Annotated in this window: 100 protein-coding genes, 1 tRNA gene and 1 riboswitch (2 of these 102 cut by a window edge); of the genes, 52 read left to right on the top strand and 49 right to left on the bottom strand. The window is 54.6% G+C overall.

Annotated elements, in window-relative coordinates:
• Positions 1-253 carry the 5' end (the start) of a bifunctional 2-polyprenyl-6-hydroxyphenol methylase/3-demethylubiquinol 3-O-methyltransferase UbiG gene (ubiG, locus tag LZP96_RS14120; protein ID WP_064326802.1) on the bottom strand. 476 nt of this gene lie to the left of the window's left edge, so the window shows 253 of its 729 coding nt (coding positions 1-253); it begins with the start codon at positions 251-253; its stop codon lies off the left edge, out of view.
• Positions 254-399: 146 nt separating this feature from the next.
• Here ubiG and gyrA point away from each other — a divergent pair, with 146 nt between their 5' ends.
• Both gyrA and rcsC read left to right on the top strand, forming a co-directional pair.
• On the top strand, positions 400-3,036 hold the full coding sequence (gene gyrA / locus LZP96_RS14115; protein ID WP_258926118.1) for a DNA topoisomerase (ATP-hydrolyzing) subunit A: 2,637 nt from the start codon (positions 400-402) through the stop codon (positions 3,034-3,036).
• A gap of 131 nt (positions 3,037-3,167) precedes the next feature.
• Complete coding sequence (gene rcsC, locus LZP96_RS14110; protein ID WP_258926117.1) at positions 3,168-6,014, top strand: two-component system sensor histidine kinase RcsC; 2,847 nt, start codon at positions 3,168-3,170, stop codon at positions 6,012-6,014.
• A 49-nt stretch (positions 6,015-6,063) separates the two neighbouring features.
• Here rcsC and rcsB read toward each other — a convergent pair whose 3' ends face one another.
• Both rcsB and rcsD read right to left on the bottom strand, forming a co-directional pair.
• On the bottom strand, positions 6,064-6,714 hold the full coding sequence (gene rcsB / locus LZP96_RS14105) for a response regulator transcription factor RcsB (protein WP_064326799.1): 651 nt from the start codon (positions 6,712-6,714) through the stop codon (positions 6,064-6,066).
• A 16-nt stretch (positions 6,715-6,730) separates the two neighbouring features.
• Positions 6,731-9,400 (bottom strand): phosphotransferase RcsD, encoded by a 2,670-nt coding sequence (gene rcsD, locus LZP96_RS14100; protein ID WP_258926116.1) that lies wholly within the window; start codon positions 9,398-9,400, stop codon positions 6,731-6,733.
• A 738-nt stretch (positions 9,401-10,138) separates the two neighbouring features.
• Between rcsD and LZP96_RS14095 the strand changes: the two genes are divergently transcribed.
• From LZP96_RS14095 to mgtE, 6 genes are all read left to right on the top strand, one after another.
• Positions 10,139-11,248, top strand: a complete 1,110-nt coding sequence (locus tag LZP96_RS14095) for a porin OmpC (RefSeq protein WP_258926115.1) — start codon at positions 10,139-10,141, stop codon at positions 11,246-11,248.
• Between the two features lie 115 nt (positions 11,249-11,363).
• On the top strand, positions 11,364-12,419 hold the full coding sequence (apbE, locus tag LZP96_RS14090) for an FAD:protein FMN transferase ApbE (RefSeq protein WP_258926114.1): 1,056 nt from the start codon (positions 11,364-11,366) through the stop codon (positions 12,417-12,419).
• Positions 12,420-12,491: 72 nt separating this feature from the next.
• Positions 12,492-13,556 (top strand): bifunctional DNA-binding transcriptional regulator/O6-methylguanine-DNA methyltransferase Ada, encoded by a 1,065-nt coding sequence (gene ada, locus LZP96_RS14085; RefSeq protein WP_258926113.1) that lies wholly within the window; start codon positions 12,492-12,494, stop codon positions 13,554-13,556.
• On the top strand, positions 13,556-14,206 hold the full coding sequence (gene alkB, locus LZP96_RS14080) for a DNA oxidative demethylase AlkB (RefSeq protein ID WP_258926112.1): 651 nt from the start codon (positions 13,556-13,558) through the stop codon (positions 14,204-14,206). The genes ada and alkB overlap by 1 nt, the downstream gene beginning before the upstream one ends.
• 76 nt (positions 14,207-14,282) lie before the next feature.
• On the top strand, positions 14,283-15,926 hold the full coding sequence (locus tag LZP96_RS14075) for a multidrug ABC transporter permease/ATP-binding protein (RefSeq protein WP_064326793.1): 1,644 nt from the start codon (positions 14,283-14,285) through the stop codon (positions 15,924-15,926).
• 144 nt (positions 15,927-16,070) lie between these two features.
• Positions 16,071-17,507 (top strand): magnesium transporter, encoded by a 1,437-nt coding sequence (gene mgtE, locus LZP96_RS14070; RefSeq protein WP_258926111.1) that lies wholly within the window; start codon positions 16,071-16,073, stop codon positions 17,505-17,507.
• On the opposite strand, the gene LZP96_RS14065 is transcribed toward mgtE, so the two are convergent.
• The gene (locus LZP96_RS14065) at positions 17,470-18,771 is read right to left on the bottom strand and encodes a SulP family inorganic anion transporter (RefSeq protein WP_258926110.1); all 1,302 of its coding nucleotides are present in this window, start codon (positions 18,769-18,771) and stop codon (positions 17,470-17,472) included. The genes mgtE and LZP96_RS14065 overlap by 38 nt on opposite strands.
• Before the next feature lie 187 nt (positions 18,772-18,958).
• On the opposite strand from LZP96_RS14065, the gene mqo reads away from it, so the two are divergent.
• Entirely contained in the window at positions 18,959-20,614 is a 1,656-nt protein-coding gene (gene mqo / locus LZP96_RS14060; RefSeq protein WP_064326790.1) for a malate dehydrogenase (quinone), read from the top strand.
• Between the two features lie 34 nt (positions 20,615-20,648).
• Here the strand turns inward: mqo and eco are convergent, their stop codons facing one another.
• Positions 20,649-21,152 carry a serine protease inhibitor ecotin gene (gene eco / locus LZP96_RS14055; protein ID WP_064326789.1) on the bottom strand — a complete coding sequence of 168 codons (504 nt, stop codon included), beginning with the start codon at positions 21,150-21,152 and terminating at the stop codon, positions 20,649-20,651.
• A gap of 208 nt (positions 21,153-21,360) precedes the next feature.
• Between eco and LZP96_RS14050 the strand changes: the two genes are divergently transcribed.
• On the top strand, positions 21,361-21,621 hold the full coding sequence (locus LZP96_RS14050) for a DUF2534 family protein (RefSeq protein ID WP_064326788.1): 261 nt from the start codon (positions 21,361-21,363) through the stop codon (positions 21,619-21,621).
• A gap of 55 nt (positions 21,622-21,676) precedes the next feature.
• Here LZP96_RS14050 and LZP96_RS14045 read toward each other — a convergent pair.
• The 3 genes from LZP96_RS14045 to LZP96_RS14035 form a co-directional block, all read right to left on the bottom strand.
• A tRNA-Pro gene (locus tag LZP96_RS14045) sits at positions 21,677-21,753 on the bottom strand.
• Positions 21,754-21,826: 73 nt separating this feature from the next.
• A complete protein-coding gene (gene yejM, locus LZP96_RS14040; protein WP_064326787.1) occupies positions 21,827-23,587 on the bottom strand; it encodes an LPS biosynthesis-modulating metalloenzyme YejM in 1,761 nt (586 codons plus the stop codon).
• Positions 23,588-23,606: 19 nt separating this feature from the next.
• On the bottom strand, positions 23,607-23,834 hold the full coding sequence (locus LZP96_RS14035; RefSeq protein WP_001135586.1) for a YejL family protein: 228 nt from the start codon (positions 23,832-23,834) through the stop codon (positions 23,607-23,609).
• Between the two features lie 134 nt (positions 23,835-23,968).
• Between LZP96_RS14035 and yejK the strand changes: the two genes are divergently transcribed.
• The gene (gene yejK / locus LZP96_RS14030) at positions 23,969-24,976 is read left to right on the top strand and encodes a nucleoid-associated protein YejK (RefSeq protein ID WP_064326786.1); all 1,008 of its coding nucleotides are present in this window, start codon (positions 23,969-23,971) and stop codon (positions 24,974-24,976) included.
• 46 nt (positions 24,977-25,022) lie between these two features.
• Here yejK and rplY read toward each other — a convergent pair whose 3' ends face one another.
• Positions 25,023-25,307 carry a 50S ribosomal protein L25 gene (rplY, locus tag LZP96_RS14025; RefSeq protein ID WP_064326785.1) on the bottom strand — a complete coding sequence of 95 codons (285 nt, stop codon included), beginning with the start codon at positions 25,305-25,307 and terminating at the stop codon, positions 25,023-25,025.
• A gap of 124 nt (positions 25,308-25,431) precedes the next feature.
• A complete protein-coding gene (gene radD, locus LZP96_RS14020) occupies positions 25,432-27,192 on the bottom strand; it encodes a DNA repair helicase RadD (protein ID WP_258926109.1) in 1,761 nt (586 codons plus the stop codon).
• Between the two features lie 151 nt (positions 27,193-27,343).
• Between radD and rsuA the strand changes: the two genes are divergently transcribed.
• The 3 genes from rsuA to LZP96_RS14005 all read left to right on the top strand — a co-directional run bounded on the left by rsuA (position 27,344) and on the right by LZP96_RS14005 (position 29,943).
• On the top strand, positions 27,344-28,051 hold the full coding sequence (gene rsuA / locus LZP96_RS14015) for a 16S rRNA pseudouridine(516) synthase RsuA (RefSeq protein WP_064326783.1): 708 nt from the start codon (positions 27,344-27,346) through the stop codon (positions 28,049-28,051).
• Between the two features lie 15 nt (positions 28,052-28,066).
• The gene (locus tag LZP96_RS14010; protein WP_258926108.1) at positions 28,067-29,263 is read left to right on the top strand and encodes a Bcr/CflA family multidrug efflux MFS transporter; all 1,197 of its coding nucleotides are present in this window, start codon (positions 28,067-28,069) and stop codon (positions 29,261-29,263) included.
• Positions 29,264-29,598: 335 nt separating this feature from the next.
• Positions 29,599-29,943, top strand: a complete 345-nt coding sequence (locus LZP96_RS14005) for a YejG family protein (protein WP_064326781.1) — start codon at positions 29,599-29,601, stop codon at positions 29,941-29,943.
• 2 nt (positions 29,944-29,945) lie between these two features.
• On the opposite strand, the gene yejF is transcribed toward LZP96_RS14005, so the two are convergent.
• The 9 genes from yejF to LZP96_RS13960 form a co-directional block, all read right to left on the bottom strand.
• Positions 29,946-31,535, bottom strand: a complete 1,590-nt coding sequence (gene yejF / locus LZP96_RS14000; RefSeq protein WP_258926107.1) for a microcin C ABC transporter ATP-binding protein YejF — start codon at positions 31,533-31,535, stop codon at positions 29,946-29,948.
• A 1-nt stretch (position 31,536) separates the two neighbouring features.
• Entirely contained in the window at positions 31,537-32,562 is a 1,026-nt protein-coding gene (locus LZP96_RS13995; RefSeq protein ID WP_064326779.1) for an ABC transporter permease, read from the bottom strand.
• A complete protein-coding gene (locus LZP96_RS13990) occupies positions 32,562-33,656 on the bottom strand; it encodes a microcin C ABC transporter permease YejB (RefSeq protein ID WP_064326778.1) in 1,095 nt (364 codons plus the stop codon). The genes LZP96_RS13995 and LZP96_RS13990 overlap by 1 nt, the downstream gene beginning before the upstream one ends.
• Positions 33,657-33,665: 9 nt before the next feature.
• Positions 33,666-35,471, bottom strand: a complete 1,806-nt coding sequence (locus LZP96_RS13985; RefSeq protein ID WP_258926106.1) for an extracellular solute-binding protein — start codon at positions 35,469-35,471, stop codon at positions 33,666-33,668.
• Between the two features lie 86 nt (positions 35,472-35,557).
• Positions 35,558-37,114: a cyclic di-3',5'-guanosine monophosphate phosphodiesterase PdeN gene (gene pdeN / locus LZP96_RS13980; RefSeq protein WP_258926134.1), complete on the bottom strand. Its 1,557-nt coding sequence runs from the start codon at positions 37,112-37,114 to the stop codon at positions 35,558-35,560.
• Between the two features lie 189 nt (positions 37,115-37,303).
• Positions 37,304-37,873, bottom strand: a complete 570-nt coding sequence (gene mepS, locus LZP96_RS13975; protein ID WP_064326775.1) for a bifunctional murein DD-endopeptidase/murein LD-carboxypeptidase — start codon at positions 37,871-37,873, stop codon at positions 37,304-37,306.
• Between the two features lie 412 nt (positions 37,874-38,285).
• Positions 38,286-39,002, bottom strand: a complete 717-nt coding sequence (locus LZP96_RS13970; protein ID WP_258926105.1) for a phosphatase PAP2 family protein — start codon at positions 39,000-39,002, stop codon at positions 38,286-38,288.
• A gap of 31 nt (positions 39,003-39,033) precedes the next feature.
• Positions 39,034-40,020 (bottom strand): CobW family GTP-binding protein, encoded by a 987-nt coding sequence (locus LZP96_RS13965; protein WP_258926104.1) that lies wholly within the window; start codon positions 40,018-40,020, stop codon positions 39,034-39,036.
• Between the two features lie 122 nt (positions 40,021-40,142).
• Positions 40,143-41,609: a mannitol dehydrogenase family protein gene (locus tag LZP96_RS13960; RefSeq protein WP_258926103.1), complete on the bottom strand. Its 1,467-nt coding sequence runs from the start codon at positions 41,607-41,609 to the stop codon at positions 40,143-40,145.
• Positions 41,610-41,813: 204 nt separating this feature from the next.
• On the opposite strand from LZP96_RS13960, the gene uxuA reads away from it, so the two are divergent.
• Positions 41,814-43,004, top strand: a complete 1,191-nt coding sequence (gene uxuA, locus LZP96_RS13955) for a mannonate dehydratase (RefSeq protein WP_258926102.1) — start codon at positions 41,814-41,816, stop codon at positions 43,002-43,004.
• 102 nt (positions 43,005-43,106) lie between these two features.
• Here the strand turns inward: uxuA and yeiP are convergent, their stop codons facing one another.
• Positions 43,107-43,679: an elongation factor P-like protein YeiP gene (gene yeiP, locus LZP96_RS13950; protein ID WP_064326771.1), complete on the bottom strand. Its 573-nt coding sequence runs from the start codon at positions 43,677-43,679 to the stop codon at positions 43,107-43,109.
• Positions 43,680-43,843: 164 nt separating this feature from the next.
• On the opposite strand from yeiP, the gene LZP96_RS13945 reads away from it, so the two are divergent.
• Positions 43,844-44,098 (top strand): YkgJ family cysteine cluster protein, encoded by a 255-nt coding sequence (locus LZP96_RS13945; RefSeq protein ID WP_064328168.1) that lies wholly within the window; start codon positions 43,844-43,846, stop codon positions 44,096-44,098.
• Here LZP96_RS13945 and setB read toward each other — a convergent pair.
• On the bottom strand, positions 44,095-45,276 hold the full coding sequence (gene setB / locus LZP96_RS13940; RefSeq protein WP_064326770.1) for a sugar efflux transporter SetB: 1,182 nt from the start codon (positions 45,274-45,276) through the stop codon (positions 44,095-44,097). The two genes, LZP96_RS13945 and setB, sit on opposite strands and share 4 nt — an antisense overlap.
• Positions 45,277-45,640: 364 nt before the next feature.
• Here setB and fruB point away from each other — a divergent pair, with 364 nt between their 5' ends.
• The 3 genes from fruB to fruA are packed head-to-tail and all read left to right on the top strand — an operon-like array spanning position 45,641 to position 49,411.
• Entirely contained in the window at positions 45,641-46,771 is a 1,131-nt protein-coding gene (fruB, locus tag LZP96_RS13935; RefSeq protein WP_064326769.1) for a fused PTS fructose transporter subunit IIA/HPr protein, read from the top strand.
• Positions 46,771-47,709, top strand: coding sequence for a 1-phosphofructokinase (gene fruK / locus LZP96_RS13930; RefSeq protein ID WP_064326768.1), 939 nt, complete (start codon positions 46,771-46,773; stop codon positions 47,707-47,709). Before fruB ends, fruK begins: the two co-directional genes overlap by 1 nt.
• 16 nt (positions 47,710-47,725) lie before the next feature.
• Entirely contained in the window at positions 47,726-49,411 is a 1,686-nt protein-coding gene (fruA, locus tag LZP96_RS13925) for a PTS fructose transporter subunit IIBC (RefSeq protein ID WP_258926101.1), read from the top strand.
• Between the two features lie 72 nt (positions 49,412-49,483).
• Here the strand turns inward: fruA and nfo are convergent, their stop codons facing one another.
• Positions 49,484-50,341 (bottom strand): deoxyribonuclease IV, encoded by an 858-nt coding sequence (gene nfo, locus LZP96_RS13920; protein ID WP_064326766.1) that lies wholly within the window; start codon positions 50,339-50,341, stop codon positions 49,484-49,486.
• A 64-nt stretch (positions 50,342-50,405) separates the two neighbouring features.
• Positions 50,406-51,452, bottom strand: coding sequence for a YeiH family protein (locus LZP96_RS13915; protein WP_258926100.1), 1,047 nt, complete (start codon positions 51,450-51,452; stop codon positions 50,406-50,408).
• 98 nt (positions 51,453-51,550) lie between these two features.
• Between LZP96_RS13915 and yieE the strand changes: the two genes are divergently transcribed.
• The 3 genes from yieE (at position 51,551) to cirA (ending at position 56,278) form a co-directional block, all read left to right on the top strand.
• Positions 51,551-52,417, top strand: a complete 867-nt coding sequence (yieE, locus tag LZP96_RS13910) for a DNA-binding transcriptional regulator YeiE (RefSeq protein WP_064326764.1) — start codon at positions 51,551-51,553, stop codon at positions 52,415-52,417.
• Positions 52,418-52,547: 130 nt separating this feature from the next.
• Entirely contained in the window at positions 52,548-54,017 is a 1,470-nt protein-coding gene (lysP, locus tag LZP96_RS13905) for a lysine-specific permease (RefSeq protein ID WP_064326763.1), read from the top strand.
• 290 nt (positions 54,018-54,307) lie between these two features.
• Positions 54,308-56,278 carry a catecholate siderophore receptor CirA gene (gene cirA / locus LZP96_RS13900; protein ID WP_064326762.1) on the top strand — a complete coding sequence of 657 codons (1,971 nt, stop codon included), beginning with the start codon at positions 54,308-54,310 and terminating at the stop codon, positions 56,276-56,278.
• 101 nt (positions 56,279-56,379) lie between these two features.
• Here cirA and fghA read toward each other — a convergent pair whose 3' ends face one another.
• Positions 56,380-57,216, bottom strand: a complete 837-nt coding sequence (fghA, locus tag LZP96_RS13895) for an S-formylglutathione hydrolase (protein WP_064326761.1) — start codon at positions 57,214-57,216, stop codon at positions 56,380-56,382.
• Between the two features lie 134 nt (positions 57,217-57,350).
• Here fghA and LZP96_RS13890 point away from each other — a divergent pair, with 134 nt between their 5' ends.
• The 7 genes from LZP96_RS13890 (at position 57,351) to mglC (ending at position 65,546) form a co-directional block, all read left to right on the top strand.
• A complete protein-coding gene (locus tag LZP96_RS13890; protein ID WP_258926099.1) occupies positions 57,351-58,499 on the top strand; it encodes a YbfB/YjiJ family MFS transporter in 1,149 nt (382 codons plus the stop codon).
• Between the two features lie 103 nt (positions 58,500-58,602).
• Positions 58,603-59,271: a GTP cyclohydrolase I FolE gene (gene folE / locus LZP96_RS13885; RefSeq protein WP_064326759.1), complete on the top strand. Its 669-nt coding sequence runs from the start codon at positions 58,603-58,605 to the stop codon at positions 59,269-59,271.
• Positions 59,272-59,288: 17 nt separating this feature from the next.
• Complete coding sequence (yeiB, locus tag LZP96_RS13880) at positions 59,289-60,446, top strand: DUF418 domain-containing protein YeiB (RefSeq protein ID WP_258926098.1); 1,158 nt, start codon at positions 59,289-59,291, stop codon at positions 60,444-60,446.
• Between the two features lie 155 nt (positions 60,447-60,601).
• The gene (gene galS, locus LZP96_RS13875; protein WP_258926097.1) at positions 60,602-61,624 is read left to right on the top strand and encodes an HTH-type transcriptional regulator GalS; all 1,023 of its coding nucleotides are present in this window, start codon (positions 60,602-60,604) and stop codon (positions 61,622-61,624) included.
• A gap of 296 nt (positions 61,625-61,920) precedes the next feature.
• Positions 61,921-62,919 (top strand): galactose/glucose ABC transporter substrate-binding protein MglB, encoded by a 999-nt coding sequence (gene mglB / locus LZP96_RS13870; protein ID WP_064326756.1) that lies wholly within the window; start codon positions 61,921-61,923, stop codon positions 62,917-62,919.
• An 80-nt stretch (positions 62,920-62,999) separates the two neighbouring features.
• Positions 63,000-64,520: a galactose/methyl galactoside ABC transporter ATP-binding protein MglA gene (mglA, locus tag LZP96_RS13865; RefSeq protein WP_064326755.1), complete on the top strand. Its 1,521-nt coding sequence runs from the start codon at positions 63,000-63,002 to the stop codon at positions 64,518-64,520.
• Between the two features lie 15 nt (positions 64,521-64,535).
• Positions 64,536-65,546, top strand: a complete 1,011-nt coding sequence (gene mglC / locus LZP96_RS13860) for a galactose/methyl galactoside ABC transporter permease MglC (RefSeq protein ID WP_064326754.1) — start codon at positions 64,536-64,538, stop codon at positions 65,544-65,546.
• Between the two features lie 53 nt (positions 65,547-65,599).
• On the opposite strand, the gene sanA is transcribed toward mglC, so the two are convergent.
• The 4 genes from sanA to LZP96_RS13840 form a co-directional block, all read right to left on the bottom strand.
• Positions 65,600-66,313, bottom strand: a complete 714-nt coding sequence (sanA, locus tag LZP96_RS13855; RefSeq protein WP_064326753.1) for an outer membrane permeability protein SanA — start codon at positions 66,311-66,313, stop codon at positions 65,600-65,602.
• A gap of 128 nt (positions 66,314-66,441) precedes the next feature.
• Positions 66,442-67,326: a cytidine deaminase gene (gene cdd / locus LZP96_RS13850; RefSeq protein WP_258926096.1), complete on the bottom strand. Its 885-nt coding sequence runs from the start codon at positions 67,324-67,326 to the stop codon at positions 66,442-66,444.
• Between the two features lie 128 nt (positions 67,327-67,454).
• Positions 67,455-68,150 (bottom strand): CidB/LrgB family autolysis modulator, encoded by a 696-nt coding sequence (locus LZP96_RS13845; protein WP_064326751.1) that lies wholly within the window; start codon positions 68,148-68,150, stop codon positions 67,455-67,457.
• Positions 68,147-68,545 carry a CidA/LrgA family protein gene (locus LZP96_RS13840; protein ID WP_258926095.1) on the bottom strand — a complete coding sequence of 133 codons (399 nt, stop codon included), beginning with the start codon at positions 68,543-68,545 and terminating at the stop codon, positions 68,147-68,149. Before LZP96_RS13840 ends, LZP96_RS13845 begins: the two co-directional genes overlap by 4 nt.
• 303 nt (positions 68,546-68,848) lie before the next feature.
• Here LZP96_RS13840 and dusC point away from each other — a divergent pair, with 303 nt between their 5' ends.
• Positions 68,849-69,781 carry a tRNA dihydrouridine(16) synthase DusC gene (gene dusC / locus LZP96_RS13835; protein ID WP_258926133.1) on the top strand — a complete coding sequence of 311 codons (933 nt, stop codon included), beginning with the start codon at positions 68,849-68,851 and terminating at the stop codon, positions 69,779-69,781.
• A 52-nt stretch (positions 69,782-69,833) separates the two neighbouring features.
• Here the strand turns inward: dusC and yohP are convergent, their stop codons facing one another.
• Positions 69,834-69,917, bottom strand: a complete 84-nt coding sequence (gene yohP, locus LZP96_RS13830) for a small membrane protein YohP (protein WP_000698460.1) — start codon at positions 69,915-69,917, stop codon at positions 69,834-69,836.
• 213 nt (positions 69,918-70,130) lie between these two features.
• Here yohP and mdtQ point away from each other — a divergent pair, with 213 nt between their 5' ends.
• Together mdtQ and LZP96_RS13820 are read left to right on the top strand one after the other, a co-directional pair.
• Entirely contained in the window at positions 70,131-71,549 is a 1,419-nt protein-coding gene (mdtQ, locus tag LZP96_RS13825; protein ID WP_258926094.1) for a multidrug resistance outer membrane protein MdtQ, read from the top strand.
• 51 nt (positions 71,550-71,600) lie between these two features.
• Positions 71,601-72,371: an SDR family oxidoreductase gene (locus tag LZP96_RS13820; protein ID WP_258926093.1), complete on the top strand. Its 771-nt coding sequence runs from the start codon at positions 71,601-71,603 to the stop codon at positions 72,369-72,371.
• 6 nt (positions 72,372-72,377) lie between these two features.
• Here LZP96_RS13820 and LZP96_RS13815 read toward each other — a convergent pair whose 3' ends face one another.
• The gene (locus LZP96_RS13815) at positions 72,378-72,944 is read right to left on the bottom strand and encodes a DedA family protein (RefSeq protein ID WP_258926092.1); all 567 of its coding nucleotides are present in this window, start codon (positions 72,942-72,944) and stop codon (positions 72,378-72,380) included.
• A gap of 154 nt (positions 72,945-73,098) precedes the next feature.
• Here LZP96_RS13815 and LZP96_RS13810 point away from each other — a divergent pair, with 154 nt between their 5' ends.
• A complete protein-coding gene (locus LZP96_RS13810) occupies positions 73,099-73,686 on the top strand; it encodes a Yip1 family protein (protein ID WP_064326746.1) in 588 nt (195 codons plus the stop codon).
• 167 nt (positions 73,687-73,853) lie between these two features.
• Positions 73,854-74,798: a D-alanyl-D-alanine endopeptidase gene (gene pbpG / locus LZP96_RS13805; protein ID WP_258926091.1), complete on the top strand. Its 945-nt coding sequence runs from the start codon at positions 73,854-73,856 to the stop codon at positions 74,796-74,798.
• Here pbpG and LZP96_RS13800 read toward each other — a convergent pair whose 3' ends face one another.
• Together LZP96_RS13800 and dld are read right to left on the bottom strand one after the other, a co-directional pair.
• A complete protein-coding gene (locus LZP96_RS13800) occupies positions 74,799-75,353 on the bottom strand; it encodes a GNAT family N-acetyltransferase (protein WP_064326744.1) in 555 nt (184 codons plus the stop codon).
• A gap of 94 nt (positions 75,354-75,447) precedes the next feature.
• The gene (dld, locus tag LZP96_RS13795; protein ID WP_258926090.1) at positions 75,448-77,214 is read right to left on the bottom strand and encodes a D-lactate dehydrogenase; all 1,767 of its coding nucleotides are present in this window, start codon (positions 77,212-77,214) and stop codon (positions 75,448-75,450) included.
• A 190-nt stretch (positions 77,215-77,404) separates the two neighbouring features.
• On the opposite strand from dld, the gene bglX reads away from it, so the two are divergent.
• The 5 genes from bglX to LZP96_RS13770 all read left to right on the top strand — a co-directional run bounded on the left by bglX (position 77,405) and on the right by LZP96_RS13770 (position 83,598).
• On the top strand, positions 77,405-79,702 hold the full coding sequence (bglX, locus tag LZP96_RS13790) for a beta-glucosidase BglX (protein WP_258926089.1): 2,298 nt from the start codon (positions 77,405-77,407) through the stop codon (positions 79,700-79,702).
• A gap of 147 nt (positions 79,703-79,849) precedes the next feature.
• Complete coding sequence (osmF, locus tag LZP96_RS13785; RefSeq protein ID WP_064326741.1) at positions 79,850-80,767, top strand: glycine betaine ABC transporter substrate-binding protein OsmF; 918 nt, start codon at positions 79,850-79,852, stop codon at positions 80,765-80,767.
• A gap of 12 nt (positions 80,768-80,779) precedes the next feature.
• Complete coding sequence (locus LZP96_RS13780; protein ID WP_258926088.1) at positions 80,780-81,937, top strand: ABC transporter permease; 1,158 nt, start codon at positions 80,780-80,782, stop codon at positions 81,935-81,937.
• Positions 81,930-82,877: an ABC transporter ATP-binding protein gene (locus tag LZP96_RS13775; protein WP_258926087.1), complete on the top strand. Its 948-nt coding sequence runs from the start codon at positions 81,930-81,932 to the stop codon at positions 82,875-82,877. Before LZP96_RS13780 ends, LZP96_RS13775 begins: the two co-directional genes overlap by 8 nt.
• Positions 82,861-83,598 (top strand): ABC transporter permease, encoded by a 738-nt coding sequence (locus tag LZP96_RS13770; protein WP_258926085.1) that lies wholly within the window; start codon positions 82,861-82,863, stop codon positions 83,596-83,598. The genes LZP96_RS13775 and LZP96_RS13770 overlap by 17 nt, the downstream gene beginning before the upstream one ends.
• Here the strand turns inward: LZP96_RS13770 and LZP96_RS13765 are convergent.
• Entirely contained in the window at positions 83,573-83,686 is a 114-nt protein-coding gene (locus LZP96_RS13765; protein WP_082904941.1) for a protein YohO, read from the bottom strand. The two genes, LZP96_RS13770 and LZP96_RS13765, sit on opposite strands and share 26 nt — an antisense overlap.
• Before the next feature lie 78 nt (positions 83,687-83,764).
• Positions 83,765-84,496, bottom strand: a complete 732-nt coding sequence (gene mlrA, locus LZP96_RS13760) for an HTH-type transcriptional regulator MlrA (RefSeq protein ID WP_064326737.1) — start codon at positions 84,494-84,496, stop codon at positions 83,765-83,767.
• Positions 84,497-84,715: 219 nt separating this feature from the next.
• Here mlrA and LZP96_RS13755 point away from each other — a divergent pair, with 219 nt between their 5' ends.
• Genes LZP96_RS13755 through LZP96_RS13745 form a run of 3 tightly spaced genes read left to right on the top strand, consistent with a single transcriptional unit; the run spans position 84,716 to position 87,635 of the window.
• The gene (locus tag LZP96_RS13755) at positions 84,716-86,404 is read left to right on the top strand and encodes a sensor histidine kinase (RefSeq protein WP_258926084.1); all 1,689 of its coding nucleotides are present in this window, start codon (positions 84,716-84,718) and stop codon (positions 86,402-86,404) included.
• Positions 86,398-87,117: a two-component system response regulator BtsR gene (btsR, locus tag LZP96_RS13750; RefSeq protein WP_258926083.1), complete on the top strand. Its 720-nt coding sequence runs from the start codon at positions 86,398-86,400 to the stop codon at positions 87,115-87,117. The genes LZP96_RS13755 and btsR overlap by 7 nt, the downstream gene beginning before the upstream one ends.
• Before the next feature lie 47 nt (positions 87,118-87,164).
• Positions 87,165-87,635, top strand: coding sequence for a YehS family protein (locus LZP96_RS13745; RefSeq protein WP_064326735.1), 471 nt, complete (start codon positions 87,165-87,167; stop codon positions 87,633-87,635).
• Between the two features lie 100 nt (positions 87,636-87,735).
• Here LZP96_RS13745 and metG read toward each other — a convergent pair whose 3' ends face one another.
• A complete protein-coding gene (metG, locus tag LZP96_RS13740; protein ID WP_258926082.1) occupies positions 87,736-89,769 on the bottom strand; it encodes a methionine--tRNA ligase in 2,034 nt (677 codons plus the stop codon).
• Between the two features lie 136 nt (positions 89,770-89,905).
• Between metG and apbC the strand changes: the two genes are divergently transcribed.
• Positions 89,906-91,015, top strand: a complete 1,110-nt coding sequence (gene apbC / locus LZP96_RS13735; RefSeq protein ID WP_258926081.1) for an iron-sulfur cluster carrier protein ApbC — start codon at positions 89,906-89,908, stop codon at positions 91,013-91,015.
• A gap of 42 nt (positions 91,016-91,057) precedes the next feature.
• On the opposite strand, the gene LZP96_RS13730 is transcribed toward apbC, so the two are convergent.
• The 4 genes from LZP96_RS13730 to LZP96_RS13715 all read right to left on the bottom strand — a co-directional run bounded on the left by LZP96_RS13730 (position 91,058) and on the right by LZP96_RS13715 (position 95,105).
• Positions 91,058-91,537: a GNAT family N-acetyltransferase gene (locus LZP96_RS13730; protein ID WP_258926080.1), complete on the bottom strand. Its 480-nt coding sequence runs from the start codon at positions 91,535-91,537 to the stop codon at positions 91,058-91,060.
• Positions 91,488-91,820, bottom strand: coding sequence for an RcnB family protein (locus tag LZP96_RS13725; protein ID WP_258926079.1), 333 nt, complete (start codon positions 91,818-91,820; stop codon positions 91,488-91,490). The genes LZP96_RS13730 and LZP96_RS13725 overlap by 50 nt, the downstream gene beginning before the upstream one ends.
• 142 nt (positions 91,821-91,962) lie before the next feature.
• Complete coding sequence (locus LZP96_RS13720; RefSeq protein ID WP_258926078.1) at positions 91,963-93,306, bottom strand: NCS2 family permease; 1,344 nt, start codon at positions 93,304-93,306, stop codon at positions 91,963-91,965.
• Between the two features lie 20 nt (positions 93,307-93,326).
• A complete protein-coding gene (locus LZP96_RS13715) occupies positions 93,327-95,105 on the bottom strand; it encodes an adenine deaminase (RefSeq protein ID WP_258926077.1) in 1,779 nt (592 codons plus the stop codon).
• Positions 95,106-95,227: 122 nt separating this feature from the next.
• On the opposite strand from LZP96_RS13715, the gene LZP96_RS13710 reads away from it, so the two are divergent.
• Together LZP96_RS13710 and LZP96_RS13705 are read left to right on the top strand one after the other, a co-directional pair.
• Entirely contained in the window at positions 95,228-96,148 is a 921-nt protein-coding gene (locus tag LZP96_RS13710) for a LysR family transcriptional regulator (RefSeq protein ID WP_258926132.1), read from the top strand.
• A 70-nt stretch (positions 96,149-96,218) separates the two neighbouring features.
• Positions 96,219-96,734, top strand: coding sequence for a protein disulfide oxidoreductase (locus tag LZP96_RS13705; RefSeq protein WP_258926076.1), 516 nt, complete (start codon positions 96,219-96,221; stop codon positions 96,732-96,734).
• 35 nt (positions 96,735-96,769) lie between these two features.
• Here LZP96_RS13705 and LZP96_RS13700 read toward each other — a convergent pair whose 3' ends face one another.
• The 7 genes from LZP96_RS13700 to LZP96_RS13670 all read right to left on the bottom strand — a co-directional run bounded on the left by LZP96_RS13700 (position 96,770) and on the right by LZP96_RS13670 (position 103,479).
• Complete coding sequence (locus tag LZP96_RS13700; protein WP_258926075.1) at positions 96,770-98,236, bottom strand: pyridoxal phosphate-dependent decarboxylase family protein; 1,467 nt, start codon at positions 98,234-98,236, stop codon at positions 96,770-96,772.
• Positions 98,237-98,254: 18 nt separating this feature from the next.
• Complete coding sequence (locus LZP96_RS13695) at positions 98,255-99,631, bottom strand: diaminobutyrate--2-oxoglutarate transaminase (protein ID WP_064326725.1); 1,377 nt, start codon at positions 99,629-99,631, stop codon at positions 98,255-98,257.
• A 455-nt stretch (positions 99,632-100,086) separates the two neighbouring features.
• The gene (locus LZP96_RS13690) at positions 100,087-100,473 is read right to left on the bottom strand and encodes a hypothetical protein (protein ID WP_258926074.1); all 387 of its coding nucleotides are present in this window, start codon (positions 100,471-100,473) and stop codon (positions 100,087-100,089) included.
• A 295-nt stretch (positions 100,474-100,768) separates the two neighbouring features.
• Entirely contained in the window at positions 100,769-101,533 is a 765-nt protein-coding gene (locus LZP96_RS13685) for a hypothetical protein (RefSeq protein WP_258926073.1), read from the bottom strand.
• 641 nt (positions 101,534-102,174) lie between these two features.
• On the bottom strand, positions 102,175-102,615 hold the full coding sequence (locus LZP96_RS13680; RefSeq protein WP_258926072.1) for a Shiga toxin A subunit: 441 nt from the start codon (positions 102,613-102,615) through the stop codon (positions 102,175-102,177).
• Position 102,616: 1 nt separating this feature from the next.
• Complete coding sequence (locus LZP96_RS13675; RefSeq protein WP_071892410.1) at positions 102,617-102,985, bottom strand: tlde1 domain-containing protein; 369 nt, start codon at positions 102,983-102,985, stop codon at positions 102,617-102,619.
• A complete protein-coding gene (locus LZP96_RS13670) occupies positions 102,985-103,479 on the bottom strand; it encodes an Hcp family type VI secretion system effector (protein WP_258926071.1) in 495 nt (164 codons plus the stop codon). Before LZP96_RS13670 ends, LZP96_RS13675 begins: the two co-directional genes overlap by 1 nt.
• Positions 103,480-104,499: 1,020 nt before the next feature.
• Positions 104,500-104,596: riboswitch (TPP riboswitch) on the top strand.
• Between the two features lie 35 nt (positions 104,597-104,631).
• Between LZP96_RS13670 and thiM the strand changes: the two genes are divergently transcribed.
• The 3 genes from thiM to LZP96_RS13655 are packed head-to-tail and all read left to right on the top strand — an operon-like array spanning position 104,632 to position 106,996.
• On the top strand, positions 104,632-105,402 hold the full coding sequence (gene thiM, locus LZP96_RS13665) for a hydroxyethylthiazole kinase (protein WP_258926070.1): 771 nt from the start codon (positions 104,632-104,634) through the stop codon (positions 105,400-105,402).
• A complete protein-coding gene (thiD, locus tag LZP96_RS13660; protein ID WP_258926069.1) occupies positions 105,399-106,199 on the top strand; it encodes a bifunctional hydroxymethylpyrimidine kinase/phosphomethylpyrimidine kinase in 801 nt (266 codons plus the stop codon). Before thiM ends, thiD begins: the two co-directional genes overlap by 4 nt.
• A 50-nt stretch (positions 106,200-106,249) precedes the next feature.
• The gene (locus LZP96_RS13655; protein WP_258926068.1) at positions 106,250-106,996 is read left to right on the top strand and encodes a GntR family transcriptional regulator; all 747 of its coding nucleotides are present in this window, start codon (positions 106,250-106,252) and stop codon (positions 106,994-106,996) included.
• On the opposite strand, the gene LZP96_RS13650 is transcribed toward LZP96_RS13655, so the two are convergent.
• From LZP96_RS13650 to LZP96_RS13640, 3 genes are read right to left on the bottom strand one after another with little or no spacing between them, the layout of a single operon-like run.
• The gene (locus tag LZP96_RS13650; protein ID WP_258926067.1) at positions 106,970-107,926 is read right to left on the bottom strand and encodes a PfkB family carbohydrate kinase; all 957 of its coding nucleotides are present in this window, start codon (positions 107,924-107,926) and stop codon (positions 106,970-106,972) included. The two genes, LZP96_RS13655 and LZP96_RS13650, sit on opposite strands and share 27 nt — an antisense overlap.
• Positions 107,923-108,927 carry an ADP-ribosylglycohydrolase family protein gene (locus tag LZP96_RS13645; RefSeq protein WP_258926066.1) on the bottom strand — a complete coding sequence of 335 codons (1,005 nt, stop codon included), beginning with the start codon at positions 108,925-108,927 and terminating at the stop codon, positions 107,923-107,925. The genes LZP96_RS13650 and LZP96_RS13645 overlap by 4 nt, the downstream gene beginning before the upstream one ends.
• The gene (locus LZP96_RS13640; protein WP_064326715.1) at positions 108,924-110,201 is read right to left on the bottom strand and encodes a nucleoside permease; all 1,278 of its coding nucleotides are present in this window, start codon (positions 110,199-110,201) and stop codon (positions 108,924-108,926) included. Before LZP96_RS13640 ends, LZP96_RS13645 begins: the two co-directional genes overlap by 4 nt.
• Before the next feature lie 250 nt (positions 110,202-110,451).
• Here LZP96_RS13640 and fbaB point away from each other — a divergent pair, with 250 nt between their 5' ends.
• The 4 genes from fbaB to LZP96_RS13620 all read left to right on the top strand — a co-directional run.
• Positions 110,452-111,504, top strand: a complete 1,053-nt coding sequence (fbaB, locus tag LZP96_RS13635) for a class I fructose-bisphosphate aldolase (RefSeq protein WP_258926065.1) — start codon at positions 110,452-110,454, stop codon at positions 111,502-111,504.
• 311 nt (positions 111,505-111,815) lie between these two features.
• On the top strand, positions 111,816-112,970 hold the full coding sequence (locus LZP96_RS13630) for a mandelate racemase family protein (protein ID WP_064326713.1): 1,155 nt from the start codon (positions 111,816-111,818) through the stop codon (positions 112,968-112,970).
• A gap of 38 nt (positions 112,971-113,008) precedes the next feature.
• Complete coding sequence (locus LZP96_RS13625; protein WP_064326712.1) at positions 113,009-114,625, top strand: ABC transporter substrate-binding protein; 1,617 nt, start codon at positions 113,009-113,011, stop codon at positions 114,623-114,625.
• Positions 114,622-115,343, top strand: the 5' portion of a protein-coding gene (locus tag LZP96_RS13620) for an ABC transporter permease (protein WP_064326711.1). It continues 316 nt past the right edge of the window; the window shows 722 of its 1,038 coding nt (coding positions 1-722); it begins with the start codon at positions 114,622-114,624; its stop codon lies beyond the right edge, outside the window. Before LZP96_RS13625 ends, LZP96_RS13620 begins: the two co-directional genes overlap by 4 nt.

Here is a 115,343-nt window from a genome sequence, read left to right as displayed (position 1 = left end):
CAAGACCTGTCACCGTCGCGCCTTCGCGCGCCATGCTCTCTGCGAGGATCCCGCCGCCGCAGCCGACGTCGAGGATTTTCTTACCGAACAGGCCGCCGGAACGCTCCGCGATATAGCCCAGACGCAGCGGGTTAATACGGTGCAGAGGTTTGAATTCACCCTCAAGATCCCACCAGCGGGACGCCACCGCTTCAAATTTGGCGATCTCTGCATGGTCTACGTTGTGAGCCACCGGTGATTTTTCGGCATTCATGGGCGCTTTTACTCCTTATTTAGCAAGACAATCGAGTATATCAGGCTATCCCCGCGAATAAAGCATACAGGTTTACCTGTCTGGTAGCGGTTGTGTTATAATTTGCGACCTTTGAATCCGGGATACAGTAGAGGGATAGCGGTTAGATGAGCGACCTTGCGAGAGAAATTACACCGGTTAACATCGAGGAAGAGCTTAAGAGCTCCTATCTGGATTATGCGATGTCGGTCATTGTTGGCCGTGCGCTGCCGGACGTCCGAGATGGCCTGAAGCCGGTACACCGTCGCGTACTATACGCCATGAACGTATTGGGCAATGACTGGAATAAAGCCTACAAAAAATCTGCCCGTGTCGTGGGTGACGTCATCGGTAAATATCACCCGCATGGTGATATCGCCGTTTACGACACTATCGTCCGTATGGCGCAGCCATTCTCCTTGCGTTACATGCTGGTAGATGGTCAGGGTAACTTTGGTTCTGTCGACGGCGACTCCGCTGCGGCGATGCGTTATACGGAAATCCGTATGTCGAAAATCGCCCACGAGCTGATGGCTGACCTGGAAAAAGAGACGGTCGATTTCGTCGATAACTATGACGGCACCGAGCGTATCCCTGATGTTATGCCCACTAAGATCCCGAACCTGCTGGTTAACGGTTCTTCCGGTATCGCCGTGGGTATGGCAACCAACATTCCGCCGCACAACATCACCGAAGTCATCAATGGTTGTCTCGCCTACATCGACGATGAAGAGATTACCGTTGAAGGGCTGATGGAACACATTCCGGGTCCGGACTTCCCAACGGCTGCCATCATCAATGGCCGTCGTGGTATTGAAGAAGCATACCGTACCGGTCGTGGTAAGATTTATATTCGCGCCCGCGCAGAAGTGGAAGCAGATGCGAAAACCGGCCGTGAAACCATTATCGTTCACGAAATCCCGTATCAGGTCAACAAAGCGCGCCTGATCGAGAAGATCGCGGAACTGGTAAAAGAAAAACGTGTTGAAGGTATCAGCGCGCTGCGTGACGAGTCTGATAAAGACGGTATGCGCATCGTAATTGAAATCAAACGCGACGCGGTGGGCGAGGTTGTGCTGAACAACCTGTACTCCCAGACTCAGCTTCAGGTCTCCTTCGGTATCAACATGGTTGCACTGCACCATGGTCAGCCGAAGATCATGAACCTGAAAGATATTCTGAGCGCGTTCGTTCGTCACCGTCGTGAAGTGGTGACGCGCCGTACCATTTTCGAACTGCGTAAAGCCCGCGACCGTGCGCACATCCTTGAAGCACTGGCTGTTGCTCTGGCAAACATCGACCCTATCATTGAGTTGATTCGCCGTGCGCCAACGCCTGCTGAGGCAAAAGCCGGTCTGGTCGCCCGTCCTTGGGCGCTGGGTAATGTCTCTGCCATGCTCGAACGTGCAGGCGATGACGCTGCACGTCCTGAGTGGCTGGAACCTGAGTTCGGCGTGCGTGATGGTCAGTACTACCTGACCGAGCAGCAGGCGCAGGCTATTCTGGATCTGCGTTTGCAGAAACTGACCGGCCTTGAGCATGAAAAACTGCTCGATGAATATAAAGAGCTGCTGGAGCAGATTGCAGAGCTTCTGCATATTCTTGCCAGCGCCGATCGCCTGATGGAAGTGATCCGCGAAGAGCTGGAACTGGTCCGCGATCAGTTCGGCGATGAGCGTCGCACGGAAATTACCGCGAACTCTTCTGATATCAACATTGAAGACCTGATCAACCGTGAAGATGTGGTGGTCACCCTGTCTCACCAGGGCTATGTGAAGTATCAGCCGCTGACCGACTACGAAGCACAACGTCGTGGTGGTAAAGGCAAGTCTGCGGCACGTATTAAAGAAGAAGACTTTATTGACCGCCTGCTGGTGGCTAACACCCATGACACGATCCTCTGCTTCTCAAGCCGTGGTCGTCTGTACTGGATGAAGGTTTACCAGCTGCCAGAAGCGAGCCGTGGTGCGCGTGGTCGCCCAATCGTCAACCTGTTGCCGCTTGAGCCGAACGAACGTATTACGGCGATTCTGCCGGTGCGTGAATACGAAGAGGGCGTTAACGTCTTCATGGCGACCGCCAGCGGCACCGTGAAGAAAACGGCGCTGACCGAGTTTAGCCGCCCACGTTCTGCCGGGATCATCGCGGTGAACCTGAACGAAGGCGACGAGCTGATTGGCGTTGATCTGACCTCTGGTACTGACGAAGTCATGCTGTTCTCCGCGGCGGGTAAAGTCGTTCGCTTCAAAGAAAACGCCGTACGTGCGATGGGACGTACCGCGACCGGCGTGCGCGGTATTAAGCTTGCCGGTGAAGACGCGGTTGTCTCCCTGATTATTCCGCGTGGCGAAGGAGCAATCCTGACCGTGACGCAGAACGGTTACGGTAAACGTACCGCTGAAGCCGAGTACCCAACCAAATCACGCGGCACGCAGGGTGTTATCTCGATCAAAGTGACCGAGCGTAACGGTTCTGTTGTCGGCGCGGTGCAGGTTGATGATTGCGATCAGATCATGATGATCACCGATGCCGGTACGCTGGTGCGTACTCGCGTGTCAGAGATCAGCGTGGTAGGGCGTAACACCCAGGGCGTGATCCTCATCCGTACTGCGGAAGATGAAAACGTGGTGGGCCTGCAACGTGTTGCTGAGCCTGTCGACGATGAAGAACTGGATTCTATCGACGGCAGCGTAGCGGAAGGCGACGATGAAATCGCGCCAGAAGCCGAAAGCGACGATGATGTTGCGGACGACGCTGAAGAGTAATGTCTCCTGACGTAAAAAGGGCCGGATTCCGGCCCTTTCTTTTTTTGCGGACACGTGAGCATTGCGACAAACTACGTTTACCGCTACCTTAACCACATTCTTTTTGACCCCGACGGCGGAGCCTCGCCCCCTTGAAATATCTCGTCTCCTTTCGTACCACGCTAAAAGTTTCTCGCTATTTTTTCCGGGCGTTAGCGCTACTGCTTTGGCTACTGGTGGCCCTGGCCTCGGTGTTCTATATCGTCAACGCCTTGCACAAGAAGGAGTCCGAGATCCGTCAGGAGTTTAGCTATAACTCCGATCAGGCCCAGCGCTATATCCAGCGCACGTCGGATGTGATGAAAGAGTTGAAATACATCGCGGAAAACCGGCTGACGGCGGAAAACGGTATTCTGGCCAGCCGTGGACGAAACGATAAGGTTGAGATCCCCAATTTTGAGCCGCTGTTCCCCGATTCCGACTGCTCGGCGATGGGCGGAACCTGGCGCGGGTCGCTGGAGTCACTGTCATGGTTTATGCGCTACTGGCGGGATAATTTTTCTGCGGCTTACGATCTGAATCGCGTCTTTCTTATCGGTAGCGATAATTTGTGCATGGCGAATTTCGGCCTGCGCGATGTGCCGGTCGACCGTGATAATGCGCTGAAAAGCCTGCACGAACGGATTAAGAAATACCGTAACGCGCCGCAGGACGAGCGCAGTAACAACATTTACTGGATAAGCCAGGGCCCGCGCGCTGAAGTGGGCTACTTCTATGCGCTGACGCCGGTCTACCTGGCCAACCGCCTGCAGGCGCTGCTGGGAATTGAGCAAACTATCCGGATGGAGAATTTCTTCACGCCGGGCAGCCTGCCGATGGGCGTGACCATTCTGGACGAGAATGGCCATACCCTGATCTCCCTCACCGGTCCGGAGAAGCGCATCACAATCGATCAGCACTGGTTGCAGGAGCGTACCTGGTTTGGCTACACCTCCGGGTTCCGCGAGCTGGTGCTGAAAAAAAGTTTGCCGCCATCGTCCCTGAGCATTGTCTATTCCGTGCCGGTTGACCTGGTGCTGGAACGTATACGCCTGCTGATTTTGAACGCTATCCTGCTGAACGTGCTGGTCGGTATCGCCCTCTTTATGCTGACGCGGATGTATGAGCGCAGAATTTTTATTCCCGCCGAAATCGATGCGCAGCGCCTGGAAGAACACGAACAATTTAACCGTAAAATTGTTGCCTCAGCCCCGGTCGGCATTTGTATCCTGCGTACCCAGGACGGCACCAATATCCTGAGTAACGAACTGGCGCACAACTACCTGAATATGCTGACCCACGAGGACCGACAGCGCCTGACGCAGATTATCTGCGGTCAGCAGGTGAACTTCGTCGACGTGCTCACCAGTAACAATACCAATCTGCAAATCAGCTTTGTGCATTCACGTTATCGCAACGAAAACGTGGCGATTTGCGTGCTGGTGGATGTATCCGCCCGCGTTAAAATGGAAGAGTCTTTGCAGGAAATGGCGCAAGCGGCGGAACAGGCCAGCCAGTCGAAATCCATGTTCCTGGCGACGGTCAGCCATGAGCTTCGCACGCCGTTATACGGCATTATTGGTAACCTCGATCTCTTGCAAACGAAAGAGTTACCGAAAGGGGTGGGTCGTCTCGTCACGGCGATGAATAACTCTTCCAGCCTGTTGCTGAAAATCATCAGCGATATTCTCGATTTCTCAAAAATCGAATCGGAACAGCTCAAAATCGAGCCGCGCGAGTTCTCTCCACGTGAAGTGATGAACCATATTACCGCCAACTATATGCCGCTGGTCGTGCGTAAACAGCTGGGCCTTTACTGCTTTATTGAACCCGATGTGCCGCTGACGCTGGAAGGTGACCCGATGCGTCTGCAGCAGGTGATCTCAAACCTGTTGAGCAACGCCATTAAATTTACCGATATCGGCTGCATCATTTTGCACGTGTCCCGTGCAGGGGACTATCTCAGCATCCGCGTGCGCGATACGGGCGTTGGGATCCCGGCAAAAGAGGTGGTGCGTCTGTTCGATCCTTTCTTCCAGGTGGGCACCGGCGTACAGCGTAACTTCCAGGGTACCGGCCTGGGACTGGCGATTTGTGAAAAGCTGATCAGCATGATGGACGGTGATATCTCGGTGGATACCGAGCCGGGCATGGGCAGTCAGTTTACGATTCGTATCCCGCTTTACCATGCGCAGCATCCGGAAAAACCGTTTGTAGAAGGGCTCAGCGGCAAACGCTGCTGGCTGGCGGTGCATAACGCCTCCCTTTATACGTTCCTGGAGTCGCTGCTCACCCGTAGCGGCCTCAGCGTGGCGCGTTACGAGGGCCACACGGCAGAGGCTGATGATATCCTTATTACCGATGATGCGCCGGATGCCGCGTGGCAGGGTAGGGCAGCGGTGGTCTTTTGCCGTCGGCACATCGGTATTCCGCAGGAGCGCGTGCCTGGTGAATGGGTTCACAGCGTGGCGACGCCGCATGAGTTGCTTAACCTGCTGGCGCATATTTACAAAGTTGAAGTAGACACCCGGGATGGCGTCGCGGCGCTGCCGTCGGTGGAATCTAACGTCGCCAGAAACGATGACATGATGATTCTGGTGGTCGACGATCACCCGATTAACCGCCGACTGCTGGCCGACCAGCTCGGGTCACTGGGGTACCTTTGCCTGACCGCCAACGACGGGGTCGATGCGCTGAATGTTCTCAGCAAGAACCACATCGATATTGTGCTGAGCGACGTTAACATGCCAAACATGGATGGCTATCGCCTGACCCAGCGTATTCGTCAGCTTGGCCTGACGTTGCCGGTGGTGGGGGTGACGGCGAATGCGCTGGCGGAAGAGAAACAACGTTGTCTGGAATCAGGGATGGACAGCTGCCTGTCGAAGCCGGTGACGCTGGACGTTCTCAAACAGACGCTGTCGGTGTATGCCGAACGCGTCAGGAAAACCAGGGTATAAAAAAACCCGGTCCGCAAATGCGCGACCGGGTTTTTTTACGACCAAAGCATTACTCTTTATCGACCGCGCTCAGCGTAACAGAGGAGAGATAGTTCAACAGGGCGATATCGTTTTCCACGCCCAGTTTCATCATCGCTGATTTCTTCTGGCTGCTGATGGTCTTAATGCTGCGGTTAAGCTTCTTGGCAATTTCCGTAACCAGGAAACCTTCTGCGAACAGACGCAGTACTTCGCTCTCTTTCGGCGAGAGACGTTTGTCGCCGTAACCACCCGCGCTGATTTTCTCCAGCAGGCGAGCCACGCTTTCCGGCGTAAATTTCTTGCCTTTCTGCAGTGCCGCCAGGGCTTTTGGCAGATCCGTCGGTGCGCCTTGTTTAAGCACGATACCTTCGATATCCAGATCCAGAACGGCGCTCAGGATAGCCGGGTTGTTGTTCATGGTCAGAACAATGATCGAAATACTGGGGAAGTGACGCTTAATGTATTTGATCAGGGTAATGCCATCACCGTATTTATCCCCAGGCATGGAGAGATCGGTGATGAGCACGTGCGCATCCAGTTTAGGCAGGTTATTGATCAGTGCTGTGGAGTCTTCAAATTCACCGACAACATTCACCCATTCGATCTGTTCAAGTGATTTGCGAATACCGAACAGTACAATCGGATGGTCATCGGCAATAATTACGTTCATATTGTTCATGTATTAGGCTACCTTGCTACAGCAAGCTTTTGACGTAGGCGTCAATGTCGCTGATGTATTTTTCTATGCCAGAAGCATCTGTCTCACGAATAAGATGTTCCAGCGTTTCACATAACTGCTTGCCCGGAACCAGGTTAAGCATGGCAAACACCCCTTTAAGGCGATGTGCTGTCTGCGCCAGTGCCGCAAAATCTTTCTCGGCGGACTCAGTATACAACCGCTTAACATCATCTGGAACTGTATCCACAAAGAGTGAATAGTAGCCACTGGCATGGAGTTCGGCATTTTCATCGCCACCCAACGGGGACTCCAGGATCCCTTCCTGCGCCAGCTGCTCTTCTATTAGTTGTAGTACAGCTTCCTGCATAGCATTGCTCATATTGAAGTTGACGCGCAGCTGGCCGGGGCCGATTTTTCGCACGCCGGACTCATCATCGCTTAAAAGCAAGCCGGAGGCAGTAAGATTAGACGGATTATCAGTTAAAAAGAGATCAAATTCTTGACTCGCCAGTCTCTCATCCGGCGTGATGCACTCAGCACCCCAGTTTTCGAGCTGACGAACCACAATAGCGCGGATCTCGTTTGAGGTCACATCCACCATTGCCACGACGTCATCCAGCAGGCGTTCTTCGTCCTCTTCCTGTGGATTTGCGGTCATTTTAACGTGCAGAGAATAACGCGTCCCCAGCGATTCACGCGCCTTGATATTCAGGTGCCCGCCCAGCTTACGTGCCAGCTGATCGCACAACCAGAAGGTGAGGGCGTTCGCTTTGCCATAATTATCGCTCTGCGTGTCGTTCAGGAACGGGAAGTGGAGATTATCGATCTCATTCACCGTGACGCCTTCACCGGTATCGAGAATACGGAACGTCAGACGATCGTCGACCGATTCATCGGTGCTGACTTCCAGCGTAATTTTGCCAATCTGGGTGGTGGTGACGGCGTACTGAATCAGCATCAACAGAATGCGGCGCAACGCCTCCCGATCGCCATGGCGTTCATCATTGGCGGGGAGATTATTGTTAATCAGCAGTTGAAGCCCTTTACGCTTGATCACCGGCAAGACTTCAGGAACCACTTCGTCAATCAACGCCTGGATGGAGAAGAGGGACGGGCTGCTCTTCCAGCTGTCATTCTCCAGCATATTCGCCAGCTGAATTTCATCGACGAGACGGGCCAGAGAGTCGGCCTGGATCGCCAGCTGATGACTTTCAGGCTCTTTTAGGCTGGCGGCCTGAGCTGCCAGCGTTTTCAACGGTTGCTTGAAGGCATCGCTGATATTGTGCATAAACGCGGCACGGCCTTGCTGATTTTTCTCATACAACCGCTGGGCCTGCTTCAGCTTCTTATTCACCAGAACTTCACGGTCCTGGTCACGAATGATAAAGATCTGCGTGCGTGATGCCACCTGGCTGCGGAACTGGCGTATTTCATAGAGTTCATTATTAATGGTCGCCTGAATCACGCCCTGATGCTGATCGGCCATTGCGGTGATGTTCTGCAAATTAAGATGCGGCATTAAGTGGTCGGCAATTTTATTACTGATGATCGTGCGGTTTGCTTCCTGATCGTGCACCAGTAAACCCAGAGGCAGCACGGAGACAATCTCTTCGTTCAGGGCTCGCAATACGCGCAGTTCACTGCTGGAACCAGAGGAGGAAGGGCTTTCACTCGCCCGCCCCGGCTGGAAGCGAAACGTGGTGTACCCAAACACGGCCAGGGCGAGCAGGCCAATGTTAAGCAACAGCGGCAGCAGGATATTTTGCAGCGTGTCCAGCAGAAGGGTACCAAACGGAACCTGCCACACCAGGCGCATACCGGTCGAGTTCAGCGAGGAGGTGATCTCAATTTTTGAACCATTAAAGGAGATTGCTACGCTTTCCGCGGTCTCTTTATCAGGCGGCGTGCGCAAGTTTTGTGTGGAATTGTCCGGATCCAGACGGAAGCTATCCAGCGGCATATCCGGCGGGATCAAATCATTAATCGGTAAGTCGAAGGCGACCACCGTGGCCAGATGTCCTGGCTGATTAAACGTCGTGCGCAGCGTAAAGTAATGACCGTTTTGCCAGTCAAGGCGACGCAGCGAAGAGAAACTTTCGCGCTCATCCAGCGCATTCGCCTGCTGCAGCATCTCCGCGCGGCGAGTATCGACAATGGAACCCACCGCCGTCTCTTTAAAGCCCGAGGAGAGATCTTTAAGCGGCAGCGTGGAGATCAGGATCATGCTGTTATCCTGACCATTAAGATAGTACATCGACCACGGCACCGTTTCAGCGCCCCACAGCGTGTCGAGGTAGGTCGACATCCGCTGCGTCATTTCGAGCGTGGCGCTATCGTGGGAGCCAAAAATTAAGGCTTCGGTTTTGCGGCGCGGCTTTTCCAGGTAGTAGACGTCCTGCTTGAGGCGCGTCTCCTGCAATCCGTCACCGGAAGCGGTGCCCGGAGCAGCAGCAATATTGTCGTAAATCTGCCAGGTGGCGTAGCGCCAGGTGTCGATGCGTTTATGCAATGCATGGGTGATATCGACAATCTGATAACTTCTGTCTTTCAGCCAGGCGTTAACCGCGCTTTGCACCATAACTCCCATCGTCACCAGCAGCACTATGATCAATAGAAGAAAGAAACGAGTGATGCTCCCGGGAAGGAGGGAAAATTTGCCTGACGCGGTCGTCTCAGATTGACTCATTAATTGGTAACCCGTGGTGGTCGCACTTTTGGGAGATAGGCAGTATAAAGCGTAATAACTGAATTTCCAGCGTAGTTGTCAGTCTGTGACGGACTTTTTGCGCCCGATCCAGGCCAAAGTGCAATAGCGGTGAATGTGTACAGCGTTTTGCCATCTGTACAAATAATTATCGTAATCGTTAAGAAATAGCACTAATTAACAAGAAATTAAGATTTAGAGTAAATGCATGGGCGCAACGAATGTCACGGGAGGGTTTAATTAATAGTCGTTATAATTTCAGGCGGGTAGCACAAAAAAAACACTTTTCCGTAAAGAAAAGTAAAAAAAAACCGAATGCAGTGCATTCGGCTCAATTAGGGATAAACAGACATTCAAATTTGAATGACGGTAATAAATAAAGTTAATGATGATAGCGAGATATATTTTAGTGAACTCAAAGCGCTTTGTTTTGTCATTCAGTGCGGTAACTATTTTTTGTTTATCTATTTGATTTAAATGGCTTTATATAACACTTTGATTAAAAGTGCCTTATTTATTAGCTTTTTGTGCTGTCGAAAAGTTCCCTTTTGTTTACAAGTTGACACATCTTTGACGACAAATGAAACATCTTCAAAGTTTTAGTATCATATTCGTATTGGATTATTCTGTATTTTTGCGGAGAATGAATGTGCCGACTGGTTGAGAGGGTCAATCAGTAAGCAGTGGCAATTATAAGGCATATAACAGAGGGTTAATAAAATGAAAGTTAAAGTCCTGTCCCTCCTGGTACCAGCACTGCTGGTAGCGGGCGCAGCAAATGCGGCTGAAATTTATAATAAAGACGGCAACAAATTAGATCTGTACGGCAAAGTAGATGGCCTGCACTATTTTTCTGATGATGACGGTGCTGATGGCGATCAGACTTACATGCGTCTGGGCTTCAAAGGCGAAACGCAGGTAAACGACCAGCTGACCGGTTACGGCCAGTGGGAATACCAGATTCAGGGCAACACCACTGAAAGCGACAACCAGTCCTGGACGCGTATGGCATTCGCCGGTCTGAGATTTGGTGATGCAGGCTCATTCGACTACGGTCGTAACTACGGCGTCATCTATGACGTAACGTCCTGGACCGACGTACTGCCAGAATTTGGCGGCGACACTTACGGCAGCGACAACTTCCTGCAACAACGTGCAAATGGCGTTGCCACTTACCGTAACCAGGACTTCTTTGGTCTGGTGGATGGCCTGAACTTTGCTCTGCAGTATCAGGGTAAAAACGGCAGCGTAAGCGGTGAAAACGACACGGGTCGCAGCACCCTGAAACAGAACGGCGACGGCTATGGCGCGTCACTGACCTATAACCTGGGCGAAGGCTTCAGCGTAGGCGGTGCGATGTCTTCCTCTAAACGTACCGCAGATCAGAACGCAGTAGACGTTTACGGCAACGGCGACCGTGCTGAAGTTTACAGCGGCGGCCTGAAATACGACGCAAACAACATCTACCTGGCAGCGCACTACTCCCAGACCTATAACGCAACGCGTTTCGGCAACTCTCAGAACGACAGCTCCGTTTACGGTTTTGCTAACAAAGCACAGAATTTCGAAGTGGTTGCTCAGTACCAGTTCGATTTCGGCCTGCGTCCATCCGTGGCTTACCTGCAGTCTAAAGGCAAAGACATCGAAGGCGGTTACGGCGATCAGGACCTGCTGAAATATGTTGACGTTGGCGCGACCTACTTCTTCAACAAAAACATGTCTACCTATGTTGATTACAAAATCAACCTGCTGGATGACAATAACTTTACCCGTGCAGCTGGCGTAGGCACTGACGATATCGTCGCGCTGGGTCTGGTTTACCAGTTCTAATTTCTTGTCTTTTTTACATAAGGGACCTTAAGGTCCCTTTTTTTATGCTTTTTTCACCACTCAAAACGAACCGTTTTGGTGTACTCTTGCCGTTCAGGTTTGAGGATAATAACGAATGGAAATGACTTTTTTTCGCGCCAGCGTACTGGCGGCGCTTTTCTTTCTCACGGCATGCGATTCTTCCACGCCCGTGGCAAAGGTTGAAACACCCGCAGCAACGGTACTTGAAGGCAAGACGATGGGCACATTCTGGCGCGTGAGCATCATGAATGTTGATAAAGATCGGGCCAGTGAACTGCGCGAGAAGATCCAGAGCCAGCTCGACGCGGACGATCAGCTGCTCACGACGTATAAAAATGACTCCGCACTGATGCGATTCAATTTATCGAACAGCACCTCGCCCTGGCCTGTGAATGCAGCGATGGCGGACATCATCACCGAGTCGCTGCGCGTGGGTTATAAAACCAATGGCGCGATGGATATCACCGTGGGGCCGTTGGTCAATTTGTGGGGATTCGGTCCCAATAAGCAGCCGGTGAGCGAGCCCGGGCAGGCGCAAATCGACGATGCACGGGCCCGTACCGGGTTACAACATCTGTCGGTGATCAATCAGTACGGACAACAGTATTTACAAAAAGATATTCCCGATCTTTTCGTCGATCTCTCTACCGTCGGCGAGGGTTACGCCGCCGATCATCTTGCAAAGCTGATGAGCCAGGAGGGCATCGCCCGTTATCTGGTGTCGGTGGGCGGCGCGCTGGTTAGCCGTGGTATGAACGCCAGCGATAAACCCTGGCGCGTGGCTATTCAAAAACCGACCGATCAGCAACAGGCTGTCCAGGCGATTGTGGACATTAACGGTCATGGGATTAGTACCTCCGGCAGTTATCGCAACTATTACGAGCTGGATGGCAAACGAATTTCGCACGTCATCGATCCGCAAACGGGTCGTCCCATTGAACACAAGCTGGTCTCGGTAACGGTTGTCTCGCCCACCGCGCTGGAGGCTGATGCCTGGGATACGGGGCTGATGGTGTTGGGAACGGAGAAAGCCAAAGAGGTCGTGCGTCAGGAGGGGCTGGCGGTGTACATGATCTTTAAAGAGGGGGAGGGCTTCAAAACCTGGATGTCGCCTCAGTTCCAGAGCTTCCTCGTGAGCGAAAAAAATTAAAAAGCAAGGTTGCGGGTTTTTGTTTGATGGCGCTCTGGCAAGGTAGGATTATGCTTGTAAGAGGAGTCGAAGATGAAAAACCTGACGCGAAATACCGATGACGATCGCTGGCTGGCCGTGCTGGCCCGCGATCTGACTGCCGACGGACAATTTGTTTTTGCAGTCCGCACAACCGGCATCTTCTGCCGTCCGTCCTGCCGTGCGCGCCACGCGCTGCGTAAAAATGTCTGTTTCTTTCCCGATGCGATTCATGCTGTGCAGGCCGGATACCGGGCCTGCAAACGCTGTTTCCCGGATAAAGCCGATCCACAGGCGTATCGGGTGGCAAAAGTCGAAAAAGCCTGCCGCCTGCTCGAACAGGATCGCCCCTTAACGCTGGATGCGCTGGCGCAACAGGTGGGAATGAGTCCGTACCACTTTCATCGACTGTTCAAATCCCTGACGGGCATGACGCCAAAAGCCTGGCAACAGGCCGCGCGGGCTGAACGCCTGCGTCGGGCATTAATGGAAGGGGAGACCGTCACCGCGTCGGTGCTGGCGGCCGGGTTTCCCGACAGCAGTAGTTATTACCGGAAAGCCGATGAGGCGCTGGGCATGACCGCCAGACAGTACCGCAGCGGCGGAAATCATCTTGCGGTGCGCTTCGCAATCAGTCATTGCTCGCTGGGACGCTGTCTGGTGGCGGAAAGCGAGCGGGGAATTTGTGCCTTGCTACTGGGTGATGATGATACGGCGTTACTGGCCGAACTCACCTTGATGTTCCCCCATGCCCGGTACGAGTCGCAAAACGAGGATTTTACCCGGCGAGTAGGCCAGGTCATTGCCCGCGTGGATAATCCGGATGCATCGCTGGCGCTGCCGCTGGATATTCGCGGCACGGCTTTCCAGCAGCAGGTCTGGCAGGCGCTACGCGCCATTCCCTGTGGTGAAACGGCCAGCTATCGGCAGGTGGCTCAAGCCATCGGCAAACCCGATGCCGTGCGTGCCGTTGCAGGGGCCTGCGCCGCCAATAAACTGGCTATTCTTATTCCCTGTCATCGTGTTGTGCGGACTGACGGGGCGTTATCCGGCTATCGCTGGGGCACGGCGCGAAAAGCAGCCTTACTTCAGCGCGAAGCGAAACCACGGGAGGCCTGATGCTCGATCTCTTTGCCGATGCAGAACCCTGGCAGGAACCGCTGGCGCCTGGCGCGGTAATTTTACGACGTTTTGCCCTGTCGCGGGCGGCGGCGCTTTTTCAGGGCATTGATGACGTTGCCGCTGCGGCCCCTTTCCGGCATATGGTGACGCCGGGGGGGTACACCATGTCAGTGGCGATGACCAACTGTGGTGAACTGGGTTGGGCCACCAACGCGCGCGGCTATCTCTATTCCCCGGTCGACCCGCTTACGGGGCTGCGGTGGCCGCAGATGCCGACGGCGCTGAGTGAACTTTGCCATGATGCCGCCGTGGCGGCAGGATATCCCGACTTTCAGCCTGACGCCTGCCTGATAAATCGTTACGCTCCCGGGGCAAAACTTTCGCTGCATCAGGATAAAGACGAAGCCAATTTAGCGGCGCCTATTGTCTCCGTTTCGCTGGGCCTGCCGGCTATTTTCCAGTTTGGCGGGTTAAAACGTCAGGATCCGCTCAGGCGACTGATGCTGGAGCATGGCGATGTGGTGGTCTGGGGAGGCGAATCGCGGCTGTTCTACCATGGGATTCAGCCGCTTAAATCTGGCGAACATCCGCAGGCCGGCGCGTTTCGCTATAACCTGACCTTCCGCCAGGCAGGGAATAGCGAATAAAAATAAGAATTATTCTTGATGTAAACGCCGGGCAGTTTACACTGCTGGCTGTTTTTTATTGTCCGGATTGCTCTGCATGCAACTACTTCTTCTTGTCTGGCGGCAGTACCGCTGGCCCTTTATTGCGGTCATGGCGCTCAGCCTCGCCAGCGCCGCCCTGGGTATTGGTCTGATCGCCTTTATCAACGTGCGGTTGATCGAAATGGTCGACACAACGTTGTCCGTTTTACCGGAATTTCTCGGCTTATTGCTGCTTCTCATGGCCGTGACGCTGGGATCGCAACTGGCGCTTACCGTGCTGGGCCACCATTTTGTCTATCGCCTGCGCAGTGAGTTTATCAAGCGTATTATGGACACCCACGTGGAGCGCGTGGAACAGCTGGGAAGCGCATCGCTTCTCGCCGGGCTCACCAGCGACGTTCGCGCCATCACCATTGCGTTTGTGCGTCTGCCTGAACTGGTTCAGGGGATTATCCTCACCTTTGGCTCTGCGGCTTATCTGGCCTGGCTCTCCACCAAAATGCTGGCGGTTACCGCGCTGTGGATTGTGGTGACCATCTGGGGCGGTTATATGCTGGTAGCGCGGGTGTATAAGCACATGGCCGTACTGCGCGAAACGGAAGATAAACTCTATAACGACTACCAGACGGTGCTGGAAGGGCGTAAAGAGCTCACGCTCAATCGCGAGCGGGCGGAACATATCTTTAATCATCTTTATATTCCGGATGCGCGCGAATATCGCCACCATATTATTCGCGCAGACACCTTCCACCTGAGCGCGGTTAACTGGTCGAATATTATGATGCTGGGCGCCATCGGTCTGGTTTTCTGGATGGCAAACAGTCTGGGCTGGGCGGATACCAACGTAGCCGCTACCTATTCCCTGACGCTCCTCTTTTTACGCACGCCGCTGCTGTCGGCAGTGGGCGCTCTGCCGACGCTGTTGAGCGCGCAGGTGGCCTTCAGGAAGCTAAACAAGTTTGAACTGGCACCGTTCAAAGCCGACTTCCCGCGTCCGCAGGCCTTCCCTGACTGGAAGACGCTGGAGCTTCGCAATGTGACGTTCCATTATCAGGACAACGCCTTCGCGGTCGGACCGGTGAATTTGACCCTGCATCGGGGCGAATTGATATTCCTGATTGGGGGTAACGGCAGTGGGAAATCGACGCTGGCGATGCTGCTGACAGGATTGTACCAACCGCAGTCCGGCGAAATTTTGCTGGATGGCAAACCGGTGTCGGTCGATAAACCTGAAGATTATCGCAAACTGTTTTCCGCGGTCTTTACGGATGTCTGGCTGTTTGACCAGCTCTTAGGGCCGGAGGGCAAAGCCGCCGACGCGGCCCTGGTCGAGAAATGGATGAACCATCTCCAGATGTCGCATAAGCTTGAGCTGAAGGACGGCAAAATCCTCAATCTGAAGCTGTCAAAAGGGCAGAAAAAACGCGTGGCGTTGCTGCTGGCGCTGGCGGAAGAGCGTGACATTATTCTGCTGGACGAGTGGGCCGCCGATCAGGACCCGCACTTCCGTCGCGAGTTTTATCAGGTGCTGTTGCCGCTGATGCAGGCGATGGGCAAAACGATCTTTGCCATCAGCCATGACGACCATTACTTTATCCATGCTGACCGTCTGCTGGAAATGCGCAATGGCGTATTAAGCGAACTGGTCGGTGAAGAACGCGATGCCGCCTCGCGCGATGCCGTGGCGCGAACCGCCTGAGGCTATTTTGCCCGGCAGCTCTCATCTGCCGGGCACAAACTTACCGATTCGCCTGTTTTTCATTCATACCCGCCGGTTGTTTATTATCATTTACATTCCCTCGCGCTATGCTTAACCGCATCTCATTTCATGGATTTATAATTAATGGCCGTAAAAAAGAAAAACAGCGCACGGTTGCGCGACCAGGAGCGTGCCCGCCTTATCTGGCTGCTCACCACTGACAAAGCGGTCACTTCGACGCTATTAGGTAAATTAACCCTGGCTGAGCAATATGACGTCGGTACGTTGGCCGACGATATTGCTGAGGTAGGGGCACTGGTGGCGCATTTGCCGCCACCGGATCTCGCCGATACCCTCGAAGCCTTGCCCTCCGAAGAGCGTCACGCCCTTTGGCGCCTGGTTCAGGATCATGAGCGCGGGCAGGTCTTGCTCGAAGCCTCTGAGAATGTCTGGGACGATCTTATCGATGAGATGAGCGACCACGATATTCTGGAAGCGCTGAAAACCCTGGATATTGATGAGCAGATCTACCTCGTTCAGCACCTGCCGCGTAACCTGACCGGCCGTCTTCTGGCTTCATTGCCGGCTGATGAGCGCGCTCGCGTGCGGCAGGTGATGCATTTCGAGAAGAACAGCGTTGGTGCGATCATGGAATTCGAGGTGATCACCATTCGCCCGGATGTGACGCTGGCCACCGTACAACGCTATTTACGCCGTCTGGGGAAGATGCCGGAAAACACCGATAAACTCTTCGTGACCTCGCGGGATAAAACGCTGTTAGGCGAGCTGGCGCTGCAAACCATACTTCTTAACAGCACGCAGCGTCGGGTGATTGACGTTATGGAAGACGATCCGATGGTCTTCTCGCCCGAAGACGACGCGGAAAAAGCCGCCCGAACCTTTGAACGTGACAACTTAATCAGTGCGGCGGTGATCGATTCGGTCGGGAAACTGATGGGGCGTGTCACCATCGATGAAATTGTTGATGTGGTTTACGAAGAGACGGATAACGACCTGCGCGCCCTGGGCGGCCTGAGCGCGGAAGACGATGTTCATGCTTCTGTGGGTAAGGCGGTCAAAACCCGCTGGGCGTGGCTCGCCGTTAACTTATGTACGGCGTTTATCGCCTCCCGCGTTATCGACGGATTTGAACATACGATTTCGCAACTGGTTGCCCTGGCCTCCCTGATGCCGATCGTGGCGGGGATTGGCGGCAATACGGGAAACCAGACCATCACGATGATTGTCCGCGCGCTGGCGCTGCAACATATTCAGCCTGGTAACTTCACTTTCCTGATATTCAGGGAGATGGGCGTTGCGCTGATCAATGGCCTGGTGTGGGGCGGTATTATGGGCGGTATTACCTGGTGGCTGTATGATGATATGGCTCTGGGGGGCGTGATGATGCTGGCAATGGTACTGAATTTGCTGGTGGCGTCGATGATGGGAGTGATTATTCCGCTGGCGATGACCCGTCTGGGACGCGACCCCGCGGTGGGGTCGAGCGTCATGATCACCGCCATTACGGACACCGGTGGATTCTTTATTTTCCTTGGTCTGGCGACGATATTTCTTCTTTAACCGGCGGCTTGCGTTTAAGGCGGGCAGGGATAATCGCCATGACCACCAGACCGCCCAGAACGCCAATCGCCAGATTACCCGTTGAGACCGTTGCGGCAACGGTAATCAGCATGACAAGGGTTTCGGCGACCGGCGCAGAAGCGACCGTGCCTGGCTGAATGCTGTGCCAGTTGAACGTCTTGAACGCCACAATGGCCATAATCCCCGCCAGCACGGCCATCGGGATTTTGGCCATGACCTCGCTTAGTGCGGTGACCAGAACCAGCAGGACCAGCCCGGCGGCAACCGTTGAAATGCGGCTACGCCCTTTGCCCATCTCCACGTTGACGATGGTTTGGCCAATCATCGCGCATCCCGCAATCCCGCCATAAAAACCAGACATGATATTGGCAACGCCCAGCCCGATGCTTTCCCGGCGTTTGCTCGATGGCGTAGCCGTCAGCTCATCCACCAGTTTTGCCGTCAAAAGCGACTCCATCAGGCCAACGAAGGCGATGCTCAGGGCACAAGGCCAGATAATACTGAGTGTTTGCAGATTCAACGGCACCAGTAGTTCGGTCAAACCCGGTAAGCCCCCGCTCATGGAGCCTTCATCCCCGACGGTTGGCAGGATTTGCCCGCTGGTCACGGTGAACAGGGTCAAAAGAACAATGGCAATCAACGGCGACGGAACGCTTTTAATAAACCGCGGCACCCACAGCACTATTAATAAGGTCAGGACAAACAGGCCGACAATTAATGGGCTTTTTGTCCAGAAATGGGGCACCTGGGCAAAGAAGATCAACACGCCAAGCGCGTTAACAAAGCCGGTCATTACCGCATGCGGAATGAATCGCATCAGCCGCGCCATGCCCATCACGCCAAAGAGAATCTGAATCACACCCGCAAGCACCACCGCAGGCAGAATATACTGAACGCCGTGCTGAGCCACCATCGGGCCTATTACCAGCGCAACGGAACCGGCTGCCGCCGTCACCATAGCCGGACGTCCGCCAAACACGGAGAGCGCCAGGCAGAGCACCACCGAGGCAACCAGACTGACTTTTGGATCAACGCCTGCGACCACGGAAAAAGAGATCACTTCCGGAATCAGGGCCAGCGCGGTAATCACGCCAGCCAGGGTTTCACGCATAAACAGTTTTGGCGAGCGTAATACGGTTGCCACATGACCTTCATCGGTCGACAGGTGAGTAGAGTGGGGTAATGACATAAACATCCGCAGGTTGAGGCAGGCTTCCGTGCGCGCGATCACAAAGTGCAGCATAGTAGCCAGGATTAAGGCATTTGACCAGTCGCTAAACTTAATACCCTTATAAACAATCCATCATTAAATTTCACAATTACAATAATTTCGTAACCTTTAAACGCTTTTTAAAAGTTGTTACCGTTGCCCCGCAGCTTATCTCACCTGCAATTTTCACGTACTTATCATTATACGTAAGGCACAAATGATGAAAAAAATGACTGCCATGCTCTTTTCCATGGCTATCGGGCTTAACGTCGTCTCCATGACGGCGCAGGCTGCGGAGCCAAAAGAGCAGGAAACGGACGTTCTATTAATTGGTGGCGGCGTCATGAGCGCCACGCTTGGCACATACCTGCAAGAATTACAGCCAGACTGGTCGATGACCATGGTTGAGCGCCTGGATGGCGTGGCAAAGGAAAGCTCGAACGGCTGGAATAACGCCGGCACCGGGCACTCGGCGCTTATGGAGCTGAACTACACGCCGCAGAAAAAGGACGGCTCCATTAGCATCGAGAAAGCCGTAGAAATTAACGAAGCTTTCCAGGTTTCCCGTCAGTTCTGGTCTCACCAGGTGAACAACGGCGTGCTGCAAAACCCGCACTCCTTTATCAATACCGTTCCGCATATGAGCTTTGTCTGGGGCGATCGGAACGTTAACTTCCTGCGCGCACGTTACGCGGCGTTACAGCAGAGCAGCCTGTTCCGCGGCATGAAATATTCTGAAGATCATCAACAGATTAAAGAATGGGCGCCGCTGGTGATGGAAGGGCGCGACCCGAATCAGAAAGTGGCCGCTACCCGTACTGAAATTGGAACCGACGTCAATTACGGGGAAATCACCCGCCAGCTGGTTGGCTCTTTGCAAAAGAAAGAGAACTTTAACCTGGCGCTCAACACCGAGGTGCGCGGCTTTAAGCGCAACGCGGATAATAGCTGGAGCGTAACCGTTGCCGACCTGAAGAACAACGAGGCAGAGCACGTCATCAAGGCGAAGTTTGTCTTCATTGGCGCGGGTGGTGCTGCACTGAAGCTGCTTCAGGAAACCGGCATCCCGGAAGCGGATGACTATGCGGGCTTCCCGGTCGGTGGACAGTTCCTGGTGTCTGAAAACCCGGAAGTGGTTAATCGTCATCTGGCGAAAGTGTACGGCCAGGCATCCGTCGGTGCGCCGCCGATGTCTGTTCCGCACATCGATACCCGTATGCTGGACGGCAAACGCGTTGTGCTGTTCGGACCTTTCGCTACTTTCTCGACTAAGTTCCTGAAAAATGGTTCATTGTGGGATCTGTTGAGCTCGACCACGACGTCAAACTTTATGCCAATGGTCGACGTTGGTATGGATAATTTTGACCTGGTGAAATACCTGATTAGCCAGGTCATGCTGTCTGATGACGATCGCTTTGCTTCGTTGCAGGAATATTATCCTCAGGCGAAAAAAGCGGACTGGCGTCTCTGGCAGGCCGGGCAGCGCGTGCAAATTATCAAGCGCGATCCGAAAGAGGGCGGGGTACTGCGTCTGGGTACCGAAGTGGTGAGCGATAAAGAGGGGACCATTGCTGCACTGCTGGGTGCTTCGCCGGGCGCCTCCACCGCGGCCCCGATCATGCTGCACCTGATGGAAAAAGTGTTTAAAGATAAAGTCGCCAGCCCGGAATGGCAGGCGAAACTGAAAACCATTATTCCATCATACGGCACTAAGCTGAACGGTAACGTCGCCGCGACCGAACAGGAGCTGGAGTACACCAGCCGCGTACTGCAACTGCAGTATGTTAAACCGCAGCCGGCCGATGCCGCGCCGCAGGCTCAGCCGCAGGCCAAACCGCAAGCGGAATCTAAGCCCGTCGCGGATATTGCGCTGTAAATAAAAAAAGCCGGGTGAATCACCCGGCTCTTTTTTAACGCGTTACGGCGTTTTCAATCTTCTCTTCGGCTTTCCAGATGCGATATTTCACCTCAACCGTATCTGGCGTATAGACCACAATCGGAAGTTTGCTGTTATAGCGCAACAGGCTGTTTTCACCCAGGTACGCCGTCACAAATTTCTCTTCTTTCTTACCGTCCGGACACGCCATCATGGTTGAAACCGGCGATGTGACCTTATCAAAGACATAGTAATCATAACCCCAGCCTTCAAGGGTTTTGCTCTCCAGCTGACCGCCCAGACGGTGCTGATTGCAGTCCACTTCCAGCGTTTTACCAATCAGCAGCTCGACCTTATAACCCGATTCATCTTCCTGGGCAGGGAGCTGGATAACCTGACGTTTCATGCCTTTTTCGGCCTGCGGGTAAGGCGCGACTTTTTCCAGCGGCTGCGTTTTATCCGTTGTGCTGGCAAATGCGCTGCCACTGACACAGGCTGCGGCGAGCAGGGCAAGAGCGAATGTAGGTGCGTTTTTCACAGTTCTTCCTTTATGTTAAAACGATCGATATAAGGCTAACACAGTGCGCCGCAGTCGTCGGTTCGATTTACTTAAATTTTCACATTTAATAGCGTATTAAACTGCCTGTTTAGCTTTGGTTTGGATGAAAATGCTGATGTGGAATCGTCAGGTCGATCGTGTTAGGGTTAGCGGGAAATAATGTTATTCAACTGTGAAGGGAAGAATCATGGTCCGCGAAAAGCTTAACACTCCTGAAGGCAGGAAGTTTTTACTGGCGCTGTTTGTTGTGTTTTTGATTGCCGCAGCCGGCGTCGGACGCGCGACCATTGTGGGCGTCATTGAGCAGTACAACATTCCGCTCTCCCAGTGGACGACCAGTATGTTTGTGCTGCAGTCGGCGATGATATTTGTCTACAGCCTGGTCTTCACCGTTCTGCTGGCTATCCCGCTGGGAATTTATTTTCTGGGTGGAAAAGAGAAACAGTAGGCGAGTCAGAAACAAAAAAACCAACCCTGAGGGTTGGTTTTTTTATAGGGATTTTTGGTCGGCACGAGAGGATTTGAACCTCCGACCCCCGACACCCCATGACGGTGCGCTACCAGGCTGCGCTACGTGCCGACGCATTGCAAATTATCCTACCTGTTTTTTTGCTGAATGCAAGAAAACAGGTTACTAAACGATTAATAATTAATCAGTTAGCGATAAAGCGCTTTTCATCCGTGAGCACCTGCAGCAACAAACTCAACTGCGGTTTTTGATCTTTAATTTTTTCGCCGTTCAGATTGTAGGTCTGGTAGGTCCCGTTGCTGTTCAGCACCAGCGTAAACGCCGGTGTGGTCACGGCAAGCGTATGACTGTTGGCCGCGGTGACCCAGTTATGGCGGCGCGTGGCGCTAAACAGATCCTGCCCCTGCGAATACTCAATGGCTGGCGTGCTCACATGCAGCAGGCGTTGCATCAGCGTGGTCATCACATCTTTGTGATCGGTCAGCATAGTAATGTGTTGCGCAGGCGTGCCCGGCCAGTGGATCACCAGCGGAACGTGCAGGTTAGGGCGAGCCCAGTTAGTGTCTTTGACTTCATCGCCCAGAGGAACGCCATGGCCTGCCGTCACGATCACGACGGTATTTTCAAGCTTGCCTGCATCCTGTAAGGCCTTCAGGACGCGACCAATCTGGTTATCCACTTCTTCTGCTGCACGATGGTAACGGCGGGTGAAACCCTTCTGCTGTGTATCATCCAGCGTGGTGCCATTCAGGGCGACCCAGGAGAACCAGCGGTTATCTTCCTGCGCGTAGCGGTTTAACCAGTTTATCCACTGGCTGGCCGTCTGCTCATCAGACTGGCTACGTGCCGCAGGCAGTGAGAAATCAGAGAGCAATGCCTGACGATAGAGTGGGCTGGTGAAGCCGTCTGAAGAGAACAGACCCAACTGATAGCCTTGCTGGTTCAACGAGGTGATCAGCGCGGCGGGCGTGCGGGAAGACAACACGCCGTCCATATAGCTTGGCGAAATACCGTAGAACAGGCCGAAGATGCCCGCATCAGTATTATTCCCCGAGCTCATATGCTGGGTAAAACTGATATTCTTCTCGGCAAAGTCCGCCAGGACAGGCATTTGTTTCTCAAAGCGCGAGTAGTTCAGCCCGTCTACGGTTATCAGCAGCACGTTCTGACCACGGCCCATATCGCGGTAGCGTAAATCACTGAGCGGATACTGGACTGACACCGCTTCGGGGTTGCCTTGCTCGACCAGTCGACGCTGATACTCCTGCGCATCGAGCAGGCCGTGTTTCTCGAGGAAGCGACGGGCCGTCATCGGATAAGAGAGCGGCAGATTGGCGCGCTGCATCGTCACAGGACGATAGAAATTGGCATCCGCCCAGATATACATGACGTGTGAGCTGATAAAGGCGACGAAAAACAGCGCTGCCACAGGTTTGGCGTAGTGACGACGGCGGGTCAGGCTCCGAAGCTTTTGCCAGCTCCAGGTGGCAAACAGCATCTCAATCAGCAGGATAATGGGCACACTGATAAACATCAGCTGCCAGTCGCGCGCGGTTTCGTTCTGGTCAGGGTTAATGACCAGTTCCCAGACGATGGGGTTGAGATGCAGGTGGAAACGGGTAAAGACTTCGCTGTCGATCAGCAGTAACGTCATGCCGATCGTGGCGAGGATGGCCGATAAAAATCGCATCAGCCGCTGCGACATCACAACGAATGTCAGCGGGAAAAGAATCAGCAAATAGGTGGCGAAAACCAGGAAGCTAAAATGACCCACAACGCTAATCCAGGAGTATACACGCCCGGTTAATGTCGTCGGCCAGTCGGCCACGAACAGATAACGGCTGCCAATCACCATGGCCAACAGAATGTTGAACAGGGCAAACCAGTGCCCCCAGCTGACCATCTGGGAGACTTTTTCGCGGTAGCGCTGACGATTCGTCACCATAAACTGTTGTTCGTTTCCCTTAATGCGCCTGGTCGTCGCTCACTGAAGACTGCAAGGCCTGGGCGAAGGATTTGGCGATCGCCTGACGTTGAGCCGGAGCCACGCTGGTATTGATAAGGTTAGTGACCATATTTCCCAAAACCATCAGGGAGAGATCGGTCGGCGTTTTATGTTTTTCCAGTACGTTGACCAGCTCACTGAGCAGTTGTTCAACGTGTTCGTCACTGTAGCGGGAATGTTGTGGCATAAATCAAAATCATTTCGTTGATGAAAGGGCAACATAGTACCGTAGCGACAGCTTTTTTTCCCCTTTTTTATCTTCTATTGCACACATGCGTTGGTGGTGGTTGAATACCGCCCGGTCTAACAGGAGAGTTTATCATGAGTCTGGATATCAACCAGATTGCCCTTCACCAGCTTATCAAGCGTGATGAGCAAACCCTTGAGCTGGTGCTGCGCGATTCGTTACTTGAACCAACGCCTACCGTTGTAGAGATGATGGCAGAATTACACCGCGTCTACAGCGCCAAGAATAAAGCCTACGGCATGTTTAATGAGGACAGCGAGCTGGCGCAAGCTTTGCGCCTGCAGCGTCAGGGCGAAGAAGAATTTTTGCCGTTCAGCCGTGCGGCGACCGGACGCTTACGTGACGAGCTGGCAAAATATCCCTTTGCGGAGGGCGGTATCGTCCTGTTCTGTCAGTATCGCTATCTGGCCGTAGACTACCTGCTGGTGACCGTGCTGAACAACCTTAGCAGCATGCGCGTCAATGAGCAGCTGGATATCAGTTCGACCCATTACCTGGATATCAACCACGCGGATATCGTGGCGCGTATCGATTTGACGGAGTGGGAAACAAATCCGGAATCAACGCGCTATCTCACCTTCCTGAAAGGGCGCGTTGGCCGTAAAGTCGCTGACTTCTTTATGGACTTCCTCGGGGCCAGCGAAGGCCTGAACGCAAAAGCGCAGAATAAAGGCCTGCTGCAGGCGGTAGATGATTTCACCGCAGAAGCGCAGCTGGACAAATCTGAACGCCAGACCGTGCGTCAGCAGGTGTACAGCTATTGCAACGAACAGCTTCAGGCAGGGGAGGAGATTGAACTGGAATCGCTCTCAAAAGAGCTGGCGGGCGTTAGCGAGGTGAGCTTCCACGAGTTTACGGCGGATAAGGGGTACGAGCTGGAAGAGAGCTTCCCGGCGGATCGCAGCACGCTGCGCCAGTTAACCAAATTCGCCGGTAGCGGCGGTGGGTTAAGCATTAACTTTGATGCCATGCTGTTGGGGGAACGTATCTTCTGGGATCCGGCAACCGACACGCTGACGATCAAAGGCACGCCGCCCAATCTGCGCGATCAGCTTCAGCGCCGGACGTCAGGCGGGAAATAGCCGCCATAAAAAAACCCCGCAATGCGGGGTTTTTTTATGGCGGCTATTATGCGCGAACGAAGTCGATGTGAGTCAGTTTTGGCTTGAACGGGTGACGCTGAACAGCCTGAACTTTCACTTTTTCTTCTTTACCGTCAACAACGAGGGTCAGAACTTCGCCGTAAAAACCAGCTTTAGTCTGCATGTTCCACACTTTGTCGTGATCCAGTTCGATTGCAACTGGAGCAGCTTCGCCACCATAAATGATAGCCGGGAACTTGTTGGCGGTACGCAGGCGGCGGCTCGCACCCTTGCCCTGCACGTTACGAACTTCTGCATCGATAGTAAACATTGATTTCTCTCTGTATTTAAAACCCTGCTACAGGCGACCCAGCAACAGGTGAGTGTTCTGCCCCACGGATGTGAAGCGGGCGGCATTTTATACTTAAACGCGCCCTACATCAATGAAAAGTCCCTCAGCCACGCAATTCATTCGCCCGGCGAAAACGGCCTTCATAGTCAAAGACCTTTTCCCGAACCTGCCAGAACTGGCCCTTCTTTCGCGCAACAACAAAATCGGGATGGCGCAATAAGGGTGCCTGATGAAGGATGTCGGCAACGGTTATCCAGCGCAGCGGCACGCCGGGCGTACGGGTATGCGGACGGATAAACAGTTGCTCAAAGGCGGTACGCTGGGCAGGCGTTTGCAGCCGGAACCGCTCGCTGACGTCTGCGCCGTCTTCGTCATAATAGGTAATTTTAAGCCACTCACCTTTGTCATCGGCGCCGGCTTGCAACGTCATCCCCGAACAGCGCAGCACCAGGGCGTCTTTAAGTTTCAGCGCCGCTTTCAGCATATCATCCGGATCGACCAGCACGGTGTCGCACTCCCGGCAGCGGCGGGCGGCAATGTCGTTTTCGGCATTGCACTGCGGGCAGTTTTTAAACCGAAAGCGGTAATCACACTGTTCACGATGTCCTTCGTCATCGTCAAACCAGCCCTGGCAGCGGCGACCAAAATGTTCAATCAGCGTGCCGTCGGCGGTGGTTTTGCCCCAGAAGGTATTGGCGAATCCGCAGGTGGGACAAAATACCTGCACCGGCACGTTGTCACTTTTGCCTTTTGGCGTGCCCACTTCTGGCGCGTAAAGATCGTGCGGATTGCCCGCATAATCCAGAATCAGACAATCCTTTTTCCCCGGGGCCAGGCGCAGCCCTCGTCCGACGATCTGCTGATAAAGGCTGACGGATTCGGTGGGGCGCAGAATCGCAATCAGATCGACATGGGGGGCATCGAAGCCGGTGGTGAGGACCGAGACATTCACCAGATAGCGGAATTGCTGCGCTTTGAACGCGTCAATGAGCGCGTCCCGCTCGGGGCCGGGTGTATCGCCCGTAATCAGTGCAGCATCGTTAGCCGGAAGCAGGCCGACGACCTCCCTGGCGTGTTCCACGGTGGAGGCAAAAATCATCACGCCCCGGCGCGTTTGCGCGAACTCTTCTATCTGGCTGATGATATGCGGCGTGATGCGCTGCTGTTTTTTCAGCTCTCCGTTCAAATCGGCTTCGCTGAATAAACCATTACTCTGCGCCTGCAAACGGCTGAAGTCATACTGCACGACCGGCATATCCAGACGCTCCGGCGGGGTCAGATAACCGTGCTTAATCATATAGCGAAGCGGCAGTTCATAGATGCAGTCGCGGAACAGCGCATTCTCATTTCCGCGCACCATCCCGTGATAATGGAACTGGTAAATCCAGCCTTTCCCCAGGCGAAACGGGGTGGCCGTAAGCCCAAGCAGGCGAATAGCGGGATTGACCGACTTCAGATGCGCAAGAATTTGCTGATACTGGCTGTCGTCGTCATCGCTGATGCGGTGGCATTCGTCGATAATCAACAACGAAAATTCGCTGCGAAAAAGTTCCAGATTGCGGGCCACGGACTGTACGCTGCCAAACACCACTTTCCCGTGGCTCTCTTTACGCTTCAACCCGGCGGCGAAAATATCGGCCTCCAGGCCCAGCGCCTGGTATTTGGCGTGGTTTTGCGCGACCAGTTCTTTGACATGCGCCAGCACCAGCACGCGACCGCGGGCGAGGCGCGCCAGTTCAGCAATGACCAGGCTTTTGCCCGCGCCTGTAGGGAGCACGATTGCCGCAGGCTCTTGATGTTTGCGAAACCAGGCGAGCGTGGCGTCTACGGCTTCTTGCTGGTAAGGACGAAGTGTGAAAGTCATGGGTTCTCTGATTGGTTATCTCGCACATAGTATGCCACGAAACTTTTTCCCTTGAGTGGCGCTAATAGACCGTTATACTGGACCGTTCTTGACTGCTTATTTTTCGGACATGTTGTCCGACTCCCTGCACCATTAAGGCTAAAAAGATTTCATGCGACTTGATAAGTTTATCGCTCAGCAACTCAGCGTAAGCCGCGCTATTGCCGGGCGTGAGATACGCGCCAGCCGCGTTACCGTGGACGGCGACGTTGTCCGTGACAGTGCTTTCAAACTGCTGCCTGCGCACGAGGTAGAGTTCGATGGCAATACGCTGACCCAACAGCTCGGCCCGCGTTATTTTATGCTGAACAAGCCACAAGGCTATGTCTGCTCAACCGACGACCCGGATCACCCAACGGTGCTCTATTTCCTGGATGAACCCGTGGCGCACAAGCTTCACGCGGCGGGGCGTCTGGATATCGATACCACGGGTCTGGTGCTGATGACTGACGACGGTCAGTGGTCCCACCGTGTGACCTCCCCGCGTCATCATTGTGAAAAAACCTATCTGGTGACGCTGGAGTCGCCGGTAGCGGATGACACCGCGGCGCAGTTCACCCACGGCGTCCAGCTCCATAATGAAAAGGATCTGACCAAACCGGCGGTGCTGGAAGTGATTACCCCCACTGAAGTGCGTCTCACCATCAGCGAAGGTCGCTACCACCAGGTGAAGCGAATGTTTGCCGCAGTCGGCAACCGCGTGGTGGGGTTGCATCGTGAACGGATTGGCGACATTGCGCTCGATGCGGATCTCGAACCCGGTGAATATCGCCCGTTAACGGAAGCCGAGATTGCCAGCATTGGCATGCCCCCACGCTAATTTCAGGAGCACCCTGTGACCACCAGGCCACACACCTCGTTCAGCATTGTTTTTATCCTGGGCCTGCTGGCGATGCTGATGCCGCTGTCCATCGATATGTATCTGCCCGCGCTGCCGGTGATCTCCGCGCAGTTTGGCGTACCGGCGGGCAGTGCGCAAATGACGCTCAGCACCTACATCCTTGGGTTCGCCGTAGGACAGTTGCTGTATGGCCCAATGGCCGACAGCATCGGACGCAAGCCGGTGATCCTCGGCGGCACGCTGGTATTTGCGGCAGCGGCGGTGGCCTGCGCGTTAGCTCAGACTATCGATCAGCTGATTGTGATGCGCTTCTTCCATGGGCTTGCCGCCGCGGCGGCGAGTGTGGTGATTAACGCGCTGATGCGCGATATCTACCCGAAAGAAGAGTTCTCACGCATGATGTCGTTTGTCATGCTGGTCACCACCATTGCGCCGCTGGTTGCGCCCATGGTGGGGGGCGCGGTGCTGGTCTGGTTTAGCTGGCATGCTATTTTCTGGATCCTGGCGATTGCGGCGCTGCTGGCGTCGGCGATGATCTTCTTCTTTATCAATGAGACCTTGCCCGTTGAGCGTCGGCAAAAGTTTCATATACGGACGACGCTGGGTAACTTTGCTTCGCTGTTTCGCCATAAGCGGGTCCTGAGCTACATGCTGGCAAGCGGGTTTAGCTTTGCAGGCATGTTCTCCTTCCTCAGTGCCGGGCCTTTCGTCTATATCGAAATTAACCACGTCTCACCGCAGCATTTTGGTTACTACTTCGCGTTGAACATTGTGTTCCTGTTTATCATGACCATCATTAACAGCCGCTTTGTTCGCCGGATTGGCGCACTGAATATGTTCCGCGCGGGCCTGTGGATCCAGTTCGCCATGGCGCTCTGGATGGTCTTTAGCGCCTTCTTTGATATCGGCTTCTGGGCGCTGGTGGTGGGAGTGGCGGCCTTTGTCGGCTGTGTGTCCATGGTGTCGTCGAATGGGATGGCGGTGATCCTCGACGAATTTCCTCATATGGCGGGGACGGCGTCGTCGCTGGCGGGGACCTTCCGGTTTGGCATTGGCGCTATCATTGGCGCGCTGCTGTCTATGGCAACATTTAACACCGCCTGGCCGATGATCTGGTCAATCGCCTTTTGCGCGAGCTGTTCCATTTTCTTCTACCTCTATGCCAGTCGGCCGAGGAAAGCGGCGAAATAACGCACAAAAAAGGGACCCGGGTGGTCCCTTTTTTGATGCACATCAACCAAAGCGGCGTTCGTTCACCCGGTGTTTGTTTCTTTTATGTAAAATCTATTTGTGTAAAAAGTCACACCATTGTAGTTAAAAAGGTTGAGTTAGATCGCAGAAACGGGTACATATAGCCCGAAAGCAAGCCTGTCACTGACAAAAAAACGCTCTGATAAATGAGGCACTAACCTTCTGCAAGCCGCGTCGGTTAACGGTTTCTCAGCAAAAACAGGGCAGGCTGGCCATGATGTGTTACTATAAATGTAAATAAATTGTGAAGTAAATTTTGCTTCCGGGGAACGAACGTGAATACATTACAACTCTCCATCGTCCATCGCTTACCGCAGTGTTATCGCTGGTCTGCGGGCTTTGCAGGTTCGAAGGTTGAACCGATTCCGCAAAGTGGCACGAACGGCGAAAACTCACTGGTCGCGCTGAAGTTATTAAGCCCGGACGATGAGAACGCGTGGCCGGTGATGGAGCGTCTGAGCCAGGCGTTAACCGATATTGAAGTGGTCAGCTCCGTTCTGGAGTGTGAAGGCGAGCCGTGTTTATTCGTCAACAGCCAGGATGAATTTGCCGCAACCTGCCGTCTGAAAAATTTCGGCGTTGCTATCGCTGAGCCCTTCTCCGGGCAGTATCCTTTCTGAAGTCAGCGCAGTGCCAGTAGCTGGCGCGTGTAGTCCTCTGCGGGTGCGGTAAAGACGCGCTGACACTCTCCCTGCTCAACCACTTCCCCCTGACGCAGCACGATCACCTGATGACACAACGCACGAACCACCTCAAGATCGTGGCTGATAAAAATATAGGCCAGCCGGTGCTTTTCCTGCAATCCTTTCAGTAAGGCCAGGATCTGTGCCTGGACCGTTCTGTCGAGCGAAGAGGTGGGTTCATCCAGAATAATCAGTTCCGGTTTCAGGATCAGCGCGCGGGCGATCGCGATACGCTGACGCTGGCCGCCGGAAAACGACGCCGGATAACGGTGGCGCGTTTCGGGATCCAGTCCCACTTCCTGCATGGCGTTGATCACTTCTTCTTCACGCTGGGTGGCGCGAAGGTCGGGTCGATGGACGCGTAAGCCTTCCTCAATGATTTGCAGTACGCTCAGCCGGGGGTTGAGCGCGGAGTTGGGATCCTGGAAAACCACCTGCATACGCGGGCGCACGGGAAGCATCTGACGACGATTCCAGAGATGCAACGGCTGGCCGTCGAACAGTATTGAGCCCTGTGACGCGATCAGGCGTAACAGCGCAAGCCCCGTGGTGCTTTTTCCCGATCCCGATTCTCCCACCAGCCCCAGCGCTTCGCCGGGGCGCAGGGTAAAACCGATCGCTTTCAGGACCGTATTCTTTGCGACAACCCGGCGAAGAATGCCCTTGCGAACGGGAAACGCGACCGAGAGGTTTTCAACGCTCAGCAACGGGGCGCTGCCCGGGGTGAGCGGTACAGGATCGCCCGAAGGCTCACTGTTCAGCAGCCGCTGCGTGTAAGGGTGCTTAGGTGCGCTGAACAGGGCGCTTGTGCTGTTTTGCTCCACGCAATGCCCGTTCTGCATCACCGCCACGTTATCAGCCAGCTTTTTCACGATACTCAGGTTATGGGTAATGAACAGCAGGCTCATGTTCAGCTCATCGCGCAGCTCGCGGAGAAGCTGCAGGATCTGCGCCTGAACGGTGACATCCAGCGCGGTGGTTGGCTCATCGGCAATCAGCAGTTCGGGGCGCGTCAGGAGCGCCATCGCAATCATCACGCGCTGACGTTCTCCGCCGGACAGCTGATGCGGGAAGTCCGACAGGCGTTTTGCCGCATTACGGATCCCGGTGCGGTCCAGGCAATCCAGCATTACGCCGCGTGCGGCTTCTTTGCGCATGCCCCGGTGCAGAGAAAGCACTTCATACAGCTGTTTTTCCAGCGTATGCAGCGGATTCAACGACACCATCGGTTCCTGAAAAATCATGGCGATTTTGTTTCCGCGAACGCCGCGCAGCGTTTGCTCGTCCGCATGCAGCAACGACTGTCCGTGGAATAAAATATCGCCCTGCGGGTAGACGACGGGCGGGGCGGGCAGCAGTCGCAGGATGGAAAGCGCAGAGACGCTTTTACCTGACCCCGACTCGCCGACGAGCGCCAGCGTTTCACCTGCCTCAATCTTCAGCGACAATCCACTGACCACTTCACGGGATTCACCTTGCTGCGTGAAGCGGATGGACAAATTATCAATATGCAGAAGCGGCTGAGTCATCTTATATCGCCTTATTGGGGTCGAAGGCATCGCGTACCGCTTCGCCAATGAAAATCAGCAGGGAGAGCAGCACGGCTACGGAAAGGAAGGCCGTAATGCCTAACCAGGGGGCCTGAAGGTTGTTCTTTCCTTGCAACAGTAACTCCCCGAGGGAAGGGGAGCCCAGCGGCAGACCAAAGCCGAGAAAATCGAGCGAGGTGAGGGTCGTAATGGAGCTGCAGAGAATAAAGGGCAGAAACGTCAGCGTGGCGACCACGGCGTTGGGCAGCATATGGCGGAAGATAATGCTGCGATCGCTTACGCCCAGCACCTGCGCGGCGCGGATGTAGTCGAAATTACGCGTCCGTAAAAACTCGGCCCGTACGACGCCCACCAGCGCCATCCAGCCAAACAGCACCGTAATCCCCAGCAACCACCAAAAACCAGGCTGCACTACGCTTGAAAGCAGGATGATCAAAAAGAGCGTCGGCATCCCTGACCAGACCTCGATAACGCGCTGCCCCCAGAGATCGATACGCCCACCGTAATACCCCTGAACTGCACCTGCCACCACGCCCATCACGCTGGAAAAAAGGGTAAGGAGCAGGCCGAACAGAATGGAGATTCGCGTGCCGTAAAGAATGCGGGCCAGCACATCACCGCCATTGGCGTCGGTTCCCAGCCAGTTTTGCGTGGACGGCGGGGAAGGGAACGGGGTGGTCGTGGCAAAGTTAATGCTGTTTGCCCCAAAGCGAATCGGAGCCCACAGTGCCCAGCCATGGCGATCGATCTGCGCGCGCAGCCAGGGGTCCTGGTAATCCGCGGGGGTGGCGAATGGCCCGCCGAAATCGCTTTCGCTGTAATTCGTCAGGACCGGGGTGTACCAGCGATCGTTAAAATGCACCAGCAGCGGTTTGTCGTTGGCGATCAGTTCGGAAAACAGGCTGAGGACAAACAGCACGGTAAAAATCCACAACGACCAGTATCCACGACGGTTGTGACGAAAGCGGGCCCAGCGGGCCTGGTTAACGGGGCTAAAACGCGACATTAGCGGCCCTCAAAATCAATACGAGGGTCGACCAGCGTGTAGCTAATATCGCTAATGATATTCAGCAGCAGGCCAATCAACGTGAAAATATACAATGTGCCAAACATCACCGGATAATCGCGCGAGACGGTGGCTTCATACCCCAGCAGTCCCAGTCCGTTTAAGGAGAACATCACCTCAATCAGCAGTGAGCCGGTGAAAAACATGCTGATAAAGGTGGCCGGAAATCCGGCGATCACCAGCAGCATGGCGTTGCGAAAAACGTGTTTCCACATGATCTGTTTTTCGCTTACCCCTTTTGCCCGCGCCGTAACCACGTACTGCTTGCGGATCTCATCCAGGAAGGCGTTTTTCGTAAGCATGGTCAGGGCGGCAAACCCACCAATCACCGTAGCCAAAACGGGCAGGGTTATGTGCCAGAGGTAATCCGTTATTTTTTTATACCACGGCAGGGTGCTGAAGTCGGTCGACACCAGGCCCCGTAGCGGGAAAAGATCGAAATAGCTGCCTCCCGCAAAAAAGACAATCAGTAATACGGCGAATAAAAAGGCGGGGATCGCATAGCCCACGATGATAAACGTACTGCTCCAGATATCGAACCGGCTGCCGTTGTAGATCGCCTTGCGAATGCCGAGGGGAATGGATACCAGATAGATAATCAGCGTCCCCCACAAGCCTAACGTTATGGACACCGGCAGGCTGTCTTTGATCAGTTGCAGCACCGAGGCGCTGCGAAACAGGCTGTCGCCAAAATCGAAGCGGATATAATTCCACAGCATAGTGAAATAGCGCTCATGGAGCGGTTTATCAAAGCCATAACGCTGGGTGATTTCTGCGATCACTTCCGGGTCGAGCCCGCGCCCGCCACGGTAGTTACTGTCGCTGATATTGTCGGTGCCGGTCCTGGCATGGCTGGCGCGTAGCCCGTCGTTTCCGCTGCCGGGCAAGCCGCTGCTGTGCCCAAACTCAATGGCGGCGATAGCCTGATCGACCGGGCCACCGGGGGCAATCTGCACAATGAAAAAATTAATGGTGATGATGGCCCACAGCGTCGGGATAATCAGCAACAAGCGTCGTATTAAGTAAGCACCCATTGAGATTCCCTACCGCCGCTCAGCGGGCAGTTTTGCGGCTTTATTAACGTCATACCACCAGTTATCAAAACCTATCGAATAGACCGGGCGAACCGCCGGCTGGGAGAATTTATCCCAGTATGCGAGGCGATCTTCACCCATGAACCACATGGGGAGCATGTAATAGTTCCAGGTTAACACCCGATCGAGCACGCGACCCAGAGGCAGCAGCTTTTGTTTGTCCCCTTGTGCCGCGATGATTTTGGCAATCAGCGTGTCGAGGACGGGGCTTGAGACGCCCGGGGCATTATAGGAGGAGTTAATGTATTCCGAGGCCCAGGATATCTGCAAACTGCTGCTTGGCCACGGCTGAGCCTGCCACAGCGTGGGCATCATGTCGTAATCCCGCTTGCGCAGGCGGTTAGTAATCTGTGCCGTATCAATTTGTCGGATATCCATCTTCACGCCGAGCCGTTCAAGATTATGCTGGAACGGCAGCACCCACTGATTATTGCCGCCGGAGGCGAGAAGAAGCTCAAATCTGAGCGGCTTGCCGGTTTGCGCATTCACGCGCTGTTGATTTTTCAATACCCAGCCTGCCTCATCGAGCAGTTTACTGGCTTTCAGCAGATTCTCGCGGTCGTAACCATCTGCCCGTGAGGCTGGGGGCTCAAAAATGGTGGTGAAGGCTTCAGGTGGTACCTCTGCTTTTAAGGGGGCGAGCAGGATCAACTCTGCTGCGTCAGGGTAGTGACGTGCTGCATATTCGGTGTTCTGAAAATAGCTGCTGGTTCGGCTGTACGCCCCGTAAAAGAGCGCTTTGTTCATCCAGTCAAAATCAAAGGCGAGCGTAATGGCCTGACGAACTCGCCTGTCGGCAAAGAACGGGCGCTGAATGTTGAACGCCAGCCAGCGCGTGTCCTGCGCGGAGGTGTTCGGTTGCGCCTCTTTCACAATATAGTGACGGTCAAAGTTTTTACCGATATAGCGCGTGGCCCAGTTCTTTGCGCTGACCTCCTGGCGAAAATCAAACGCACCGGCTTTGAAGGCTTCGAAAGCAACGTTATCGTCGAGATAGTAATCGTAGCGCAGCGTATCAAAGTTCCAGCGCCCGCGGTTCACCGGTAAATCGGCTGCCCAGTAATCTTTCACGCGGGAATAGATGACATATTGCCCCATGCGCCAGCGTGTGATGCGGTAGGGGCCGCCCGCCAGCGGCGGGGTGGATAAAGGGTCGCTGAGCTTATGATCTTTCCAGAAGGATTCTGGCATCACCGGGAGCGAAAAGAGGCTCAGCATATCTTCTTTGCTGGGCTTAGCCAGTTCTATGCGGACGGTGAGCGGCGCGATGGCTTTAATCGTCGTTCCCTTAAACACCACGCGAAACTGCGGCACCCCTTCGGTCATAAATTTTTGAAAGGTAAACGCCACATCGCTGGCTTTAACAGGCGTGCCATCGTGAAAACGGGCTTTTGGATTCAGGGTGACCTCAGCCCAGGAAAAATCAGTCGCATAACGCGCCATCTCGGCGACCAGCGGGTAATAGCTTCCGGGTTCATCATCAGAGGTCACAAACAGGCTGTCGTAGAGGGCATCAGTGCGCTGTGCCGGCACACCGCGCAGCGCATATCGGTTGAAGTTATCGAAGGTGCCCAGCGAGGAGAGCGTGACGCTGCCGCCTTTCGGCGCGGCAGGATTAACATAATCAAAGTGGGTAAAGTGGGCCGCATACTTTGGCTCACCCAGTACCGCAAACGCGTAGCTTTCTTTGATGGCTTGCGCCTGGCAGGTCAGGCTGAACAGCGTCAGCAGCGATAAAACGAAGCGCATTAACATTCGCAGCGTATTCCTTTTATTCTGACTCACCCGGCGTGAGCGCTTTATCAAGCTGAATAATAAGTGACGAAGCCGTCAATGTGAAATTATTCACTGTCCTTAACGAAATCAGGCTGCCACTGTATAAAGTCCGGCAACGGCATGGGACGACTAATCCAGTATCCTTGCAGGTAATTCACCCCATGCTCGCGTAACCATGCAGCCTGTTCAGGTGTTTCTACGCCTTCCGCGACGGTGACCATATTCAACCGTCTGGCAAGCGTTAGCACAGCGTCCAGCACCGGCGAGGTCACGGTTTCGGTTCCGATAGCATTGACGAATCCCCGGTCGATTTTCAGGTAATCCATGGTAAACCGCTCAAGATAAATCAACGCACTGTGCCCGGTGCCAAAATCGTCAATTGCAATTTCAAACCCTTCATGGTGGAGCCACTCAAACAATGAGCGCGCTTCACGCTGATTAATCATGTCACGTTCGGTTATCTCCAGCACGACCTGGAAGCGATCGGGGGGTAAGGAGGCCTTGAAGCGGCGCATATCCTCTTTAAACGAGTCCGCATGTAAATGGCCTGGCGCGATATTAATGCCAAACTTAGCGCCAGGGGGTAACACGGTTTGCAGCAAGGGCGCATCACGGATAATCAAATCAAAAAGATGCAGCGTCAGCGGAACAATTAACTTTTGCGCTTCGGCAAAGCTGATGAAGGCATCCGGAGGGATTTCGCCCATGGTGGGATGTCGCCAGCGCATCAAGACTTCAGCCCCGCTCATTTTGAGCTGCCCGGCGTCCACGACGGGCTGATAAACCACGTAGAACTGCCCGCGTTTAATGGCGGCAAGGATCTCCTTACCAGGATTCAGGCGCACCGTCAGTAGGTAATAGATCAGCGTGCCGGCAGCAATCCCGCATACCAGACCAAACAAGAGCGCAAAAAAGAGCTCTCCGGGCGTCCATTGTTGCGCGTAAAGATTGATTTTAAGCGGAACACCGTTAAGCGTGGCGGTACGGGTCGGGATCTCACGCAGGTCGCGGGTATTGAATAAGCGGGATGACATCGTTGTCAGCGCTTTATCGCCTATTACAATGGCAATGCCGGTAAAGTCATTCTGACGTTCCGTATAAAGCAAATAGGGCGTCAGATTAATATTGATCGAGGTGAATACGCCGCCGTCACGAATAAGGGGGTTTCGGTACCAGATGGCAATTGCAGGGCGATTCGGCAGCATCGGGGTCCCGGAGAGCAGCTCAACGTCAATGTTTTTTTGGATATTCAGCTCAGGGATCAAGTCATTAATAGCGCTGTTCATCGCCCCCGTGGCCGAAGAACAAAACGCGATGTTGTCCCTGACCAATACAAATGCCCGCACGTTGATGCTGAAGGCGGCACTGGAGGTCAGTTTAGCGCTAACGTCATCACACTGGCCGAGCGTCAGCGGCTGGAGGGCATCAATGGACGTTTTAAGCTCGTCAAAGTAGCTTTCCATATAGACGTGCAGGTCGGACATCAGGGTATCTAGCTTGGCTTCCCGCTTATGGTAGCTCCAGAAAAATTGCAGTGAGCCGCAGAGCAGGGCGATTAAAACACCTGCCAGGATGCTGCCTGTCAGTAATTTGCGGTTGCTGGAAAAGTAGCGGGTGAACATATACGTCATTGTTCCTGAACTGCCGTGGGGACGCTTTTCACGGCTTAACTGACATCGTCATATGACTGTAGTCGGAATTATGACTGAGACACGATGACTTCTTAGACCAGAAGGCAAAAAAAAACACTGCCGAAGCAGTGCTTTGTTTTATTACATTGTCAGCCAAGGGATAACCGACAATATAATAGATTAACTGCGGCTCAGTACACGACGCGCTTCGTTATAGCGCTTCTTCCAGTAGGGCTCGTTCATGCTGGAGATGGTCACACCGCTGCTGGTGGAAGCATGGACAAACTGGTCGTTACCAATATAGATCCCCACATGGCGTCCGGTTGAACCTGCACGGAACAGAACTAAGTCACCGGTGCGCAGCTTCGTGCGGGAGATTGACTTGCCCATTTCCTGCTGTTCGTAAGTTGAACGCGGAAGATCTAATCCAAATTGCTCACGGAAGGTCCGCTGGACGAAACCGGAACAATCGATACCTTTTTTGGTGCTGCCGCCCAGACGATAGCGCACGCCTTTCCAGTCAGCATACTGGTCCATAATACGGGACTTCACGTCCAGATTACGTACCATACTTTCAAATTCATCCTGAGAAGCTTGCAGTGACGAGGCATCTTCCATGCCCACAACACGCGTCTCAGGATGCATATTCTTTGCGGTGTTCGTTGTACTACATGCTGAAAGCAGGACCGCCACTGCAATCGCCGGGATGCCCCGCAAGATATATCTCAAAATCGGTTGAGATTTGACCATGTTGATTATTTTCCCTTGAAGTCCTTAACGATAAATATCGTTATAAAAATGCCAAACGTGACGAGACTAATTACCTGCGCACTTTGAGACAATTCTTTATGGTCAAATCTGTGGTTTAACGCACAATTTTATTCAACACGCGGAAAATTATCTCTGTGAGGCAAAACGTGTTCGAGATTAACCGATTGCTTTGGGCAATGCGAGCAAAAAGAAACGTTTTTTTATAAGAAATTGTGATAGAGAAAGTGAATGCGTGGCAATGCGCAAAATCTCGCCAGTTTAGGTTAAAAACCGTGCAACGTATTCATTTTTATAATGAATAATGTGACAAAAGGATGACAAATAGTGCGTAGGTGGGCGAGGAAATAATCAGGGATCGAAAACGATCCCTGATGAATGGCGCGGATTAAGGTTATTTATTTGTTTTAATTTTGTTGCGTCCACCGGGTAAATAGCAACAAAAGAGATCAACCAGACGATCGCTTAACGGCGTCAACAACATCCACGGCAGGCCAATCAGCACAGCGGAAAGCGAGCCGATGACAATATCCGTCAACCAGTGCGCGCCGATCATGACACGCGGGAAGGCGAAGACCACAACGATAATAAGGGCGATGACGAAGGCTTTCTTACCGAAATAACGCAGCATAAAGCCCGAGAAAATGAGCAGCATCATCCCATGATCGCCCGGGAAACTGTCCTTCGACGCGTCTTTAGTGGGAATATGCAGCAATTCACTGACGCGATAAATATCCGGGAAGGAGAGCGACGGGCTGGCGCGTTTTACCGGCATCAATCCCTGCGCAAGCTGGTTAATCACGACGGCGGTCAGCAACATCACCAGGCCAATCATGATGATTCGCCGACGCCCTTCTGCATCGGCTTTGCGCCAGAAGGAGAGCATCAGGCAGCCCATAGCCAGCAAAGAAATGCCGTCAAAGGCGCGGTTATTCGTCAGCGCAACCAGCCACAGGAAGGCGCGACTTTTTACCAGCTCCTGGTTAAAGAAGTGGAAAAGCCCGGAATCCAGCGGGAACCAGAAACCATGGTTTAGCGGCAGATACCAGGAGAGAAAGAGAGCCACGCCAAGCGCGTTCAGCAGTAAAATCAGGGGAAGTCTTTTCATCATCATCATGTCGGTAATGTATTCGACGGAAACGTTAGTCGTCCGAACTTAAACGAAGCTTCAACAAACTAGCCTGAAGGGCATTCCAGTCCGGGTTAACCGCACTAATTAACTCAATTCGGCTATCCGGCGGCGCAACGTTTTGCGTTTCAATGAAAAAATCCGTTCCCTGTCGATTAATCCTCACCAGGCCATCTGCGGTGCGCATAATACCTTTAACGCGCTCGACGGGGGCCAGTCGCGCCCACTCAAGGATCCCTATGGTGTCAAACCGCGTATCGGCATCAAAGATCCAGCCGCATGCCTGGTGTCCCTGACCGTGGTTCAGGTTTCGACGCCAGCGCTGTTGCTCAGGCAGGCTCAGTGCCGCCAGCCCTTTTTTCGTCGCGTGGGCGTGGGAGTGCGCTTCACTGGCAGGCAGTTCGGCGGTGTTCAGTCTGGGGAGATCGAGCAGTGCGCTGTCAATCTTGCCCTGCGTGGCGTGAATAAGGGTGCGGTTGCCGCCGAAATGCTGCCACCAGGTATCCAGTGCCGCACGGCTTTCCGGCGTGGCCCGGTCCTCTTTATTGGCAACGATAATATCGGCGCAGGCCAACTGATCGCGGAAATTATCGTTTTGCACGGCTTTCTCATCCAGGAGCTGGCGAGGATCCAGAACACACAGCGTGGCCTGCAGGTCAATCCAGGGTTCATAAACCGGGGCGGTCAGCAGGTCGAGGATCTGTTTCGGATGGCCTAACCCGGTCGGTTCAATGATCAAGCGGTCCGGTTTACCCTGGCGCAGCAGCGTATTCAGCCCCACCTGCATGGGTAAACCATTCACGCAGCACATGCAGCCTCCCGGGATCTCTTTTACCAGCGCGCCGCTGTCGGCCAGTAAAGCCCCGTCAATGCCCACTTCACCGAATTCATTGACCAGCACGGCCCATTTTTCGGCGGGATCTTTATTGGCTAACAGGTGAAGAATTGAGGTGGTTTTTCCGCTGCCGAGAAAACCCGTTACCAGATTGGTTTTGGTCACATCTACTCCAGGACACGATGATCATACTGTTACAATGATGCGTAATCCTGGTCGAAAATGACAGCGATGAGAAGGGGAAAGCGAACGGAAAAGGCCTCCGTTCGCCTTTAAGGCAAAAAATGTTAATGCGCGAGCGTGTCGATAACGGCCTGACGCGCGCCATCCTCGGCGATACGACGATACGCGTCGCTCACCGCTGCCACAAAGGAGGGGTTATTTGGCAGGTCGATGCCAAAAATCTCGGACAGCGTCAGCAGGGCGCTCACACGTTCCGCATCGCTGCTGCTCTCAACCAGTGACCGAATTTTGTCGCTCAGCGGATCGCGCACGTCAATAGAATTGCCGCGCTCGTCCACGCCGCTCACGTAGCGCATCCATCCGGCGATACCCAGCGCCAGTAGCGGCCAGCGGCTCTCCCGCTGGATCAGGACGCGAATCCCTTCCAGCATCCGCTGCGGAAGCTTCTGGCTACCGTCCATCGCAATCTGCCAGGTGCGATGCTGCAAGGCCGGATTGGCAAATCGCGCAATCAGGCTGTCGGCGTAGTCGGTGAGATCCACCCCGGTGATGCGTAATGTCGGCGCCTGCTCGTCAAGCATCAGGCGGCGGGCTGCGTCCCGAAAGGCGTCATCTTCCATGCATTCATTGATGTGGGCGTACCCGGCAAGATAGCCCAGATAGGTCAGAAACGAGTGACTGCCGTTGAGCATGCGCAGTTTCATCTGCTCCCATGGGAGCACGTCCTGCACCATTTGCACCCCGGCGAGTTCCCACTCCGGGCGTCCGGCGACAAAATTATCTTCTACCACCCACTGAATAAAAGGCTCACAGCTGATGGCGCAGGGATCTTCAACGCCCAGCTCACGGGCGATCTCGGCCAGCGATTCTTCGGTTGCTGCCGGTACGATACGATCGACCATGGTCCCCGGGAAGCTCACCTGTTCAGCGATCCATTCGGCAAGCTCAGGTGAACGCTTCTGAGCCATGCCGAGAACCGCGTTTTTTACCACATGACCGTTATCAGGAATGTTATCGCAGGACAACACGGTGAAGGGCTGCAGACCGCGCTCGCGACGGCGATGCAGGGCCTCGACCAGGATACCGGGTGCTGAATGCGGTTCCTGCGGGTTTTCCAGGTCGTGAACGATGCGCGGGTTTTGCGTGTCCAGCTTGCCCGTCGCAGGATCAATGCAGTAGCCTTTTTCGGTGATGGTCAGCGACACAATGGCGACCTGTGGCTCGCAGAATTTCTCAATAATGGCTGCCAGGGAATCGAGCTTCGCATTCAGACATTCATGAACCGCGCCAATGACGATCGGCTGATTTCCCTCAGCTCCTTTCTCAAGCACGGTATAGAGATGATCCTGCGCGCGAAGCTGGCTCATTAACGTGTCGCCGCTAAACAGGCTAATCTCACAAATGCCCCAGTCTCCGCCTTTGGCATTCAACACGCGATCGGTTAAAAGCGCCTGATGGGCACGATGAAACGCCCCGAAGCCAAAATGAACGATGCGGGAGCGCAGCGCGTTACGATCGTACTGCGGTTGCTGAACGTGCAAGGGGAGCGAAACAGAGGCTACAGTCTTCATGAAATACACACCTGATTAACCATTAATTAACAATGCCAGTGTAAAGTTATATGACAACAAAGAGAATTGGTAAGCCGTAAATATCCAGATTCTGTGAGTTCGATCAATCAATGTGGCGGCGCGGATTGACCGGTATAACGAAACATGTATGGTAGTCGTCATTGCGTCAACCAATTTTGGTATAACAACTTGTGAGGTGTTGCAATGGAACAAACCTGGCGTTGGTACGGGCCGAACGATCCGGTTTCTCTTGATGATGTGCGTCAGGCTGGCGCGACGGGTGTTGTGACGGCACTGCACCATATTCCTAACGGTCAGGTCTGGCCGGTTGAAGAGATTAAAAAACGCCAGGCGTTGCTGGCGGAAAAAGGGCTGACCTGGTCTGTCGTGGAGAGCATTCCTGTCCACGAAGATATCAAGACGCATAGCGGTGAATACGACACCTGGATTGCCAACTATCAGCAAAGCATTCGTAATCTTGGCAGCTGTGGTATTGATACCGTCTGCTACAACTTTATGCCTATTCTCGACTGGACGCGTACCGATCTTGAGTACACGTTGCCGGACGGCTCAAAGGCGCTGCGATTTGACCAAATCGCCTTTGCGGCATTTGAACTGCATATTCTGAAGCGGCCGGGTGCCGGGGCGGATTATACGTCTGAAGAGCAGCAGCAGGCGAAGAAATGGTTTAACGACGCCAGCGAAGCCGATATCGAAAAACTGACGCGTAACATTATCGCCGGTTTGCCGGGAGCCGAAGAGGGCTATACCCTGGATCAGTTCCGTGCCCGTCTGGCGGAATACGGCGACATCGATAAAGATCAGCTTCGCGAAAATATGGCCTATTTCCTGCGCGCCATCGTGCCGGTTGCCGAGGCCTGCGGATTGCGCCTGGCCGTCCATCCTGACGATCCACCGCGCCCAATTCTGGGCCTGCCGCGTATCGTATCGACCATTGAAGATATGCAGTGGCTGAAAGAGACCGTGGATAGCATCAATAATGGCTTTACCATGTGCACAGGCTCTTACGGGGTGCGTGAAGATAACGACCTGGTCCGCATGATTGAAACGTTCGGCGATCGTATTCACTTCACCCATCTGCGTGCGACCTGCCGTGAAGGAAATCCAAAAACCTTCCATGAGGCGGCTCACCTTGGGGGGGACGTCAACATGGTGGCCGTGGTGGACGCGATTCTGAAAGAAGAACAGCGTCGCAAGCAGGCCGGGGACAGCCGCGCGATCCCGTTCCGTCCTGACCACGGGCATCAAATGCTGGATGATTTGCGTAAGAAAACCAACCCCGGTTATTCGGCAATTGGTCGTCTGAAAGGGATGGCAGAAGTGCGCGGCGTAGAGCTGGCGCTGAAAATGACCAAATATCCCGAGCTGCTGTAAGCTCGCCTGGCCGGTCGCGTAACGCTGACCGGGCCCATAAAAAAACCGGCCATTGAGCCGGTTTTTTACGTTTAAACCGGGTAAGCCCCGATTAAAAGAGAATCAGTCCGCGCGACCCATATAGCGTTTTTCTTCAATATGAATACGGATTTTTTCGCCAGCAGACAGATATTCCGGCACCAGTACAACCAGACCGGTCGTAAGCGTAGCAGGTTTGTTGCGGGCACTTGCGGACGCGCCTTTAATACCCGGTGACGTTTCGACAATCTCCAGATCAACGGTCTGCGGCAGTTCCAGGGCTAACAGCTGACCATCCCAGGTTAAGACCTGCATGTCCGGCATTCCGCCTTCTGGAATGAATTGCAATTCTTCTTCGATCTGGTCTTTGGTAAAGATGTAAGGGGTGTAGTCTTCTTTATCCATGAAAACGTATTCGTTGCCGTCAATATAAGAGAAATCAACGAAACGACGCGTCAGGGTCACGGTATCGACGATATCATCGCCCTTGAAACGTTCTTCCACCTTCAGGCCGGTACGTACATCCGCAAAGCGCATTTTGTACAGCGTCGCAGCGCCACGGGCGCTCGGGGACTGAACGTCGATATCTTTGACAATCAGCAGCTTGCCGTTGTAGTTCAGTACCATACCTTTCTTAATTTCGTTCGCTCTTGGCATTGCAATAATCCTGTTTACGAGGAGGTAAAAAATATCGCGCCAAATTACTCGCGCGCGGCCTTTCAGGCAAGCGGAATTAGTGGCTTTTGCTATCAATACACAAAAGGTGTTACTGTGCGCCAAATGCCCGACTGCACGGGCCTCAGTCAATGATAGAGAGCATTATGAATTGCCGTCCAGACTGTGGCGCGTGCTGTACTGCACCGTCCATTTCAAGCCCCATACCCGGGATGCCAGACGGCAAGCCCGCCAACACGCGTTGTGTTCAGCTTTCTGACGATAATCTTTGCCAGATCTTTGGCTCACCGTTGCGTCCGCCGGTTTGCGCGGGGCTACAGGCTTCCGTGGAGATGTGTGGCGTCACGCGAGGGCAGGCCATGATCTATCTGTTAGAGCTGGAGGCGCTCACCGCCCCCTAAACGTCTTTAATTCTGGTCAGACAGCCAATGGTCACCAGGCACATGCCCAGGGCAATCCAGAAAACGGTGTGATAATTCCATATTTCGGCCACCACGCCGGCCAGCGAGCCTGCAATAATCCAGCCCACGCGCGTGGTATTGGTGTATAGCGTGGTGGCGGCCCCCGCCTGACCCGGCATAAGATCCTGAAAATAGAGCATGCCGATCCCGGCAAGAATCCCGATATAGACGGCGTTCAGCAGCTGTAAAGCCAGCAGCAACGCTGGTGTGTCAACGGTCAGCATGCCGATGTAAAAAAGTAACCCCGATACGGCGGCAATTCGCATCAAAAAACGTTTACCGAAACGCTTCGCATAATAGCCTGCAATCAGCATGGTGGGGATTTCCAGCCCGGCCGCGGCGCCCATCATGATGCCAGCCAGCTTTTCCGGCAGATGAAGTTCATCAATAATAAACAGCGGCATATTGATGATATATAAACTGTTGGTGCCCCACATCAGCGTGCAGACGCTGAAAAGCAGCAGCGCGTCGCGGCGGTTGCGACGGGGGGCTTCCAGCGTGCCGGTTGCCAGTCTCGGCTCTTTGCGCATGGAAGGCAGGAAGAACCACACCATGGCGCCACAGACCACAAAGGCAACGGCAGCGCACAGATACATCACGGTGAAGCCCCATCCCATCGCCAGCGCATAGGCCAGCGGCGGGCCAATGACCCACGCCAGAGAGACCTGCGCACGAAGTATTGAGCTGAACATGACCGCTTCACGCCCCGTGCGATCGGCGTGTTCCCGGGCAAGGGCGAACATCTGCGGGTTCGCCGTGGAGCCGAAGCTGCTCAGGAAGACGCCCACAAACAGCAGAATAAAATAGTTCCGATTCCACGCAAACAGCAGGCAGGCAAACACGCCCAGCAGACAGCAGAAGACAATAAGGCTTTTACGGTCGCCTTTACGATCTGAACGTCCCGCCAGAAACTGGCTTACCAGAATGCCAATCACCGCGCTGCCGGTAAAGAAGAAGCCCACCATCGCCGGGCGCACATGCACTTCGTTGGTCAGAAAGAGGCTGAGCGTCGGCGTTTGCAGCGCGCCGGCTATCCCCGTAAGGAAGGCAACGATCAGGAATGCCGATGATGTCAGATCAAAAGGCTTTGGTGAGGCGGCTGCGGGGGAGTTGTGCATGTTTCTGTATCAGTGATTTAAAGAGTCGCGGGAGTTTACGCCGCTTGTCAGAAAATGAACAGATGGCGGAATCAAATTAGCCACGAAATATCAAAAAGGCATTTCAAAAAAATAGCGCGCTGACGGTTGCTGAACGCAGCGGGATAATTTGATTTAAGCTTCAGCAGGCAGCGGCGGGGCGCCAATAAAATGTGCTTTACGTCTAAATTCTGACACTCAAATCGTAACTTTTCTTGCAAGCTTCAGCATTAAGCGCAAGACTTCTTGAAACGTTTCAGCGCTTTCTTGTTTTACTGACGGAGCAGGTTAGCGCCTTTTTTCTCATAGTAGCTGAAACGATTCAATTCAGCAGGAGAGGAGAACTATGTTCCAGTTATCAGTGCAGGACATTCACCCGGGCGAGCAGGCCGGTAATAAAGAAGAAGCTATTCGCCAGATTGCCGCTGCACTTGTGCAGGCGGGAAATGTCGCGGACGGCTACGTAGATGGCATGCTTGCTCGCGAGCAGCAGACGTCGACCTTCCTCGGCAACGGCATCGCCATTCCGCACGGCACCACCGATACCCGCGACCAGGTCCTTAAAACGGGCGTGCAGGTTTATCAGTTCCCGCAGGGGATTCTGTGGGGCGAAGGCCAGGTCGCGTATGTGGCTATCGGTATCGCCGCCAGCAGCGACGAGCATCTGGGGCTGCTGCGTCAGCTGACGCATGTGCTGAGCGATGACTCTGTTGCTGAACAGCTGAAATCCGCCACCACCGCGGAAGAGTTGCGCGCATTGCTGATGGGTGAAAAACAGAGCGCCGCGCTGAAACTGGATAACGACACGCTGACCCTGGACGTTGCCGCATCCGATCTGGTGACCTTACAGGCGCTTAACGCGGGCCGCCTGAAGGAAGCCGGAGCAGTGGAAACGGCCTTCGTGGCGCACGCCATCAATGATAAGCCGTTAAATCTGGGTCAGGGTATCTGGCTGAACGACAGTGCTGAAGGCAATGTGCGTAGCGCGATTGCGGTCAGCCGGGCTGCAACGGCATTCGACGTTGAAGGCGAAAGCGCCGCGCTGTTGGTCACCGTTTCGATGGCCGACGATCAGCCGGTCGCCGTACTGAAGCGCCTGAGCGATCTCTTGCTGAACGATAAGGCAAAACATTTGCTGAACGCGGATGCCGCCACCTTGCTGGCACTGCTGACGCAGGACGACGCGCTGACGGACGATCTGCTGAGCGCAGAATTTGTGGTGCGCAACGAGCATGGTTTACATGCGCGCCCGGGCACCATGCTGGTGAACACCATTAAGCAGTTTGAGAGTGAGATTACCGTGACTAACCTCGATGGATCGGGAAAACCGGCTAACGGCCGCAGTCTGATGAAAGTGGTGGCACTGGGCGTGAAAAAAGGCCATCGCCTGCGCTTTACCGCACAGGGCGCAGATGCTGAACAAGCGCTGAAGGCGATTGGCGATGCCATCGCAGCGGGTTTAGGGGAGGGCGCATAATGAGCAGACGTGTTGCCACTATTACGCTTAACCCCGCCTATGATCTGGTCGGTTTCTGTCCGGAGATTGAACGTGGCGAAGTGAACCTGGTGCGGACAACCGGCCTTCACGCGGCGGGGAAAGGGATTAACGTTGCGAAGGTGCTTAAAGATTTAGGTATTGATGTCACCGTCGGTGGATTCCTGGGAAAAGACAACCAGGACGGTTTTCAGCAGTTGTTCAGCGAGCTGGGTATTGCCAACCGTTTTCAGGTGGTTCAGGGCCGCACGCGTATCAACGTCAAGCTGACGGAAAAAGACGGCGAAGTCACCGACCTGAATTTCTCCGGTTTTGAAGTCACGCCTGCCGACTGGGAGCGTTTTGTTAATGACTCCCTGACCTGGCTGGGTCAGTTCGACATGGTTTGCGTCAGCGGCAGTTTGCCGTCCGGCGTCAGCCCGGAGGCCTTCACCGACTGGATGATGCGTCTGCGCAGTCAGTGTCCTTGCATTATTTTCGACAGCAGTCGTGAAGCGCTGGTCGCCGGACTGAAAGCGTCGCCGTGGCTGGTTAAGCCAAACCGTCGCGAACTGGAGATCTGGGCGGGCCGTAAGCTGCCAGAATTAAAAGATGTGATTGAAGCCGCTCATGCGCTGCGTGAACAGGGTATTGCTCATGTTGTGATTTCGTTGGGGGCAGAGGGCGCGCTGTGGGTTAACGCGTCGGGCGAATGGATCGCCAAACCACCGTCGGTAGAAGTCGTCAGTACCGTAGGGGCAGGGGATTCAATGGTGGGAGGCCTGATTTACGGTCTGCTGATGCGTGAATCCAGTGAACATACGCTGCGTCTTGCAACCGCGGTGGCGGCCCTGGCCGTCAGCCAGAGCAATGTAGGCATTACCGAACGTACCCAGTTGGCGGCGATGATGGCGCGCGTTGACTTACAACCTTTTAACTAACAGCAGGAGAGGCATAATGAAAACGCTGCTGATCATTGATTCCGGTCTCGGACAGGCTCGCGCCTATATGGCGAAGACACTTCTGGGCGCGGCGGCACAAAAGGCGCACGTTGAGATTGTCGATAACCCAAATGATGCCGAACTGGCGATTGTTCTGGGTGACGAAATCCCGGCTGACAACGCGCTGAACGGCAAAAAAGTGTGGCTGGGCGATATTAACCGCGCCGTGGCGCATCCTGAACTCTTCCTGAGCGAAGCGAAAGGCCATGCCGCCGTTTATACCGCCCCGGTAGAAACCGCAGCCGTCACCACGGCGGGTCCGAAACGTGTGGTGGCAATCACCGCATGTCCGACCGGCGTGGCGCATACCTTCATGGCGGCGGAAGCCATCGAAACCGAAGCGAAAAAACGCGGCTGGTGGGTAAAAGTTGAAACGCGCGGTTCCGTGGGGGCAGGCAATGCCATCACCGCGGAAGAAGTGGCTGAAGCCGATCTGGTGATTGTGGCGGCAGACATCGAAGTGGATCTGGCGAAATTTGCCGGTAAGCCGATGTATCGCACCTCCACCGGACTGGCGCTGAAGAAAACGGCGCAGGAGTTTGATAAAGCGCTGGCAGAAGCGAAACCGTACCAGACTTCGGCGAAATCCCAGACGGCAACGGAAGGGAAAAAAGAGTCTGCTGGCGCGTATCGTCACCTGTTGACCGGTGTGTCATACATGCTGCCAATGGTTGTCGCGGGCGGGCTCTGTATTGCGCTCTCCTTCGCCTTTGGTATCGAAGCCTTCAAGGAACCTGGCACCCTGGCGGCGGCGCTGATGCAAATCGGTGGTGGTTCAGCGTTTGCCCTGATGGTACCCGTGCTGGCCGGTTACATCGCCTTCTCTATTGCGGATCGTCCAGGTCTGACGCCGGGTTTAATCGGCGGTATGCTGGCGGTGAGCACCGGGTCAGGCTTTATCGGCGGTATCATTGCCGGCTTCCTGGCAGGTTATGTGGCGAAGGCCATCAGTTCGAAACTGAAACTGCCGCAAAGCATGGAAGCGCTGAAACCGATTCTGATCATTCCGCTGATTTCAAGCCTCGTGGTCGGCCTGGGTATGATCTACCTGATCGGTAAACCGGTTGCGGGTATCCTGGAAGGGCTGACTCACTGGCTGCAAACCATGGGGACGGCGAACGCGGTTCTGCTGGGTGCTATCCTCGGTGGCATGATGTGTACCGATATGGGTGGTCCGGTTAACAAAGCGGCCTATGCTTTTGGTGTCGGCTTACTGAGTACCCAGACGTACGCTCCGATGGCGGCGATTATGGCAGCCGGTATGGTGCCACCGCTGGCGCTGGGGCTGGCGACAATTATTGCGCGCCGTAAGTTCGATAAAGCGCAGCAGGAAGGCGGAAAAGCCGCGCTGGTGCTGGGCCTGTGCTTCATTACCGAAGGCGCCATTCCGTTTGCTGCTCGTGACCCAATGCGTGTATTGCCATGCTGTATCGTAGGTGGCGCAGTGACCGGCGCAATCTCCATGGCGATTGGGGCAAAACTGATGGCTCCGCACGGTGGTCTGTTCGTCCTGCTGATCCCAGGCGCCATTACCCCGGTTCTGGGATATCTGTTTGCGATTATCGCCGGTACGCTGGTGGCGGGACTCTCTTACGCGGTGCTGAAACGCCCGGAAGCGGAAGTGGTCGCCAAAGTGGCGTAAACAGGTTGTCGGGTGGGGCATTGCCACACCCGACCCACAAAAAAGCCGGGTGCGACTGCAACCCGGCTTTTTTTATGCCACCTGTTCTGCTGTTTGCTGTGCCTTCAGCCAGGCGATCTCTTCGGCCCATATATCCGGGTTCACGGTTTCCAGCACCATAGGAATGCCGTCGAAACGGGGGTCCTGCATGATAAAACGAAACGCATCGTGGCCGATATTGCCTTCACCCAGACTGTGGTGACGGTCGACGCGGCTGCCAAAAGCGCTTTTAGCATCGTTAAGATGCATTCCACGCAGGTATTTGAAGCCAACGATACGCTCGAACTCCGCGAATGTGTTTTCGCACGCTTCCAGAGTTCGCAGGTCGTACCCTGCCGCGAACGCATGGCAGGTGTCGATGCAGACGCCGACACGCGATTTGTCTTCCACGCCGTCGATGATGGCCGCCAGATGCTCAAATCTGAAGCCCAGGTTGCTCCCTTGCCCGGCGGTATTTTCAATCACTGCGGTAACGCCCTTAGTCTGGTCCAGCGCGATATTGATCGACTCGGCAATGCGCGCCAGACAGGCATCCTCATCAATTTGCATAAGATGGCTGCCCGGGTGGAAGTTCAGCAGCGTCAGGCCAAGCTGCTCGCAGCGCTGAAGCTCATCCAGGAAGGCTTCGCGGGATTTCTCCAGCGCCTCGTGGACCGGATGACCAAGGTTTATCAGATAGCTGTCATGCGGAAGGATTTGCCCTGGGCCGTAATGGTATTTTTCACAGGCGGCTTTGAAATCATCGATGATCTCCGCCGTCAGCGGAGCCGCGCGCCACTGGCGCTGATTTTTGGTGAACAGGGCGAAAGCCGTCGCCTCGATTTCGGCAGCGCGAATGGCCGCATTTGCCAGGCCACCCGCCGCGCTGACGTGCGCTCCAACATATTTCATAAAGGGACTCCTGTTAACCCGAAACGCGTATGATAGCGGGTTAACAGGAGAAGGATGAAGTGGTTTATGCCATCAGGCTATGTACGGCCAGGTTAATGGCACCGCCGCCGACAATCAGCCAGGCAAAAAGCATCAGCGCCATCAGCAGCGGTTTGGCTCCGGCTTTTTTCAGGGCGCTGACGTGGGTGGTCACCCCCAGCGCCGCCATCGCCATGGCCAGCAGGACAGTATCCAGCGTCACCAGCATCTCAACCACCGCGTTTGGCAGCAGATGGAAAGAGTTGAACACGGCGACCACGATAAACAGAAGGGCAAACCACGGCACGGTGATTTTACTTTTCTCGCCCTTCCCGGCAGGCGTAAGCTGTTTAACCCGCGCAGCCAGAATAAGCAGGAACGGGGCCAGCATCATGACGCGCAGCATTTTGGCAATCACTGCGGCGTTTTCCGCTTCCGGGCTAACGGCATGGCCGGCGGCGACAACCTGCGCAACTTCATGCATTGTCGATCCCATATAGATGCCATAGGCCTCAGGCGTAAACCAGTGGGCAAGCAGGGGATACATCGCCGGATAGAGGAAAATCGCCAGCGTACCAAAGATAACCACGGTGGCGACCGCGACGGTCACTTTACTGGATTCGGCTTTTACCACCGGTTCCGTCGCGAGCACGGCGGCAGCCCCACAAATACTGCTCCCGGCACCGATAAGCCAGCTTGTCTGTTTATCCAGGCCAAAAATTTTCTGACCAATAAAGCATGCCAGCAGGAAGGTGCTGGTCAACGTCAGAACGTCGATCGCTATCCCGCTGACGCCCACGTCGGCAATCTGCGCGAAGGTGAGGCGAAAACCATAAAGAATAATCCCCAGGCGTAGCAGATGCTGCTTGGCGAAAATGATCCCGCCATCGCAAGGTTTTGCAATCTGCGGGTAAAACGTATTGCCCACGACCATACCGAGTAAAATCGCGAGCGTTAATGCGCTAAAACCTGCGCCTGCCACGGCCTGAATGCTGCCTCCCCATAATGCGACGCCCGCAATCGCGGCGCTTAGCGCCACGCCCGGCACAAAGTGCCACACTGTACGATGATGTTGTAGGGTGAGTGCTGTCATAACCTTCTCCTTTGTCTGGCTAAAAGGTTACGGCGATCTGGTTTAAAAATAAAATTGATTATATATTTATAATTAATCTTTATAAGTGGTAAGCGACCATGCACATAACCTTACGTCAGCTCGAAGTCTTTGCCGAAGTCCTGAAAAGCGGATCGACCACGCAAGCTTCGCAAATGTTGGCCCTCTCACAGTCGGCGGTGAGCGCCGCATTAACCGATCTTGAAGGCCAGCTAGGCGTACAGCTCTTCGACAGGGTAGGGAAGCGGCTGGTCGTGAATGAACATGGTCGGTTGCTCTACCCTCGTGCGCTGGCTTTACTGGAACAAACGACAGAAATAGAGCAGCTGTTTCGCGAGGACAATGGTGCGATCCGCGTTTTCGCCAGCAGTACCATCGGCAACTATATTCTGCCGGAAGTGATTGCCCGCTACCGTCGCGATTTTCCTACTCTTCCGCTTGAGATGAGCGTTGGAAATAGCCAGGACGTCATAAACGCCATTATCGACTTTCGGGTCGACATCGGTCTTATTGAAGGGCCCTGTCATAACGTTGATATCATTGCCGAGCCGTGGCTGGAAGATGAACTGGTGGTCTTCGCGTCTCCCGCGTCCGATTTACTGCAAGGGGAGGTCACGCTGGAACGTCTTGCGCACGCCCAATGGATTTTGCGTGAACACGGTTCCGGCACGCGTGAAATTGTCGATTATCTGCTGCTTTCTCATTTACCGCAGTTCCGTTTAGGCATGGAACTGGGTAATTCCGAAGCCATCAAACACGCGGTACGCCATGGTCTGGGGATCAGTTGCTTGTCCCGTCGGGTAATCGCCGAACAGCTGGAGAGCGGATCGCTGGTCGAAATTTCGGTACCGTTACCTAAACTGGTCCGCACGCTGTGGTGCATCCACCATCGTCAGAAACACCTTTCCAATGCATTACAGCGCTTCTTACGCTACTGCGAAATGTAGCTCAGACTCAGCTTTGCTAATAATCCTGGACGGGTCATGAAGCTCTCTTATAACTGCGCATTTCTGCCAGATGGAACGCTTATCGTCTGCTACAATCGCGCCTCATTTATTGAAGGGACAGCATTTTTATATGGTTTCAGAAACTAAAACCACAGAAGCGCCCGCGCTACGTCGCGCACTGAAGGCGCGTCACCTGACGATGATTGCCATTGGCGGTTCTATCGGTACAGGTCTTTTCGTCGCCTCTGGGGCGACAATTTCAGCGGCTGGCCCGGGTGGCGCGCTGTTTTCTTATATCCTGATTGGTTTAATGGTCTATTTTCTGATGACCAGCCTGGGTGAACTGGCGGCCTATATGCCGGTATCCGGTTCCTTTTCGACCTATGGCCAAAAGTATGTAGAAGAAGGTTTCGGCTTCGCGCTGGGCTGGAACTACTGGTACAACTGGGCGGTTACCATCGCCGTTGACTTAGTCGCGGCACAGCTGGTCATGACCTGGTGGTTCCCCGATACGCCGGGCTGGATCTGGAGTGCTTTATTCCTCGCGGTCATTTTCCTGCTTAACTACATCTCGGTACGCGGCTTCGGTGAAGCGGAGTACTGGTTCTCGCTCATCAAAGTGACCACCGTCATTATCTTTATTGTGGTTGGCGTGGCGATGATTGTCGGTATCTTCAAAGGCGCGGAGCCGGCGGGCTGGAGCAACTGGGCGATAGGCGATGCGCCGTTCGCGGGTGGCTTTGCGGCCATGATTGGCGTGGCGATGATCGTCGGCTTCTCCTTCCAGGGGACTGAGCTGATTGGTATCGCGGCCGGTGAATCTGAAGATCCTGAAAAGAACATTCCGCGCGCGGTGCGTCAGGTGTTCTGGCGTATCCTGCTGTTCTATGTCTTCGCGATCCTGATTATTAGCCTGATTATTCCTTATACCGATCCGAGCCTGCTGCGTAATGACGTGAAAGACATCAGCGTCAGTCCGTTTACCCTGGTCTTCCAGCATGCGGGTCTGCTGTCTGCGGCGGCGGTGATGAACGCCGTGATCCTGACCGCCGTGCTTTCTGCGGGTAACTCAGGGATGTATGCCTCCACCCGTATGCTCTATACGCTGGCATGTGATGGCAAAGCGCCGCGCATTTTCGCTAAATTGTCCCGTGGCGGTGTACCGCGTAACGCGCTGTATGCCACCACGGTGGTAGCGGGGCTGTGCTTCCTGACCTCTATGTTTGGCAACCAGACGGTTTACCTGTGGCTGCTTAATACGTCAGGTATGACGGGCTTTATCGCCTGGCTGGGGATTGCCATCAGCCACTATCGTTTCCGTCGCGGCTATGTTCTGCAAGGCCACGATATCAACGATTTGCCGTATCGCTCGGGCTTCTTCCCGCTTGGGCCGATCTTCGCCTTTGTATTGTGTCTGATTATTACGCTCGGCCAGAACTACGAAGCCTTCCTGTCAGATACCATTGACTGGGGCGGCGTGATGGCAACCTACATCGGTATCCCGCTGTTCCTGATTATCTGGTTCGGCTACAAGCTGTCAAAAGGCACTCGCTTCGTCCGCTATAGCGAAATGGATTTCCCAGGACGATTTAAAAAATAACCGCAACGCCTCTCTTTGGCCCGCTCCCTGAGCGGGCTTTTTTATGTCCACAGTATGGAGAAATGACATAATTTTTAACAATTGAATTGATAATAGTTATCGTTTGCTTTATCGTTACGCGCATTAAAAGATGCATTCAGGTTCAGGCATCGCGTGCCGCATAAACCCAGGCACGACTGCAACACCTGCACTTAAACACATAACCGACCCGCCGAAGATGCGGGCGGACAGCAATGCCTTGTGAGCAATAAATATTTGATAGTGTTGTGTTTACCTCATGGAGATATGGAATGTTTAGGTTGAATCCCTTCGTCAGGGGAGGCCTGTGCGCGTCTGCACTGTCCCTGACCCTGCCTGTTATTGCGGCCGAGTCCGGCGATACAATGGTGGTGACTGCATCCGCCAGCGAACAAAATTTGAAGGATGCTCCCGCCAGTATCAGCGTCATTACTCAGCAGGATCTGCAACGTAAACCGGTGAACAACCTGAAAGATGTTTTGCGGGAAGTGCCGGGCGTGCAGTTAACCAACGAAGGGGATAACCGCAAGGGCGTGAGTATTCGTGGCCTGGACAGCAGCTATACGCTCATCCTGGTCGACGGAAAGCGCGTCAACTCGCGTAACGCCGTATTCCGCCACAACGATTTTGATCTCAACTGGATCCCGGTCGATGCCATCGAACGGATCGAAGTGGTGCGCGGGCCGATGTCCTCGCTCTACGGGTCCGATGCACTGGGCGGGGTGGTTAACATCATCACCAAAAAAATCGGTCAGAAATGGACCGGCACCCTGACGGCAGACACCACTATTCAGGAACATCGCGATCGCGGTGATACCTATAACGGTCAGTTTTATACCAGTGGTCCACTGATTGACGGCGTGCTGGGGCTGAAGGCCTACGGCAGCCTGTCGAAACGTGAAAAGGACGATCAGCAATCTTCAGACACGACCTCCACCGGCCAGACGCCCCGCATTGAAGGCTTTACCAGCCGCGACGGGAATGTCGAGTTTGCATGGACCCCCAATGAAAATCATGACTTCACTGCCGGATACGGCTTCGATCGTCAGGACCGCGATTCCGACTCGCTCGATCAAAACCGCCTTGAACGTCAGAATTACTCGCTGAGCCATAACGGACGCTGGAATGTCGGCAACAGTGAACTGAAATTTTACGGTGAAAAAGTCGATAACAAAAACCCGGGTAACAGCAGTGCGATCACCTCTGAGAGTACGGCCGTTGACGGCAAGTATGTTCTGCCATTGGGTGAGATCAATCAGCTCTTCACGCTGGGTGGGGAGTGGCGTCACGACACGTTAAAAGATCCGGTTAACCTGACCGGCGGCTCCAGCAGTAAGACGTCGACCAGCCAGTACGCGCTGTTTATCGAAGATGAATGGCGCATCTTTGAGCCGCTGGCGCTGACCACCGGCGTGCGCATGGACGATCACGACACCTACGGCGATCACTGGAGTCCGCGTGCCTATCTCGTCTATAACGCGACCGACACGGTGACCCTTAAAGGGGGGTGGGCGACGGCCTTTAAAGCGCCTTCGCTGCTGCAGCTCAGCCCGGACTGGACCACAGGTTCTTGTCGTGGCGGGTGTGATATCGTCGGTAGCCCGGATCTCAAACCGGAAACCAGCAAAAGCGTTGAATTCGGCCTTTATTACGCCGGCGAAGAGGGCTGGTTAGAGGGCGTACAGGCGAGCATTACGACCTTCCAGAACGACGTGGACGACCGCATCAGCATCAGCCGTACCCGAAGCGTGTCAGAGGCGCAAAGCTATCCTAACTATGTGGGTCTCAATGAAAATGGCGAGCCGATCTTCCGCTACTATAACGTCAATAAGGCGCGTATTCGTGGCGTCGAAACGGAGCTGAAAGTCCCGCTGGCTGAAGACTGGAAAATAACGCTGAATTACACCTATAACGACGGGCGCGACATCAGTAATGGCGGAAACAAGCCGCTGTCCGATCTGCCATTCCATACCGCAAACGGCACCGTTGACTGGCAGGCTTCCCAGGCATGGTCATTCTACGTGCAGGGTAATTATACAGGTGAGAAACGCACTATCACCGAGGGTGAAGCGACGCCTGGCGGTTACGTGGTATGGAACACCGGCGCAGCCTGGCAGGCAACCAAAAACGTCAAGCTGAGAGCGGGCGTGCAGAACCTGCTCGATAAAGATCTGAGTCGTGATGACTACAGCTATACGGAAGACGGTCGCCGTTACTTTATGGCGCTGGATTACCAGTTCTGATGAGGTAGTCAGGTCTGGTAATGGCATGAAAAGCAAAACGGCAACGCAGGTTGCCGTTTTTTATAGGTGTATCTTTCCGGGGAGAGGAGATCCGGAGGCCTTCAGGCGAACAGATACTTCGCGTGGAAGCGGAGATGATCCTCGATAAACGAGGCAATAAAGTAGTAACTGTGATCGTAGCCCGGCTGAATACGCAGCGTAAGCGGCCACTCTTTTTGCCGTGCGACCTCCGCAAAGACCGCAGGCTGTAACTGCCCGGCCAGGAACGGATCGGCATCTCCCTGATCGATGAGCAGCGGAATGGCCTGCCCGGTCTGGCTTGCCTGCAACAGGGCACAGCTGTCCCACTCCTGCCAGCACGCAGTCTCTTCACCCAGATACTGCGTGAAGGCTTTCTGACCCCAGGGCACCTGCGACGGGTTAACAATGGGCGCGAAGGCCGACACGCTGGTGAATCTGCCTGGGTTCTTCAGTGCCATTACCAGCGCCCCATGCCCCCCCATAGAATGTCCACTGATGGCGCAGCGATCGCCTGTGTCAAACTCCGCCTGAATCAGGGCAGGTAGCTCATCGCGCAGGTAATCATACATACGATAATGACGTGCCCACGGCGCCTGCGTGGCGTTCAGATAAAAACCGGCCCCTTTACCAAGATCGTATGCCGCGTCGTCGGCAACGTCATCGCCGCGCGGGCTGGTATCGGGCATCACCAGCGCGATACCCAGGGAGGCTGCCAGCCGTTGCGCCCCGGCCTTGGTGGTAAAATTCTCGTCGTTACAGGTTAGCCCGGAAAGCCAGTACAGCACGGGCGGCTTTTGCTGGCCGTCAACGGGCGGGAGAAAAATGCTGAACGTCATCGCACAGTTCAGTACGGTGGAGTCGTGCCGCCAGCGCTGCTGCCGACCTTCAAAACAACGGTGCTCTTCGAGCAGTTCCATGCAAGGCTCCTGATGGTGTGATGGGTTTTACCCCATAATACAGCGTTTTCATTGACCTGTGAGCAACTTTCACTTTCGGTCACTCAACAGATGTTGCATCATGAATTAACTGAATTTTAACAATTGGAGTGGTCATGGCGCTGCGTATTGCGCTCTGCGGATTTGTGGTTCTGGTCGTTGCCATGGGGATCGGGCGGTTTGCGTTTACGCCGCAGGTGCCTTTGATGATAGCGGCAGGGCAACTGACGTTGACGAGCGCGGGCCTGGTGGCCGCAACGAACTATCTCGGCTATCTGGTGGGGGCATGGGATGCCATGCGGGCGCATCGTTTCGTTGAAGGCCGCCTTTACCTTGGGGTGGCGGGCGCCGTGGCGATCACGCTGTTGTCGGCGGTTGCGGATAACGCCGTGGTGCACGGAATACTGCGTTTTATTATTGGCTGCATGAGCGGCTGGTCGATGGTTCTCATCGCCGCCTGGACCAACGAAAGGCTGGCCCATTATGGCAAACCAGGCCTGAGCGCCGCGGTTTTCGCCGGCCCCGGTGCCGGAATTGCGCTCAGCGGATTACTGGCTGTCTATATTCAGGCGCGGGCGTTATCTGCGGGGGCGGCGTGGCAGATTTATGGTGTGCTGGCGCTGATTCTTATTGTGGTTGTTGCGCGCTATCTCCCGCGTAAAGGGCAGCTTCATCGCCCCGATACGGTGCCTGAACCCCTTGTCCTGACCAGCAATCTTCGTCGTCTGGTCTGGAGCTACAGCCTCGCCGGATTCGGGTACATTCTCCCGGCAACGTTTTTATCGCAAATGGCGGCCCTGCGTTTTCCGGGCAGCGTGTTCGCCCAGTTCGTCTGGCCCGTCTTTGGCGCCGCAGCGGTGGCCGGGATTGCGTTAAGCATTGCGATGCGTCGCGTCTCCACAACGCACCGCCGGCTGGCGTTCGTTCTGTGGTTACAGGGCCTTGGCGTCTTTGCCGCCTGGCTGATGCCGGGAATCAGCGGCCTGATAACCGGCGCGCTGCTGGTGGGCGGCGGGTTCCTGTGCGCGGTGCAGTTATCCCTACACTGTGGCCGCGAACTGGCGCCCAATCATACGCGTTATATGGCCGGGCTGCTTACCACGGGGTATGCGTTGGGCCAGCTGGTAGGCCCGGTGACCTCTGCCGTATCGACCTGGCTTACCCACCGGCTGGAGCCTGCGCTGGGCCTGGCGGGGGTAGCGCTGTTTATCGGCGGCGCGCTGGTATGGAATCGTCAGGATGAAAGGCAGCAGCAATTGCAATAATTATCGCTGTGAATACTGGATTATGTGTCCGCGCTCACGCACAATGAGCGCATACTTTTGCCACAACGAGGGCAAAAGACAGCCCCACCTGCAGGAGAAAAGAATGCCATCACTCAGTAAAGAAGCTGCTCTGGTCCATGAGGCGCTGGTCGCGCGTGGTCTTGAAACCCCGCTGCGTCCACCAGTCAATGAGTTGGACAATGAAACACGTAAACGTCTGATTTCCGGGCACATGACCGAGATCATGCAACTGCTGAATCTCGACCTGAGCGATGACAGTCTCATGGAAACCCCTCAACGTATCGCTAAAATGTATGTTGATGAAATTTTCTCTGGTCTGGATTACGCCAATTTCCCGAAAATTACCGTCATTGAAAACAAAATGAACGTGGATGAAATGGTCACAGTGCGCGATATCACGCTGACCAGTACCTGCGAGCATCACTTTGTCACCATCGATGGCAAAGCGACCGTGGCGTATATTCCCAAAGATACGGTGATTGGCTTGTCCAAAATTAACCGCATTGTGCAGTTCTTTGCCCAGCGTCCGCAGGTGCAGGAGCGACTGACCCAGCAAATTTTGACCGCGCTGCAAACGCTGCTGGGCACCAATAACGTGGCCGTCTCCATTGATGCTGTACACTACTGCGTGAAAGCGCGCGGCGTGCGTGACGCCACCAGTGCAACCACCACCACCTCGCTGGGTGGCCTGTTTAAATCCAGCCAGAATACTCGCCAGGAGTTCCTGCGCGCAGTGCGTCACCACAACTAACCAACAGGGCAGGGTCAATGGAGCGTAATGTCACGCTGGATTTTATACGTGGCGTGGCCATTCTGGGGATCCTGCTGCTCAATATCAGCGCCTTCGGGTTACCGAAGGCCGCGTATCTCAACCCGGCCTGGTATGGGGACATTACCCGCAGCGACGCCTGGACCTGGGCGCTCCTCGATCTTTTCGCCCAGGTTAAATTCCTGACGCTGTTTGCGCTGCTTTTCGGCGCAGGGTTACAACTTCTTCTCAAACGCGGTAAGCGCTGGATCCAGTGCCGACTGACCCTCCTTGTCCTTCTTGGTTTTATTCATGGTCTTTTTTTCTGGGATGGTGACATTCTGCTGGCCTATGGATTAGTCGGGCTGATTTGCTGGCGCATGATCCGCGATGCGCATGACGTAAAAAATATGTTTAACACCGGCGTGGTGTTATACGTCATTGGCATTGGCGTCCTGCTGCTGCTGGGCTTGATGTCAGGCGGTGCAACCAACCGCTCCTGGATCCCGGATGCGGCTAATCTGCAGTATGAACAGTACTGGAAGCTGAAAGGGGGCGTCGAAGCGGTGAGCAATCGGGCAGATATGCTCGGGGATAATCTGCTTGCGCTCGGTGCGCAATATGGCTGGCAGCTGGCGGGCATGATGTTAATGGGGGCGGCACTGATGCGCTCAGGCTGGCTTAAAGGCGCGTTCAGCCAGACGCATTATCGGCGAACGGGTATCGTGCTGGTGCTGACTGGCATGGTCATTAATTTACCTGCCATCGTCGCGCAATGGATGTTGCACTGGGACTATCGCTGGTGTGCATTCCTGCTTCAGGCTCCTCGGGAACTGAGCGCGCCGTTTCAGACCATCGGCTATGCCTCGCTGATCTACGGCTTCTGGCCACACATAGCACGCACAAGGCTGGCGGGGGCGATTGCCTGCGTGGGCAGAATGGCGTTAAGCAACTATCTGTTACAGACGCTTATCTGCACGACGCTGTTTTATCGCCTTGATCTGTTTATGAAATTCGACCGTTTTCAGCTTATGGCTTTTGTCGTCCCGGTGTGGATGGCAAACCTGCTCTTCTCGGTCATCTGGCTGCGCTACTTCCGTCAGGGTCCTGTGGAGTGGTTATGGCGTCAACTCACCGCCCGTGCGTCAGGCACGTCATTGACTAATACATCCAGATAACGATCTGGATCACAATCATTAACAAAACGGATGTAACCGTTTTCATCTGTGTGACCTTCTTCACGTAGTCCCCGCGCTGTCGCTGCCAGAATAGCCTTCTTGCTAAACACAGGGGGTGTCTGTGAGTTGCTGCAATCCTTTAAAGGGTGGTGAACATGATCACCATCCGTGACGTGGCCCGCATCGCGGGTGTTTCTGTTGCGACCGTTTCCCGGGTGCTGAATAACAGCGCGCTGGTAAGCCCTGACACGCGTGAAACCGTGATGAAGGCCGTCGCACAGCTCGACTATCGACCTAATGCGAACGCGCAGGCGCTGGCCACGCAGGTCAGCGATACCATTGGCGTAGTGGTAATGGACGTGTCCGATGCCTTCTTTGGCGCGCTGGTCAAAGCGGTGGATGTCGTTGCCCAACAGCATCAGAAATATGTCCTGATTGGTAACAGTTACCACGAGGCGGAAAAAGAACGTCACGCCATTGAGGTACTTATCCGCCAGCGCTGTAACGCGCTGATTGTCCACTCAAAAGCCCTGAGCGATGAAGAGCTTGCCGGATTTATGGATCACATACCCGGCATGGTTCTGGTGAATCGCGTCGTGCCCGGCTACGCCCATCGCTGCGTGGCGCTGGACAACGTCAGTGGGGCAACCATGGCGACACGTATGTTGTTGAATAATGGACATCAGCGCATCGGCTATCTTGCCTCAAGCCATCATATTGAGGATAACGATATGCGCCGGGAAGGGTGGCAAAACGCGCTGAAAGAGGCGGGCATTACCCCGCAGGACAGCTGGATTGGAACGGGTTCGCCCGATATGCCGGGCGGTGAAGCGGCGATGGTCGAGCTGCTCGGCCGTAATTTGCAGCTTACGGCGGTGTTTGCCTATAACGACAGTATGGCCGCCGGGGCGCTCACGGCACTGAAAGACAACGGTATTGCGGTGCCACAGCATTTGTCATTGATTGGTTTCGATGATATCCCGATTGCGCGCTACACCGACCCGCAGCTCACTACCGTCCGCTATCCCATCGCCTCTATGGCGCGCCTGGCCACTGAGCTGGCGTTACAGGGGGCGGCAGGCTTGCTGGATCCGGACGCAACACACTGTTTCATGCCGACTTTAGTCCGTCGACACTCGGTTGCTATTCGGCAAATTGTGGCTCCGATCACTAACTGATTACACGGAGTGATGTAACCGTTTTCAATCTGTGAGTAAATTCACAGTATCTTAACAAGGCGCTGTCTATGATGTCAGCGTTTCAGGAGCTGAAACGCTATGTAACGGTGATTAATCACTTTCACCATAGCGAAAGTGCCGCAAACGACCAAAAAAACGCAATCTGGAGCGTTACCGAACACGGAAGATAGAAATTTTATAAGTGAACTTCGGCTGTCAGTAACGTTTTTTTAACATCTGCCCGCCGACCGTTATTCACAACCAGAACTACCCTGCATAAAAAAACCGGAGATACCATGAATAAGAAGGTGTTGACTCTGTCTGCTGTTATGGCAAGCATGCTTTTTGGTGCAGCAGCGCACGCTGCGGATACCCGTATTGGCGTAACGATTTATAAATACGACGACAACTTCATGTCTGTTGTGCGTAAAGCAATTGAAAAAGACGCGAAAGCCGCGCCGGACGTTCAGCTTCTGATGAACGACTCCCAGAACGATCAGTCCAAACAAAACGACCAGATCGACGTTCTGCTGGCAAAAGGCGTGAAAGCCCTGGCGATCAACCTGGTTGACCCCGCTGCAGCAGGCACCGTTATCGAGAAAGCGCGCGGCCAGAATGTGCCTATCGTTTTCTTCAACAAAGAACCTTCACGTAAAGCGCTGGATAGCTACGACAAAGCTTTCTATGTGGGTACCGACTCCAAAGAGTCTGGCATCATCCAGGGCGATCTGATTGCAAAACACTGGGCGGCAAATCCTAACTGGGATCTGAACAAAGACGGCCAGATTCAGTTCGTGTTGCTGAAAGGCGAGCCGGGCCACCCGGACGCTGAAGCGCGTACGACCTATGTTATCAAAGAGCTGAATGATAAAGGTCTGAAGACGCAACAGTTAGCGTTAGATACCGCCATGTGGGATACCGCACAGGCAAAAGATAAGATGGATGCATGGCTGTCCGGCCCGAACGCCAACAAAATTGAAGTCGTGATCGCGAACAACGATGCGATGGCAATGGGTGCCGTAGAAGCGCTGAAAGCACACAACAAATCCTCTGTTCCGGTATTTGGCGTGGATGCCCTGCCAGAAGCGCTGGCGCTGGTGAAATCCGGTGCGATGGCCGGTACCGTGCTGAACGATGCCAACAACCAGGCGAAAGCGACCTTTGACCTGGCGAAAAACCTGGCCGACGGCAAAGGTGCCGCTGATGGCACCAACTGGAAAATCGAAAACAAAATCGTTCGCGTACCTTACGTGGGCGTAGACCAGTCAAATCTGGCTGAGTTTATCGGTAAATAATTTAGATTAAGCACGTTCCCAATGGGCGCAATTCGTTGCGCCCTTTTATAACGCGATATGCGAGACCGAAAGGTATAATTATGGTCAGCACAACTACTCAGTCGTCAGGCGAATTCTTGTTGGAAATGAGTAATATCAACAAGTCTTTCCCGGGCGTTAAGGCTCTCGATAACGTTAATTTAAAAGTCCGTCCTCACTCTATTCATGCGTTAATGGGGGAGAACGGTGCAGGTAAATCAACATTATTGAAATGCCTTTTCGGGATCTATCAAAAAGATTCTGGCAGCATTCTTTTTCAGGGAAAGGAGATCGATTTCCATTCGGCCAAAGAAGCACTGGAGAATGGTATTTCGATGGTTCACCAGGAATTAAACCTGGTTCTGCAACGGTCCGTTATGGACAATATGTGGCTGGGACGTTATCCCACCAAAGGTGTCTTTGTCGATCAGGACAAAATGTACCGTGACACCAAAGCGATTTTCGATGAACTGGATATTGATATCGACCCACGCGCACGCGTAGGCACCTTATCCGTTTCACAGATGCAGATGATTGAAATTGCCAAGGCTTTCTCCTATAACGCCAAAATCGTTATTATGGATGAGCCCACTTCGTCGTTAACGGAAAAAGAGGTGAATCACCTTTTCACTATTATCCGTAAATTAAAAGATCGCGGCTGCGGCATCGTCTATATCTCACACAAAATGGAAGAGATCTTCCAGCTGTGCGATGAAATCACCATTTTGCGTGACGGCCAGTGGATCGCCACCCAGCCTCTTGAAGGGCTGGACATGGACAAAATCATTTCCATGATGGTGGGCCGTTCCCTGAACCAGCGCTTCCCTGATAAAGAAAACAAGCCTGGTGAAGTGATTCTGGAGGTGCGTAACCTCACGTCACTGCGTCAGCCCTCGATTCGCGATGTCTCTTTCGACCTGCATAAGGGCGAAATATTAGGGATTGCCGGGCTGGTGGGGGCCAAACGTACTGATATCGTGGAAACCCTGTTTGGCATCCGTGAAAAATCGGGCGGAACCATCACTCTGCACGGTAAGAAGATTAATAACCATAATGCCAACGAAGCCATTAACCATGGTTTTGCCCTGGTCACCGAAGAGCGTCGTTCAACGGGTATTTATGCGTATCTGGATATTAACTTTAACTCGCTGATATCAAATATTCGTAACTACAAAAACAAAATTGGCCTGCTGGATAACTCGCGGATGAAGAGTGATACCCAATGGGTTATCGACGCGATGCGTGTTAAAACGCCTGGGCATCAAACGCAGATTGGTTCGCTTTCAGGTGGTAACCAGCAGAAAGTGATTATCGGTCGTTGGTTATTAACACAACCAGAAATTTTAATGCTCGACGAGCCTACTCGCGGCATTGATGTGGGTGCAAAATTTGAAATCTATCAACTGATAGCAGAACTGGCCAAAAAGAATAAAGGGATCATTATTATTTCTTCCGAAATGCCGGAATTGTTAGGGATCACAGATCGTATTCTGGTTATGAGCAATGGTCTCGTTGCCGGAATTGTTGACACCAAAACGACAACGCAAAACGAAATTCTCCGTCTTGCGTCATTGCACCTTTAAGATCAGGGGCTCCTCATGAGTGCGTTAAATAAAAAAAGTTTTCTCACTTATCTGAAAGAAGGCGGAATTTACGTTGTTCTTTTAGTGTTATTGGCCATTATTATTTTCCAGGACCCTACGTTCTTAAGTTTACTGAACTTAAGTAATATTCTGACGCAGTCTTCAGTGCGTATTATTATCGCGCTGGGCGTGGCAGGCCTTATCGTCACGCAGGGTACCGACCTGTCGGCCGGTCGTCAGGTGGGCCTTGCGGCGGTTATCGCGGCAACGCTGCTTCAGTCGGTTGAAAACGCCAACAAAGTCTTCCCGGAAATGGCGACCATGCCCATCATCCTGGTTGTGCTGATTGTCTGCGTTATCGGTGCGATTATCGGCCTGATCAACGGCATTATCATCGCCTATCTTAACGTGACGCCGTTTATTACCACTCTGGGTACGATGATCATCGTTTACGGGATCAACTCCCTTTACTACGATTTTGTCGGCGCATCACCAATCTCTGGTTTTGACAGCGGCTTTTCGACCTTTGCTCAGGGATTCGTGGCGTTAGGGACGTTCCGACTCTCCTACATCACCTTCTATGCGCTGATCGCCGTGGCGTTCGTATGGGTGCTGTGGAACAAAACGCGCTTTGGTAAAAACATCTTCGCCATCGGGGGCAACCCGGAAGCCGCGAAAGTGTCCGGCGTTAACGTGGCGCTGAACCTGCTGATGATTTATGCCCTGTCAGGTGTCTTCTATGCCTTCGGGGGATTACTGGAAGCCGGTCGTATCGGTTCCGCAACGAACAACCTTGGCTTCATGTATGAGCTGGATGCGATTGCAGCCTGCGTGGTGGGCGGCGTCTCCTTCAGCGGTGGCGTGGGTACCGTCTTCGGCGTGGTGACCGGTGTTATCATCTTTACCGTGATTAACTACGGTCTGACCTACATCGGCGTGAACCCTTACTGGCAGTACATCATTAAGGGCGCGATCATCATCTTCGCCGTTGCCCTGGACTCACTGAAGTACGCTCGTAAGAAGTAATAAGCAATCAACGAAAAACCCGCTCTTGCAGCGGGTTTTTTTATGTCCGTAACTTACTTTTTCTTCTGTAGTTCAAGAAGTTGTTCTGGCGTCACTGCCGGATACCCCTGGGCATCTTCCGGCACTTCGTGCATGGACGGAATGGGCACCAGCGGGCCTAAGAAGCGTGGCTCACGTTTGAACAGATAGAGATCGGCCAGCGCCCCAAAGCGCGCCCCGAACTCACGTACCCGCACGCTGAGCATATCTTTCGGGGAGGGCACGGCATAACACTGCGCCTGAATACCCATATGCAACGCAATAAACAGCGCCCGCTCGCAGTGGAAGCGCTGCGTAATGATAATAAAGTCGTTGGTATCGAACACTTTACGTGTGCGGACGATGGAGTCCAGCGTGCGGAATCCGGCATAGTCCAGAACGATATCCGCAGGATCGACGCCGGCGGCAATCAGGTCTTTACGCATCGTCACCGGTTCGTTATAGCTTTGCAGCGCGTTATCGCCGCTCAGCAGCAGGTAATTCACCTTGCCGCTGTTATACGCATTAAGCGCGCCCTGAATACGATAGCGGTAATACTGGTTAATGACGCCAGTGCGATAGTATTTCGCGGTGCCCAGCACCACACCCACCTGGCGGTAGGGCAGGTCCTGGAGATCGTCAAAGATGTAGGGAGCGGTTTTCCAGCTCATCCACCGGTCGAGGCCGAGCACAGTCAACAGCAGTATGCCGACCAGGACAGACAGGCTGTAAAACACGCGCTTTAACATGAAGTTGACTCGTACCGAAGGTGAAATTTCAATCAGGCTACTGTACCCGTCAGTGAAGCGCAAGAATCAGCGGTTTGATCGAAGGGTTTTTAGTCAGCAAGGCGGGCATTCCTGCCCGCGCAGGGGCATCAGGCAAGCAGGGCGCGGTCGATATTTGAGCAGCCCAGCGCTTTCAGGGTAGCCGCGGTCGCATCCCACTGAATCAGAGGCGCATCGGCTTTTTCAGCCAGCACGGCGCGCTGAATATCAGGATAGTCGTATCCATTCAGACTCAGCAGGTTCAGTGCGCCCTGTAGCGGCGGCAAGGTCGGGTTAAAGGCAGCGTTTTCAGCATAGCTGCCGCTAAAAATGCGCCCGTCGCGACATTCCAGCGCCACGCCGCTTGGCGATTGACTGTAAGGCGTATGGCACTTATTGGCGGCGGCAATGGCTGCCTGAGTCAGTTCATCGCCGGTCAGGGCAAAACCGTGGTCCTGCTCGTCCATCAGCAGCGTTTTGATCTCAAGATCTTTTGGCCCAAACGCATCCGGTAAATAGTCACCCAGCGTATGCGGTTCGCGGCCCGGCAGGTTAATACGCAGCTGTAAGCCGCTGTTCAGTTCGTTCATAAACTGACGGCAGTGTCCGCAGGGGGTGTAATTAACGGTGATAGCCGCGAGGGCTTTTTCACCACGCAGCCAGGCATGGCTGATGGCGCTCTGCTCGGCATGGACGGTTTGTTGCATGGTGGCACCCAGGAACTCCATGTTCCCACCGAAGTACCAGGTTCCGCTCACGCCACGCGCAATCGCACCGACGTTGAAATGGGAAAGATCGGCTCTGGCGCACGCGGCGGCCAGCGGCAACAGTGCGAAAGCCAGCGCGTCTTCGTCCAGCCCCGAAGCCTGTTTAAGCGTCGCGACCTGCTCCGCCGTCAGCAGAGCGGGGAAGTGCGCATCCGCCAGAACCGGAGCCAGAGCTGACTGAAGATCGGCGGTGAGCTGGGCGAAGGCAGATTGAAAACGTGGGTGCATGGCAATGCCTCATAAAGGTTAATGGATCGGTAGTGTACGGAGCCGTTCGGCCTTTATATGTGATCCACATCTCATTATCTGTGCAACTCATGAAAACAAAATCAAAATTGCGCGACGCATCGCAAATTTTAACCCACCAGCGTCAGAATAATGGGGAACAGGAACGGGGCGATAAGAGAGGTCATAATCCCGCAGATGACCAGCGCCAGCGAGCTAAATGCGCCTTCCTGATAATCCAGTTCCGCGCAGCGCGCCGTTCCCAGTGCGTGAGAGGCCGTACCCATAGCCAGACCCCGCGCCGCTTTGGTGCGAATCTTCATCAGGTTGAGCAGCGTATGACCAAAGACTGCCCCCAGAATACCGACATAAATCACACACATCGCGCTTATCGCCGGGATGCCGCCGATGCTGCCGCCCACGGCCATCGCAATCGGCGTGGTCACGGATTTCGGCATAATCGAGGCGGCAATTTGTGGCGAAGCGCCCATCAGGAGTGCGACGGTGGTGCCGGTTAGCATCGCAACCACGCTGCCAATAAGGCAGATAGTGATAATGGACTTCCAGCGTGCGCGGATCTGATGCAGTTGCTCATACAGCGGAAAGGCCAGGGCCACCACCGCCGGTTGCAGAAGATCGTTTAAGATTTTGCTGCCGGCAAAATAACGCTCATAAGGAATGCCGGTGAAGATAAGGAAGGGGATGATCACCACCATCGCCACCAGTAAGGGATTCAGCAAGGGCATTTTAAATCGCGCGGCGAGCTTGCGAGCGGCAAAAAATACCGCGAGCGTCAGGGGCAGCGACCACCAGATGTTAGCCATCATTGTTTGGTTCCTTTCTCACCGACCACGTTGCGTTCGCCATGGACCAGATGCGAACTCCAGCTCACCACCAGGAAAACCACCAGCGTACTGACCGAGCAGGAGACAATAATTGGGCCGAACTGCGCCATAAGCAGATCGTAATACTGCATGACGCCCACGCCAATGGGGACGAACAGCAGCGCCATATAGCGAATCAATACGAAGCAGCCGGGGTTGACCCATTTTGCGGGCAGAATTTGCAGCGCCAACAGCACGAAGAGAATCAGCATGCCGATAATGCTGCCGGGAATGGCAATCGGCAGAAGCGTGGCGATGAAAATCCCCGCATACAGGCAGGCATAGATCAGGACGAATGCGCGCAGATAGTGCCAGAGGGTTTTTAATGATTTGCTCATAAGAGGGTCCTTAACGAAACACATTCATCATACAATTAAATCCAGAAACGTGCCACGGATCACATCATGAATTTTGAGCATACCAGACATTCCAAAAGGGAACGTCATGCGTAAGCTGACGTGACGCCATTATGAAGAAGCCCGGAAAGAATAACCATAGTTGGCCTGGTTCCGTTTTCGACAGGCAGCCGGTTTGACGGGGTACGTGGCGTTCTTGCCTGTGTGCGTTCTCCCCGCCTGAAAGACTTTCAACCTGCCAGGAGAGCGGCTACCATAGCGCGTCTTTTTTCACAGGTATCCATGATGCGCGTTTTACTGGCCCCGATGGAAGGTGTGCTCGACTCCCTGGTGCGTGAGCTGCTGACCGAGGTGAACGATTACGATCTCTGCGTCACCGAATTTTTGCGTGTGGTCGATATGCTTTTGCCGGTCAAGTCGTTTTACCGACTCTGCCCGGAGCTGCATCATCAGAGCCGGACGCCGTCCGGCACGCTGGTGCGCGTACAATTACTGGGGCAATATCCCGAATGGCTGGCGGAAAATGCCGCGCGCGCCGTGGAGTTAGGGTCCTGGGGCGTGGATCTGAACTGCGGTTGTCCGTCAAAAATGGTCAACGGCAGCGGCGGCGGCGCGACGTTGCTAAAAGATCCCGAGCTGATTTATCGCGGGGCGAAAGCGATGCGTGAGGCGGTGCCAGCGCATCTGCCGGTGACGGTGAAGATTCGCCTTGGCTGGGACAGCGGCGAACGCCAGTTTGAAATCGCGGATGCGGTACAGCAGGCGGGCGCCACGGAGCTTGTCGTCCACGGGCGCACCAAAGAAGATGCCTATAAAGCCGATCGCATTAACTGGCAGGCAATCAGGGATATCCGCCAGCGGCTGACGATCCCGGTGATTGCAAACGGCGAGATCTGGGACTACGCCAGCGCGCAGGCTTGCCTGAAAGAGACCGGCTGTGATTCGGTCATGATTGGTCGCGGCGCGCTGAATGTGCCTAACCTGAGCAGGGTCATCAAATATAACGAGCCGAGAATGCCCTGGCCGGACGTGGTGGCGCTTCTGCAGAAATATACGCGCCTCGAGAAACAGGGCGATACAGGCTTATATCATGTCGCCCGTATTAAACAATGGCTCAGCTATTTGCGCAAAGAGTACAGCGAATCGCTGGCGCTGTTCCAGGAAGTAAGAACGTTGCAAAGTTCACAAGAGATTGCCCGCGTCATTCAGTCTAAATAATGCAATTACGCAAAGCATGAGACGTGCCCGGCGGGAAGCCGGGCACAAGTCCTTAGAAAATCATCTTAAAGACGCCTGTCACCACCAGCAACCCAATCAGAAAGATAATCAAAATAGCCCACAGTAATATTTTCATTCGCTTCTCCTGCGTATGTATGTCGGGTTAAGTGTAGCAGCCACGGCTACGTTGATTTATAAATCACATGAATGTTTGTAATTCACTAATTTTAAAGATGAATATTTTGCTGAACATAAAAATGTATGACAAATTGCGCATTGCCACGGGTTACTAAAAAAAAGAGGCCGGGCAGGCGTAATTTGCGCCTTTCTTTTTTGGGTGAATGGCGTGATGAAACGTTCGGTTATTTATTCTTTTGGCTTACCTCTCTCCTTTTTACTTGCCGGCTGCGCGCCGGGACACGACACGGCGGCCGCGCTTTCGCCGAACATACCGGTTGCACACATTGAGACCGGGCTGGTAGCCGGACAGTGGCCTGAAAACGAATGGTGGAAAACCTTCCACGATGCCCAGCTTGATTCGCTGATTGCCCGGGCCCTGGCCGATGCGCCGGATATGCAGATCGCCCGACAACGAGTGACCCTTGCAGAAGCCCAGGCAAAAATGGCCATCGCGGCGGATGGCCCACAGATTGATTTTTCGGCGGATGCGGAGCGGCAAAAAATGTCGGCAGAAGGGCTTATGGGCCCGTTTGCATTGACCGACCCCGCGGCGGGGACGACCGGACCGTGGTACACCAACGGGACGTTGGGGTTAACGGCGGGCTGGGATCTGGATTTATGGGGAAAAAACCGCGCGCAGGTTGCGGCCCGTATCGGCAAGGTGAATGCACAAAAAGCGGAGCTGGAACAGACCCGGCAGCTCCTTGCCAGCAGCGTGGCGCGCCTGTACTGGGACTGGCAGACCCAGACGGCCATGGAAAAGGGGGTTAACGCCATTAAACGCGAGCAGCAAAATATCATTGCCGCCGATCGTGAGCTGTACCAGCAGGGGATTACCTCTTCTGTCGAAGGCGTTGAAACGGATATTAACGCCCGTAAATCTGACGAACGACTGGCCGAAATTCAGGGCAAAAAGCGCGCCATCGAAGCGCGTCTGGCGGCGCTCACCCGCACGCCCGTCGTGACGCTCTCCCCGCAGCCTCTGCCCGCGGTCAACACAACGCTGCCGGCTTCGCTGGGCTATGAGTTACTGGCCCGCCGTCCGGATCTTCAGGCGGCACACTGGTATATCGAGGCGTCCATGAGCGAGGTGGAGGCGGCGAAAGCCGCGTTCTATCCCGACGTTAATCTGATGGCTTTTCTGCAACAGGATGCGCTGCACCTGAGCGATTTATTCCGTTCCTCGGCGCAACAGATGGGCGTTACCGCAGGCCTGACCCTGCCCATTTTCGACAGTGGCCGCCTGAATGCCCGCCTCGATATAGCCCAGGCGCAAAGCAATTTGTCGGTGGCGAACTACAACAAAGCGGTGGTGGAGGCGGTCAATCAGGTTACCCGGACAGCGAGCGAAGTTGAAACCCTGCGGGTAAAAAACCAGCATCAGCAGCAGGTAGAAGCTGATGCCGCCCGCGTAGTCGCCCTGGCACGAGCGCGCTTTAACGCGGGGATGCTTGCGGGCTCCCGCGTCAGCGAGGCGAAAATCCCGGCATTGCAGGAGCACATCGCCGGGGTGAGGCTTCAAGGCCAGTACATCGATGCGACGCTGCAACTCACCTCAGCGCTCGGCGGTGGATATCACAACGGGTAAATCGTGAGCGTTATCTATACTTATCTCTTCGCGAATGTACAGGAGACAGGTATGACAACAGATAATCGGGTGGCGATTGTCACCGCGTCTGATTCAGGTATTGGTAAAACAACGGCGCTCATGCTGGCCGAGCGCGGCTTTGATATCGGGGTGACCTGGCATTCCGACGACAAGGGCGCACAAGAAACCTGCCGGGAAGTGGAACGACGCGGTCGTCGGGCCGAGTCTGTTCAGCTGGATTTGAGCACGCTTCCTGACGGGGCGAAGGCAATCGAGACGTTAATTGCCCGTTTTGGTCGGCTGGATGTGCTGGTCAACAACGCGGGGGCAATGACCAAGGCGCCGTTTCTTGATATGAAATTTGACGACTGGCGCGCCATCTTTACCGTCGATGTGGACGGCGCCTTCCTGTGTTCGCAAATCGCGGCCCGCCAGATGGTGAAGCAGGGGCAGGGCGGGCGGATCGTGAATATTACCTCCGTTCACGAGCACACCCCGCTGCCGGAGGCCAGCGCCTATACCGCCGCCAAGCACGCGCTGGGAGGATTAACCAAATCGATGGCACTGGAACTGGTCGGGCATAACATTCTGGTCAATGCCGTGGCGCCAGGCGCCATAGCCACGCCAATGAATGATATGGATGACAGCGAAGTCAAAGCGGGCTCCATGCCGGAAATTCCGCTGGCGCGTCCTGGACATACGAAGGAAATTGCCAGCCTGGTGGCATGGTTATGCGATACCGATGCCAGCTACGCTACCGGACAATCTTTTATCGTCGATGGCGGATTTATGCTGGCCAATCCACAGTTTAAACCGGCATAAAGCAGGCTAATCCCGCTTGTTATCGCGGTGTTTCAACCAGAGACGCACCGCGATAACCAGCACAACCATAACGATTAACCAGGCCCAGTGCTTCAGATGTTGATCGAAATTGTGCAGCCATGGACCAATCACCTCGCCCCCGACATACCCCAGCGTCGTAAAGATAAGCGCCCAGGCAATCGCCCCGAGGATATTCAGCGGAATAAACAGTTTTGGCGGGAGCCGACTTGCGCCAATCAGCAGCGGGCCGATGATGCGAAAACCGTACATAAAGCGTGTGCCAATGACAAACAGGTAAGGGTGACGCTGTATCAGGCGCTGAGCGCGATTAATTTTCTTCTGATGTTTCGCAAACCGCTTAAGCAACGTTGGGCCAAAACGTAATCCCAGCAGATAAAGTAACTGATCGCCAATCATGCCGCCGAGTGCGACAGCGGCCACCACCAGCGGAAAGCGAAGTAAACCTTGATGAGCGGCAACGCCGCCGAGGAGGGTAATGGTTTCCCCTTCTGCCACACTGCCGATAACCAGTGCAGCGTAACCATAATGCTCAATCAAACTATTGATATCCATAAGGTAAGCGGTGTCTCCTTGTGAAAGCGTCCTTAAAGCATACACCCTGACAATTAATAGCGTGGAAAGAGGGATGTGTTGATTGTTCAGAAAATAACCTAAAGCCGCATTATACTTACAGTACCGCTGTACGGGTCGACAACAAGGGGGCGTTATGAACCATGTCTGGGGTCTTTTTTCCCATCCCGATCGTGAAATGCAGGTCATCAGGAACGAGAACGAAACGGTCACGCATCACTACACGCATCATGTTCTTATGATGGCGGCGATTCCCGTGGTCTGCGCGTTTATTGGCACAACACAAATTGGCTGGAATTTCGGCGATGGCAACATCGTGCGGCTCTCCTGGCCCACCGGGTTAGCTCTCGCCGTGGTCTTTTACGGCATTATGCTGGCGGGGGTCGCCATCATGGGCCGGGTGATTTACTGGATGGCAAGAAACTATCCGCAGCGGCCATCGCTCACGCTCTGTATGGTGTTTGCGGGTTATGTCGCCACGCCGCTGTTCCTGAGCGGTATCGTTGCGCTCTACCCCCTGGTGTGGCTGTGCGCCCTGACCGGCACGGTCGCGCTGTTTTATACCGGTTATCTGCTGTTTGTCGGCATCCCGACCTTCCTGAATATCAACAAAGAAGAAGGTTTAAGTTTCTCAGGCTCCACGCTCGCCATTGGTGTGCTGCTGCTGGAAGCCCTTCTGGCGCTGACTGTTATTCTCTGGGGTTATGGTTACCGGCTTTTCTAAGCTCAATGCATTGCTGGCGTAAATGCCAGCAATGCAGCATCTGTACACGATTATCCACTGGCGACATGCGAATCGGCTCGCTATGATGCCTTTGCCAGCCTGTTTTCACCCAGTGTGACAGGCGGCGTACGTTAAAACGTGCCTGAACAATTATCAGAAGCCTCACCATGCTGAAATTCCGAGTCTCATTACTCAGCCTCGCGCTGATTCTGGCTGTGCCTGTAGCCATGCCTGCCATCGCTAAAACACCTGCGATGACGACCGCCGCTCAACCGGAAATCGCCTCCGGTAGCGCGATGATTGTCGATCTGAATACCAATAAGGTGATCTACTCCAGCCATCCGGACCTTGTGCGCCCGATCGCGTCAATTACCAAACTGATGACCGCGATGGTGGTGCTGGATGCACGCCTGCCGCTGGATGAAAAGCTGAAGGTGGATATCAGCCAGACGCCAGAAATGAAGGGGATCTATTCGCGCGTGCGTCTGAACAGTGAAATCAGCCGTAAGAATATGCTGTTGCTGGCGCTGATGTCGTCAGAAAACCGTGCCGCGGCCAGCCTGGCGCACCATTATCCGGGGGGCTATAACGCGTTTATCCGGGCGATGAATGCGAAGGCCAAAGCGCTGGGTATGAGCAACACCCATTTTGTCGAACCGACCGGCTTGTCGATTCATAACGTCTCGACGGCGCGGGACCTGACGAAAATGCTGATTGCCAGCAAACAATATCCGCTGATCGGCCAGCTGAGCACCACGCGTGAAGAGATGGCGACGTTCGCTAACCCGCCGTACACGCTGCCGTTCCGCAATACCAACCATCTGGTTTACCGCGACAACTGGAACATTCAGTTAACCAAGACTGGCTTTACCAACGCGGCAGGGCATTGCCTGGTGATGCGTACCGTCTTTAACGGCAAACCGGTGGCGCTGGTGGTGATGGATGCTTTTGGCAAATATACCCACTTTGCGGACGCCAGCCGTCTACGTACCTGGATTGAGACAGGGAAGGCGCAGCCGGTCCCGGCAGCCGCATTGAGCTATAAAAAACAAAAGGCGGCGCAGATGGCCAGCGCCTCCGTTGCGGGCGAACAGACCGCGCAGAACGATTAACTATTCCGGCAGCGTCCAGTCACCGTCGTTGAGTGGACGCTGCATGATCAAGGTATCCCGCCAGTTCCCTTTCTTGTAGCCAACGCTTCTGAGCTGCCCGGCGACCTCAAACCCATGTTTTTTATGCAGCCGCAGTGAACCTGCATTGTTATGTCCATCGCCCACGACGGCAATCAACTGCCGCCAGTGGCCCTCTTCACAGCGGGCGATCAGCGCTTCCATTAATGCACTACCAAAACCGCGTCCGGTTGCACTGGCATCCACGTAAATCGACTCTTCAAGCGTGTACCGATAGGCGGGGCGAGGGCGATAAAGCGACGCATAGCAATACCCCACCACCACGCCGCGATAGAGCGCAACAAGCCAGGGAAAACCGCCGTCAATAATCGTGCGCATACGCTGGCGCATGTCATCAATCGTGGGGGGAACTTCTTCAAACGAGGCGCGTCCGTTAAGCACATGCCAGGCATAGATAGCGGCAATGGCGTGAACGTCGTCAGGGTGGGCGTCGCGCACCTCTATCTCGGAAGTGGAAAGGATATCGACGGCCGACATGATCTGCTTACTCCTCAGAATAAAAAAGCCGGGGAACACGTCCCCGGCGGTGAGAGATTACTCTAATACGATTCTGGTGAGCTTAACAATCCTCTCAGTGTGGCTTCACGTCGTCTTCAGTGACGGGCGCACGATCAACGGCTGGAGCGGGCTCCTCTTGCCAGTATTTTTTTCGGGTTGTCTTACCAATGCCGGGGTTCATGCTATTGGTGGGATCATTTTCACGATAAAATTTGGTCAGTGTCTCCGGCGCTTTATACAGGTGTCCCACGTTGTGTTCGGCTGGATATTGCGCCCCGCGTGCGCGCAGAAGCTCCAGCATCTGCTCTTTCAGCGCATGGGCATCGACCCCTTTTTTAACAATGTAATCCTGGTGGAAGACATAGCACATAAAGTGACCGTAATAGAGCTTATGCACCAGTTGGCTGTCGATTTCCGGCGGCAGATGTTCAAACCACTCGGTGTCGTTGCGGCGCAAGGCGATATCAAGCGCCAGAATATCTTCGACCTCATCCGCATGCACAGCCTGATAGCGGATAGCGGCGCCCGCCGCGGCAAAACGGTGTAAAAAGGCTTTGCTGCCTTCTTCTGCGGTGCAGGCAAAGAAATCGCCCTCGGCGGTTTTGAAGTAGTCTGCAAGCCAGGCCTGAGCCTCGGCAATACCGTCTCCTGCCATTTTCAGCAGCAGATGGTGTTCGTACTTATCTCGCCAGCTTTTCATGCGCGGCGGCAGGTGCGCCGGGAAGGCGTTTCCCAGCTTTTGCATAAAGCGATCGGTGAAGTGGGGTTTAAACAGCGACACCTTTTCGAGCATGGCATCGGTGCGTCCCTTCATGGTGAAGAAGAACGGCATCTTGTCCGTGCCCAGCTTGTCGATCATCAGGAAGGTATCTTTGCCATACCGCTCGGCGATATCGTAAATATCGCGATGCATATACTCGCCGGCGACCGGCAGATGCGTGAACTCCGCAAGGATATGCCGCCGTATTTCGGTCAGCACTTCGGGCTGATTGGTGCCGATATAGAACACCTGCTGCTTTTTCTCGGCTTCGAAGGTATCAAGACGGACGGCAAAAACGGCCAGTTTGCCCGCGCAGCCGGAGGATTCAAACAGGCGGTCCGGGTCAGCGTTATAGCGCGCTGGGGTATCCGCATGGATATCGCGCACGCGCGTAATATAGTCATGATCGTGCGCGTGACGGCCATCGTGCTGCACGTCTTCATCTTTCACCCGGTCATCATCGAGTTTACTGAGAATTTGCTCTGGCGTGACGCCAAGATTAATCCCCAGATGGTTGACCAGGGTCAGTTTGCCGTTTTCATCAATGCGCGCAAACAGTGACATTTCGGTGTATGCCGGGCCGCGCTGCACCAGCGAACCGCCGGAGTTGTTACAAATCCCGCCCACGACCGACGCGCCAATGCAGGACGATCCAATTACCGAGTGCGGCTCGCGGCCCAGGGGCTTAAGCGCTTTTTCAAGGGAGTAGAGCGTCGTACCCGGGAACGCCAGCACCTGTTCACCTTTATCCAGTACGTGCAGTTTATCCAGACGCAGCGTGCTGATAATGATGATATCGCGGTCGTAGTCGTTCCCGTTCGGGGTGGAGCCTTCGGTTAAACCGGTATTCGCCGCCTGCATTAAAATAATTTTATCTGCGTCGACGCAGGCGCTCAGCACGCGCCATAATTCCAGCAGCGTGCCGGGGAAGACCACCGCCAGCGCTTCGCCCTGGCCGGAGCGGAAGCCCTTACGATAGCGGGCTGTTTTTGCCGGGTCTGTCAGGACATGCGTCTGACCGACAAGGCGAGACAGTTCGTTAATCAATACAGTGTTATGTTGAGTTCGAACGGAAGTCATTTTCCACTCCTTGTGGTGGGGCAAATTTCACGCAGTAAAGCATAGCGCGATTAATTGTTAAGTGAGCAAGTATTCAGTAGAAATATCAGAGAATAACCCTGCACCGAACCGAGGGTTTATGGCACACTGCGCTTTTCGCACGCTCCGGGCCGGGATCGACCGGCGGTTAATGATGAGAGAGTAAAACGACATGAAATGGCTTTGTTCTGTAGGTGTCGCGGTGAGTCTGGCGCTGCAACCTGCGCTGGCAAATGATCTGTCTGGCAACCACCCGCTAACGCCAGAAGCCCGGGACGCCTTCGTCACGGAACTGCTCACCAAAATGACGGTTGATGAGAAAATCGGCCAGTTGCGTCTTATCAGCGTCGGCCCGGATAACCCGAAAGAGGCGATCCGCGACATGATCAAAGCAAGCCAGGTCGGGGCGATTTTTAACACGGTCACCCGCCAGGATATCCGCAAAATGCAGGATCAGGCGATGGCGCTGAGCCGCCTGAAGATTCCCCTGTTCTTTGCCTATGACGTGGTGCATGGGCAGCGTACCGTTTTCCCTATCAGCCTCGGTTTGGCCTCCTCCTTTAACCTCGATGCGGTGAAAACCGTGGGTCGCGTCTCGGCCTATGAAGCGGCAGACGACGGGCTGAACATGACCTGGGCGCCGATGGTGGACGTCTCCCGCGATCCGCGCTGGGGCCGGGGCTCTGAAGGTTTCGGTGAAGATACCTTTTTAACCGCCACCCTGGGTAAAACCATGGTGGAGGCGATGCAGGGCAAAAGCCCGGCGGATCGCTACTCGGTGATGACCAGCGTCAAACACTTCGCCGCCTATGGCGCGGTGGAAGGGGGCAAAGAGTACAACACCGTGGACATGAGCCCACAGCGTCTGTTTAACGACTATATGCCGCCATATAAAGCCGGTCTGGATGCGGGGAGCGGGGCGGTCATGGTTGCCCTGAACTCGCTCAATGGCACCCCGGCGACCTCGGATTCGTGGCTGCTGAAAGACGTGCTGCGCGATCAATGGGGCTTTAAGGGCATTACGGTGTCCGACCATGGCGCAATCAAAGAGTTGATTAAACACGGCACGGCGTCCGATCCGGAAGATGCGGTCCGTGTCGCGCTGAAAGCCGGTATCAACATGAGTATGAGCGACGAGTATTACAGTAAATATCTGCCGGACCTGGTGAAGACCGGAAAGGTCACCATGGCAGAGCTGGACGACGCCACTCGCCATGTGCTGAACGTGAAATACGATATGGGGCTGTTTAACGATCCGTACAGCCACCTGGGGCCGAAGGATTCCGATCCGGCTGATACCAACGCCGAAAGCCGTCTGCATCGCAAAGAAGCGCGTGAAGTGGCGCGCGAAAGCCTTGTGCTGTTGAAAAACCGGCTCGACACGCTGCCGCTGAAAAAATCGGGCACCGTTGCCGTGGTTGGCCCGCTGGCTGACAGCAAGCGTGACGTGATGGGCAGCTGGTCTGCGGCAGGCGTGGCCGATCAGTCGGTGACCGTGCTCACCGGCATCAAAAATGCCGTCGGTGAAAAGGCCAGCGTGGTTTACGCCAAAGGGGCGAACGTCACGGATGACAAAGACATCGTTACCTTCCTGAACCAGTATGAAGATGCGGTAAAAGTCGACCCGCGTCCGGCGAAAGAGATGATTGACGAAGCCGTTAACGCTGCGAAGCAGTCTGACGTCGTCGTGGCCGTGGTGGGCGAAGCCCAGGGTATGGCGCATGAGGCCTCCAGCCGGACGGACATCACCCTCCCGCAGAGTCAGCGAGACCTGATTGCCGCGTTAAAAGCCACCGGCAAACCGCTGGTGCTGGTGCTGATGAACGGCCGCCCGCTGGCGCTGGTAAAAGAGGATCAGCAGGCTGACGCCATTCTGGAAACCTGGTTCGCCGGTACCGAAGGCGGCAATGCCATCGCTGACGTGCTGTTTGGCGATTACAATCCGTCCGGCAAGCTGCCGATGTCCTTCCCGCGTTCCGTAGGGCAAATTCCGGTCTACTACAGCCACCTGAACACCGGTCGTCCTTACAATGCGGACAAGCCAAACAAATACACCTCGCGTTACTTTGATGAAGCCAACGGCCCGCTGTATCCCTTTGGCTATGGTCTGAGCTACACCACCTTTAAGGTCTCTGAGGTCAAAATGTCTTCACCGACCCTGAAGCGTGACGGCACCGTCACCGCCAGCGTGGAGGTCACTAATACCGGTAAACGTGAAGGCGAGACGGTCATCCAGATGTACGTTCAGGACGTCACCGCGTCAATGAGCCGTCCGGTGAAACAGCTGCGTGGCTTCGAGAAAGTGGACCTGAAACCCGGCGAAACGAAAACCGTCAGCTTCCCGATTGACGTGAACGCGCTGAAGTTCTGGAACCAACAGATGAAGTACGATGCTGAAGCCGGCACGTTTAACGTCTTTATCGGCCTGGATTCTGCCCGCGTGAATCAGGGCGAATTCACCCTGCTGTAATTTTCCTGCCTTACGCCTCTTCCCAAACCCGGGAAGAGGCGCCTTATCTTCTGCTAAAAGCGTATTTCAGGCGGTCAAATTCCCGGTTTTAAACTACGCTTTTCTCTCAAGCCTCTGATAAGGGCGATAAAAAATGGGGTTAGCACAATGACAATGACAAAGGGAATATTCGGTTCTGCGATGCTGCTGGCGGCGCTGAGCCTGCCTTTACAGGCGGCTGAGCCGGTAAAGGTAGGATCGAAAATCGATACCGAAGGGGCACTGCTCGGGAATATTATTCTTCAGGTGCTTGAAAGCCACGGCGTGAAAACCGTCAATAAAGTACAGCTTGGCGCCACGCCTGTGGTGCGCGGGGCGATTACGTCCGGCGAGCTGGATATCTATCCTGAATACACCGGCAACGGGGCATTCTTCTTCAAAGATGAAAACGATCCGGCCTGGAAAAACGCCTCGGCGGGCTATGAGAAGGTCAAAAAGCTCGACGCCGAACAAAATAAGCTGATCTGGCTGACGCCGGCCCCCGCTAATAACACCTGGACCATCGCGGTGCGTAAGGACCTGGCTGAAAAAGGCAAACTCACGACGCTCGACGATCTGAGTCGTTACCTGAAAGATAAGGGCGAGTTCAAACTGGCGGCATCGGCCGAATTTATTGAGCGACCGGATGCGCTGCCCGCGTTTGAAAAAGCCTATGGCTTCAAGCTGGATCAAAGCCAGCTGCTCTCGCTAGCGGGTGGCGATACTGCCGTGACGATTAAAGCGGCGGCCCAGAAAACGTCCGGCGTTAATGCGGCCATGGCGTACGGGACCGATGGTCCGGTTGCGGCACTGGGACTCCAGACGCTGACCGATCCAAAAGGCGTACAGCCGATTTATGCGCCTGCGCCCGTAGTGCGTGAAGCCGTGCTGAAAGCCTACCCGGAAATGGCCGACTGGCTGAAGCCGGTCTTTGAAACGCTGGATGCGAAAACGTTACAACAGCTCAATGCGAGCATCGCGGTGGAAGGGCTGGATGCCAAAAAAGTGGCAGCCGACTACCTGAAGCAAAAAGGACTGGTGAAGTAACAGGACAAGGCTGTGCCAATACATTGTCATAACCGCGTACTGCTGCTGCTCGCGTTTATCGCGCTGGCAGCGTGCGCGCTCCCGTTTGTGAATTTTGCGCCCAATCGTCTTTTATCTGGCGAAGGGCGCGCCCTCTGGCAGGTGTGGTCCTTTACGCCCGGCCTGCTGACGGCTGCGCTGGCGATGGTCGCGCTGCTGGCATTCTGCACAGGGCGCACCGCGTTAATCCTGACGCTTATCCTCTGCGAACTGCTGTTTGCGTTGCTCGTCTGGAGCGCAGGGCAGGCGGCGACGCATCTGGTTGCCGTTGAAAGCCCGCTGGCGCGCACTTCGGTGGGAAGCGGGCTTTGGCTATGGCTGGCCCTGTGCCTGCTGGCCTGTAGCGATGCTGTTCGGCGACTGACGACACAGCCTCTCTGGCGCTGGCTCCTCAATGCGCAGCTCTGGATCCTGCCCGTAGCGATCCTCATCGGCGGCGATTTAAATCAGCTGTCGTTGCTAAAAGAGTACGCCAATCGCCAGGACGTCTTCGATAATGCGCTTATTCAGCATCTGACCATTCTGGCTGGCACACTTATCCCGGCTGTCGTGATTGGCGTACCCATTGGCCTGTGGTGTTACCGCCACCCGCTCCGGCAAGGGCCGGTTTTCGCCGTTCTCAATGTGATCCAGACCGTGCCTTCCGTTGCGCTTTTCGGCCTGTTAATTGCCCCGCTTGCCGGGCTGGTGAAGGCGTTTCCCGCGCTCGGCACGTTAGGCATCGCCGGCACCGGATTAACCCCGGCGCTGATCGCGCTGGTGCTTTACGCGCTGCTCCCGCTGGCGCGCGGCGTGCTGGCCGGGCTGGGTCAGGTCTCATCCGACGTTTTAGAAAGCGCGAACGCAATGGGCATGAGCGCCCGTCAACGCTTCTGGAAGGTCCAGTTACCGATTGCAATGCCTCTGCTTATCCGCAGTCTGCGGGTGGTGGCCGTGCAAACGGTGGGCATGGCCGTTATCGCGGCGCTCATTGGCGCGGGTGGTTTTGGGGCCCTGGTCTTTCAGGGGCTACTCAGTAGCGCGCTGGATTTGGTATTGCTTGGCGTCATTCCCACCATTGCGCTGGCGGTGGTGATCGACGCGGTCTTTGCCTTGTGGCTGGCCCTGCTCAAGGGGAGAAAAGATGATTGAATTTCATGATGTAAACAAAAGTTTTGCCGGGCACAAAGCGGTGAGCGATCTCAATCTTCATTTTGAAGAGGGGGCGTTTTCGGTGCTCATTGGCACGTCGGGTTCGGGTAAGTCCACCACGCTGAAGATGATAAACCGGCTGGTGGAGCATGACAGCGGGCAAATCCGCTTTGCTGGCGTTGAGATCCGCAGCCTGCCGGTGCTGGAACTGCGCCGTCGCATGGGATACGCCATTCAGTCTATTGGCCTGTTTCCCCACTGGACGGTTGCGCAGAACATCGCCACCGTGCCGGATTTACAAAAGTGGTCGCGGCAAAAAGTGGCCGATCGCGTGGATGAACTGATGGCGTTACTGGGGCTGGATCCTGTCCTGCGCGCGCGGTATCCGCATCAGCTTTCGGGCGGGCAGCAGCAGCGCGTGGGTGTTGCCCGGGCGCTGGCGGCAAATCCTGAGGTCTTGCTGATGGATGAACCCTTTGGCGCGCTGGATCCGGTAACCCGCGGTGCGCTGCAAACCGAGATGACCCGTATTCATCGCATTCTTGGACGCACCATTATTCTGGTGACGCACGACATTGACGAGGCATTACGCCTTGCCGATCGGCTGGTGCTGATGGATAAAGGCGAGGTGGTGCAGCAGGGGACGCCGCTGGAACTGCTGACGCGACCGGCAACGGACTTTGTGCGCGAATTCTTCGGGCGCAGCGAGCTGGGCGTCCGTCTGCTCTCCCTGCGTACCGTGGAAACCTACATGCGCCGGGAGCCTCAGGCTGGCGGTGAAGCGTTGCAGGCCGGGATGAGCCTGCGTGATGCTCTGTCGGCATTTGTCGCGCGGCAGTGCGAAATCTTGCCCGTCGTCGACGATAACGGCGTTCCGTGCGGTACGCTGCATTTTCGCGATTTGCTGGCCGGGGAGGTGAAACGTGAAGGTCATGCGTGATCCGCTGCTCTGGCTGATAGTGGCTTTTGTCGCCCTGCTGGTGCTGATGCCCTACAGCGGCGCGCTGTTCAGTACGTTATTCCCTGAGCTTCCCCGTCCTGTTTATCAGCAGGAGAGCTTTATCAGCCTGACGCTGGCGCATTTCTGGCTGGTGGGGGTTTCAAGCGCGATTGCCATGGTGCTGGGTCTGGGGGCTGGGATCCTGGTCACGCGCCCGGCTGGGCGAGAGTTTCGCCCGCTGGTGGAAACCATTGCCGCGATCGGCCAGACCTTCCCACCCGTGGCGGTACTGGCGATTGCCGTTCCCGTCATTGGATTTGGTCAACAGCCGGCAATTATTGCCCTGATTTTATATGGCGTGTTGCCCATTCTGCAGGCGACGCTGGCCGGACTGGCTGCGGTGCCTTCGGCGGTAGTGAGCGTGTCTCAGGGAATGGGGATGAGTGCCTGGCAGCGGCTGCTAAAGGTGGAACTGCCGCTGGCAGCGCCGGTGATTCTGGCGGGTGTGCGGACATCGGTCATTATTAATATCGGCACCGCCGCTATCGCGTCGACAGTGGGGGCAAACACGCTGGGAACGCCGATAATCATTGGGCTCAGCGGGTTTAACACAGCGTATATTCTGCAAGGTGCCCTTCTGGTGGCACTGGCGGCTATCGTCGTCGATCGCGCCTTCGAGCGTCTGGCCTGGTTTCTCAGCCGACACCGCCGCGTACAATAAAGGAGTAGCCGGCCAGCATGACGCCGCCGATGCCGCTGATAGCCATAAAGGCAAAAAGAATAATAACGGCGAGTTTGGTTGACTTCATGTGTGCTCCTTTTGTTAACCACTCAATTATACGGTGAAGCGCACCTGTTAATGAACCATTAAATGCCGTTAAGGACGATCAGTGGCGCAAGGCGTAGACCGGATAGCCCGTTTCGCGCCATTCGCTGATCAGCTGTTCCTGCGCTGCGCTTGGGATATCCCCGCACCAGACCAGCAAGGTTTGCCCGTCAAACAGTTCGGGACGCAGCTGGGCCAGGGAGTGGGCGAGGACATCGACGCGCCAGCCCTGCTGGGTGGCAATCCACGCTTCTAGCCACAGTCGGGTGGTATCCTGGACATTCCAGCCTACCACCAGGGCGTCCTTGCTGTTCTTTTTGCGTGCCGACGCCAGGCAGACGGAAATATAGTTAATCAAGACGCCATCAAGCATGCTTAACAAAGCCTGCAACGTCGGCTGCTGGCTTTGCAGTCGAAGGCGAAGCGGAATAAAAAGCTGCTCGATGAGCGTCTGCGCCGGGTGCTCCCGGCAAAGATCGATGATCCAGGCCCGCAGCCGTTGCAGGTGACCCGCCTGTAAAAAACGGAGCAGCCTTTCCTGTTGTTCCCGCCACTCCGCAAGGCACGCTGAATCCTCCTGGCTCAGCAATGATTTCACCTTGCTCACCTGGACCCCGTTATCGATCCAGCTTTTGATTTCACGGATCCGGTCAATATCCGTGTCGTTAAACAGGCGATGTCCCCCGTCTGTTCTTTGCGGTTTTAGCAGACCATATCGACGCTGCCAGGCCCGCAGCGTCACGGGATTAATATCACAAAGCAGTGCCACTTCACCGATCGTGTACAGCGCCATCATTGCCCCCTGGCTTGCGCGTCCCCAGAATAACTGTAGACCCTGTTGAGCGAACCAGGAAAAATTGTCTGTTTTTCGAACACACTCTGCGAAGGCGGCATTAACGGCGGGGAAAAGGGTGTGATGTCGGGCACGAATTACACTTTTTTTGGAACGCTTCAAAGAAAGTTAAACCGCATCAGTGTATGTTACGCGTTTTTAGAAATTGCGGTTGCTGGCATGTATGAGTTTAATCTGGTGTTGCTGCTGCTTCAGCAGATGTGTGTTTTTCTGGTCATCGCATGGTTGATGAGCAAAACGCGGTTATTCATACCGCTGATGCAGGTGACCGTTCGCCTTCCGCATAAGCTCCTGTGTTACGTTACTTTCTCTATCTTCTGCATCCTCGGTACCTATTTTGGGCTTCATATCGAAGATTCCATCGCCAATACGCGCGCTATTGGCGCAGTGATGGGAGGCCTGCTGGGCGGCCCGTTGGTCGGTGGACTGGTTGGGCTGACCGGCGGATTGCATCGCTATTCCATGGGCGGGATGACGGCGCTCAGCTGCATGATTTCAACCATTGTTGAAGGATTGCTGGGTGGCCTGGTCCATAGCTACATGATCAAGCGCGGCCGCCCGGATAAGGTCTTCAGCCCGATTACCGCAGGCGCCATTACCTTAGTAGCAGAACTGGCGCAAATGCTCATAATCCTGCTGATTGCACGACCGTTTGACGATGCGCTGCATCTGGTCAGCAGTATTGCGGCGCCAATGATGGTGACTAATACCGTGGGCGCGGCGCTCTTTATGCGCATCCTGCTGGATAAGCGCGCCATGTTTGAAAAATACACCTCGGCGTTTTCTGCCACGGCACTCAAAGTGGCTGCCTCAACGGAAGGGATCCTCCGGCAGGGATTTAACGAAGAGAACAGCATGAAGGTGGCCCAGGTACTCTATCAGGAACTGGATATCGGGGCGGTGGCGATCACCGATCGTGAGCGTTTGCTGGCCTTTACCGGAACCGGCGACGATCATCATCTTCCCGGCAAACCCATCTCCTCGACCTATACCTTGCGCGCCATAGAAACCGGGGAGGTGGTCTATGCAGACGGTAATGAAGTGCCGTACCGCTGTTCCCTGCATCCGCAGTGCAAGCTGGGATCTACGCTGGTGATCCCCCTGCGTGGCGAAAATCAGCGGGTTATGGGTACGATTAAGCTTTATGAAGCAAAAAATCGCCTCTTCAGCTCGATCAACCGAACCCTGGGGGAGGGGATTGCGCAGCTGCTGTCGGCACAGATCCTTGCCGGACAATATGAGCGGCAAAAAGCCTTACTGACCCAGTCGGAGATCAAACTCCTGCATGCCCAGGTAAATCCGCATTTCCTGTTTAACGCGTTGAATACGCTTAAAGCGGTCATCCGGCACGACAGAGAACAGGCCACGCAGCTTGTACAATTCTTGTCGACGTTCTTTCGCAAAAACCTGAAGCGCCCCTCTGAAGTGGTGACCCTGGCGGATGAAATTGAGCATGTTAACGCCTACCTGCAAATTGAGAAGGCGCGGTTTCAGTCCCGCTTGCAGGTGTCGCTTTCTGTCCCGGATGAGCTGGCGCACCAGCATCTTCCCGCGTTTACGTTGCAGCCCATTGTGGAAAATGCCATCAAACATGGTACGTCCCAGCTGCTGGGGACCGGCGAAATTAGCATCTCAGCGAGCCGTTTTAACCATCATCTTGTGCTCGACATTGAAGATAACGCAGGGCTCTATCAGCCTGGCGCCGAGTCCGGCGGGCTGGGGATGAGCCTGGTGGACAAACGTCTGCGCGCCCGCTTTGGCGACGATTGCGGCATTACCGTTATCTATGAGCCAGACAGATTTACCCGTATTACCCTACGACTGCCCCTTGAGGAGAGCCCATGTTAAGAGTGCTGATTGTGGATGATGAGCCGTTAGCGCGGGAAAACGTGCGGGTCCTGCTTCAGGAGCAAGCGTATATTGAGATTGTCGGGGAGTGCGCCAACGCCATAGAAGCCATCGGCGCGGTGCACAAACTGCGTCCGGACGTGCTGTTTCTCGATATTCAGATGCCGCGCATCAGCGGCCTGGAGATGGTGGGTATGCTCGATCCTGCTCAGCGGCCCTATATCGTCTTCCTCACCGCCTATGATGAATATGCGGTGAAGGCGTTTGAAGAACACGCTTTCGACTATTTACTGAAACCAATAGAAGAGAAACGTCTGGAGAAAACCCTTGCCCGCCTGCGCCAGGAGCGGACGGAGCAGGATGTCAGCCTGTTACCGGAGCATCAGCAGGCGCTAAAATTTATCCCCTGCACCGGCCATAGCCGCATTTATCTGCTGCAAATGGATGATGTCGCCTTTGTGAGCAGCCGCATGAGCGGCGTTTACGTTACCAGCGCGGAGGGCAACGAAGGGTTTACCGAGCTGACGCTGCGCACGCTGGAAAGCCGTACGCCGCTGGTTCGCTGCCACCGTCAGTATCTGGTGAACATGGCGCATCTCAAAGAGATCCGCCTTGAAGAGAACGGTCAGGCGGAGCTGGTGTTACGCGCCGGGCAGACCGTGCCGGTGAGCCGTCGTTATCTTAAGAGTTTGAAAGAGGCGATTGGCCTGTAAAACTGGTACACTTCGCGACATTGCATCATCGACAGTTAAAGGCACTCATGCTTAGTAATGACATTCTTCGTAGCCTGCGCTACACCCTGAAAGCAAATAATAACGATATGGTGCGCATTCTTGCGCTGGCCGATATGGAGGCCACCTCTGCGGGGTTTGATACCTGGATGACCAAAGAAGATGAAGAGGGTTTTGTTCGCTGCCCGGACATTATCCTGTCGGGTTTCCTGAACGGCCTGATTTACGATAAACGCGGCAAAGATGACAGTGCGCCAGAGCTGGCCCTTGAGCGCCGTGTGAACAACAATACGGTGCTGAAAAAGCTGCGTATCGCGTTTTCGCTGAAAACCGACGACATTCTGGCCATCATGACCGAGCAGAAATTTCGCGTCTCGGTACCGGAAATCACTGCCATGATGCGCGCCCCGGACCACAAGAACTACCGCGAATGCGGCGATCAGTTTTTGCGTAATTTCCTGCGCGGGCTGACCCACCGGGTGCACCACCCGAAGGCATAAATTCAGCGGGGTGCGGCCTGATGTCCTCACCCTCTCCCAGGGAGAGCGGGAGAAAACAGATTGCCATAAAAAAAGCCGGAGATTTTCTCCGGCTTTTTTGTTATTTCACCTGCTGACCCGGCTTCGCGCCTTCGTCAGGGCTTAACAGGAAAATATCTTTCCCGCCAGGGCCTGCGGCCATGACCATGCCTTCCGAGATACCGAAGCGCATTTTGCGCGGCGCCAGGTTGGCGACCATCACGGTCTGACGGCCAATGAGCACCTGCGGGTCCGGATAGGCAGAGCGAATGCCGGAGAACACATTGCGCTTCTCGCCACCGAGATCCAGGGTCAAACGCAGCAGTTTGTCGGAGCCTTCAACAAACTCGGCGTTTTCGATCAGGGCAACGCGCAGATCGACTTTGGCAAAATCATCAAAGGTGATGGTTTCCTGAATCGGATCGTCCGCCAGCGGACCGGTCACCGGGGCGGCTGCCGCCTTCACTTCTTCTTTTGACGCCTCAACCAGCGCTTCAACCTGTTTCATTTCGATACGGTTGTAGAGGGCCTTAAACGTGTTCACCTTATGATCCAGCAGCGGTTGCTGAATGGCATCCCAGGTCAGTTCGGTGTTCAGGAACGCTTCAGCACGTTCGGTCAGCTGCGGCAGAACCGGCTTCAGGTAAGTCATCAGCACGCGGAACAGGTTAATCCCCATGGAGCAGATGGCCTGCAGGTCAGCATCGCGGCCTTCCTGTTTAGCGACAACCCACGGCGCCTGCTCGTCCACATAGCGGTTTGCCAGGTCAGCCAGCGCCATGATTTCACGTACGGCTTTGCCGAACTCGCGGGCTTCCCACGCTTCGCCAATCGTGGCAGCCGCGTCGATGAAGGTTTGGTACAGCGCCGGGTCGGCAAGCTCAGCGGCCATGACGCCGTCAAAACGCTTCGCGATAAAGCCTGCGTTACGGGACGCCAGGTTGACCACTTTGTTAACGATGTCCGCGTTCACGCGCTGGACGAAGTCTTCCAGGTTAAGATCGATATCGTCGATGCGGGAAGAGAGCTTCGCCGTATAGTAGTAGCGCAGGCTATCCGCGTCGAAGTGGTTCAGCCAGGTGCTGGCCTTAATAAAGGTGCCGCGGGATTTGGACATCTTCGCGCCGTTAACCGTGACGTAGCCATGCACAAACAGGTTGGTTGGCTTGCGGAAGTTGCTGCCTTCCAGCATGGCTGGCCAGAACAGGCTATGGAAGTAAACGATGTCTTTGCCGATGAAGTGGTACAGCTCGGCGGTGGAATCTTTCTTCCAGTACTCTTCAAAGCTTGTGGTGTCGCCGCGCTTGTCGCACAGATTCTTAAATGAACCCATATAGCCGATTGGCGCGTCGAGCCAGACGTAAAAATATTTGCCCGGCGCGTTCGGAATTTCGAAGCCGAAATATGGCGCATCGCGGGAGATGTCCCACTGCTGCAGGCCTGACTCAAACCACTCCTGCATTTTGTTCGCCACTTGCTCCTGCAGCGCACCGCTGCGGGTCCAGGCCTGCAACATTTCGCTGAACGACGGCAAATCAAAGAAGAAGTGTTCAGAATCACGCATAACCGGCGTGGCGCCGGAAACAACGGATTTGGGTTCGATAAGTTCGGTCGGGCTGTAGGTCGCACCGCACACTTCGCAGTTATCGCCGTATTGATCCGGAGATTTGCATTTCGGGCAGGTCCCTTTCACGAAACGGTCTGGCAGGAACATGCCTTTTTCCGGATCGTAAAGCTGAGAGATGGTGCGGTTTTTGATAAAACCGTTCTCTTTCAGTCGGGTATAAATCAGCTCAGACAGCTCGCGGTTCTCGTCGCTGTGCGTGGAGTGATAGTTATCGTAGCTGATGTCAAAGCCAGCAAAATCGGTTTGATGCTCCTGACTCATTTCGGTAATCATCTGTTCCGGGGAGATCCCCAGCTGTTGCGCTTTCAGCATAATTGGCGTGCCGTGGGCGTCGTCTGCACAAATGAAATTTACCTCGTGGCCGCGCATTCGCTGGTAACGGACCCAGACATCAGCCTGGATATGCTCCAGCATGTGGCCGAGGTGGATTGAGCCGTTGGCGTACGGCAGTGCGCACGTTACCAGAATTTTTTTCGCGACTTGAGTCATAGTAGTCATTACTTCTTTTAACTGTGAAAAGGGTTTTTGATATTACCAAAAGGGGCATTATTAAGTAAGCACAAACCACGGCCTTTCAGGTAAACTTGTCGTCTAAGGTCTTATTCACAAGAACAAAGGAGTCGGGATGAGTTTGCAATCCCAGGCCAAATCACCGGAAGCCTTACGAGCAATGGTCGCCGGGACGCTGGCTAATTTTCAGCACCCCACCCTGAAGCACAATCTGACGGCGCTGAAAGCGCTTCACCACGTCGCCTGGCTGGACGATACGCTGCACATTGAGCTGCAGATGCCGTTTGCCTGGAAAAGCGCGTTTGAAACCCTGAAAGAGCAAACCAGCGCCGATCTTCTTCGCCTTACCGGGGCGAAGGCGATTGACTGGAAGCTGTCGCACAGCATTGCCACGCTCAAGCGCGTGAAGAATCAGCCGGGCGTAAATGGCGTTAAAAACATTATCGCCGTCAGCTCCGGTAAGGGCGGGGTAGGGAAGTCCTCTACGGCGGTCAACCTGGCCCTTGCGCTTGTCGCAGAAGGCGCAAAAGTCGGGATTCTGGATGCCGATATCTACGGCCCGTCGATCCCGAATATGCTCGGCGCAGAAAATCAACGTCCGACCTCACCGGATGGCACCCATATGGCGCCCATCGTCGCCCACGGTCTTGCCACCAACTCCATTGGGTATCTGGTGACGGACGATAACGCGATGGTCTGGCGTGGCCCTATGGCCAGCAAAGCGCTGTTGCAGATGCTGCAAGAGACCATGTGGCCGGACCTGGACTATCTGGTGCTGGATATGCCGCCGGGCACCGGTGACATTCAGCTGACGCTGGCGCAAAACATCCCGGTCACGGGGGCGGTTGTCGTCACCACGCCGCAGGATATCGCGCTGATTGATGCTAAAAAAGGCATCGTGATGTTTGAGAAAGTGGAAGTGCCGGTGCTCGGTATCGTCGAGAACATGAGCATGCACATCTGCAGCAACTGCGGACACCACGAGGCCATCTTTGGCACCGGCGGTGCGGAAAAACTGGCCGAGCAGTATCACACCCAGCTGCTGGGTCAGCTGCCGCTGCATATCACCCTGCGTGAAGATCTTGATAGCGGTAAGCCAACGGTCGTCAGCCGTCCGGAAAGCGAGTTTGCAGAGATGTATCGTCAACTGGCAGGGCGCGTTGCGGCGCAGCTTTACTGGCAGGGCGACGTCATCCCAAGTGAGATCGCCTTCCGCGCGGTGTAATCCCGGGCAGTCAGCGCCAGGTGGCGGCAATGCCGCCTGGCGCTAACGCAGCCGATAATGCATTAAATAGTATTCGCCGTCCGGCGAGTCGCCCGTCGCTTCAATGTGCCAGCCGTGGCGCTGGTAAAACGCGACAGCCCGTTCGTTCTTCACCAGGCATTTCAACGCTCCCGTACTCGTAAACCTTTTCTGCACCTTTTCCAGCAGCAAGCGACCCACACCCAGATGCTGGTATTGCGGGTCGACAAACAGGTTGTGCAGAAAATTATCGTTCGTCCAGACGGAAGCAAAACCCAGGCGATGCCCGTTCTGAACGGCGACCCATATCTCTTCATCACGGGTTGCCGCGTCAAAGTCTTCAAGCTGCCATTCATCACCCTTTAACCACGGCCAGGCATCACGGCGGGCGTGCAGGTAGAGCGTGCGCAGGAAAGGACGGTCGCTCTCCTGCCAGGGCCGGACGCTGATGGTATTAACGGTGATAGAAGATATCCCCGTTGTAGGCTTTGAGAATTTTGCCATCGGTATCGGTAATCAGCACGTAGTTCTCACCCATGTACGTCCAGTGGGTATCGGCATCCGGCTTGGGCAGGTTACGCAGCTGATACTGCTTAATGGTGTACTCTGGCGTCTGATACTGTGCTGGCGCCGTATCGCCTATTTTGAACTTAGTGAAATCGGCGATGAACTCTTGTTCTTCATACGCCTGGATGCCAGACGGCGCGGCCGCAGTCTGTGGGGCAGCAGAGGCTGCACCCGCAAGAGACAGTAATACACCCAGAAGCAGCAATTTACGCTTAGCCATTTTTTCTCCAGTTTGACCTTTTATTGATACGTTTTATGAGCCATGACCTAACCATACGGCAGATGGCCCATTTTAAGTATCAGACTATGGCTTGTTTGGGAAAAAATGTAACAAAACTGAACGGTCTCATCAGGATCCTCCGTTAGTGCCTGACCAGTGTCGCAAAATAATAGACCAGCGGAATGGCAAGGATCCACAGACCCACCGGGATTTCACGTCCTTTCCCGGCAATCGCTTTGATGACAATGTAAAACAGTAACCCCCCCGCAATGCCTGTGCCGAAGCTGTTGGCAATCAGCGTAATCATCACCATCATCAGCACGGGTAACCCGTCGGTGAAATTGGCCAGATCCACCTTACGCAGGCCGCTGAACATATTCAGGCCAATCAGAATCAAGGCGGGGGCCGTGGCCTCTTTCGGGATCATCAGCGCCACCGGGGTGAAAAGCAGCATCAGCAGGAACATCACCGCCGCCGCAAGGGCCGTCATGCCGGTTTTCCCGCCGGCTTCTGCGGCCGCGGAGGATTCAATCAGCGCCGTCGCGGCCGGAATACCCACCCACGGACCGATCGCGGCGGCAATGGAATCCACCATAAACGGACGATTGATGTGCGGCATATTGCCTTCTTCATCCAGCAATCCGGCTTCGCCACCCACCGCCAGCGTGGTACCCATCGTGGAGAAAAACTCCGAGGCGAAAAAGACAAACAGGAACGGCAGGAAAGCGATGTTCAGCGCACCGAGCAGATCGATTTGCCCGAAGACTGGCGTCAGGGCATGCGGCAGGTCGATGAAACTGGCCGGCAGTTTCGTCACGCTCAACGGGATCCCGACCAGCGTGGCAAATAATATTGCCCAGAGGATCGCACCGGGAATACGCCGCGCCTGTAAGGCGATAGCGAGGAACAGCCCACACAGCGCCACCAGCGCGCCCGGTGCCAGGAAATCGCCCAGCATCAGGGCGTTGGTTTTGGCATTCGCCAGCACCAGCCCGGCGTTGCGGAAACCGAGTACGGCGACAAACAGCCCGATGGAGGCCGTCAGCCCCAGCTTGATGGACTGCGGAACGGAACGGGTAACCACTTCGCGCAGGCCAAAGCGGGTCAGCAGGAAGAACAAAATCCCCGACCAGCAGGCGATACCCAGACCAATTTGCCAGCCGATGCCTTCACTGCCCGCAAGCGTCACCCCGACCAGCACCGAGCCGCCGATGCCCGGCCCGACGATAAACGGCAGGTTGGCGTAAAACGCCATTAACAGCGTCCCGGCAACAAAGACCAGAATGGTGCCCGTAGTCGCGGCGCCTTTATCCATTCCTCCCACGGCCAGCAGCCCCGGGATCACCACCAGCAAATAGGCGGCAGCGAGAAAACCGGTGATACCCGCCAGGCACTCGGTGCGCACGGTGCTCCCGCGTGCACGAAGTGCAAAACGACGTTCAAGCCAGCGCCCTGGTGCTGGCGAATTCACGGTATTGTCGGCCATTATCTGGCTCTCCTTCGGTATTATTGTGTGTTGTCCGGGGTTTCCCGGTAAGAAATCAGCGGATCGACAATCTGGCGCGTGCTGCCATCGGTCAGGCCAAGATCGGTCAAATGGGGTCCGGCATTACAGGCAAGGCAGGTGCCTTCGATGGCCTTAAAGACCCGGTACGGCGGTTCCCAGTCGGCAATCAGACTGCTGCGCTCGCGCAACGTCCGGAACTGCAGCGCCAGCTCGGCAGGGGGCAGTTCCGACAGCATGCCCGCAATCGGCATGGCAACGTGGGCAATCACCTCACCCTGCTGCGCCAGTGCCATGCCACCCCCGTTGTTGATAAGCGTATTGGCAGCCAGCGCCATATCGTTTGGATCGCGGCCCAGAACCACCAGGTTGTGAGAATCGTGCGAGTAGCTGGTGGCTATCGCGCCGCGCAGTTCCCCCCAGCCTTCAAGCAGGGCGATTTGCGGTTTTGCGGCATGGCGCGCATGGCGATGCTGCACCCAGATCAGGCTAAAGCCGTCCGGGATCTGCACGCACCCGTTGCGCACCTGCACATAAGTTTCACCCCAGCGGGTAAAGCGCGCGCCGCTGATGTGACGCAGGCGAGCCACGCCGTGGTTCGCGTTGCCAATACGCATGCGGAAATCACCGGCGGTCAGGGCAGACAACCGTACGGTATCACGCGGCAACGTAAGAGGCGTATCAGCAACGGGCGCGATCATTGCTCCGTCCTGCGCAATCCGCTTTCCGGCGACGTAAACCTGGCGCGCCGTCAGTTTATCCAGCGAGTCAAACACCACCAGATCCGCGCGACGCCCGGCGGCAATCAGCCCCAGGTCGTTACGCTGCAGGCGAATGGCCGCATTGAGCGTTGCAAAACGCAGTGCGTCGGTGGCTGCTAATCCATGTTCAATCAGCAGGTTCAGCAGCGCGATGATTCCGCCTTTTTCCATCAGGATGTCTGGCGGGACATCATCGGTGCAAACCGTGATGTGTGAAGAGAGATGGGGAAGGGTTTTCAGGGCGTTTACAATATCGGGCAACAAATAAGGATGCGAGCCGCGGATCTCCAGCGTCAGCCCGGCACGCAGTTTTTCCAGCGCGTCGTCAGCCGACGTTAACTCATGGTCAGACGTTACGCCAGCTGCCAGATAGGCCTGTAGATCCGCACCGCTGAGACCGCGGGCATGGCCTTCAATCAGCTTTCCACTGTCGAGACCGGCCTGCATAATTTCAAGCATACGCTGGCTGCCGTTAAGCACGCCGTGCATGTCCATCACTTCAGCCACGCCGCGCACTTCCGGCCAGCCGAGCAGGGTGTTCATCTCGTCTCCGGCAAAATCCGCCCCGGACATTTCCAGGCCGGGCGTTGAGGGCACGCTTGAAGGTGCGGCGACCATCACCTGCAGCGGCAGGTTGCGGCTGGCCTCAATCGCAAAACGGACGCCGTCAATGCCCAGCACGTTGGCCAGCTCATGCGGATCCCAGAAGACCGCCGTGGTGCCCTGGGCCAGCACGATTTCTGCGTAGCGGGCGGGCATAAGATGGGAGCTTTCAAGGTGGACGTGAGTATCCATCAGCCCGGGCGACAGAAACTGGTTGTTCAGCGCGTGCGTCTCGTGCGCGTCGCTGCGGCTGCCGCGCGGATGGACGCTGGCAATCAGTGCGCCCACGATGCCGACATCTGCTTCGCGGATCTCCCCGGTGACCATATCCACAATACGGGTATCGGTGAGCAGCAGGTCAAAGGGCATTTCGCCTCGTGCAGCCTGAACGGCGCGGCGTCGGGTTTCAGCAGTCATGCAATTAACAGTTCCAGCATCAAAATAATGACGCTACTCTATGCACACGGCAAACGTTTGCCCAGCTGATAAAACTTATCGCCCGATAACCCCGGGTTATTCTGTGACGCGTGTAATGGATAATCATGACGGAACCCTGGCAGCGCCTGCCCGCGCTCTCTCTTCGACAGCTTCAGTATTTTGTTACTCTGGCGCAGCTGCGTCATTTTACCGATACCGCCAGCAAACTGGCGATCAGCCAGCCGGCGCTCAGCAGTGCGTTGCGCCAAATCGAAACGGTGCTTGGGGGCAAACTGGTTAACCGGACCGCCTCGGCCGTGACGTTGACGGAGCTTGGTACGGCCATTTTGCCGCACGCGCAGCGGGTGCTCAGCGTGGCGCAGCTCGCGTTTGACGACATGCAGCACATTGTTCAGGCAGGGGGCGATGGCACCGTGCGCATTGGCCTTATTCCTTCCGTCAGTTCACTGCTCTTTCCGCTGCTTCCCCAGACGCTTGCCCGGGCCTTTCCCCGCCTCAGGGTGGAATTTCACGATCAAACCAACGATGCGCTGGTGGCCCAGCTGCTGAAAGGACAGATTGATTTCGGCATTGGTGCGCTCGATAACTCTGTTCCCGACCAGCTGAACGTGTTTCCCTTACAGGATGACCCGTTTGTCGCGGTCATTCACAGCGACGATCCGCTGGCCGCGTCGGCGCACCTGCCCTGGAAGCAACTGGCAGGGCGGGATATCGCCGTGTTCTCAAAAGGCAATATTCAGCGTCTGGTGGCGGCGCTCGCGGAAAGCCACCGTTTGTCGTTGCCGACACGCTATCAGGTGGACTACATCGAAACTTTGTATGGCCTGGTGCGCTCGAAACTCGCCGTGGCGATTTTACCGCAGCTCTATACCACGCACCTCCAGGACCCGCAGCTCAGGGTGGTACATCTTCAACAACCGGCCCTGGCCCGCACGGTGGCGTTAATGCGCGTCCCGCAGCCGCTTCCTCCGCTTATCGAATCCTGCTTTACGCTGATGGCCGACACGTTGCGAACGAAATGACCCGACACTTCTTTACAGCGTGATGGCGCATTGCTCGCTAAGATGACCGTCGATTCATAAAGAGGTCACAATGGAAAACCGCAAATTCAGTCGACTGCGCCGCTGGGCGCGGGAAGGGATCATCTTCTTTCTGCTCGCGCTGGCCGTCATGTGGGGCGTGGATCAATACCGCAAGCCCACACTCCCCGCCAGCTTTAGCGCTGCACCGATGCACAGCATCGACGGAAAGATCCACGATATAACGGCACTCAGCCAGGAACGCCCGCTGCTGATATACGTATGGGCAACCTGGTGCAGCATCTGCCGGTTTACGACGCCCTCGGTCAATACGCTGGCAGAACAGGGTGGCAACGTCGTGAGTATCGCCATGCGTTCCGGCGACGATGCAAAGCTGGCGCGCTGGGTCGAGAAGAAACAGCTGGTCATGCCGGTGGTCAACGATGCCAACGGTGCGCTGTCGCAGGCGTGGCAGGTGAGCGTAACACCGACGCTGGTGATCGTGTCGAAGGGGAAAGTGGTCAGCACCACAACGGGCTGGACTAGCTACTGGGGTATGAAATTCAGGCTGTGGTGGGCAGGACGTTAAAATAACCCCTCTTCCGCGGGAAGAGGGGTCTGTTATTACTTCGCCATGACTTCCTGCGCGGTACGCTCAACCAGAGACAGCAGGATTTTAATGTCCTCCAGGGTCACGGTTGGGTTCAGCAGCGTCAGCTTCAGGCAGGTGACGCCGTTATGCTCGGTCACGCCGACGTTTGCACGTCCGGACTCCAGCAGCGCATCACCAATTTTCTGGTTCAGCAGGGCGATACCTGCGTCATCCATCTGCGCCTGCGGACGGAAGCGGAACAGCACGCTTGCCAGCTGCGGCTGCATGACCAGTTCCAGAGCAGGCTGCTCTTTCACGTAAGCCGCAACCTGCTGTGCCAGGGTCACACCGTGATCGATGATCGCCGCGTATTGTTCCTGACCCAGCGCTTCCAGGCTCATCCACAGCTTCAGCGCGTCGAAGCGGCGCGTGGTTTGCAGCGATTTGGACACCAGGTTCGGCACGCCAGCTTCTTCATCGAACTCAGAGTTCAGATAGGCCGCCTGATAGCGCATCAGCTCATAGTGGCGCGCTTCTTTCAGCAGGAACGCACCGCAGCTGATGGTCTGGAAGAACTGCTTGTGGAAGTCCAGAGTAACGGAATCCACCAGCTCGATACCGTCCAGGTAGTGACGATACTGCTCAGACATCAGCAGCGCGCCGCCCCAGGCTGCATCAACGTGTACCCAGATATTCTGCTTTGCCGCCAGTTCAGCAATGGCACGCAGCGGATCGATTGCACCTGCATCGGTTGTACCGGCGGTGGCAACAATCGCCAGGATCTGCTCGCCGTTCGCATTGCACTGCTCAATTTTCGCCGCCAGATCGTTGAGATCCATGCGGCAGAATTCATCCGTTTTCACCTGCACGACGGACTGGTAGCCCAGACCCATCAGCGCCATATTCTTCTGCACGGAGAAGTGAGCGTTTTCAGAGCACAGCACGCGGATTTTACGCAGATCGCCCGTCAGGCCATCCTGCTGTACGGAGTGCCCCTGACGCGCGAAGAACGCATCGCGTGCCAGCATCAGGCCCATCAGGTTACTCTGGGTGCCGCCGCTGGTGAACACACCAGCATCGCCAGCCTGATAACCCACGCGGGTACGCAGCCATTCGATCAACTTGATCTCAATGATGGTTGCGGACGGGCTTTGATCCCAGGAGTCCATGCTCTGGTTAGTGGCGTTAATCAGCACTTCCGCCGCCTGGCTAACCACCAGGCTTGGGCAGTGCAGGTGCGCCACACACTGCGGGTGATGAACGGACAGGCTGTCTTTCAGGAAGAACTCCACGGCGCGTTCAATCGCCGCTTCGTTGCCCAGCCCTTTCGGGTTGAAATCCAGCTTAATACGGTCGCGCAGTTCCGCGACCGTTTTGCCCTGATACATCTCAGGCTGTTTCAGCCACTGCATCACAGCCTGAGTGCTCTGCTCAATCGCCTGCTGGTAAGCTTCAATGCTCTGTGCAGAGGAGAACAAAATTGGGTTTGAATCAGACATCGTATTCAACAACTCCGGTTATACCGGGCGAACGCCCGCAGCAAGCAGCGCCTGCTCAAATTTATCCAGGAAGATTTTCAGCTCTTCATCGTTGATCAGCAGAGAAGGCAGCAGACGCAACACAACACCGTTACGACCACCACGTTCCAGGATCAGACCGGCTTCGAAGCACTTCTTCTGAATCAGGGCAGACAGTTCGCCATCGCCCGGGAAGCAGCCCATGTGGTCTGCCGCTTCGTTTGGCTTAACGATCTCAATACCAATCATCATGCCCAGGCCGCGAACGTGACCGATAACCGGATAGCGTTTCGCCATCTCGTTCAGCTGGCCTTTCAGCCATTCGCCCTGTTCGGCCACTTTGCCTGCGATGTTTTGATCTTTCAGGATTTTCAGCGTTGTCAGACCGGTTGCCATCGCCAGCTGGTTGCCGCGGAAGGTGCCGGTGTGGTGGCCTGGCGCCCACGCATCAAACTGCTTTTTGATACCGAGAACCGCCAGTGGCAGACCGCCGCCAACCGCTTTAGACATCACGATAATGTCTGGCTCAATGCCCGCGTGTTCGAAGGCGAAGAATTTACCGGTACGGGCAAAGCCCGCCTGAACTTCGTCGAGGATCAGCAGAATGCCGTGTTCCTGGGTCACTTTGCGGATGCGCTGCAGCCACTCAGCCGGAGCCGGATTCACGCCGCCTTCACCCTGAACGGCTTCAAGGATCACCGCAGCAGGTTTACGCACGCCGCTTTCAACGTCGTTAATCAGGTTGTCGAAGTAGTAGGTCAGCGCTTTCACGCCCGCCTCACCGCCGATACCCAGTGGGCAGCGGTACTGGTGTGGGTAAGGCATGAACTGCACTTCTGGCATCATACCGTTCACCGCTTCTTTCGGAGACAGGTTGCCGGTCACCGCCAGTGCGCCGTGCGTCATGCCGTGGTAACCACCAGAGAAGCTGATGATTCCGCTACGGCCGGTCACTTTTTTCGCCAGCTTCAGCGCCGCTTCCACAGCGTCAGCGCCGGATGGACCCGTGAACTGCAGGCAGTACTCTTTGCCCTGACCCGGCAGAAGAGAAAGCAGGTATTCGGAGAACGCGTCTTTCAGAGGCGTTGTCAGATCCAGTGTATGTAACGGCAAGCCGCTGGTAATGACATTTTGGATGCTTTTCAGCACATCAGGATGATTGTGACCCAGCGCGAGGGTGCCTGCGCCAGCTAAACAATCAAGATATTCTTTATTATCGGCATCGGTAATCCACACGCCTTCTGCTTTAGTGATCGCTAAAGGCAGTTTGCGAGGATAGCTCCTGACGTTCGATTCAAACTCGGCCTGACGGGCCAGATAGGTTTCGTTGCTTTTGCGGGCATCTGCAGTGTCAATACGGACTTTATCCGTCATCATATCACTCCTACAACCGCGGCTTCGTTATGCGCCACGATTGAATAAATAGTTAATAAAGGGGGGCCTGTAAAAAACGCCGCCAATATAGAGCCTTTTTAGGTCCGGCTCAATGGTTAATTTGATTACTATTTTGTTACGTCAGTCAGGGGGGCTAAACCCCGCAGAAGCATGCAGATAAAACAGGGTGAATCCTCGAATAAAAACAGGTACTTATCCCATATCACTCAGGACTGTAAAGGTTGAGCTGAGAGTGTTACAAATCGTGCCAAAAATGCCCCTGAAAACGGGACACGCACTGGCAGGGTTTTGTGTGATTTTTTACAGGTCGCACACATGACCCGTTATCCTCGCCTGATAACCAGCAGAGCGCTTACAGGACCCCGGCTGAGCTTAAACGAGATAGGGCGGCGGGATTTTACCGCCGCCGTTACGCTTATAAAAATATCCAGACTGGGTTATTTCGCTTTTTTAAGGTTGCCGACGTAGACATTATTTTCCATTAAAGAAACCTTGCCGTTACGATAATGAATAATGGTATAGGTGCCTTGCTTAAAAACAGTGGCGTCAGCATTGTTCTCATCCATCGACGCCGCTTTTCCGTTTACCGTAACGGAATGATCATTCATGAATACAACCTCTACGCCATGGCCAGTAAACACCTTTTTGGTATGCTGACTGTTTTGCGCTTTAGTTTTGCTTATATCACATGAACCATTAGCTTCAGTAACCTGTGTGCAGCCTGATGAATCAAGTTGTTTACGAAAGCTTTCACTGATTGCAGAGGCATTAAAGCTGATGGTCGCGGTGACCAGGATGATCGCCAGAAGAGACTTTTTCATCATTGCTATCACTCATTTTAAACGTTATACAGTTTTCTGAAAATAACCTCATATACTCTATTCCACCGGCAAAGCCTACGGCGATACAGGTTAAATAAAGCAGAGCGCTACATAAAATATATTTTAGCATTGCGTTTTAACTCATTGGGATTTCGACAACGCCTTTTGTCTACAGGTGACCCTTTCTCCATATTGATGAAAGCAATGTAGCTAAGCCTCTGTTTAACGCTGCATAGCCATCGTGTAAGCGCTTACATTAAGAAGTCAAAAAAAACGTTGGCGCGCCGAATGTTCTCCATTACCAATGGCCCAGATTACGTGAACCAGACTGTGCAGCACCGCCGCCGATATGGTTATCTCCACCCATACCGTGGGCGCTATGGGAATTTGCCGCGTTGTTTGCCCCATTGCCTGTACCCTGTTCAGCGTGCCCGGATACCTTTTCACGATCGCTTCGGGGATGGGCACTGCGCAGCAACGCGGGAGTATGGGGGACGCTGACTTGCGCCTCCGGGTCTACCTTTGCTAGCTCTCCCGCCGTCGTGCGGATCGTTTGTCCCTTAATGATGGCGTTAACCCGGGTCTCTGGTTTCAGGGCAGTGGCGCTCACATTAATAGTATCGACCTGCGCTGGCTTTGCGGTGATCGCTGCGACGGCCTGGCTGATATTGTTTTGCAGCACAGGCGTGGATTGCGTGGGCTTCATGCTGGCATAACGTTCCGGGGTTGCCGGGTCGATGCCTTGTACCATTCCCTTCTTCATGGCAGGGGCCTGTACGCCGGTCAGGCCCGTTGGCACGCCCACAGGATTTGTTTTCACACCGTAGTGGCTGATTTCCTCGCGGGTGATAGCAGGGGGTAACGACGTTTCTTTATTAACAGATAGCGTTGCGGCGGGTTCGGTAACGGATGATGGAGCCGTTATCGCGCCTGCGTTACTGTTATCCATTGGCCCTGAAATTGCCTGTTTGGCACCGTTATACGCATCGTTAACGCGCTGCTGCGTACCTGGATTGTGATTATTCGCATTATCCTGAATCGCTGAACCTAAGCGATCGTTCATAATGCTAAACGTTTCATTAGCCACTGCATTCAGTGAAAATACAGCCGCTATCATCATTGCTAAGAGAGATCTTTTCATTTTAATTATCAGTTAATAGTGATTTTGTTTCTTTAGGAGAAACACTGATGATTGACCGGCGTTACTATCGCCCTGGTTGACTAAAATAATCTTGATCTGGATCACATTAAGCGTGAATGTTCGCCCAATAAGAAAAATCTCTATCTGATTTAAAATCACCTAAAAACATGTGGTTATCTTTTTTTGTATTATGAAATTAGTTTCGCTTTCGCTTGAAACCCTGCGCAGCGGACTTCGCGAAACAAAAGCATCACTATTGAGGTAAAGTCAAAGGGACTGGTGGGAGAGTATGGCTAGAAGAGCATTTTTGTTGGACGAATTCTCTCCACAATCAGGATCTAAACACCGTATTTCTTTACCCTTTTAGTTATCTTTATGACACTACAATCTCAATTAAGATTTTAGAAAGGATACATATTTTCTTTCGCAATGTTATATATTTGGTAAGACATCTGTAGGGGCATTGAGTAAGTTTTTACATGCATTTCTACATAAAATTACAGCGGATTTGTTTATTTGTTAAAAGATTACCATAAAGAAACAGGGGCTGAGCGCCCCTTTATTCAAAAATCCCGGGATAGGATAATGTAACCATTAAATCTTATAGAGCATTCATCTTTATTCATTAGGCTGGATGCGATAAAAACATCTTTCTTATTGGCCTTGTTGATATAGGTGTATTTCGCTGTGATAGATTTTGTGTCGTTTCCGTAGTAGCTAGAAAAGTATTCACTTTCAGGAATAGTAGCTTTTCCTTTCGCGATAGAATCAGCACGATCTGATTTTGCTAATACTTCTGCATATATTTCAGAAACAGGTATGGTGGTGATAATTTCCACTTCTGTTTTATCTTTCTGGATTGTCGAGACATCAATTTTCAATTCTTTCTCTATAGCATTAAACAACCACGATTCCATTGATGCGCCAACAGCAGCACAATTGTAATCATGAGCATAAGCAAAAAGAGGAGCAATAGCTAATGTGCAAATCAAAAGCTTCTTCATGTTAATCTTCCACAACCAGAATTTTATCACTGCTAGCAGCAATCAATTTTCTATTTGGCAGACTCACGATAATACAGCCATCAGAAGCCGAACCTGGGTGTGCTGCACTATCACCGTGTATCATGAAAGCATCTCTTCCACACATATCATTAGCTGCATAGGGTGTTAGTCTCATTGTCCAGGCCCTGGTGTTATGATGAAAGAACGGAGCGCCAATTTTATATGTTCCTCTTGGTAATGGGCCTTTACCTTTTACACACTCATAAGCTGAATCATTTTTATATCCAGGCCTGCCTGAGTACAATCCATCAAACTGGTAAGAACCATTGAGATAGAAACTATGAGCACTAACTTTATATACCCATGTCATTATGCAGCCTCCTTGTCGCCGTTCCATAAATCGCTATGAATAATATTCCCGTCTAAGTAATGCCATGTGATTTTTTCATAAGCCAAATAAAATGCTTCTAAATGGTTATGCTTTTCAAAGGATGGGTTTTTAATATCCATCATGAATGGTTCAATGTAGTTAACTCTTACATTATCCATTGTGACACGGAAATATTCTTCTTCTATACCGTTAAAGTTGATTCGGTAGAATCTCAATACGGCTTGTTTAAACGTCCTACCCGAAGAAACGCCTTGATAGAGTCTAGGCGAAGTGCTATCTATTTCTTTGATCAAAGCATAATCACCATGCTTACGCTTACTGGTAATCTTGCCTGTCAGGTTGTCAGTAGGCAGCTCTACATTGTGCATCAGTTCTACAATCTCTACAGAACCTTCCCTACCGGGCATATCAACAGAGCCTTTAACCTGATTCCCTGCTTCATCGGTAAGCCAAAGATAAACTGGTATCGCCATATTTTAAAATCCCTTTTCCTGTATTAGTAGTGAATGTTAATTCTACTCCTGCGCCATCAGAATTAGGGGGGGAATATCTCAGGAAAGCTCTTAAAATCAATTCCATTTAAGTGCTGCTTTATTGTTTTTTAGTTGGTCTTCACTATCGAGTTTTCGCTCCTGTCAGTTGAGAAGGAAGGGTAGTTAAATCTTTAGTGTCGACAGAAGGAGATGATCTGGCATTGCGACATGCTTACCTCTACGTAGTCGTGATTTTTATAGGAGGTCACTTTAGGCAAAATAATTAACTTTATTAACCCGATTCGTGGGGAGGGAATGTTATATTTCCTTTAGCTATGAATGCTTATGTATTTAAACTGTAACACCTAACCAACCTGTTTTATGATTCTTCCGACAGAAACCTCTTTTAGTTTTCACTTGACAAGAAACATCCTCGTCGAGTTCATAGTAGCCAATTAGCTCCTTGAAATTCTCAGGACTAATCTCTTGTTTACATGAGAACGATTTTCGATTTCCAATCTCAAAATATTTTGAAAAATACTCAGTTTTTTCAGACATCAACTTCTCCCTATGATGAAGAAACTGGTTAGATGAACAGCACTGAGAAAATATACACCTCAATAACCACGGGATCAATGTTACTAATATCCATTTAGTGCACAGATCACCAACATATGGTCTCTAATCATATATAAACATCTATATGCGGTATGGCAGCTTTGCAACTCTATCGTTGGGGATTACTGAATATCAGCTTAGGGCAACTATTAGAGCTATTGGTAATGGCACCGCTATGGTAAGAGTACATCTAGGTAAATAGGTTCGTGAAGGCACTTTCAAGGGTGCTGTTGAGGCTGGGGAAACCCGGCCTTTGTGTGTTCGGTGTTTGATGCTAGGTGCCACGACTTGAGACACAAGCTGGGACACAAAGCATTTTTTAGGGTTGAGTCTTTGACTTCCCGCTGGCATGATCCAGAATAGGGATTAACGGGACGTTAATCGCAAGCTTTTGATTTTGTAGTAAATGACTCGGGGTGCCCTTCTTTGTGAAGGCTGAGAAATACCCGTACCACCTGATCTGGATAATGCCAGCGTAGGGAAGTCAGATACCTTCCCGGTTATCGCTTCTTCACGCAAGGCAGGAGCGACAACATGCAGCCTGACCTTCTTGATTTTCACGTTTTACATCACTTTCGCACCCATTCCCCCCTCACGCACTGTATGACCAACGATGTCGTTCAGGCATTTACGGCCAATGTGTTGCTGGCCCTTGGCGCGTCTCCGGCTATGGTGATTGAGCCTGAAGAGGCGGAGCAATTTGCGTCGGTAGCAGACGCTCTGCTGATCAACGTCGGCACGCTCACCTCGGGACGTGCACAGGCAATGCGCCGGGCGGTGGAAAGCGCGGCGGCGGCAGGAAAACCCTGGACGCTTGACCCGGTTGCGGTAGGAGCCCTGGCCTTTCGCACCCGTTTTTGTCAGCAGATCCTTTCCCTGAAACCTGCGGCGATCCGCGGTAATGCCTCGGAGATTATGGCCCTGGCGGGAATGAGCGGCGGAGGGCGCGGTGTCGACACCACAAATACCGCAGCCGATGCACTGCCTGCCGCACAGGCTCTGGCGCGCCAGATCAGTACCATCGTCGCCGTCACCGGCGAAGTGGATTACGTCACCGATGGTCACCGCACCCGCAGCGTGACGGGGGGCGATAGCCTGATGACGCGCGTGGTGGGAACGGGGTGTGCCCTTTCCGCTGTGGTAGCGGCCAGCTGTTCGCTGCCGGGTGACCGACTGGATAACGTGGCTGCCGCCTGCGATTTTATGAAACGAGCTGGCGCTATCGCCGCTGCGCAAAGCCGCGGGCCGGGTAGTTTCGCCTCGCACTTTCTTGATGCGTTATGGAATCTGGAGGAGCAAGCATGAAGCGGATCAACGCACTCACTATCGCCGGCACCGATCCTTCAGGCGGTGCAGGCATTCAGGCTGATTTAAAAACCTTTTCCGCCCTGGGGGCGTATGGCTGTTCGGTGATGACCGCGCTGGTGGCGCAAAATACCCGCGGGGTACAGTCTGTCTATCGTATTGAGCCCGATTTCGTCACGGCACAGCTGGAGTCGGTCTTAAGCGATGTCCGTATTGATACCACCAAAATCGGCATGCTGGCTGAGACGGACATCGTTGAGGCGGTTGCGGATCAGCTCGCCCGCTATCGGGTGCAAAACGTGGTACTGGATACGGTGATGCTGGCAAAAAGCGGCGATCCTTTACTCTCCGCGTCGGCCGTTGCGACGATGCGAAAACGATTGTTGCCGCAGGTTGCGTTGATCACGCCAAATCTGCCGGAGGCCGCAGCCTTGCTGGAGGCACCGCACGCGTGCAACGAGCAGGAGATGAAAGAACAGGGCAGGGCGCTGCTGGCGATGGGATGCGAAGCGGTGCTGATGAAAGGGGGGCATCTGGATGATGCAGAAAGCCCGGACTGGCTATTTACCCGCAACGGCGCGCAGCGATTTACCGCGCCGCGGATTCACACCAAAAATACCCACGGAACCGGGTGTACTTTATCAGCCGCGCTTGCCGCACTGCGCCCGCGACACGCCAGCTGGGCGGACACGGTAGCAGAGGCAAAAGCCTGGCTTTCCTGCGCGCTGGCAAAAGCCGACAGCCTCGAGGTGGGTCACGGAATTGGGCCGGTACACCATTTTCATGCGTGGTGGTAAGGCCCTGAAGGAGTATACTGAAAGGGAACTTCAGGTCAGGAAAAACAGAGATGGAACAAGCGCATACCCAGTTAATTATGCAACTGAACGAACGGATTTCAGCGGCGGATAACACGCCGTTGTATCTTAAGTTTGCCGAGACGATAAAAAACGCCGTGCGCAATGGCATGCTCGGGCACGGCAATATTTTACCGGGCGAGCGCGATCTCAGCCAGTTAACGGGAGTCTCACGCATCACCGTGCGTAAGGCGATGCAGGCGCTGGAAGAGCAGGGTGTTGTGACGCGCTCGCGGGGCTACGGCACGCAAATTAACAATATCTTCGAATATTCCCTTAAAGAGGCGCGAGGATTTTCTCAACAGGTCGTGCTGCGCGGAAAAAAGCCCGACACGCTGTGGGTGAACAAGCGGGTCGTCAAATGTCCGGATGAGGTGGCAGGCGAGCTTGCCATTGCGCCGCAGAGCGATGTATTTCTGTTGAAACGGATCCGCTACGTGGATGACGATGCCGTGTCCATTGAAGAGTCGTGGGTGCCCGTCGGGTTAATTCCGGATCCGGATGCGATCGGCATTTCGCTGTACGACTATTTTCGCAGTCAGAATATTTTCCCTCAGCGGACCCGTTCCCGCGTGAGCGCCCGCATGCCTGACAGCGAATTCCAGAACCATATCAATATGGATGATAAAATTCCGGTACTGGTGATAAAGCAGGTTGCGCTCGACCAACAGCACCGGACCATTGAGTACAGCATCAGCTATTGCCGAAGCGATCTATACGTTTTCGTATGCGAGGAGTAGCGCCTCACGGGTGGGCGCACAGTCGCCGCCGCGATGGCTGACCACCCAGGCCCCCACGGCGTTGCCCAGCCGCACCGCCTCTTCCAGCGTCCAGCCTGCCGCGAGCCCGGCCAGCGTTCCCCCGGCGTGACTGTCGCCCGCACCGATCGTATCCACCACCGTTGCCGAAAAGGCAGGTACATGCCCCTGATGCTCGCCGTCATAAAACGCTGCGCCATCCTTGTCATAACGAACGATCAGCGGACTGCCATAGTGGGCCTGCCACGCGCTGCCCAGCGACGCGGTTTCAACGCCTAATCGCCCGGCGGCAAGTTCCGCTTCGTGCCGGTTCAGCGAGACGATGGGTTTACAGGCCATAATGCGCGTCATGATGTCATCAGAGATGTCTTCAATGCGCGGACCGAAATCGATGAAAGGCGTGACAGACTCAAGCCCTTCCAGCCAGCGCGTCAGCAGCGCTGCGCTCGGCGAAGCCAGCTGATATCCGGAAAGATACACCAGGCTTTGCGGGGGGACTTTCAGCGCATCAAGCCAGGCTTGTTGCCACTGATTTTCCACACCGCTAAAGGACATAAAGGTTCGTTCACCGTCCGGTTCGACCAGAGCCAGGCACCAGCCGTTGTCTCCGGTCTCTGCTTCCACTGCCGTGTGAACGCCCTGTCGGGTCATCGCCTGGCGGATCATGTCCGCCCACACGCCATGCCCGACAGGCAGGGCATTCTGGGCGGGGATATTCAGTCGTTTTAACGCAATGGCGATATTCAGCGCACATCCACCAATATTCACGCCTTGCTGCTTCAGTTCGATGTCACACCCGCGCCAGGGCAGGGCGTAGGCATCGGCAATGACATCGACCACGGCCGCGCCCAGCACCGTCACTGGCCGCCTGGCCGTTAACGATGCCAGGCGAAGGGCGAATGTTGCGTTCATACGCTCTCCCTTTGCTCCCGGTAGTGGAGCAGATGTTCGCAGTAGTAGCCAAAATCGAGCTGGTTGACCTTATCCAGCTCCGCTTTTAGCGCAGAATCAATGGCCTGAACACCCTGCAAGGCGCCGCAGATAGCCGTCGCCATCGCGCCGATGGTATCAGTATCGCCCCCCAGGTTAGCGCACAGAATGGCGCAGCGGTTCGGGTCAGTGCCCGCCAGTTCAACCATGGCAATCGCCGCCGGAACCGATTCAAGCGTACTGGTGCCCGCACCGACAAGCTGATAGACCTGCTCGCTGGCTGACTCAATCCCGTTTGCCTCGCGCACCGTCTTTAATGCCAGTTCGATTCGGGCAGCCAGAGAGGCGCTAAAGGTCGTAACCCTGGCTTCCTGCGCATAACGCGCGATACCAGGCAGGGCATCCACGATGTGCGCCCAGCTCGCACCGTCAATGGCGCGGGAGATGGCCCATGACACCACAACGGCGCCGGCAATCGCCAGATCGGATTTGTGCGTGGGGCTGGAGGCCAGCGCCACTTCACCGACAAAGTGCTCAAGGCGCGTTGCGGGCAACAGACATCCCAGCGGGGAGGCACGCATCGCGGCGCCGTTGGTTACACCGTTATTTTCCAGCTCGCTTACCGGTTTACCGTCGCGAATCGCATTCAGGGCAATTTTCGAGGTCGGTCCAAGCACATTTTTGTTGAACGCGTCGAAATCCGTCGCCCATTGCAAAATATGTCTGCCGATGACGTCAGGGTTAATCTGGCCTTCACATTCAATGAGGGCATCCGCCAGACACAGTGCCATAGAGGTATCGTCGGTAAATTCCGCCTGATTAAAATAACAGGCGGCGTTGTTCTCGGCCGGGCCGGGTAAAAAACGGTCGATCCAGCCAAAATGCGCTTTTACCCGACGGCGTGGCCACAGTTCCGATGGCATACCCATCGCATCCCCTAAAGCCTGCCCGTACAGTGCGCCGAGAATACGGTCTGCTTTCATTTAACTTCCCCTCGTGTCAGCGCGGTATCGCCATCCACCACCTCAATTGCGGTGATTTCATTATCCGATTCGCGGAAAAACAGCATAAACAGCACGGCGATGACGGCGATCATGATCGCGCCAAACGTCCACATTCCGGCCCAGTTGAAGGTCAACCCGTTCACAGGCTCTTTATAAGCAAACATCTTTTCCATCATCACGCCGCCCAGACGGTAGCCCAACAGGCTGCCAAAGCCCTGACAGCACAGCGTGATCAATCCTTGCGCCGCGGTGCGCATATGCGCAGGGGCTTTTTTATCGACATAGATATACGCGGTGACGTAATAGAAGTCGTAACTCACGCCGTGCAGCAGAATGCCAAGGAACAGCAGGGCATAGGTGAAATACTCCTCCGCGCCGCCGAAGACGAAAAAGGCGTAGCGAATGGCCGCGGTGATAAGACCTAGCAACAGAACCTTTTTAATACCAAAGCGCTTTGTGAAGAAGGGCAGCGCCAGCATAAAGAAGATTTCTGAGAACTGGCCGAGCGTCATCCAGCCCGTTGCGTTTTTCATACCGACTTCGGTGAGGTAGCCATTGGCGAAGATGTAATAAAACGCCAGCGGCATCGCGAACAGGAAAGAGCAGAAGAAAAAGACGAGGAAATTTTTATCACGCAGCAGGACCAGCGCGTCCAGACCCAGCATGACTTTAACATCCATTTTACCGGTGCTTTTTGGCGGCGTATTCGGCAGGAAGAACGCAAACACCCCGAGAAGCACAGAGCTGGCCGCCGTCAGCAGCAGCGGCAGGTTGGTATCTGAAATATCGCTATAACCCATCATTTGCGGCAGGAAGCCGCACGCCAGGCCAGAGGCAATCCAGCCTATTGTCCCCATAACGCGGATGCGCGGGAAATCAGCCTCTACGTCATCGACGTTGGCAAAGGCAATGCTGTTGGTCAAGGCAATGGTGGGCATATAGGTAAGCGAGTAAGCCAGCAGCAGCGGGAAAAAGCCGCTAAAGGTGGTCTGTTGCGCCGCAAAGTACATCAGAATCGCGCCCGCAAACATCAGCACCGCCAGAACCTTTTGCGCGGCAAAGAAGCGGTCCGTTAGCGAGCCGACAAGAATAGGAGAAAGGATCGCCGCGATGGCGGTACAGGCATAAGACCAGCCAATCTCTCCGGCGGTAAAACCGCTTTTACTCAGCCATAGCCACAGCGGCACAAACCAGGCACCCCAGATAAACCATTCAACAAACATCATGAACGACAGTTGGACTTTCGTTTTCATTTTGAATCCTGCATGTCAGAGAGAATACGTGGATACCATACCATCCAATAATACCTTTTAAATACCTTTGAAAGGATTGTTTGATCAATGTAACAGTTTTGTTGTGAATGAATCGAGGCAGCAGATTGTGCTGAAAGAACGGGCGTTAAGTGGAAAATCTCTCCGGTCGGTACCAGGCTTAACCTGCCCAAAAAATTTGGGTCTGGAAAACACGCTCCGGCACCAGGCCGGAACTTACGGGAGCCTCACTATGACCGATATTGCGCAGTTGCTTGGCAAAGACGCCGACAGCCTATTACAGCATCGTTGTATGACTATTCCATCCGACCAGCTTTACCTTCCGGGTCACGACTACGTTGACCGCGTCATGATCGACAATAATCGCCCGCCGGCGGTTCTGCGAAACATGCAAACTCTCTACAATACCGGGCGTCTCGCCGGGACGGGATACCTGTCTATTTTGCCGGTAGACCAGGGCGTGGAGCACTCAGCGGGCGCCTCGTTTGCCGCTAACCCGCTCTATTTCGATCCGAAGAATATCGTGGAACTGGCGATTGAAGCCGGTTGCAACTGCGTGGCCTCCACCTACGGCGTGCTGGCTTCCGTTTCGCGCCGCTATGCGCACCGCATCCCGTTCCTCGTCAAACTCAATCACAACGAGACGCTAAGCTACCCCACGGAATACGATCAGACGCTCTACGCCAGCGTTGAGCAGGCCTTCAATATGGGGGCGGTGGCCGTTGGGGCGACGATTTACTTTGGCTCTGAGCAGTCACGCCGTCAGATAGAAGAGATCTCCGCCGCGTTTGAACGGGCGCATGAGCTGGGCATGGTTACCGTTCTCTGGGCCTATCTGCGCAATAATGCTTTCAAAAAAGACGGCGTGGATTACCACGTGTCTGCGGATCTGACCGGCCAGGCTAACCATCTGGCGGCGACCATCGGCGCAGACATTGTTAAGCAAAAAATGGCTGAAAATAATGGCGGCTACAAGGCGGTGAACTTCGGTTATACCGATGACCGCGTTTACAGCAAGCTGACCAGCGAGAACCCTATCGATCTGGTGCGCTACCAGCTGGCGAACTGCTATATGGGCCGGGCGGGCCTGATCAACTCTGGCGGTGCGGCAGGAGGCGAAACGGATTTAACCGATGCGGTTCGCACGGCGGTGATCAACAAACGCGCGGGCGGGATGGGGCTGATCCTGGGTCGCAAAGCGTTTAAGAAAACCATGACCGAAGGCGTGAAGCTCATCAATGCGGTTCAGGATGTCTATCTTGACAGCAAAGTGACCATCGCTTAATCCACCTCACTGACCCTCTCCCGTCGGGGGAGGGTATCCTGATGTTGCTTGTCCTGCACGTTCCTTTTCCCGGGCCGTAAATGGGTGCGGTAATTCACTTCATTTCCTTCCGAACGTCCTTTCGATCCACTTCACACTTCGCCCTCCTTTTGTGAAAAGTGTCACTCCCTCCCGTGCATTTGCACAACAAATCGTCGACGCATAGCGGAAATTGTCTAAGGCAGCGGACGAATTTTGCGCTTAAAGTTAATTTCGAAACAGCTTTTCAAATTAAGACGTCGCACCAATCTCCGTTGTGTTAAGGACTGATAATGAAAATTGAATCTGTAAATGTCACCGTCTTCCAGTACCCCACGCGTCGGGTCTCGGACAGCGCCGGTCATTCGCATCCTGGCCCGGAAAGCCTGGCCAAAATGGCGATGCTCACCATTACGGCAGACGATGGCACGCAAGGGTACGCTTTTGCGCCGCCGGAAGTGGTGCGCCCCTTCGTGGTGAATACCTTCTTCCGCAAAGTGCTGGTGGGGCAGGACGTATTCAATCGTGAGCGCATCTGGCAGGACCTGGCCCACTGGCAGCGTGGGAGCGCACACCAGTTAACCGAGCGCGCGCTCTCGTTTGTGGAACAGGCGCTGTGGGATCTGGCGGGACGTAAGCTGAATATGCCGGTCTGGAAACTGCTTGGCGGCTATCGGGATACAGTGCCAGCCTACGGCAGCACCATGTGCGGCGACGATTTGCCAGGCGGCCTCTCTACGCCGGATGAGTATGCCCGCTTTGCCGAAAAGCTGGTGGCGCGCGGCTATAAGGCCATCAAGCTGCATACCTGGATGCCGCCGGTCTCTTTCGCCCCCAACCCGAAAATGGATGTTAAAGCCTGTGCTGCCGTGCGCGAAGCGGTCGGCCCCGACATCGATCTGATGATTGACGGTTACCACTGGTACAGCCGTGCCGAGGCGCTTTATATCGGCAAAGCGCTGGAAAAACTCGACTTCGCCTGGTTTGAAGAGCCGATGGAAGAGGAGAGCATGGCCTCATATGCCTGGCTTGCGGACAATCTGTCGATACCGATTATCGGCCCGGAAAGCCTGGGTGGAAAACACCACAGCCGCGCCGACTGGGTTAAAGCGGGCGCCTGCGACATTCTGCGTGCGGGCCCCAACGGTGTCGGCGGCATTTCACCCACGCTTAAAGTGGCTCACCTGGCGGAATCCTTCGGCATGGACTGCGAAGTGCACGGAAACGGCGCGGCAAGCCTGGCGGTGATTGGCGCCATTAAAAACTGCCGCTGGTATGAACGTGGGTTACTGCATCCGTTCCTGGATTACGACGAACCTGCGGCGTATCTCAATAGCCTTATCGATCCGATGGATGAAAACGGCATGGTCACCTTGCCAGACCGCCCCGGACTCGGTGAAGACATTAATTTTGCGTATATCGAAGCTAATACCGTCAGCCACGACTGACCATAACAATACTTCAACCCTACAAACGGTATACACAGATGAACAAAAACACCCTCACGAAGGCGTGTTTACTCACGCTTTCGCTGATGATGGGGAGCGGTGCGGCGTATGCAAAAACGCCGCCCGACCAGCTCATCATCGGCATGAATATGAACAACCTGCTGACCCTCGATCCGGCCGCTATGACCGGCAACGAGGTCGTCGGGATAGTGGTGAATCTCTATGATTCGCTGGTGGAGCTTGACCCGAACGAACTGACTCACGTGAAACCTGCGCTGGCGAAAAGCTGGGAGATCGCACCGGATCGCAAAACCCTGACGTTTCATCTTCGTGATGATGTGACTTTCCATTCCGGTAATCCGCTTACCGCAGAGGACGTCGTCTGGTCGATGCGCCGCCTGCTGCACCTTAATCTGGCGCAGGCCTCGGTGTGGAAATCCTACGGCTTCTCGAAGAAGAACATCGACCAGCAGATCAGCGCGCCCGATGCGTACACGGTGCAAATTGTTCTGCCGAAGCCCAACGATCCGCAACTGGTGATCTATTCCCTGGGCGCACTCGGCAATCTGGGCGTACTCGACAGCAAAACCGTGCAGCAGCATGCGGTAAACAACGACTGGGGCAACCGCTGGCTCACCACCAACGAAGCCGGCTCAGGGCCCTTTATGCTGGAAACCTGGCAAGCAAAAGATGTGTTGCGGATGCAGCGCAACCCGCATTACTGGCGTGATGCACCCAAAATGAACCGGGTCGTGCTGCGCCATTTCCAGGAGTCGCAAACCCTGCGACTGATGATTGAAAAAGGCGATCTGGATATCGCCAGCAACATGGCGGTGTCTGACATCAACGCCCTGCGTAAAGACCCTCACTTAACGGTAGAAGCCGTGCAAAAAGGGACGGTCTACTACGTCGCCATGAGCATGAAAGAGGCGCATTTTGCCAATCCGAAAGTGCGCGAGGCGGTGCGCTACCTGATTGACTATCAGGGGATCAACAAGGCGCTTATGCCGGGCTACGGCGTGCTGCACCAGCGGCCCATTAAGGCGGGAATGCCGTCCACGCTGCCGGACCCGGGTTATCAGCTCGACATACCGCGTGCAAAAAAACTGCTGGCGGAAGCAGGGTACCCGCAGGGGTTTGACACTACCTTACGCGTGCTGGCAGACCAGCCGTTTTTGAATATCGCCATCGCCGTGCAGTCCACGCTGATGCAGGCGGGGATCAACGCCAAAATTATCACCGGCACCGGTAACCAGATCTACGGGGCGATGCGCGAGCGCAAATTCGACATGCTGGTCGGGCGCGGCGGCAGCGGGGTGGAACCGCATCCGCACTCCAGCCTGCGTGCGCTGGTCTATAACCCGGACAACAGCGACGCGGCGCGGCTCACCAATTTCCAGGGGTGGCGCACCAGTTTTTACGACAAGCCACTGAATGAGATGATCGATAAAGCGTTGCTGGAGCGGGATGCAAAACAACAGATTGCCGATTATCAGCAAATTCAGGTGCGTTATGACGCGCTGATCCCGGCGATGGTCCCGCTGTCGCAAATGGTCGATTCCGTGGTGGTGCGTAACGAGGTGAAAAACTTCCAGTCGCATCCTTCGGCGACCACCTTCCTGCGCGAAGTCTATAAAACCGGAGGTGAACAATGAGCGTGGCGATCCTCTCTCCTGGCTCCCGCACCCGCCGTTTTTCGAAACGGCTGACGCAGGTGCTGATCACGCTGTTTGGCCTGCTGCTGCTCACGTTCTTCATCGGGCGCGTTATGCCGGTGGATCCGGTTCTGGCGATTGTCGGCCCGGATGCGGATCACAGTACCTACCAGCAGGTCTATCACCAGCTGGGCTTTGACCAGTCGCTGCTGACCCAGTTCGGCATTTACCTTAACAATCTGCTCCACGGCGATCTGGGTAATGCCTTGCTGACGGGCAAACCGGTGACGGACGATATTCTGCGCGTCTTCCCGGCCACGCTGGAGCTGGCCACCATGGCGATTATCGTCGGTGCGGGGCTTGGGATCCCGCTGGGCGTGCTGGCGGCGGCACGGCGCAACAGCGTGTCGGATTATGTGGTGCGCATCATCAGCCTGGCGGGCTACTCCACGCCCATTTTCTGGGTGGGCATGATGGGTCTGCTGCTGTTTTACGCCTGGCTCGGTTGGGTGGGCGGCGCGGGACGTCTGGATCTCGGTCTGGATGGCATGGTGCCGCGTCGCACCGGCCTGATGACCCTTGACGCGTTGCTGGCCGGTAACAGCGCGGTCTTCTGGAACGCTATTAATCATCTGGTGCTGCCCGCGTCGCTGCTCGGTTTTCACTCGCTCGCCTACATCAGCCGAATGACCCGCAGCTTTATGCTGGCGCAGCTGTC

Source organism: Huaxiibacter chinensis (assembly GCF_022171985.1).
GTDB lineage: Bacteria > Pseudomonadota > Gammaproteobacteria > Enterobacterales > Enterobacteriaceae > Enterobacter > Enterobacter chinensis_A.
Note: the sequence above shows the minus strand (reverse complement) of the source record. Positions and strands in the feature narration are given on the sequence as shown.

Bases quoted from the DNA above. Each gene is read 5' to 3' on its own strand.
- pbpG (WP_258926091.1), top strand. From the start codon at position 73,854: ATGCTGAAATTCCGAGTCTCATTACTCAGCCTCGCGCTGATTCTGGCT.
- setB (WP_064326770.1), bottom strand. From the start codon at position 45,276: ATGCACAACTCCCCCGCAGCCGCCTCACCAAAGCCTTTTGATCTGACA.
- LZP96_RS13650 (WP_258926067.1), bottom strand. From the start codon at position 107,926: ATGAACGCAACATTCGCCCTTCGCCTGGCATCGTTAACGGCCAGGCGG.
- LZP96_RS13630 (WP_064326713.1), top strand. From the start codon at position 111,816: ATGAAAATTGAATCTGTAAATGTCACCGTCTTCCAGTACCCCACGCGT.
- mqo (WP_064326790.1), top strand. From the start codon at position 18,959: ATGAAAAAAATGACTGCCATGCTCTTTTCCATGGCTATCGGGCTTAAC.
- yohP (WP_000698460.1), bottom strand. From the start codon at position 69,917: ATGAAAATATTACTGTGGGCTATTTTGATTATCTTTCTGATTGGGTTG.
- LZP96_RS13800 (WP_064326744.1), bottom strand. From the start codon at position 75,353: ATGTCGGCCGTCGATATCCTTTCCACTTCCGAGATAGAGGTGCGCGAC.
- LZP96_RS13815 (WP_258926092.1), bottom strand. From the start codon at position 72,944: ATGGATATCAATAGTTTGATTGAGCATTATGGTTACGCTGCACTGGTT.
- yejK (WP_064326786.1), top strand. From the start codon at position 23,969: ATGAGTCTGGATATCAACCAGATTGCCCTTCACCAGCTTATCAAGCGT.
- LZP96_RS14075 (WP_064326793.1), top strand. From the start codon at position 14,283: ATGCAACTACTTCTTCTTGTCTGGCGGCAGTACCGCTGGCCCTTTATT.
- apbE (WP_258926114.1), top strand. From the start codon at position 11,364: ATGGAAATGACTTTTTTTCGCGCCAGCGTACTGGCGGCGCTTTTCTTT.
- dld (WP_258926090.1), bottom strand. From the start codon at position 77,214: ATGACTTCCGTTCGAACTCAACATAACACTGTATTGATTAACGAACTG.
- galS (WP_258926097.1), top strand. From the start codon at position 60,602: ATGATCACCATCCGTGACGTGGCCCGCATCGCGGGTGTTTCTGTTGCG.
- LZP96_RS13720 (WP_258926078.1), bottom strand. From the start codon at position 93,306: ATGGCCGACAATACCGTGAATTCGCCAGCACCAGGGCGCTGGCTTGAA.
- fruA (WP_258926101.1), top strand. From the start codon at position 47,726: ATGAAAACGCTGCTGATCATTGATTCCGGTCTCGGACAGGCTCGCGCC.
- nfo (WP_064326766.1), bottom strand. From the start codon at position 50,341: ATGAAATATGTTGGAGCGCACGTCAGCGCGGCGGGTGGCCTGGCAAAT.
- LZP96_RS13715 (WP_258926077.1), bottom strand. From the start codon at position 95,105: ATGACTGCTGAAACCCGACGCCGCGCCGTTCAGGCTGCACGAGGCGAA.
- apbC (WP_258926081.1), top strand. From the start codon at position 89,906: ATGAGTTTGCAATCCCAGGCCAAATCACCGGAAGCCTTACGAGCAATG.
- LZP96_RS13700 (WP_258926075.1), bottom strand. From the start codon at position 98,236: ATGTCTGATTCAAACCCAATTTTGTTCTCCTCTGCACAGAGCATTGAA.
- LZP96_RS14095 (WP_258926115.1), top strand. From the start codon at position 10,139: ATGAAAGTTAAAGTCCTGTCCCTCCTGGTACCAGCACTGCTGGTAGCG.
- rsuA (WP_064326783.1), top strand. From the start codon at position 27,344: ATGCGACTTGATAAGTTTATCGCTCAGCAACTCAGCGTAAGCCGCGCT.
- yejF (WP_258926107.1), bottom strand. From the start codon at position 31,535: ATGACTCAGCCGCTTCTGCATATTGATAATTTGTCCATCCGCTTCACG.
- alkB (WP_258926112.1), top strand. From the start codon at position 13,556: ATGCTCGATCTCTTTGCCGATGCAGAACCCTGGCAGGAACCGCTGGCG.
- mgtE (WP_258926111.1), top strand. From the start codon at position 16,071: ATGGCCGTAAAAAAGAAAAACAGCGCACGGTTGCGCGACCAGGAGCGT.
- thiM (WP_258926070.1), top strand. From the start codon at position 104,632: ATGCAGCCTGACCTTCTTGATTTTCACGTTTTACATCACTTTCGCACC.
- fruK (WP_064326768.1), top strand. From the start codon at position 46,771: ATGAGCAGACGTGTTGCCACTATTACGCTTAACCCCGCCTATGATCTG.
- mdtQ (WP_258926094.1), top strand. From the start codon at position 70,131: ATGAAACGTTCGGTTATTTATTCTTTTGGCTTACCTCTCTCCTTTTTA.
- LZP96_RS14035 (WP_001135586.1), bottom strand. From the start codon at position 23,834: ATGCCACAACATTCCCGCTACAGTGACGAACACGTTGAACAACTGCTC.
- LZP96_RS13755 (WP_258926084.1), top strand. From the start codon at position 84,716: ATGTATGAGTTTAATCTGGTGTTGCTGCTGCTTCAGCAGATGTGTGTT.
- uxuA (WP_258926102.1), top strand. From the start codon at position 41,814: ATGGAACAAACCTGGCGTTGGTACGGGCCGAACGATCCGGTTTCTCTT.
- LZP96_RS13775 (WP_258926087.1), top strand. From the start codon at position 81,930: ATGATTGAATTTCATGATGTAAACAAAAGTTTTGCCGGGCACAAAGCG.
- LZP96_RS13945 (WP_064328168.1), top strand. From the start codon at position 43,844: ATGAATTGCCGTCCAGACTGTGGCGCGTGCTGTACTGCACCGTCCATT.
- LZP96_RS13840 (WP_258926095.1), bottom strand. From the start codon at position 68,545: ATGAGCAAATCATTAAAAACCCTCTGGCACTATCTGCGCGCATTCGTC.
- LZP96_RS13690 (WP_258926074.1), bottom strand. From the start codon at position 100,473: ATGATGAAAAAGTCTCTTCTGGCGATCATCCTGGTCACCGCGACCATC.
- folE (WP_064326759.1), top strand. From the start codon at position 58,603: ATGCCATCACTCAGTAAAGAAGCTGCTCTGGTCCATGAGGCGCTGGTC.
- sanA (WP_064326753.1), bottom strand. From the start codon at position 66,313: ATGTTAAAGCGCGTGTTTTACAGCCTGTCTGTCCTGGTCGGCATACTG.
- ada (WP_258926113.1), top strand. From the start codon at position 12,492: ATGAAAAACCTGACGCGAAATACCGATGACGATCGCTGGCTGGCCGTG.
- fghA (WP_064326761.1), bottom strand. From the start codon at position 57,216: ATGGAACTGCTCGAAGAGCACCGTTGTTTTGAAGGTCGGCAGCAGCGC.
- LZP96_RS13685 (WP_258926073.1), bottom strand. From the start codon at position 101,533: ATGAACGATCGCTTAGGTTCAGCGATTCAGGATAATGCGAATAATCAC.
- LZP96_RS13820 (WP_258926093.1), top strand. From the start codon at position 71,601: ATGACAACAGATAATCGGGTGGCGATTGTCACCGCGTCTGATTCAGGT.
- mlrA (WP_064326737.1), bottom strand. From the start codon at position 84,496: ATGGCGCTGTACACGATCGGTGAAGTGGCACTGCTTTGTGATATTAAT.
- fbaB (WP_258926065.1), top strand. From the start codon at position 110,452: ATGACCGATATTGCGCAGTTGCTTGGCAAAGACGCCGACAGCCTATTA.
- LZP96_RS13915 (WP_258926100.1), bottom strand. From the start codon at position 51,452: ATGACAGCACTCACCCTACAACATCATCGTACAGTGTGGCACTTTGTG.
- rplY (WP_064326785.1), bottom strand. From the start codon at position 25,307: ATGTTTACTATCGATGCAGAAGTTCGTAACGTGCAGGGCAAGGGTGCG.
- yejM (WP_064326787.1), bottom strand. From the start codon at position 23,587: ATGGTGACGAATCGTCAGCGCTACCGCGAAAAAGTCTCCCAGATGGTC.
- LZP96_RS14065 (WP_258926110.1), bottom strand. From the start codon at position 18,771: ATGCTGCACTTTGTGATCGCGCGCACGGAAGCCTGCCTCAACCTGCGG.
- dusC (WP_258926133.1), top strand. From the start codon at position 68,849: ATGCGCGTTTTACTGGCCCCGATGGAAGGTGTGCTCGACTCCCTGGTG.
- pdeN (WP_258926134.1), bottom strand. From the start codon at position 37,114: ATGTTCACCCGCTACTTTTCCAGCAACCGCAAATTACTGACAGGCAGC.
- metG (WP_258926082.1), bottom strand. From the start codon at position 89,769: ATGACTCAAGTCGCGAAAAAAATTCTGGTAACGTGCGCACTGCCGTAC.
- rcsB (WP_064326799.1), bottom strand. From the start codon at position 6,714: ATGAACAATATGAACGTAATTATTGCCGATGACCATCCGATTGTACTG.
- radD (WP_258926109.1), bottom strand. From the start codon at position 27,192: ATGACTTTCACACTTCGTCCTTACCAGCAAGAAGCCGTAGACGCCACG.
- LZP96_RS13970 (WP_258926105.1), bottom strand. From the start codon at position 39,002: ATGATGAAAAGACTTCCCCTGATTTTACTGCTGAACGCGCTTGGCGTG.
- LZP96_RS13995 (WP_064326779.1), bottom strand. From the start codon at position 32,562: ATGTCGCGTTTTAGCCCCGTTAACCAGGCCCGCTGGGCCCGCTTTCGT.
- mglB (WP_064326756.1), top strand. From the start codon at position 61,921: ATGAATAAGAAGGTGTTGACTCTGTCTGCTGTTATGGCAAGCATGCTT.
- LZP96_RS13655 (WP_258926068.1), top strand. From the start codon at position 106,250: ATGGAACAAGCGCATACCCAGTTAATTATGCAACTGAACGAACGGATT.
- mepS (WP_064326775.1), bottom strand. From the start codon at position 37,873: ATGGTCAAATCTCAACCGATTTTGAGATATATCTTGCGGGGCATCCCG.
- LZP96_RS13985 (WP_258926106.1), bottom strand. From the start codon at position 35,471: ATGTTAATGCGCTTCGTTTTATCGCTGCTGACGCTGTTCAGCCTGACC.
- btsR (WP_258926083.1), top strand. From the start codon at position 86,398: ATGTTAAGAGTGCTGATTGTGGATGATGAGCCGTTAGCGCGGGAAAAC.
- cirA (WP_064326762.1), top strand. From the start codon at position 54,308: ATGTTTAGGTTGAATCCCTTCGTCAGGGGAGGCCTGTGCGCGTCTGCA.
- LZP96_RS13845 (WP_064326751.1), bottom strand. From the start codon at position 68,150: ATGATGGCTAACATCTGGTGGTCGCTGCCCCTGACGCTCGCGGTATTT.
- LZP96_RS13725 (WP_258926079.1), bottom strand. From the start codon at position 91,820: ATGGCTAAGCGTAAATTGCTGCTTCTGGGTGTATTACTGTCTCTTGCG.
- LZP96_RS13645 (WP_258926066.1), bottom strand. From the start codon at position 108,927: ATGAAAGCAGACCGTATTCTCGGCGCACTGTACGGGCAGGCTTTAGGG.
- LZP96_RS14050 (WP_064326788.1), top strand. From the start codon at position 21,361: ATGGTCCGCGAAAAGCTTAACACTCCTGAAGGCAGGAAGTTTTTACTG.
- yeiB (WP_258926098.1), top strand. From the start codon at position 59,289: ATGGAGCGTAATGTCACGCTGGATTTTATACGTGGCGTGGCCATTCTG.
- osmF (WP_064326741.1), top strand. From the start codon at position 79,850: ATGACAATGACAAAGGGAATATTCGGTTCTGCGATGCTGCTGGCGGCG.
- cdd (WP_258926096.1), bottom strand. From the start codon at position 67,326: ATGCACCCACGTTTTCAATCTGCCTTCGCCCAGCTCACCGCCGATCTT.
- mglA (WP_064326755.1), top strand. From the start codon at position 63,000: ATGGTCAGCACAACTACTCAGTCGTCAGGCGAATTCTTGTTGGAAATG.
- LZP96_RS13675 (WP_071892410.1), bottom strand. From the start codon at position 102,985: ATGACATGGGTATATAAAGTTAGTGCTCATAGTTTCTATCTCAATGGT.
- fruB (WP_064326769.1), top strand. From the start codon at position 45,641: ATGTTCCAGTTATCAGTGCAGGACATTCACCCGGGCGAGCAGGCCGGT.
- LZP96_RS13765 (WP_082904941.1), bottom strand. From the start codon at position 83,686: ATGAAGTCAACCAAACTCGCCGTTATTATTCTTTTTGCCTTTATGGCT.
- mglC (WP_064326754.1), top strand. From the start codon at position 64,536: ATGAGTGCGTTAAATAAAAAAAGTTTTCTCACTTATCTGAAAGAAGGC.
- LZP96_RS13670 (WP_258926071.1), bottom strand. From the start codon at position 103,479: ATGGCGATACCAGTTTATCTTTGGCTTACCGATGAAGCAGGGAATCAG.
- LZP96_RS13745 (WP_064326735.1), top strand. From the start codon at position 87,165: ATGCTTAGTAATGACATTCTTCGTAGCCTGCGCTACACCCTGAAAGCA.
- LZP96_RS13960 (WP_258926103.1), bottom strand. From the start codon at position 41,609: ATGAAGACTGTAGCCTCTGTTTCGCTCCCCTTGCACGTTCAGCAACCG.
- LZP96_RS13680 (WP_258926072.1), bottom strand. From the start codon at position 102,615: ATGAAGAAGCTTTTGATTTGCACATTAGCTATTGCTCCTCTTTTTGCT.
- yeiP (WP_064326771.1), bottom strand. From the start codon at position 43,679: ATGCCAAGAGCGAACGAAATTAAGAAAGGTATGGTACTGAACTACAAC.
- LZP96_RS13810 (WP_064326746.1), top strand. From the start codon at position 73,099: ATGAACCATGTCTGGGGTCTTTTTTCCCATCCCGATCGTGAAATGCAG.
- rcsD (WP_258926116.1), bottom strand. From the start codon at position 9,400: ATGAGTCAATCTGAGACGACCGCGTCAGGCAAATTTTCCCTCCTTCCC.
- LZP96_RS13625 (WP_064326712.1), top strand. From the start codon at position 113,009: ATGAACAAAAACACCCTCACGAAGGCGTGTTTACTCACGCTTTCGCTG.
- LZP96_RS13730 (WP_258926080.1), bottom strand. From the start codon at position 91,537: ATGGCAAAATTCTCAAAGCCTACAACGGGGATATCTTCTATCACCGTT.
- LZP96_RS13705 (WP_258926076.1), top strand. From the start codon at position 96,219: ATGGAAAACCGCAAATTCAGTCGACTGCGCCGCTGGGCGCGGGAAGGG.
- LZP96_RS13990 (WP_064326778.1), bottom strand. From the start codon at position 33,656: ATGGGTGCTTACTTAATACGACGCTTGTTGCTGATTATCCCGACGCTG.
- thiD (WP_258926069.1), top strand. From the start codon at position 105,399: ATGAAGCGGATCAACGCACTCACTATCGCCGGCACCGATCCTTCAGGC.
- LZP96_RS13890 (WP_258926099.1), top strand. From the start codon at position 57,351: ATGGCGCTGCGTATTGCGCTCTGCGGATTTGTGGTTCTGGTCGTTGCC.
- gyrA (WP_258926118.1), top strand. From the start codon at position 400: ATGAGCGACCTTGCGAGAGAAATTACACCGGTTAACATCGAGGAAGAG.
- LZP96_RS13640 (WP_064326715.1), bottom strand. From the start codon at position 110,201: ATGAAAACGAAAGTCCAACTGTCGTTCATGATGTTTGTTGAATGGTTT.
- yieE (WP_064326764.1), top strand. From the start codon at position 51,551: ATGCACATAACCTTACGTCAGCTCGAAGTCTTTGCCGAAGTCCTGAAA.
- lysP (WP_064326763.1), top strand. From the start codon at position 52,548: ATGGTTTCAGAAACTAAAACCACAGAAGCGCCCGCGCTACGTCGCGCA.
- LZP96_RS13695 (WP_064326725.1), bottom strand. From the start codon at position 99,631: ATGATGACGGATAAAGTCCGTATTGACACTGCAGATGCCCGCAAAAGC.
- bglX (WP_258926089.1), top strand. From the start codon at position 77,405: ATGAAATGGCTTTGTTCTGTAGGTGTCGCGGTGAGTCTGGCGCTGCAA.